Source organism: Roseivirga pacifica (assembly GCF_900111145.1).
Taxonomy (GTDB): domain Bacteria; phylum Bacteroidota; class Bacteroidia; order Cytophagales; family Cyclobacteriaceae; genus Roseivirga; species Roseivirga pacifica.
Map to the genome: position 1 here is coordinate 1,095,757 of NZ_FOIR01000002.1, position 115,343 is coordinate 1,211,099.

A 115,343-nucleotide genomic window follows, 5' to 3' on the forward strand; every position below is an offset into this window, starting at 1 on the left:
AGTATTGGCCTAAAAGCCATGAACATTAATGCTCGCATTGGTGGCGAATTCGGCAGGTTCAATTTCGACTTAAGCCAAAACGGAGACCAGTTTTATTTTAAAGATACCATAGAGGTAACAGGTAAAATTGGCCTTGAGCTATATGGGTTTGATAGGTTAAATGGTGCGAACAATAGAAACGGCATCCCAATTCAATCGGTTAAAATGAATGGAGAAATAATCTTTTCGCAAAGCATTGATACCATCCGCTTTTCTGAACAGAAAAACATTAAAATCCATACGAATTACCAAGCACAAAAAGAAACGTACAGACGCTACAACAAGCTATATATTGATGATGGCAACACATTAGATTTCTATCGAGAGGTAAAAAACAATGGATTTATTCAACTAAAAGCAGACGAAACTGCTGATATAGAAATTACACTAACGGATTCTTATGCCAATACCTCAAAAGTAAACTTTACCCTCAAAGGCGTAGCGCCAATAAGTGAGCTGAAGCGTGAACCACAAACAAAGCGACCATATTTTGTACAAGACAACACCCTGGTACTCTACCAACCTGGCAACAACGAATTCGCCAAGGTAACCTTGTACGCTGCAGAAGGGTCGAAAGTAGTAGACCCAGCGTACAAAACGCCATCAGAAAATGTATACTTAGTAGACCTGAAGTCTATACTTCCGCTAAAGGCCGACATGACAAATGGCGACACACTTACCTTCAACTTTGCAGATAGAGTTCCTGCCACCAGTAAACACTCGTTTTTGGCCGACAGCTACTCGCTACGATTCTCTAAATCAACATTGTTCGACACTGTTTATATTCAGGCAGAGCATGTGGTGGAAGAGGACATGGAGTACCTTTCTGTAAATGAAGATGTATACCCACTCAAAGGCAGCATTTATGCAGAATGGCAACCCAAAAGGCAATACGAAGACATAGAGAAGTACCACATTTATCAAATCAATAACCCGAAATATCCGGGTTTTCTAGGCGGAGAGTATAAAGACGGTAAATTTGCCTTCAGCTTTTCTACTTTCGGCAAGTTTACCTTAATGAAAGATGATATCGCTCCGGAAATTCGGTTGACATCTAGAAAGCAAGATGTACTCTACTTTAGAATAAGTGACGAGCTCTCGGGAATTAAGAGTTTTGAAGCCCACATTAGCGGAGAATGGCTTTTGATGCATTACGAACCGAAGCGCAGACTTTTGTGGTCGGAACGATTAGATAAAACTAAACCGTTAGAAGGAGAGTTTGAATTGAAAGTGTCGGATAATGCCGGCAACGAATCAATTTTCGAATTAAAACTAGGAGAATTATGAGCCTCAATGTAGGAGACAAAGCCCCAGCTTTTGAAGGGGTAGACCAAGATGGAAACCCAATTAAACTTTCTGATTTTGCAGGAAAGAAATTAGTACTCTACTTCTACCCTAAAGACAATACGCCTGGCTGTACTACCCAAGCGTGCAACCTAAGAGACAATTACGATGCACTGCTTAAAGCAGGATATGCAGTGGTTGGCATTAGCTCTGACACAGAAAAGAAACACCAGAACTTTATTGCCAAGTACGAACTACCATTTCCGCTTATTGCCGATGTTGACAAAAGCATTCACGAGCAATTTGGTACATGGGTAGAAAAACAAATGTATGGCAGAAAGTACATGGGCACAGCACGCACAACCTTTATTATAGACGAAAACGGAGTGATCGAAGAGATTATCAGCAAGGTAAAAACCAAAGAACACACCGCTCAAATTTTAGATTAACTATTAACCACATCAGCAAGTGAATCAAGCTAATATTCCAGAATTAGAACGCATTGCATCGCAAGTAAGACGCGACATCGTTCGAATGGTACACGCTGTTAATTCAGGGCACCCAGGTGGGTCGCTAGGTTGTACCGACTTTTTTGTCGCACTTTATTTCCACATTATGGACCGCAAAGAAGGTTTTGATATGGATGGACTTAATGAAGACATCTTCTTTCTTTCAAACGGTCATATTTCACCGGTTTGGTACAGCATTTTAGCTAGAGCCGGCTACTTTGAAGTGAGCGAGCTTTCTACTTTCAGAAAACTAGATTCTAGGCTTCAGGGTCACCCAGCTACTGAAGAAGGTCTACCAGGTATTAGAATAGCTTCAGGTTCATTAGGCCAGGGTCTTTCGGTTGCCTGTGGTGCTGCACAAGCCAAAAAGCTCAATGGCGAAAACAACCTAGTTTTTGCACTAATGGGCGATGGCGAGCTTGAAGAAGGTCAGGTTTGGGAAGCGGCAATGTATGCGGCTCACCATAAAATTGATAACCTAATCGCTACAGTTGACTATAACGGTCAGCAGATTGACGGCCCTACTGATGAGGTAATGTCACTAGGCGATTTGAAAGCCAAGTGGGAAGCCTTTGGTTGGCATGTAATTGAAAGCAATGGTAACGACATGGATAGCATTGTTAAAAGCCTTGAGCATGCTAAGTCTTTAACAGGAAAAGCCAAGCCAATATTGAACTTAATGTCTACCGAAATGGGCTATGGAGTCGATTTTATGGTAGGTACGCACAAGTGGCACGGTGTTGCTCCGAACGATGAGCAATTGGCCGATGCATTGGCGCAACTTCCAGAAACTTTAGGCGACTATTAATCAGAACAACCATGACAAAATTTAGCTATACAGAAAAGCAAGATACACGCTCAGGTTTTGGTGCTGGGCTGGCAGAATTAGGTAGAACTAACCCAGATGTAGTTGCCCTTTGTGCAGACTTGGTTGGCTCGCTTAAAATGCAGGAATTCATCAAAGAAAACCCAGAAAGATTCTTTCAGGTAGGTATTGCAGAAGCTAACATGATGGGCCTTGCTGCTGGTTTAACAATTGGCGGAAAAATCCCTTTTACGGGTACTTTTGCAAACTTTTCTACTGGTCGTGTTTACGATCAAATCAGACAAAGCATTGCATACTCTGAGAAAAACGTAAAAATCTGTGCTTCTCACGCAGGGCTTACATTAGGCGAAGATGGTGCTACTCACCAAATTCTTGAAGATGTAGGAATGATGAAAATGTTGCCAAACATGACGGTTATTAATCCATGCGACTATAACCAAACAAAGGCAGCAACTATTGCCATTGCTGAGCATCATGGGCCGGTTTACTTAAGATTTGGCCGTCCGAAAGTGCCTATCTTCACTCCTGCCGACCAGAAATTTGAAATTGGCAAAGCCTTGAAATTGATTGAAGGTACAGATGTAACCATCTTTGCGACTGGCCACTTGGTATGGGAAGCCATTGAAGCAGAAGCCGTATTGGCAGAAGCAGGTATTTCCGCAGAAGTAATTAACATTCACACCATTAAGCCGCTAGACGTTGAAGCAGTTTTAGAATCAGCTGCCAAAACAGGCTGCGTAGTAACTGCTGAAGAGCATCAGATGAATGGAGGTTTAGGTGATAGCATAGCGCAAACACTCGCCTTAAACAACCCTACTCCACTAGAAATGGTAGCGGTAAACGATTCGTTCGGTGAAAGTGGTACACCTGAAGAGTTGATGACCAAATATGGTATTGATGCCAAAAATATAGTGGAAGCTGCCAAGAGAGTTATCGCTCGAAAGTAGCAACCACATACTCCAATATAGTAGAAGCCCGGCCAGTCCGGGCTTTTATTTTTTACAGCTTATCGAAGAAATCCTACCAGTTATCTAATAACTCAAATGGAATGGTCTTTTGGTTGCACATTTAGGCAAAACCAGTTTAGATGAGAGACCAAAACAACTTAAGCGCCAGAATTCTAATCGTAGACGATAACCCATTGTGTATTAAAATCCTCTCAAGGTTATGTTCGAAATGGGGCTTTGAAACAGTAACGGCTAATAACAGTCAACAAGCATTAGATGCACTTTCAACCACATCAATCGACCTTGTAGTTTCTGATATTTACATTCCAGGCATGGATGGGCTCCTGCTTTCCAAAAAAATCAAAGAGGTGAACCCAAGTACACCGCTAATTCTTACCAGTGGTTTTGAAGCCCAAGAAATTGAATCGAAAAATGTGGCAAAAAGGCCTTTTATTCAAAAACCATACACTCCAAGCGAAATGCATGAGTTGATTGTCAATCAGCTGCACGGTAAAGTGCGCAAAAGCGCTTAATGTATCTTAATGAGGGCTATACGTTGGTCGCGGTATTGAAACACCTGCTCTAAATCGTAAAGCGTATTTACGGGCAGGTCTTCAACTGCACAAAGGAAGTACCCCTTTTCAAACTCAGGCTTTGAGTAGAGAATACTCATATGCGCTCTTTCAAAATAGAAAACCACGGTTAAGGAAAGCCTCAAACCCTGATAGCGATAAACAGGAGATTCGCCAGCAATTGCTGCAAGCTCCAAACCTATCGACTTATCAACCGCTGCATTACTATGCTGCATTCTGTCTTGGGGGCCAATGGTAGAGAAAGCCAACCTCCCTACGGTTAGCACTCCAAAAATCACAAGCAAAGGCCTCACTCCTTTGTTTAGCAGTGCAAACCACAATACGCAAATCAACAACATACCTACTGCAACTAACACAGGTAAACCTGCTATACTTTTAAGATCGTCTACAAACAACGTACTCGGAAACGCCAAGGTTAAAATGGCTAAAAGCACTATTGCAACCACCTTTTGATACTTCAGCAGGCCTTTTCTACTCACCTTGCTAGCGGCATAAATCATTATTAAACAAATGAGTGGAAATAGCGGATAGACGTACCTAGACTTAGCTTCGATTGAAAACCAGTACAGTAAAAAATTCACTAAAACTATCCAGAAAGCATAATGCACAAACCTATTCGACCGTAGCCAAACTCCCCTAGACACCATAAAAAAGGCAGGGATAAAAAAGGCAGCCGGTATTACATTTTTCAGAGTATCGAGAGGAAATGAAACTAGGTGATTCAGAAACTTTGAAACACCGCCAGAAGTCGCCTTATCCGTAGATTCCTCAAGCAAAGTCTGCCACCAACCTTCAACCGGTGCATGTAAACTATACGCATAAAAGTAACCGCCAACCAGCAGTACCAAAACACTCATTCCAGCCAAATGCTGCACACTAAACAACACCTTGAATCTCCGCTTTATCACAAAGTATGTCAGCAAACTGAGAGCTGTATATGGCAAGGCCGACAGCCCCTTTGTTAAAAAACAAACAGCTGTAATTACATAAACCCAAACAAAAAGCTTAAAGTAAGCTTTCTTTTCACCGAAGGCATAAATCGCATAAAAGCTAAGAGTGGTCAGCAGCATATAAAAAAGATCAATCTCTCCTAATGCACTGAAATAAAAGAGAATGTCTACCGATAGTAGAAAGGACAAAGAAGCAAATAGCGCCACCGTACTGTCTACAAATCGCTTAAAAAAACGGTAAGAAATGAAAGCCAGTAAAATATGACTAAACACAGAGACAAATCGAGTGGCAATTTCTGTGTAACCTCCAAATAACTTGTAGCTCAAAATGAGCATCCAATTATAAAATGGTGGCTTACGATAGTACAGATCTCCCGTTTGAGTAGGCACCCAAAAATTGTCCTGAATAACCATTTCTAGGGCAATAAGCGCCCTTCTTGGCTCTTCCAAAAACAGTGGATAAATACCTAATTGATAGAAAAAAGCGAATACAACCAAAGCAACAGTTCCCCATAGGAATACTGTTTCTTTTTGGCTGAGTCTATCGGCAAGGTTCATGTACCAAATCTAACGTTTAGCGCTCAGCAATTATGCATTTGTTACGTATTTTCGTGCATGCAAGCAGAAGAGATATTCCTAAAACACCTCGCTCAAACATCCCCTTACCCGCTAAAGCTAGAAGTAAGCCATGCAGAAGGCCCATATATTTATGCGCCTGACGGAAAAAGGTACACGGACATGATCTCAGGCATTGCCGTTTCGAACATTGGCCATAGGCACCCGAAAGTGGTCGAGGCTATTAAAAGCCAAGTAGATAAGTACCTGCACGTAATGGCCTATGGTGAGTTTATTCAGGCCCCTCAAAACGAATTAGGTCTTGAGCTTGCCAAAGTGCTGCCAGAACAACTTAACTGCGCCTACTTTGTAAACAGTGGAACTGAAGCCAATGAAGGCGCCATTAAGCTTGCCAAAAGGTTAACAGGAAGAACAGAACTCGTGGCTTGCAAAAGGTCTTACCACGGAGGCACCCAAGGCTCACTTAGCATTTCGGGTAATGAGATGAAGAAGTTCGCTTTCAGGCCACTCATTCCGGGCGTTAGGTTTATGGAGTTTAACAATCATGATGACCTATCGATGATTAATAACCAAACTGCGGCAGTGATAGTCGAAGTAATTCAAGGTGATGCAGGAGTAAGAATTGGCGAACAAACTTGGATTGAAGCATTAAGAAAACGCTGCGATGAAACCGGAGCCCAACTAATATTCGATGAGATACAGACCGGTTTTGGTAGAACCGGAAAGCTCTTTGCCTTTGAACATTATGGTGTTGTGCCAGACATTCTGACTATTGCGAAAGGCTTTGGTGGCGGCATGCCAATTGGCGGTTTCATAAGCCACTACGAAAAGATGAATCACCTAACGCACAACCCAGTGCTTGGTCATATTACCACATTTGGCGGCCACCCAGTAGTGTGTGCAGCTGCATTGGCTAACCTAAGGGCCATTCAAGAAGAAAACATGATTGCCAAGGTTGAAGCAAAAGGCCAACTATTAGAAGAAACAATTGCCCACGATGCAATCATTGAGATAAGAAGAAAGGGTTTAATGTTTGCCGTAGAGTTTCATTCAGCCGAATTAGTGCACGAAATTGTTACCAAGTGTATTAGCCGAGGCGTAATTACTTATTGGTTCCTTTCTTGTCCGGAAAGCTTCAGAATAGCACCGCCAATTAACACCCCCAACGATGTACTCTTAGAGGCTGGAAATACAATAAGATCGGTAATTGACGAAGTTTGTGGCTAAGCCCTACTTTGGACCAATGCTAGAGTTATAATCGCTTTGCTGAAGAATTTTCACTTTCTCATTCCCCATTACCACATAGTCCACCCTAAACTGACTAGCGTCAGCAATACTGCCTTTACAAATTAGTAATTGAGCCTCGCAACCAATGGTAATGCACTTTTCAACCTCATTGGTTCTAATGGCAATATTAATTGGCTCACCATCGGCACGAGCAAGCACAATACCTGAATGCGTTTGCTCCATTTTCTTAAAAGGATAGATATGATAATCACTGCTAAACCTATCTACCTGAAACTTGCGCAAATCTAGTTTATCGAGTGCATCGTCTGCTAAAAGCGTAACGTAGCCATCTTTTACACCCAAGGCAGCATTTTCAACAAACTCACCATTACCCAAATGCACTGTAGCACCGAGCAAGAGTCTACCTTCAGTTGGTTCTTCATAAACAACAGGCGGCTGTAAGCATGCTGTTGCCGAAAAAAGCACTAGGGTTAATAAAATCAGTCTTTGTGTGGTTTTCATACCTATCAATGTTTAGGAAATAGTTTTCCAGTCTAAGTCAGAGCGTTAGAAATGATAGGTGTTGGGTTGGTGAAAGTGGAGAATTGCTGTAATCCTCCACTTACAAATTTAAGAAATCTGCTCTATTATCAAATTGTGATTGGTATAAATACAGATGTCAGCAGCAATATTTAAGCTTTCTTCAACAATTTCTTTACTGTTTAGGTCTTTACCGTGCTTAACCAAGGCCTGAGCTGCCGCCTGCGCATACATACTACCAGAACCAATGGCCGCAATGCCATTATCTGGCTCTAGCACATCACCAGTTCCTGATAGGATAAGAATATCATCTTTATCGGCCACAATCAGCATAGATTCTAGTTTGCGCAGGTACCTGTCCATTCGCCAATCCTTGGCCAACTCAATGGCAGCACGTTTCATGTTACCTCCATAAGCGCCCAGCTTTTCGTCAAAGCGCTCTAGCAAAGTAAATGCATCGGCAGTAGAGCCAGCAAAACCGGTTACAATTTTACCGTCTTGCAGTTTTCTTATCTTTTTTACGTTGCTTTTAGCCACAGTATTACCCATTGTGGCCTGTCCGTCAGCTCCTATCGAAATTGAGCCGTTATGTTTCACCGCTAGCACGGTGGTTGATCTAATTTTTGTCATAGGCTTAAAAAACAAAGTCCCATATTTCTACGGGACTTTGTAAGTTTCGTTAACTGTTTATTAAACAAGAATCCTGATCGGATCTTCTAAGTACTGTTTGAACGTTTGCAAGAAAGCAGAACCAATTGCACCGTCAACCACGCGGTGGTCGCAAGACATTGTCACCTTCATAATGTTACCAATTACCATTTGGCCATCCTTAACAATTGGTGTTTGTTTAATACCACCAACAGCCAGAATACAAGAATCTGGTGGGTTTACAATTGCTGTAAACTCTTCAATTCCGAACATTCCTAAGTTAGAAATAGTGAAGGTATTGCCTTCCCAATCCTTAGGCTGCAATTCTTTGTTCTTCGCCTTTGCTCCAAGGTCTTTCACTTCAGCTGAAATGTGAGAAAGCGTCTTGTTATCGGCAAAACGAACAACAGGTACTAGCAATCCTTCGTCAACAGCTACCGCAACACCAATGTGAATGTGGTTGTTGTAGCGAATCTTATCGCCCAACCAAGAAGAATTCACTTTAGGGTGCTTACGAAGGGCAGCAGCTACTGCTTTAATTACCATATCGTTGAAAGAGATTTTAACAGGAGAAACCTCATTCATGCTCTTGCGTGCCTCAATAGCCTTATCCATGTTAATTTCCATGGTTAGGTAGAAGTGCGGAGCAGTGAATTTACTCTCTGCCAAACGCTTGGCAATGGTTTTACGCATTTGAGAAACCTTCACTTCTTCGAAGCTTTCTTCGGCCACAATTTGAGGCAGCTCTACTGCCGGAGCAGCAGCCGTTGAACCTGAAGCAGCAGCAGGCTGAGCCGCTGGTTGTGCCGCAGGCGTAAAGTTTTCAATATCTCTTTTTACAATTCTACCAGCATCGCCAGAACCGCTTACTTGTCCAAGGTCAATTCCTTTTTCTTCAGCAAGTCTTTTGGCAAGCGGTGAAGCCTTTATTCTTCCGTTGTTTGTTGTGTTCGAAGCGGTGGCGGCTGGTGCAGCGGTTTCCTTTGCAGGAGCGCTTTCTTTAGCTTCCTCTTTTGCAGGAGCATCAGCTTTTGGTGCGCTTCCTCCTTGTTGGTCGGCTTTAATCAATGCCTCGTAATCAGCACCTTCTTCACCTACAACAGCTAAAATACCGTCTACTTTAATAGACTCCCCTTCTTTGGCACCAATGTAAAGCACCGTACCATCGTGGTATGATTCGTACTCCATTGTAGCTTTATCGGTTTCAACCTCGGCTACAAGTTCGCCAGACTCTACCTTATCGCCCACCTTCTTATGCCAAGCAGCAATTACACCTTCTTCCATGGTGTCGCTCATTTTAGGCATGCGTACGATCTCAGCATTGATTCCGCTTGTATCAATTGCCTCTTCAGAAGTTTCTTCTGCCGCAGCTTCAGTAGCTTCTTCTTGCTCAGTAGAGCCATTAGCACTTCCTCCTTCGAGCAAGTCTTTATAATCTTCTCCTTTTTCTCCGACAATGGCTAAAATTCCGTCTACTTTAACGGCATCTCCTTCTTCCGCGCCTAGATATAAAACTGTTCCGTCATTATAAGATTCATAATCCATAGTGGCTTTGTCAGTTTCAATCTCAGCCATCAATTCGCCAGATTCTACTTGATCTCCCACTTTTTTATGCCAAACAGCGATTACACCTTCTTCCATGGTGTCGCTCATTTTGGGCATTTTTATGATTTCAGCCATATTTCTTCGTAAAATTTGAGCACCAAAAATAGTTCGATTCAATCTATAATCAAACTAATGTTACGTCATTCTCGGTTCCATTTATTTGGGTTTTTCCGCAAACGATTGAAACATAATTATACTTTGAAATTTCTTCAATTTGGTGCAACTAGCATTTTTATCGATCTTCAACTAACCAACAATTCGACATAAATGCTGACTAATTTCTCTATAGCCACTGACCCTCAAAAGATTGCCAAACAGTTTAGCGTAGAACTGCCTGAGAATTATCAGCCTACTTATAATGCCAACCCAACTCAAAAACTACCGATAATTACCAGCGCCAACCCAGAAAAAGTAGAATTAGTACACTGGGGAAGTACAGAGGCATTTAGCAAAAGTAAGAGTGTAAGCGGTAAGCTACTCTTCGCTCCCGCGGAAGAGATTCAGACGAAATCCAGCTTAAAGAAGAACTTTTCGAATAGGCGTTGCGTCATTTTGGCCGATAGTTTTTATGCTTGGAAGGAAATAGCTAAAAAAGAAAAAGTGCCCTACCGTTTTTATATTGGAGAGAATAACCTATTCGCCATTGCCGGTCTTTGGGATAGTTTTGAAGATGAGGACGGAGCTGTTGTAAACACATTTATGATGATTACGACTGCTGCTAATAACACCGTAAGCGAAGTTTCTGAAAGAATGCCGGCCATTCTGAATGAAGATTTGTTGATTGAATGGCTGAATGAAGACACGAAAGACGACAGCCTTTTAGAGTTTATTAAGCCTTACCAACCGAATGACCTAGACAAATACACCATCAACCCTAAATTGGCTGACCCGAACTTTAACGATTCGAAACTTTGGGAGCGAGTTCCGCCTGCCAATCAGTTTGGCAACCTAACGCTTTTCAATTAAGGCTTAGCGTTCAATTTAACCTGAATATTCTCTAACCTAATTTCTGAGACCAACTTGAGTTTACCAGTTTGGTAGGCGTAGTCTAGCTCTTGGGCAGGAAAGTCCGTATCTATGGTGTAATTCAGATAATCTTGGAAGCGAATTCCTTGCACCTCTTGAATGTCAACAGCTTCACGGAAACGAACTCCTCCGCCATTGATGTTAAAGCTATAAGCTAAGTAGTCTATTGTGAAGTTTTCTTTGTGAATCCAATACACATAAGCGTTTTCGAACTCTTCGCCCCCGCCATTGTTGCCATAGGTAATTTCTACTTTGTAATAAGGCTCCCCTTTAATACTCACCGACTTCATCAGTTGCCTGTTCACCACAGGATCATCCAAATTGAAGGGTAAAAGGGCAAAATAAATTACTGAGTTAGTCGCCCTGCGGTAAGTTTTGAGGTTCTCAACGGTAAGGTCAACTTCTTTTTCTCCCACCATTCTTTTAAAGTGGTCATTATCTAGTACATCAGTTACCCAGCCATCTTTGGTTTTAAAACTGCGTTCGTACACATATTGTCCTTCGCTTATTTTTGCACGAAAGTGTCGGCTTCTAAAATCGAACTCCACCTCCATGTTGTCGTACTTCTCCCCTCCATGCCTTTCAATGGCCTTGTCAATTACTTGGTCTGCGCTAAGTCGCTCCTTGTTGGGGCCGCAACTTAACGTAGCAGTAGCCAATGCTATCACCGATAGCCAGTGCATATACATTCCTCGATTCATTCTACTCGATTTCCTCACCTTCAATGTTACGGAAGAGCCTTCATGGGGTTTCCTTATTTATTTGAAGTAATAAGTTTCTATTCGGTTGAAAAACAGGGGTTCAATTTGCACAAAATTAAAAAGCGGTTTCGCCCATTCACATCATTTTGACGCCTTCAGTTGAAATACATTGCTCAGCATTTTGTTAAGATGGTGCTACGCTTTAGATAATTTCTTTAAATTTCAACTTTTAAAACGATTGCATGAAGAACTCAAAAATCATAGGAATAGGCCATTATGTGCCGGAGAAAGTGGTGACCAACCACGACTTGGAGAAGATAATGGACACTAGTGATGAATGGATAGTCGAACGCACGGGAATTAACGAAAGAAGGTGGTTTAATCCAGAAAAAGACACCGTATCGAACATGGCCAAACGAGCCACAGATATGGCTGTGCAACGTGCCGGAATTGAAGTTTCGGAAATCGACTTCATTGTTTTTGCCACAATTACACCCGATTACTTTTTCCCAGGCTCTGGTGTTTTATTACAGCGAGAACTAGGCTTACAGGGCATTGGGGCGCTCGACATAAGAAATGCATGCTCTGGATTCATCTATGGACTATCTGTAGCCGACCAGTTTATAAAATCAGGCATGTACAAAACTATATTGGTGGTAGGTGCCGAAATACAATCTTCTGCCCTAGACAAATCTACCGAAGGCCGATCTAGCTCAGTAATATTTGCAGATGGTGCCGGAGCAGCAATTTTAAGGGCTACGGACGAGCAAAAGGGCATACTTTCTACCCACCTACATGCAGATGGCGATTTTGCCGAAGAGCTATACGTGAAAGATCCGGGCTCTAGCCGAAAAGTGAGACTATCCAAAGAGCTGCTCGATGGCAAGTCTTTCAACCTTACTATGAACGGAAATACAGTGTTTAAGCACGCTGTAGTTCGTTTTAGCGAAGTAATAAAAGAAGCACTTGAACACAACCAAATGGGTGTTTCAGATATCGATTTGCTTATACCGCATCAGGCAAATCTTAGAATTAGCAACTTTGTACAGGGGCAGTTTAAGCTACCCGATGATAAAGTTTTCAACAACATTATGTACTACGGTAATACCACCGCGGCATCCATTCCAATTGCCATGAGCGAGGCTTATGAAAAAGGCCTAATTAAGGAAGATATGGTGCTTTGTTTGGCTGCTTTCGGTAGTGGTTTTACTTGGGCATCGGCACTTATAAAATGGTAAACTATGCTAAATGATGAACTCCATGATTTTCTCTCTAACAAAGCTAACTTCGATAGAAAAAACCAGTTGGATGAGAAAATCGCGGAGTTGCTTCAAAGTTTTCGAGACAACCTTATAGCACTACTCGATAGAAAGGGAATCGCACTACCTGTTTCCACACACAAGGCTGCAGCCAAAGCCACCAAAGGGAACCTTCACTACGGTTACCCTTTTCAGGTATTAGACTTTCCTGCTCAATTTGAAAAACAGCATATCTATACCTTCCGCACAGTAGTTTGGTATGGGCATCATTTCTCGTTCAACCTTATTCTTTCCGGAACATATTTAAAGAACCACTGCCCCAATTGGCAGGTTTTGCTAGACAAGGAATTCCTATTTTCATGTGGCGAAAATATTTGGAAAGAACCGCTTAAAGACACGGAATACATAGAAATAACACACAACAATCACGCACTTCTAACCGAAAAGACCAGCATGTGTAAAGAAATTAGAGTATCTAAACGATTTAATTTGAATCAACTCCCCCACTTTCATCGTTTAGGAATGGAATGCTTTGAAGCGATAGTTTGTTCAAACACAGACTTGGCTTAATATTTGATTAAACAGGCATAGCCAAGCAAAGCTGCCAATCACTATATGGACAATAGAAAATACCTGCTCTTACTTATAACTTTCCTATTCACCTTCGGCCTTAGTGCTCAAGAAGATTTTGAACTCATCTTTCCGTCCGAAGACCCATCGCTTACTTACGAGGGAACATATGCCAACGGACAAAGAACCGGGCTTTGGGTAGCGTACTCAAAGGATAGCCTGTATTTTCATCGAGGTAAATATATTGACGGACAACGTGAAGGCACTTGGTACATTTTCTTAAATAGAAAAGAGAAGTCTCGCCTGAGCTACAGCCAAGGTTTTTTAGCCGGACCATACATTCTCTTTCATGATAACGGAACGGTAGCTGTAAAAACCAGCTTTATTGACAACCGACTAAACGGTACTTGGGAATCTTTCCGAAAAGATGAATCACGCTTAGAAGCTGGAGAATTTGAAAACGGGCTAAAAAAAGGGCATTGGATTGCCTTTCATACAAATGGTAAACAAAGCATTTCTTCTTATTACAAAAATGGAAAGTTAGAAGGCGAGTACATTCAGTTTGATGAATACGGAGAGCGAATGCTTAAAACCAATTATAAAAACGGACTAATTGACGGTGAGTGGATAAAGTACGATTTTGATGGCATTGTACCGCTTGAAATTGGCCAAATGGTGAAGGGGAATCGAGATGGAAAATGGGAGTACTATTTTATGCTCGATCGACCAGCAGCTGTAGAATATTACGACAACGGCAAACGCATTGGCGACTGGATTGCCTACCATGTAAACGGCAGAAAGGCCTCTGAAATTTCTTACAAGGACGATAAGCCGATCGGCACATCGTACAATTATTATGAAGACGGTAAGATAGAATCTATTAGCCATTATAGACTCGGTCTGGTTGATAGCATTTATGTGCAGTATCACCCAAATGGTGCAAACGCTGTAAAAGGGGTTTACAACCTTGGTGTTAAATCTGGCATTTGGAAGTTCTTTCACGAAAACGGAATGACTTCAGAATTTGGTGTTTACCAAAACGACTCAAAGTCTGGAGTTTGGAAATACTTTGATGAAAATGGCGCCTTGATTGGCGAAGGTGAGTTCGTGGCAGACCAAGAACAAGGTCAGTGGTTTTACTATTACCCAAATGGTCAGCTTGAGTCTATCGGCAATTATAAAAACGGCCAAAAAAATGGACTCTGGGGATACTTTCATTCAAATGGGGACACCATGAAAGAAGAGACCTGGGAGGAAGGAAAACTACTTAAAATCTCTGCCTATACCGATGAAGACGGCAATGAATTAAACACAGGCTCTTTGATTAACGGAAACGGCACTATTACCAACTACCGAGCCGATGGTTCAATTTTTTCACAAGGCCCATACAAAGACGGACTACCAAATGGCACTTGGACATTCTTTGATGAGAAAAGCCGAAAACTTACATCGGGTCAACTGATTGATGGTGTAAAAGAAGGCATCTGGCAAATCTTCACCCGTTCTGGCCGAATCAAAGAAACCGAACTTTATGAGAATGGTGAACTGAAAATGGATTAAACATTCTCAACCAACTGGCAGTTAAATCGAAAAAAAGCAGATGTTCGGATTCCTTAAAAAGTCAGAAAAAGAAAAATTAAAGGCCAAGTACGAAAAGCTTATAAAAGATGCTTACAAACTCTCGCATGTTGATAGAAAAGCGAGCGATCTAAAAATGGCCGAAGCACAGGAGGTTTTAGACCAAATGGAGGCACTTAATTAATGTCCTTCCTCATTCAGGTACTTCAAAAGTCCCATTACACTTTCTACAACCAATCCATGCTCATTCCATGGCAAAAAGTGATTTTGCCCTTCTAGCATTACAAGTTCGTGAGGGGCATTTACCAATACACTATCTGCAAAAGCACCATTCCCCGGATGAACCAACTTATCGGCACTGCCTTGTACAATGATAGAGGGAGCCGTAACGCCCTCCCAAAGTGGTAGCATTTCCTCTAACTCTTCATCAAGAAAAATAAGCTCCTCGTTAGAGATTCTAAAGATCTTTGGAGCAATTGCCCCAATAACAGGCCAACGCATCGGTACTCGAAACCAATCTTCATCAGGTTCAAGCGCAGGATCTAAGGCAGGTGCTAGAAACACCAAACCATCAATCAACTCTGGGTAATCCATAGCCATGCGCGCTATTATTGGTCCGCCTAGCGAGTGGCCAACCAAAATCCTAGGTTCAGGCAGCGCTTCAATCATAGGCTTCATTAAAGCGGCCTGCTCTTGCAACGACCGAATAGGCTTGGCATAACTCGACTTACCAAACCCAGGTCTATCGGGGGATGCAATATTAAAGTTGGCCATCAACGTTGAATCAGAAAAGTAATTAATGAATGCATCCCAAGCACCGGGCGTACCATGCACAAAAACAACCGATGCCTCTCTCCCATTGTCAGCGTACATATAGTGCATTTCATAATCGTTCACACTATAAAAAACAGACTTTGGGGCAATGTTATGCGACTCGAAGTATTCGGAAACTTCCTTGTCCGTCATTGAAAAGGAAATGCAACTACTCGCTATTTGCGATGCAACTACAATGAATAAAATGGCTCCGAAGCAACCAAGCTTAAGGCTTTTCCGAACCTTTTGTTTTTTGACCATAAATGAAGCTAAACAAAAAAACCACTCCGGCAAAAGAGTGGTTTTCTGTTTAGTCTTGGGAAAGACTTATCTTAAAAACAACATTTCTCTGTATTTCAACAATGGCCAGTCCTCATCATCGATGATTACCTCAAGCTTATCTACTGCCGCTCTGATATCATCAAAGTACGCAGCCTTCAAGTTGTCGCAGTAAGCGATAGCACGCTCTCTCGTGCCTTCAATATCGTTTACCTTACCACGCTCATCGTTCATGTCCTGCACCTTAGTTTGAATAGTATTAATCAAACCGTTCACTCTTTCAAGAATAGCAGTAACATGAGAAGTATCTAGACCAAACTCTTTCAAACCTTTCGCATTGGTTATCAATTTGTTCTGATATTTCAATGCAGCAGGAATAACCTGAGTTCTAGCAATCTCACTAATCAATCTTGCCTCAATCTGAAGCTTCATGATGTAGTTCTCGTGTTGAATTTCGTTACGTGCCTCTAGCTCAATTGCAGACATTACACCAAATTCTTCGAAGATTGCTTTCGACTGATCACTTACATAAGCATCTAGTGCTCTTGCAGTATCTTTAACATTCGGCAAGCCTCTCTTCTCGGCTTCTTTTGCCCAATCGCTAGAGTAACCATCACCTTCAAAACGAACCGCCTTAGATTCTTTAATGTATTCTCTCAATACATTAACAATGGCAATTTTCTTATCCTCGCCTTTGTCAATTCTTTCGTTTACAACTCCGTAGAATTCCTTCAATTGCTTAGCCATAATCAGGTTCAATACCGTCATTGGCTCGGCTACGTTTTGGTCAGAACCAACTGCTCTGAACTCAAACTTATTACCAGTAAATGCAAACGGAGAAGTACGGTTTCTATCTGTATTATCAAGAATGATGTGAGGAATCTTATCGATACCCAACTTCATATACATGTTATCACCCTTGTCTACTTTAATGTTTCCGTTGTTTTCCAACTCATCCAAAACAGCAGTTAGGTCTGAACCTAAGAAAACAGACATGATTGCCGGAGGAGCCTCGTTCGCACCAAGTCTGTGGTCGTTACCAGCAGAAGCAATACTTGCTCTCAACAAACCAGCATTCGAGTGAATCGCCTTAATAGTGTTCACCAAGAAAGTTAAGAACTGAAGGTTCTCTCTTGCACTTGTGCTTGGCTGGAACACGTTTACTCCTGTAGAAGTAATTAGCGACCAGTTGTTGTGTTTACCACTACCGTTTAGTCCAGCAAATGGTTTTTCGTGGAAAAGCACGGCTAAATCATGACGCTCGGCCACGCGAGCCATTACGTCCATCATTAGCGAGTTGTGGTCTGTAGCCACGTTAATATCTTCAAAGATAGGTGCAACCTCAAACTGAGAAGGTGCCACCTCATTGTGACGGGTAGAAACCGGAATACCCAATTTCAAACACTCAATCTCAAAGTCTTTCATGTAGTTATAAACCCTACTTGGAATAGCACCAAAGTAGTGATCGTCTAACTGCTGACCTCTAGCAGGGTGGTGACCAAATACGGTTCTACCAGCCATCACCAAGTCAGGACGCGCATTATAAAGCGCTCTATCTACCACAAAGTACTCTTGCTCACAACCTAATGAAGCACTTACTCTGTTTACATTTCTATCGAAAAGTTGACAAACTTTAGTAGCCGCTTTGTCCACAGCCTCTACAGCCTTAAGCAAAGGAGCTTTGTAATCTAGCGCCTCACCAGTGTACGAAACGAATACTGTAGGAATACACAAAGTTCTACCCCAAATAAAGATAGGAGAACTTGGATCCCATGCCGTATAACCACGCGCCTCAAAAGTAGAGCGAATACCACCATTTGGGAAAGAAGAAGCATCAGGTTCCTGCTGAATTAGTGCACTAGCCTTAAATACTTCAATTCCTTTATGGGCATCGAAGAACGAATCGTGTTTCTCTGCAGTAGCTCCAGTTAATGGCTGAAACCAGTGCGTATAGTGGGTGGTACCTTTAGAAAGTGCCCAGGTTTTAACCGCAGATGCTACTTCGCTAGCAGCTTCCAAATCGATTTTCTTACCCTTCTTTATTGCACTCTCTACTTTTTTGAAAGTTTCGGGAGCCAAGGTGGCTCTCATTTTATCCATGTTGAAAACATGTTCAGCATAGAAATCAGAGATTTTATCGGCCGGAGCAAATACACGATCAGTCGTGCGTTGCTGTACGATATTTAATGCTCTTTGACGTTGGTTCGACATAATTATGCGTTTTAGAAATAAATAACGGGTCGAAATTAACACAAATACGTAAAGACACCTAAAACCAGTAGTTATTTTTGTTGAATTCGATTGAAATCACGTAAACACCCAAATTCATAGCTTTTTCGAACACCCAAGACATTGTTTTTTCAACAAACGGTAAAAAACAGCATATACTTAGCTTTCATTCCTAATTAACTATCTTTGCAGCCGAATAGTAAAACATGAAAAAAGTCGCTTTTTATACTTTAGGGTGTAAACTGAATTTCTCAGAAACCTCAACGATATCTCGCCAGTTTGAGCAGAAGGGCTATCGTAAGGTGGAATTTTCCGACACACCCGACATTTTCTTGATCAACACATGCAGCGTTACCGAAAATGCTGACAAGAAGTGCAAGAAGATTGTAAAAGAAGCGCAAAAGATCAATCCTGACGGATATGTGGCAATTATTGGGTGCTACGCCCAGCTTAAACCCAAAGAAATTTCGGAAATACCCGGGGTTGACGTGGTTTTGGGTGCTGCTGAGAAATTCCGCCTATTAGAGTTGATCGATGATTTTAAGAAAACGCCTCAGGCCAAAGTACTCGCTTCCGAAATTAAAGAAGCAAAGGCTTTTAACAACGCCTACTCTATTAATGATAGAACACGTACTTTCTTAAAGGTTCAAGATGGCTGCAATTATCACTGCGCATTCTGCACTATTCCCCTTGCACGTGGTAAAAGCCGCAGCGACACCATAGAGAACATTCTAAAGTCTGCACACGAAATTGCTGCAACCGATGTAAAAGAGGTAGTACTTACTGGAGTAAACATTGGCGACTTCGGTATTCAGGATGGCAAAAGAAAAGAGCGCTTTGCTGATTTGGTAAAAGCTTTGGACGAAGTAGAAGGCATTGACCGCATTCGAATTTCTTCGATAGAACCAAACCTACTGACCAACGAAATCATAGACTTTGTGTCTACCTCGAAGCGATTTGTTCCTCATTTCCATATTCCGTTGCAGTCGGGTAACAATAAAACCTTACGCGCCATGCGCAGAAGGTATTTAAGGGAGTTGTATGAAGACCGAGTGGCCAAAATCAATCAGTTAATGCCTAACTGCTGTATTGGTGTTGACGTAATTGTAGGTTTCCCTGGCGAAACAGAAGAGGACTTTCTGGACACCTACAACTTTCTGAACGAACTGGATATTTCTTACCTACACGTATTCACTTACTCCGAGCGGGCCAACACCAAGGCTCCTGAAATGGATGGTGTTGTACCCATGAAAGAGCGCCAGCGAAGATCAAAAATGCTGCGTATTCTTTCAGAGAAAAAGAAAAGAGCTTTTTACGAAGGCCAACTCAACACCCAGCACACTGTGCTTTTCGAAGAAGATGTGGAAGATGGCAAAATGCATGGATTTACTGAAAACTACGTGCGTGTAGCCGCTAATTACGATCCGCTGCTAATCAATGAATTGAAGGAAGTTCAACTTGTATCGTTGAACGAAAACGGAACCGTTGAAGTAGAAGAACCTGAAATGGTTTATGAGAGTCATTAAAAACTAAAAGTCATTCTGAGCGCCCCGAGTATTCGGGGCCGAAAGAACCTGTCCGTTAAGCGCACTGCAATCAACAAACAGATTCTTTTGGTCGAGTATTTCTCAAAAGAGAAATTCTCTTCCTCAGAATGACCGGATTAGTCAGCTTTTAAAACTCCCTATACTCAGCATCTAAGAACTCATTCGCTTCATCTTCTTTAAAGCGGGCATTTTCGCTATCCCAATGCAATGTTTTATTAGGGAATCTACCAGCAATCACACCAAGTAAAATAGTTTCTGTTAGCCTAGAGGCATAAGAAAAAGGCGCGCTCGTCTCAGCCTTGCCCATGCAAGCATCTACAAACTGATGATAATGCTTCTTGCCTTCTTTCTCGTAATCTCGTACCGGTTCACCTAAGTGTTTGAACTTCTCTAGCTCCAGCTCCTGATATTCGCCTTTTACAATATGCCTTGGCAATTGCATAAAGTGGGGCAATAGCAACTTACCTTTCGTTCCAATAAACATAGCCCCCTGATCTGGTAATTTATCGCCATTTGGCAATTCTAGGTCTTTGTGATCTTCTGGAGCACCTACCCCATCATACCAAACCCACTTAAACTTCTTAGTAGTGTACTTGGTACCAGGAAATTGATAAGTAACGATGTTATGCTCTGGAAAACCGAAACCATTTGGTTCACGGCACTCATTTTTAATCTTTTTAGGCACATCTAAAGCTAAAGCATTATAAGGCGTATCGAAAATATGCACACCCATGTCGCCAAGTGTTCCGCAGCCATAATCAACCAACTTACGCCAGTTCCCCGGATGGTATACACCTTCTTTGTATGGCCGGTTAGCTGAAGTACCCAACCATAAGTTCCAATCCAAAGTATTTGGTACAGGATCGCTACCCTCAGGAATTGGTCCATCGTAACCCCAGTTTTTAGGCGACCACGCACGCACACGCTTCACTTTTCCGATTATACCCGACTGAATAAGCGCGGTACCCAAAACATAGTCGTAAAACGAATGCACCTGAATGCCCATTTGCGTAACAAGCCCCTTGTCGGCTGCTAACTTATTCATTGCACGGGCTTCGGTAACATGGTGGGTAAGCGGTTTTTGGCAATACACCGGTTTATCCATTTCCATGGCCATCATGCTGGCAGGCGCATGTGTATGGTCTGGGGTAGAAACGATTACCGCATCAATTTCGCTACTCATTTCATTGAGCATTTTGCGATAATCTTTATAGGTCTTAGCATTGGCATGCATACCATGTGCTGTTGCCAAATTTGTAGCGTCAACATCGCAGAGCGCTACCACCTCCACATTTGGGTGCGAGGCAATGGCTTTAAGGTCTTCCATTCCCATTCCACCAACACCAATATGTGCTGTTCTTAACCTGGCCCTATCGGCCAACTTCCAAATGGATGAAGGCAAAGCCGAAGCTGAAGCCAACAATGCAGCACTTTTTAAAAATTCTCTCTTATTCATATGCTAAAAATTGGGCGCTTATAGTTTTCTGATTTTGATATTTTTGAACCACAACGGACTGTCGTGATCTTGGAGGCCGATGTAACCTTTTTTGAATGAACCATAAAGCGGAGCATCTTTCCACTTTCCAGCCGCTTTTCTTTCATACCAGTCATCAGACCAAGGCACAAAAGTGAAGAGCTTTTTGCCATTCAACCAATGTTCTGCACGCTCCGGAGTAAACACAATGCGCGAGGTATTCCACTCTCCTGCCGGCTTTACAATCTTTTGCGCTGGATCTGGTACATGCATGGCATAATCCGCCCCTGTTTTCTGCCAATCTTCAAGCTTAGCATTGTTTATTTCTTCCCATTTCAGATCGTCAAGCAATTGATATTCTGGTGCAATTTCAGGTAAGCCTACCTCCTGATTTTCTTTAATGTGGTACATAATTCCACTGTTACCACCTTCTGGTATTTTCCACTCCAAATACAGCTCGAAGTTATCGAACTCTTCAGCAGCATAAATGATATCCTTCCCTCCTTGCCAATCAGCCTCCAATCGTTTTTCAGTATCAAAGGTCAAAGCACCATCAACAATGGTCCATTGTGGCGGAAGAGCATCACCATTGTAAGCCCGCCAGCCATCGGTACTGGTACCGTCAAACAGATAAATCCACTCTGGTTCAGCCTTGGTAGCGGTTTCATTAGTCGATTTTGAATTATTACTGCAAGAAAAAGCGAATACCGCCAATGCAGTTAGTAGCAATAGTTTTTTCATTGTAGGTTATGTTATTCGGGTTGAATAATTATTTGTTGAGTTCTTTTATTTCGATGTTTTTCCAGCGCACCTTAATGCCGCCTCCATCATGAATTTGGAGCGCAACAGCACCTTTTCCCTGGCCAATTTTCTCGTCTTTTAAATGCACCATTTCAGTTCCATTCAGCCAAGAGGTTACCTCATCACCAACTACCCTAATTTTCATGGTATTCCACTCGCCCATCTTTAGCGCCTTGTCTTTTTCTGGATCCGGCTGAATAAGCCAGCCTCTGCCGTAGCTCTCATAAATACCACCAGTATTGCTGCCCGGAGGCGCCACCTCTACCTGCCAGCCACTTACTTTTGTACCATCAACGGTAGAGCGGATAAAAACTCCGCTGTTACCATTGGCTTCTTGCTTAAAATCGAGGGTTAGCTCAAAATCATCGTAATACTTTTCGGTTGAAAGGTAGCCATACTGTGCATCAGGGCCACTTTCACAAATCAGTTCTCCATCTTCTACATACCAAAGTTCAGTACCGTGGTTAACCCAACCATCGAGGTTTTTACCGTTAAAGAGCGAAGTAGTATCGGACGTAGCGGAACAAGCATTTAACATCACCGCACAAGCCATAAGAGACATGGCTTTTTGGAAAAATTTTCGTGTCATTTTTAAGGGTTTTAGAGATCAAAAAATCAATGTGCTTTAAGATACACAAAACAATTTTATCTACCCGAATGATTACATAAGCGCAAAGCTTTCCATCGCTATAAAAAAAGCAAAGAGAAGAATCACTTTTGAACTTCTCAAAGAAGTTCGTTTTCCTTACCTTAGATAATTGGTTTTGAGCAAACCTTCACCCATTCGAACTAAGTATCTATGTATCTGATTTTTGACACGGAAACCACCGGTTTACCGCAAAATTATAATGCCCCTCTTACTGATTTCGAAAACTGGCCGCGCTTGGTTCAGCTGGCATGGCAGCTGCACGATGCCAAGGGTAACCTGATCAAAAACGAAAACCTGATCGTTAAGCCCGATGGCTTCACTATTCCCTACAACTCCGTACAAATTCACGGAATTTCTACCGAAAGAGCACTAGAAGAAGGCCTTGAACTGAAAGAGGTTTTAGCTCGATTTAAAGAAGACATTGCCAAAGCTGATTACGGTATTGGTCACAACATTGAGTTCGATTACAACATTGTTGGTTCAGAGTATTTAAGGGCAGAACTCACCAACGAACTAGAGCCATTAGAGCCGCTCGATACCAAATTAGTATCAACCGATTATTGCGCCATTCCTGGTGGCCGTGGCGGGCAATTCAAATGGCCAACCCTAACCGAGCTACACACCAAACTCTTTGGTGTTGGCTTTGACGATGCTCACGATGCCGCTTACGATGTTGACGCCACCGCAAAATGTTTCTTCGGGCTACTGAAGGAAAGCGTAATACCGCCTGCCGAAGGGCTTACCATAGCCGATATTACCTATGAAGCTCCAGAGCTTGATGAGGCTAACTTCGCAAAAACAGAAACCGAAACAGCCAGCTCGGGCATTGATCAAATAGATAAAGAAGGGCTAAAGGAGCTTTCCGAAGTCCCTTTCTCTCACCTACACGTGCACTCGCAGTTCTCTATTTTACAAGCAGTATCGGATGTGCATTCGCTGGTAAACGCGGCCAAAGAAATGGAAATGCCTGCCATTGCCTTAACAGACCATGGCAACATGATGGGCGCCTTCCACTTTGTAAGTGCGGCACTTGGCGCTGGCATCAAACCTATTGTGGGTTGCGAATTCAATATTTGTGCAGATAGAACAAACAAAAAAGTTCAAGACAACGGTTTTCAAACCGTAATTCTGGCCAAAAACAGAAAGGGTTACCATAACCTTGTTAAACTGTCTTCCATCGCTTTTACCGATGGTTTTTACTACGTACCAAGGATTGACAAAAACGACCTGGAGCAATACAAAGAAGACCTTATTGTTACTACCGGTGGTTTATGGGGCGAAGTGCCTTATAAAATATTGAACGTGGGTGAAACCCAAGCGGAAGAGGCTTTTGTATGGTGGAAAGAGCAGTTTGGAGATGACTTTTATGTAGAAATTAACCGACATGGAATTCCTGAAGAAGACCACGTAAATCAAATCCTACTACAGTGGGCCGAAAAATACAACGTTAAGCCAATTGCGGCCAACAACACCTATTATACCAAAAAAGACCAAGCCACAGCCCACGATGTTTTGCTTTGTGTGAAGGATGCAGAATCCATCAACAAGCCGAAGAAGTACATTGGCAAACGCGGTCGTGAATTCCGCTATGGATTCCCTAATGAGGAATTCTACCTAAAATCGGCACAAGAGATGAAAAAGCTCTTCTCCGATATTCCAGAGGCCATTGCCAACACAAACGAGATTGTAGAGAAGGTAGAAGAGTACGAACTGGCGCGTGATGTACTACTACCTAAATATGAAATACCAGAAGAGTTTGTTCACCCAGAAGATGCCGTTGATGGCGGGAAACGCGGTGAGAATGCTTTCTTAAGACATTTGACTTATGAGGGGGCAAAGAAACGTTACGGAGAAATCACACCTGAAATAAGCGAACGCCTCGACTTTGAGCTGGCAACTATTGAAAAAACGGGGTACCCTGGTTACTTCCTTATTGTTCAAGACTTTACCAACAAGGCTACAGAAATGGGCGTTTCGGTGGGGCCAGGCCGTGGTTCCGCGGCAGGTTCGGCTGTTGCCTATTGCATTAACATTACCAATGTAGACCCCATAAAGTACGACCTACTTTTTGAGCGTTTTCTAAACCCCGACCGTGTATCACTACCCGATATTGATATTGACTTTGATGATGAAGGTCGACAAAAGGTTATTGACTATGTAATTGATAAATACGGCAAAAACCAAGTAGCGCAAATCATCACTTACGGTACCATGGCCGCTAAGTCGTCCATTCGCGACACGGCAAGAGTGCTAGAGTTACCGCTAGCCGATGCCGACCGAGTTGCCAAACTCGTACCGGACATTAAGCTTTCTAAACTCTTCTCTTTGAGCGAAAGAGAGTTGAAGGAAAAGCTTCGGTCTGAACAAATTATTCTTGCCAATGAGCTTAAAAAAGTAGCCGAAGGAAATAACCTAGAGGCAAGAACAGTGAACCAAGCCAGGGTAATTGAAGGCTCTGTTCGAAACACAGGTATTCATGCCTGTGGGGTAATTATTACACCAGACGACATTACCAATTTTGCCCCGGTAGCCACGGCCAAAGACTCGGACATGTACTGTACGCAGTTCGATAACTCGGTGGTAGAAAGTGCCGGTTTGCTTAAGATGGACTTTTTGGGTTTAAAAACCCTAACCCTAATAAAGGATGCCGTCCGGAATGTGAAAGAACGACACGATGTAGACCTCGTTCCTGATGATTTCCCCCTAGACGACCAGAAGACCTACGAGCTTTTCCAGCGTGGTGAAACGGTTGGTATCTTCCAGTACGAATCTGCCGGTATGCAGAAGTACATGAAGGAGCTTAAGCCTACAGAGTTTGCCGACCTTATTGCCATGAACGCCCTGTACCGACCGGGGCCGCTAGAATACATTCCTTCGTTTATCCGAAGAAAGCACGGAGACGAGCCAATTTCTTACGATTTGGCCGACATGGAAGAATACCTAGCCGAAACTTATGGTATTACCGTTTACCAAGAGCAGGTAATGCTTTTGTCGCAAAAGCTGGCCGACTTTACCAAAGGTGAGGCCGATGTTTTGCGTAAGGCAATGGGTAAAAAGCAACGCGCTGTACTAGATAAAATGAAACCAAAGTTTGTCGACCAGGCCAAGGCAAAAGGCCATGCACAAGACAAACTGGACAAAATCTGGCGAGACTGGGAAGCTTTTGCATCCTACGCCTTTAACAAGTCGCACTCTACTTGCTACGCTTATGTGGCCTTTCAAACGGCCTACTTAAAAGCCCACTACCCTGCCGAATACATGGCTTCGGTACTAAGTAACAACATGAACGACATTAAGCAGGTAACCTTCTTTATGGAAGAGTGCCAGCGAATGGGCGTTCCGGTACTGGGGCCAGATGTAAACGAATCGAATTACAAGTTTACCGTAAACCAAAAGGGCGAAATCCGCTTTGGACTTGGCGCCATTAAAGGTGTGGGTGAAGGCGCTATTGAATCTATTGTAAATGAGCGTAAAGAGAACGGCCCTTACCCTAACATTTTTGAATTTGCCGAACGCGTAAACCTCAGAGCGGTTAATAAAAAGAACTTCGAATCACTAGCGCAAGCTGGTGGCTTCGATTGCTTTGACGAATACCACCGAAGACAATATCTTTTTGCACCAGAAGGGGAGCAAACACTTATTGAAAAAGTAATACGCTATGCCAATGCCAAGCAAGCCGAAAAAGATGCCGCACAGGTATCGCTTTTTGGTGGCGATAGTAACGTTGCTACCCCCCTGCCGAAAGTGCCAGACATTGAGCCTTTCAGTCAAATGGAAAAGCTTAAACTGGAGAAAGAAATTGTCGGTTTTTATATATCTGGTCACCCACTCGACCAATTCAGCATAGAAATTGAAAACTTCTGCAAACCAATTACCGACATTGCTAAATTCCCTAACCAAGAAATAGCCATTGGCGGCATTGTAAACGGTGTTAGAAATGGCCAAACCAAAAACGGAAAGCCTTTTGCAATACTAAGTATTGAAGACTACAATGGCGCAACAGAGCTCTTCTTATTAGGAGAAAAATGCATGAACTTCGCCCCTTATTTGCGCCCTGGAGAGTTCCTTTACATTAGAGGAAGGGTTGAAATAAACTGGCGTAAGAAAAAAGAGATTAAAGAAAACCCTAACATCACCCCTAGCCCTGAAGATTGGGAAATGCAGGTGGCGGCTATTTCGCTGCTTAGTGAATTGAGAGAAAAACTTGGCAAGGGTATTTTCTTGAAAATAAATGCTAAAATGGTAGATCAGGAAATGATCGAACGAATTACCGAGCTTACCACTTTACACCAAGGCAACACCAATTTAAAAATTGAATTATACGACCGGGCCGAAAATCTGAGCGTAGAATTAATGTCGCGCAAGGTTAAAGTAGAACCAAACAATGAATTAATAAAAGCATTGCAAGAAGTAACCGATCATGCGCAACTGATTACAGCTTGATTTTACTAAAGGAAAACGCATTCGGAACTTTTTCTTTAGTTTTGCTGTCAATTCGATGTAACAACTTAAAAAAGAAATAAAAACAATAGATATAAAATGGCAAACGCAGTAGAATTAAACGGAGACAACTTCGAGGAAGTAGTATTGAAATCCGACAAACCAGTATTAGTAGATTTTTGGGCAGAGTGGTGTGGACCATGTAGAATGGTTGGACCTGTAGTAGAAGAGATTGCTGGCGAGTACGCTGACAAAGCAGTAGTTGGAAAGATTGATGTAGACGCAAATCAAGACCTGTCTATCAAATACGGAATCCGTTCAATCCCTGCATTGCTTTACTTCAAAAATGGCGAAGTGGTAGACCAAGTAATTGGCGCTGTTCCTAAGCCTACTTTGGTATCTAAGCTTGAGAGCCAAATTGGTGCAGAAGCTTAATACTTATTGAAACAATAACATTAAATTGAGGCCTCTCCTAATACTTAGGGAGAGGCTTTTTTATTCCCAAACCCCAAAAACAATGGCCATTACCCACGGATACTGCCTCGCTGTTTACGAAGGTAGACTCTCAGACATTCATAAGCACTACCACGATAACGAGTATGGATTTCCGGCTAAAGATGACAATGAACTGTTTGGCAGAATGTTGCTAGAGATAAACCAAGCCGGACTTTCTTGGGACATTGTTTTGAAAAAGCGAGCAAGTATTAAAGAAGCTTATGCCGATTTTGAGATAGATAAAGTGGCCAATTTTTCGGAAGATGATGTAACCCGTTTACTACAGAACCCCGGCATAATCCGTATGCGGTTGAAAATACTGGCAGCTATTCACAACGCCAAGGTGATTCAAAACCTGCAAAACAGCCATGGTTCCTACGCCAATTGGCTTGCCGAAAAGAAAGGCCTGAGCATTGAAGAATGGATAAAACTCTTTAAAAAGACCTTTAAATTTATGGGTAAAGAAACTACCAAAGAGTTTTTAATGAGCACCGCCTACATTGCCGGAGCCCACGATCCTGAGTGTCCAATTTCCAACAAGGCCAAGATTTCGCAATGAGTGTCCCACAAAAACTACTCATAGGCGCCATTGGTTTTGCAGCTATTCTTTCACTATCTGCTGCACTTGCCAATAAGGCAAGCTACACCTGGTTCTTTTTGAGCATTGCCACATTAGCCGGACTGAGCGCATTCTTTAAATTCAGCAAGAAGCAAAAAATACAAAACACGCCCTTCAAACCTAAATGGAGAGCTATTTTAAAAGAGGAAGTACCTTTTTATACGGAGCTCAGTATTGCCGACAAGGCCATTTTTGAAGAACGTGTGAAGACATTTTTTAGCGATGTTGACATAACCGGAGTTGGTTTTGAAATTGACGACACCTGCCGCTTACTAGTTGCTGCAAGTGCCATAGTGCCTTTTTGGGAGCTGCCATTTTGGAATTATGGAGATCTACACGAAGTATTGGTTTACCCCGATGCCTTTGACCATGATTATCAAATTGACAAAGATCATCACATTTTAGGCATGGTTGGAAGCGGCAGAAATATGGATCACGTAATGATTCTATCTAAAAAAGCACTTTATATGGGCTTCGAAAACCTCACCAACAAAAGCCATGTAGGCTTCCATGAATTTGCGCATTTACTCGATAAGTCTGACGGGAGTATCGATGGTGTACCGCGCAGCTTTCTACCCGATGAATTGGTAAATCCATGGACAAAACTTGTGCACCGAGAAATGAAGAAAATTCGTAATCAGGAATCTGATATCAATCCCTATGGAGCCACAAACGAATCGGAGTTTTTTGCGGTGGTGTCTGAGTACTTTCAGAAAAGACCCGACCTTATGAAACGAAAACATCCTGATTTGTACAAGATGCTGCTGTTGATTTACAACAAATAATTATTTAATTTATCCTAAAAAATAAACACAACCATTATAGAAACCCTTTTCACCTTTCTTCTCATAGCTGGAATCCCATTGCTTGTAACAATTATCGCACTAATCGACATTCTTAAAAGCGAATTTCATCCAGAACAAAACAAGATTATCTGGGTAATTGTAGTACTGGTTGCCCCATTAATTGGGAGTATTCTTTACTTCTTTATTGGGAGAGACCAAAAAAGAAAAAGTCAAGCCACTAATTAGCGGTTTAAACGTCCCAGTCCTTTTTGTGAGAGCTAACTTTGCTGTTAGGAACTAAAAATGCTGCAAGAATAGCTGCGATGAATAGAGCGAAAACTACAATAATGAACATAATGCTTTTATTTGCTGCGAAGATGCGAATAAACGCTAAATGAGAAAAGTCTTTTAGGCTAAAATTACCACTAATCTCTCGTTGTAATTGGTTTAAATATGCCGCTCAAATCTTTAAAGTTAATCGCCTTGGACAGTGTTGCCACAAAGAACGGCCTAGGGTTATTCAGCGTGTTGTTCACTTCGGCTTGAAGCGTAATTCCTGTGGTAGCTTCGGTTATCCAAGCCCTGCCCGTAAAGAAAATATCCTGCTGCTGATCAAAATTGGTTGACCTACTGTTGGCAGCAGTGTATAGGTTCGAATAGCCAACAGAACCATGCACTCGAACACTCAAGTTCTTATTTTCGAGTACCATAAATAAACCCACAAATCCCGCATTAAACATGTACTCATTATACGCTTGAGCCGAAGAACGTAATGGCCTAACCGGTTGCGCATTGGCAGGAATTATGCCATTAACCAACAAGGTATCGCGTACAGGATCCCCAAAGCTTATATGCTCCACTGTTCTTCTCCAAACAAACTCTAAAGACGGGGCATAGTAAAGTGCAAAGTCATTTGCCCTTTTCTCCGACTTATGGAACAATTTAAGGTCGAAAAGCGGGCTGATGTAAGCACCAATATTATCGCTGGTTCGCTCTACAAGCATTTCATTATTAATGGTAATTCTATTGTAAGTAGAATCTGTTAAGGCCTGGAAGTCATAGCGCTCAGCAATGCGAGAGGAATCCGTTATAGTCATGGCTCTATTACCATAAATACTCAGGTAAAAGCCCGTTTTATTGTCTGGCGTTTTAGGCCTTTTTAAAATGTTGGCCGCAAAGAAAAGGTTCTTTGATTCAATTTTTCCTTCAGCCAAATCGAAGTTTGTACCAACGTAAGCCAGGTGGTTAAAACCTTCGAGCTTTTCTGATTTAGCAAAAGGTTTAACCGTTATATGTAATGACGAGATTGTCCCCTTATTCTTTTCTGAAAGGTCCTCGCCCTTGGCGTTCTTAGTAATTAACTTTAAAACCAAGGATCGATCTCTGTCTACCAAAGTATCGGGTTTTACAGTCAAAAAAGCTTTTAACACTCCTCCATTTGCTGCTTTTAGCTGGTCGGACTTGAAAGTACTGGGCGTAACAGTAAATGAACTAGATGGAAAATCTGACTTGGCAAGATCCTGAACCACATTAAGACTACAGGAGTCTAACCCTACAATGGTTTGTACATTAATATCTATTTCAATGATAGCTTTAGACTTGCCTCGCGACACCTTAAGTGAATCGCTAGCAAAACTGATGACATGATTATCCTGAGCGTAAAGAGAAAAACCCAGAACAAAACAAAGGCTGGAAATTAAAAGAGGCTTTCTCATGGCAATGAACTTTTACATAAAGTTCCTGCATTAAGAAAGCCTCATCAATACCGAAAAAACAGTATTTACATTGTGTATGCACCTTTCCAAAGATTTATAACTTTTGGAAAGCTAGTCAGCCTAAAACAAAGCCTCGGCAATTCTACGTACCACTTTAGACTTACTCATTGTATAATAATGCAGTACAGGCGCACCTCTTTCCATCAATTCTTTTGATTGTTGAATCGCCCATTCAATCCCCACTTCACGGGCACCTTCATTATCCTTACATTTTTCAAGTGCATCAACCAAGTCATCTGGTAAGTCTACATGGAAAATGCTTGGTAAAATACTCATGTGCTTCAAAGTTGTAATTGGCTTTAAGCCTGGAATGATAGGCACATTGATATCGTTCTTCCGGCACTTCTCTACAAACTCAAAGTACTTATCATTATCAAAGAACATCTGGGTTACGATGTACTCTGCCCCCATTTCTACCTTTTTCTTCAGGTATTTAATATCCGTTTTTAAGCTTGGTGCTTCAAAATGCTTTTCCGGATAACCCGCTACACCAATACAGAAATTCGTTTTGTTACGTGTAATTTCTTCGTGAATATACTTACCCTGATTTAGCTCTAAAACCTGCCCCAATAACTCGCTGGCATAAGAATGTCCCTCTGGATCGGGCACAAACCTACCCTCCGATTTAATCGCATCCCCTCTCAATACCAGCACATTATCAACCCCTAAAAAGTCAAGGTCAATCAGCGCATTTTCCGTTTCTTCCTTGTTAAAGCCACCACAAATAATGTGCGGCACGGCATCTACATGGTACTTGTTCATGATGGCCGCACAAATCCCTACCGTACCAGGGCGCTTACGGGTTGTTACCTTTTCCAACAAACCATTTTCGCGCTTCTTGTACATATACTCCTCTCGATGGTAGGTAACATCAATAAATGGAGGTTTGAATTCCATTAAAGGGTCTATCGCATCAAAAATATTTTGTACACTCTCACCCTTTACTGGCGGAAGTATTTCGAAGCTGAAAAGGGTTTTACCCGCTGCGTTTTCTATATGGTCTGTGACTTTCATTGTCTTAGTTATCGGTTATCGGTAAATGGTTATCGGGAGTGCTACACATCATAAGTAAGGTTGGGCGAGAGCCATTTTTCGGCTTCTTGCAAACTCATACCTTTTCTTTGGGCATAGTCTTGCACTTGGTCTTTCTCTATTTTGCCCAAACCAAAGTATTTAGCTTCTTCGTGCATAAAATAGAACCCGGAAACAGAAGCAGCCGGATACATGGCATATGACTCTGTTAGGCTAATGCCAGTATTCTTTTCAACTTCTAGCAAATCGAAAAGCAAGCGCTTCTCCGTATGCTCTGGGCATGCCGGATACCCCGGAGCTGGGCGAATGCCCTGATACTTCTCTCTTATAAGGTTTTCATTATCTAAAATCTCGGTTGCTGCGTAACCCCAAAGCTCCTTTCGCACTTTCTCGTGCATCAACTCAGCAAGGGCCTCGGCCATTCTATCGGCTATCGCCTTGATCATAATAGCATTGTAGTCATCGTGGTCTTTCTCGTATTTTTCGATCAAAGGTTCAATGCCAATGCCCGCAGTTACCGCAAAAGCACCTATGTAATCTACCTTGCCAGACTCTACCGGAGCCACATAATCGGCCAAAGAAAGGTTGGGTAAGCCACTGCCCTTTTTACCCTGCTGGCGAAGCATATGGAATGTTGTTTTTGTCCCTGACTTCTCTTTATCAGTATACACCTTAATATCATCGCCTACTGCATTTGCAGGGTAAAGACCTACCACCGCACTTGCATGAAGCAAATCATTATCAATCACCTCTTTAATCATGGCCAGAGCATCGTTATAAAGCTTGGTTGCTTCTTCCCCTATCAGCTCGTGCTCCAATATTTTAGGGAACTTCCCTTTCAACATCCAAGTACTGAAGAATGGTGTCCAGTCGATGTACTGCACAATTTCTTCGAGGCTATAATCTTTGAATACTTTGTTACCGATAAATGCAGGTTCATGCATTGTTTTAGCCTGCCAATCAATTTGCAGTTTGTTGGCTTTGGCGGCATCATAGCTAATGTAATTTTTAACCTGCTTACGGTTAGCGTGGTCATCTCTAAGCTGTGAATATTCAGCCTTTACTCGGTCATAAATTTTTGGATAGCTCTCCTTACCAATCAATTCGCCAGCTACCGGAACGGACTTAGAGGCATCCAAAACGTGTACCACAGAACCAGAATAAACCGGGTCAATTTTTACTGCGGTATGAATACGACTGGTAGTTGCGCCACCAATCATAAGCGGAATGGATAGTTCCCTTCGCTCCATCTCCTTGGCCACATGCACCATTTCGTCTAGCGATGGGGTAATAAGTCCGCTCAAACCAATGGCATCCACCTCGTGCTCCAATGCTGCATCCAATATCTTTTCTGCCGGCACCATAACACCAAGGTCAATAATTTCAAAGTTGTTGCACGCCAGTACTACCCCAACTATGTTTTTACCGATATCATGAACATCACCCTTTACGGTGGCTAGGAGGATCTTTGGCGCACTATCTTGCCCCCTCTCGGTCTCCCCCAAAGTGGGAGATGTTTCTTCTTCTATATCCCAAAGTTCATTTGCAATAACAATTTTTGTTCGCTTGAGCTGAGAAACCACTTCGCGATTGGTAAATCGGATTACTTTAAACCCTTGAGATTCCAACCATTCTGTCCTAAACTCATCATTGTCCTTCACTTCAGGCAATTGATGTACCGCACCATCAACCTCAACAATCAATTTATGGCTAAGGCACACAAAATCTGCAATGTACTTGCCTATAATGTGCTGCCTTCTAAACTTGAATCCATCTAACTGTCCATCGCGCAGGTTAGCCCAAAGTATTCGCTCAGCCCCTGTTTGATTTTTGCGTAATTCTCGCGCAAACTCTTTTAGTTTAGTATAAGCAGTCGCATCTGCCGTTTGAAACTGTGGTGTATCTCCTTCCCCTGCGGGGAAGGTAGGGATGGGGCGTTCTCCGTGCCGATTTGTTCTTTTCTCTTCCTCCAAAAACGGCAGCAAGTATGCTACAGCTTTTTTCATTACACGAGCACTTTTCACCACTTGTGGCAAAAACATCTTTCCGCTTCCGAAAAGGTCTCCCACCACATTCATACCATCCATCAATGGTCCTTCGATTACGTGTAATGGCCTATCGTAATTGGACCGGGCTTCTTCGGTATCTTCATCAATAAACTCTACAATGCCTTTAACCAAGGCATGCTCCAATCGTTTTTCCACCGATTCTTTACGCCAAGCATCGTCCTTCTCCTTTTTCTTTCCTTCAGATTTATATGACTCCGCAAAGTCCAGCAAACGCTCGGTTGCGTCACTTCTTCTGTTCAGTAGTACATCCTCTACTCGTTCCAGCAATTCCTTAGGTATGTCATCGTAAACCTCCAACATGGTTGGGTTTACAATCCCCATATCCATTCCGTTTTGAATGGCGTGATACAGAAAGGCTGAATGCATGGCTTCACGCACCGGGTTATTACCTCGAAATGAGAATGATACGTTACTAACCCCACCACTTACGTGGGCGCCTGGCAAATTCTCGCGTATCCACTTTGTGGCTCTAAAAAAGTCAACTGCATTATCATTGTGCTCATCAATACCAGTGGCAACGGGGAAAATATTTGGGTCGAAAATGATGTCATTTTTCGGGAACCCCACTTTATCGACAAGCACTCGGTAAGAACGCTCACAAATTTCTATTCTACGCTCGTAAGAGTCCGCCTGACCACCTTCATCAAAGGCCATAACAATTACCGCAGCCCCGTAACGCTTAACCTTTTTAGCGTGCTCAATAAAGAGTTCTTCTCCTTCCTTCAGAGAAATAGAGTTCACCACGCCTTTACCTTGAATGCACTTCAACCCGGCCTCAATGATCTCCCATTTCGAGGAGTCAATCATAATTGGTATCCTAGCAATGTCTGGCTCAGCCGCAATTAGGTTGAGGAACTTCACCATAGCGGCCTTTCCATCTAGCATTCCCTCATCCATGTTCACATCAAGGATTTGGGCACCACCTTCTACCTGGTTACGTGCTACCTCTAGGGCCTCCTCGTACTTCTCCTCCATTATAAGCCTTGCAAATCGCTTAGAGCCAGTCACGTTAGTTCTTTCACCAACGTTTACAAAATTGGACTCTGGGGTTACGATTAGCGGCTCAAGGCCTGAAAGCTGTAAAGATACTTTTGTCATATTTAGTCAATGGACAATGGCCATTTATCAATTATTAGTTGATCAACCCCATTGATCCCTTTAGGTATTCTAATGATTCTATTCTGCTATCGACAATGGACTATTGACCAACCTTGGCTTCACCTTAGCAGCTTCTTCGGCTATTAGTTTAATATGTTCTGGAGTTGTACCACAACAGCCACCAACAATGTTTAAAAAGCCCTCTTTAAGAAACTCTCTTACCTGCGTAGCCATTTCCTCTGGCGTTTGGTCGTACTCCCCAAACTCGTTTGGCAGTCCTGCATTTGGGTGAGCACTTGTATGGAATGGCGCTTTGTCTGAAAGCACCTCCAAATAAGGGCGAAGCTGTGCTGCTCCTAATGCGCAATTCAAGCCAATAGACAGAATAGGAATATGGGAAATAGAGATCAAAAATGCTTCTGTAGTTTGGCCTGAGAGCGTTCTTCCGCTGGCATCTGTAATAGTACCTGAAACCATAATCGGTATATCTACCCCTTCCTCTTCCATCAATTCAGAAACTGCAAACAGAGCAGCCTTGGCATTAAGCGTATCAGTAATCGTTTCTACCAAAAACATATCTACTCCTCCATCAAGCAGCCCCTTAGCCTGCTCTTTGAAAGCCTGCTTTAATTGATCGAAATCGATGTTTCTGTAGCCCGGGTCGTTCACATCGGGCGACATGGACGCCAGCCTGTTGGTTGGGCCCATCGATCCGGTTACAAATCGAGGCTTATCTGGTGTTTGAGCCGTGATTTCGTCAGCAACTTCTCTGGCAATTTTTGCCGAGTAAAAATTGATATCGTACACAGCATCTTCCATTCCGTAGTCGGCCTGGGCAATGGTGGTAGCACTAAAGGTGTTGGTTTCAACAATATCGGCACCAGCCAAAAAGTATTGCCTATGAATGTCTTTGATTATATCAGGACGGGTAATTGAAAGCAGGTCGTTGTTTCCCTTTAATGGGAGGTTGTGATCCTTATAATGTTCACCTCGAAAGTCTTCTTCTTCGAGCGTATGTCGCTGGATCATAGTACCCATAGCACCATCGAGTACCAGCACGCGTTCCTTAAGTAATTGTCTAATATCTGTCGCCATATCTAAATGTTATGGCTCAGCAAGAAAGTTGGGGAGATGGATTCAGCCTCATCTTTTCCCCGAGAGATCGGGGCTAGGAGTTAGCACCAGGTATTACCCAGGTTGCTAAGGCATCAAAGGGCCTAGTCCCTCCGCCTTTCTTGATAAGCATTACAAAGAAAATAAGAATTTATGAATGTACCGCAGAAGTGACACTATTTAAGTATCACAAAACCTATTTTAATGGTGGCATCTACCGCAGGAGAACTCCTTCTTTCATCTTCGGCATATTGTCCATCACCGTACTCAACCAAAATATCCTGTGGCTTACGATTATCGGGAGAAAATTTTGAAACCTGAGCACCAACGCCCGCACTAAACTCCAGAAAGACTACCTCAGATAAGTAAAACAGCGTACCGTAGCTAACACGCACACCTAAATCTTGGCGACTCACCCCATAAGTAACTTCCGAGAAATAACTACAATTAACCCCACAGCCAATTTCAAAAGTCCTTCGTCTATCGAAATTCAGAGAATTAAAAAAAGGCTCAACTCCAAAGTAATTTACTATCCTCTCACCCTTTTTTATGGGTAATTGAAACATAACGGACGACTTCACTCCTCCCTTATTGAAAAAATACGTGTAATCATTGGTTAGGTAGTTGCCATCGTAGACCAAGCCGAGGCGATATTCAATTGCCATGCTTTTTAAAACACTATGCTCTAATGATATACTGTATGTAGGAAAGTGCCCCATTAGCCCCGTAGGAAGTACTTTTGCAGAGAATTTAGGAAATGTAGCCTCCTTCACATCCTCCTCATAGTATTGTGCCTTTAAAGAAATACTAACCCCTAATACGAGTGCTAGAAAAACTATTTTCCTCATGGGTTAATTTTGAATGGTTGAACGCACGAACATCGTTCCTTCGGTTGAAAACCCAACATTTAATACTCCTTCCATAGTTCTGACAACCATATTATCCCCTCTCAATATTAGATCAATTGGCGTATGCCCATCGATTTCTAAAAAGTCCACCTGCTTCAAATTTCGCGAGTCAGACCTATCATACATTGTTATTCCACCATATTCACACACAAACAGAAACTGTTCATTCAATGTTAAACCATATGGCGAAACAGTTGAATAACTCTTTATCAATTTAGGGTTCTGTAAATCACTAAAGTCAATAACATCCAACAATTCAGCTCCGTTAAAGCGACATCCAGCAGACCTCAAGGTTGAATATGCCACTCCGTTGCTGGCCACCACAGGATCGCAAGATGTAAGATGTTGATAGCTACTAACTAAGCCCAGTGCTCCAAAATCATTGAACTTCAAAAAATATACTGCCGAGTTACTCCCTACTAACACAATATCTCCATTAGCATGAATCGTTTCCATCCCAGTATCAATCGCCACTCTATTTCTGAGTTCAAACTCGCCTCCACCTTTAATATCATACTGAATAATACTTTCGCTGTCGAGTACAAGCAACTGATTGTTAACAATTACAAACCGTGTTAAAGACCCTCCTTGTCCGGATCCACTTAGTTCGGGAGAAAAATCGCTTGAGTCGTTAGAGCAACCGAGCAATAGACAAATGAATAATACCGCAACCAACTTCCTCATCACCTAAAGCATTTAGGACTTTCAATGGTTGTAAACTCCCAGCCTACAACCGTTCCTTTTTCATCATCTGGACACTCAAAATAAAAGCCAACCTCTGGTGGCACTTGTGCCGTAAAAATGCTAGACACGAGCACATGGTTATCGCGCGAGATAACATTAATATTATCTTGATCGGAGATGTCAATCGCAACTAAAGACGAATATTGATTGGTATACAATACCCCATCTTTTATCGACACTTGATGACATCCCTTAATCCTCAAAAAGCCTAGTTTTTCTGGATTGTTGGGGTCACTATTATCAATTAAGTGAATACCTTCCAAATTCTCCACCACCATCAAAAGGTCTCCAATAATATAAATTTGGCCAGGCTTACCTATCTGTTGTGGTGTTTGTAAAAGTATCTCGAGCGATACATCATTAGCGTATATTGGCTTATAACCCTCTTTTGGCCCATCTTCAAAAGTAGGGGTCCAATCATCAGTAGGCCAACAGGCCGAACTTATGATTAGCAGTGTGAGTATTGTAAATAATGAACGCTTCATACAGAAAATAACAGCTTTTAAATCAAGACTAAAAATATTTACGATTAATAAATAGTGAACATCTGCAACATGATTGCACTTATATAGACGCTTGGTATTGAGAAAACCCTATATTCAATAAAAAAATATTTGTGAAGCTAGCTGCAATTGACATCGGCTCAAATGCCATCCGTTTTCAGATAACCAACATTACTCAATACCAAGGCGAAACTTACTTTAAGCGCTTAGAATATGTGCGTTTCCCGCTTCGCCTAGGGCAAGACGTTTTTAAACAAAAAGCCATTGGGCAAGTACTGGAAGATAAGTTTTTAAAACTAATGCACTCCTTCAAGCTGCTTATTGAGCTGTACGAAGTAGACGATTATTATGCCTGTGCTACTTCTGCTATGCGAGAGGCGAAAAACGGGCGAGCAATTGCCGAAAAAGTAAAACAACTTTTCGACCTAAAAATCAACATTATTAGTGGCGAAGAAGAAGCCGAGCTGATCAATCGGGTAGTGATGAAGCAACTTAAATCAGGCACCTTTCTGCACATTGATGTGGGTGGTGGTAGTACTGAGTTTAACTTGATTAAGAAAGGGGAAAGAAAGCTTTCCAAGTCATTCAAAATTGGTTCTGTTAGAAGTATAAGCAAGAAAAGTCTGAAAAGAGAATTCGACACCATGGCCAATTGGCTTATCACCAACATCGCCAACAACTACCAAAATGTAACAGCCGTGGGCACAGGCGGCAACATCAATAAACTGTACGAGCTATCTAACACCAAGTCGAAAACCAGAACCCTTTCGCTAGAAAAACTGGAAGAAGTACAGGCGCTGTTAAAAGGTCTAACTACCGAAGAAATGATTTACCGGCTTCACTTAAACCCTGACAGGGCCGATGTAATACTACCCGCTTCAAAAATCTACAAACTAGCAATGCAGTCGGTATATGCCAATAAAATCATAGTACCAGATGTTGGCTTGAAAGACGGCATAATGCATATGCTCTACGAGCGTAATCTGGGCGAAAATCAAAGAATGTTTAAATAAAAAAAGAGGCACTTGGCCTCTTTTCAATGTATCTATAGTGGTAGAAATTAGATATCTACCTTTGCGTATTTCGCGTTTTTCTCAATAAACTCTCTACGCGGGGCTACTTCATCACCCATCAACATCGAGAACAAATGGTCAGCTTCAGCAGCAGACTCCACTGTTACCTGCTTCATGCTTCGCGACTCAGGGTTCATAGTAGTTTCCCAAAGCTGCTCAGGGTTCATCTCTCCCAAACCTTTGTATCGCTGAATGTTCACAGAGTCTTCCTTACCATCCTTGGTCATATCTTGTACAGCTGCATAGCGCTGATCATCAGACCAAACATAGCGCTGATCTTTCCCTTTCTTCAATAAATAAAGCGGTGGCTGTGCAATGTATACATAACCAGAGTCGATCAACGGCCTCATATAACGGAAAAAGAACGTAAGAATAAGCGTACGAATGTGGCTACCATCCACATCGGCATCCGTCATAATCACAATTTTGTGATAACGAAGTTTCTCCATGTTCAAGCCCTTCTCGTCATCTTCGGTACCGAAGGTAACGCCCAAGGCTGTAATCATATTCTTGATCTCATCGTTATCGTAAATCTTGTGCTCTTGCGCTTTCTCTACGTTCAAAATTTTACCTCTCAAAGGCAAAATTGCCTGGAAGTTACGATCACGGCCTTGCTTTGCAGAACCACCCGCAGAGTCACCCTCCACAAGGTACAGTTCGCAAATTGCAGGATCCTTTGAAGAACAGTCGGCCAATTTACCTGGCAAGCCTGTACCTGAAAGTACGTTTTTACGCTGCACCATTTCGCGAGCCTTACGTGCTGCATGGCGTGCCTGGGCAGCTAAAACCACCTTCTGAACAATTTGCTTGGCGTTCTTCGGGTTCTCCTCCAAATAGGTATTCAATACATCACCTACAGCCGACTCTACAGCCCCTGTAACTTCCGAGTTACCTAATTTGGTTTTTGTTTGTCCTTCAAACTGAGGTTCGGCAACTTTTACAGAAATAACGGCTGTTAAACCTTCGCGGAAGTCATCTCCACTAATTTCTACTTTCACCTTATCAAGCAAACCAGAACGATCTGCATATGCTTTCAGTGTTCTTGTTAATGCCCTTCTAAAACCCGATACGTGCGTACCGCCTTCGATGGTATTAATGTTGTTTACATAGCTTACTACGTGTTCAGAGAACGAAGTATTATAGCTCATGGCCACCTGAACCGGCACACCATTTTTCTCACCTTCTATGTAAATTGATTTATCGATTAGCGTCTCGCGAGACTCATCTAAGTACTCCACGAATTCAATCAAGCCGCCTTCAGAATGGAAAGTCTCACCAAGATTATTTCCGTTCTCGTCCTGGTCGCGCTTATCTTCAAGCGTAATGGTGATTCCCGCATTTAGGAATGCCAACTCTCTCAAACGAGAGGCTACTGTATCGTATTTATATTCACTTACTGTGAAAATCTCTGTATCTGGCAAAAAGTGAACGCGTGTCCCTGTTCTTTCAGAATCGCCAATTTCTCTTACAGAATACTTTGGCGCACCTCTAGAAAATTCTTGTTCAAAAACTTTTCCTTCCCTTTCTACAGTTACATGTAGCATAGAAGATAAAGCATTCACACAGGATACCCCAACACCGTGCAATCCACCAGAAACTTTGTAAGTATCCTTATCGAATTTACCACCGGCATGAAGTACCGTCATTACTACTTCTAGCGCAGAACGACCTTCCTTTTCGTGAATCCCTGTTGGAATCCCCCTACCGTTATCCTGAACAGTGATTGAGTTATCTTCTTCGATTGTAACAGCAATGGTATCGCAATGACCTGCCAGAGCTTCATCGATCGAGTTATCGACAACCTCCCAGATCATGTGGTGAAGTCCTTTGATGCCCACATCCCCGATATACATCGCAGGACGTTTTCTAACTGCCTCTAGGCCTTCTAGTACCGTAATATTCCCCGCTGAATAATCTTTATTCTTCTTCTCTTTTTCTTCACTCATAGGTCAAAAAAACTACTAAATGTGCGGCTAGTGATTGACTAAGATATCTGTCGATTAGAGGTGTTCACACCAGCCCAAACAAAGCACGAATATAAGTAAATTTGATCAGTAATTGCCTACTGAAAGCATAACTAATGTGCAGGCTTCCTGACATTCAATTCCGGCCTTTTCAGCCATTTGCTTAAACTCCTGATTTTCAGTACCTGGGTTAAAAACTATGCGTTTCGGATTAAGCGACAGAAAGTACTGATAGTGTGCTTTTTGGCGTGTTGGATTGATGTACAAAGTGATGGTATCTACTTCCTCGATTTTGGGCTCATCATTTATATCCAATATTTCTCTACCCAATACCTCACCCTCTTGAATGCCGAGCGGCACAAATTCAAAAGCACGTTCAGCCAACATTGCTGCTGCTTTTTGTGCATACCTACCAGGTTTTGGCGCACTCCCTACAATTACCGTTTTACCTTTCACTTATTTTAACTGATTAATATAGAATACCTTACTATTTTTGCACGTTCAATACGCTTACGCAAGTATTGGCGTTTGACTAGCAAAACAAGGCAAAAATGAAGGTTTTCCAATTTATCGTTTCACTTCTTCTTATCAGCAACTTGGCCATAGCCAACGATTTAGAGACCATAGACTTTATAGAAGTTAGCAGCGAAAAAGAGTGGAAAAAAGCCTTCGAAAAAGCAAAAGCCGACAACAAGGTCGTTTTTGTTGATGTTTATACCGACTGGTGCGGCTACTGCCACAAGCTCGACAATGAGGTTTACACCAACGAGCAAGTGATCAGCTATTTCAACGAGAATTTCATTAATATCAAATTTGATGCGGAAACTCAATGGGGCTACCAAAAGGCACAAGCCTATGCGGTTGACGGCTACCCTACCCTACTTTTTCTGACAACCAACGAAGATGTTTACGAAGAAATTGGCGGTTTTGTACCGAGCCCTACCTTATTAGCCTATGCCGAAGAAGTTCAGTCTAGCTGGGTAAAACTGCCAATTTTGGCGGCCCAATATGAGCGCGGCACCACCTCAAAAGGCGAAACATTAGAATACATTGACGCGCTAGAAAGAAGGGATGTGGAAAAAGCCAACGAAGTTGCCGCCACATACCTAAAAGGATTGAACGATGCGGATTATTTGGAAATAGAAACCCTTTGGTTAGCCAGCAGGTTCGAGAATTATTTGGAAGCAGAGACTTATATGTACATCACTGCTCATAAAGATTTGATGGTAGAAACTCACGGCCAAAGCGAATACGAAGACTACATTAAAGCTGTTTACAACGACAATCTTTTGTTAGCCATTAAATACGGTGATGAAACATTGCTGAATCGCATTGTGATTGAGCTTATCCCTGAGTTTGTACCGGAAACAGAACAAGCTGAGGCGGCTTACATTACCAAAACACTTTACTACGGCCAGCGAGAGGATTTTGACAATTATGTAATTGAGAGCAATGCCTATTTGAACAATCATGTACTACCCGAAGACAAAAAGAACTTCATGTTTTCTCAAGCGGTAGAAATTCTCAACAATTACGAATCGAAAAGGCTCTACGAACACGCTGTTGACTTATTGAAACAGTGCCGCAGAATGGATAAAGACAACTTTGAAGTTGCCTCGCTACTTGTATACACCTACGCACTGTTAGGTGATAAAAAGCAAGCGAACGAAAGCCTTCTTTTAGCCGAAGATTTAGCTGACTCTGATGAAAAATCGGCTATAGTTGCGGACTTAAAACAAGTTGTTAGCAGTATTTAGCCTAAGCCTTTTTATAGAGTGAAATCAATGCATCGGCACATTTCTCTCCGTCCATAGCAGCCGATAGAATACCCCCGGCATAACCAGCTCCTTCTCCGCATGGAAAAAGTCGCTTAATCTGTACATGCTCGCAAGTTTCCCTATCGCGAGGGATACGCACCGGTGAAGATGTTCGGCTTTCCACCCCAACTATCTGCGCTTCGTTGGTATAGTAGCCATTCATTTTTTTGCCGAAAGCTTTAAAGGCCTTTCTCAATCTTTCATGCACAAAATCTGGCAGTACTTCATTCATAGAAACGGAAGCCAGGCCGGGCTGATACGAAGTATCATTCAGTGAGCCAGACACCTTGTTTTGCACAAAATCCACCATTCGCTGGGCTGGAGCCACCTGCGTACCTCCCGCTACATTACAGGCGCGCTTCTCGACTTCCTGTTGGAAGGCGAGCCCGGCCAAAGGACCAAACTTTTCATAAGTCTTCAAGTCTTCTAATTCAATGGCTGTTACAATTCCAGAATTGGCAAACTTAGAATCTCTTCTCGATGGACTCATTCCATTCACAACCACCTCACCTGGAGCTGTTGCGGCCGGCACTATAAAACCGCCCGGACACATACAAAAACTAAAGACCCCACGCTGCTTGTTATCAAAATATGTTTGGTGAACCAAGGCATATGAAGAAGCCGGTAGCCATGGACCTCTATCTGTTTCGCAATGGTATTGAATTTTATCAATCAAGGCTTGCGGATGCTCAATTCTTACCCCTAAAGCAAATGGTTTTGCTTCTATAAACACTTGCTTTTGGTGCAGTAAATGAAATATATCGCGGGCTGAATGACCCGTAGCCAATATCACTCCTAAGCCGGTGAGTTTAGTCCCACCACCCAATACCACTCCTTTCATTTCATCTCCATCCAAAACAAAGTCAGTAACCTTGGTATCGAAATGAATTTCACCACCAGCGCCTAAAATCGACTCGCGGATTTCCTGAACCACCTTGGGTAGTTTATTGGTGCCTATGTGCGGGTGCGAATCGACCAAAATCTGATCTGTGGCTCCGTGTGCCACGAGTATTTCTAGCGATTTTTGAATATCCCCACGCTTCTTCGATCGCGTATAAAGCTTCCCATCAGAATAAGTACCTGCACCTCCTTCGCCAAAACAATAGTTACTTTCAGGGTTCACCGTTTGCTCTTTGTTAATAGCAGCCAAATCCCTTCTTCTATTACGCACATCACTTCCGCGCTCAATCACTATGGGCTTAAACCCCAACTCTACACAGCGCAAGGCAGCAAACATACCGGCTGGACCAAAGCCCACAATAATTACGGGTTCAGCATTTTTTACATTCGGATAATCACGCTGATATGAAATTACGGGGGGCAGCTCTTCTTGCACAGAAACCAGCGCCTGTATATTTACTTTAACGTTTTTGGAACGTGCATCAATTGATCGCTTTAAAGCACGAACCTGAGCTGTGCTATCCGAAACTTTAGCACGCTTAAGTACAGCAGCTTCAAATTGTGCTTCATCAAAGGCCTCTTCGGGGCGAAGAACCAAATTCAGTGTTTTCTTCATGGTGTAGAGTATTTATCTCTAAATCTGCCGCAAGTTACAAAGAAGCATTAACTCCTTTATCTACAACTGCAATTTTCAAAGCTTACAACTAATCCACACCCCACTGTGTCAAAGGGTTAAGAACAACTAAAAACCACTAAAAAACTCACTCAATGAAAAAAGCATTCTACATCTCCGTAATGTCACTCTTTGTACTTCTGGGCTGTGAAGATGGCTCACCGGAAATTTGCGGAACTAATCTGGAATCAGAAGAAAATAGCTGGCTAAGGACGGAGATTCAAAACATAGAAAACTCTGGGCTAAAAGACGCCTTCTATATCGTAAGAGCCACTTACCAAAACCAAACTGTATTTGTGTTTGATAATTGCTGCCACCAATGCGGAACAGTAATTCCCGTTTACACATGTGACGGTACATCACTTGGACATCTTGGTGCAGAGGTAGATCCTGACAAACTTAAAAACAAGGAAGTCTTCTGGAAGACTGAAAACAATCAGTGCACCGACCTAGACTAAAACAACTCAGCTTGAAAACCCTGAGTTGAAGTAAAAGTAATTGGCTTTCTGTTTTTAGCAGAAAGTCCCAAACGTGATTGCTTAGCCGGCTTTTTAAAACTTCGGCCCTCTCCCTTTGCCAATGCCAACTGAATCAACGCATGCTCCTGCTCAATTAGCTGGCGAAAGTTGGCGACTTCAGCAGCGTCTGAACCTATGGTTTCGAGCTTAGCATTAATCGATACAACTGCTTCCAAAGCATCACCCAATCCCTTTTGGTTTTCGGTACCCGAGTAGTGGGCTATACTTGACGGAATACCGATTGCCAATAGGTTAATTTCCTTAACCAAACCTGCCATATCGGTTCGGGCATATGCATCACTCAACTGGTGTGCTGCAGTCACTAGCTGCATGCCTTGCTTTAGTACTTTGAGATTATTAAACCCTTTCATTTTTACACCTTTTTAAATAGACCAAAAACTGTCGGTTAGCCTCGCCTACCCTTGCTGAAAGCACGCAACAAGGGCAGATCAACCCTTTGATTAGCGAGGCACTTCCGGCCAATGGCCGGTTCACCTAAACATGATGGCACCACCCATCATTTTTACTCATACAAGCCCAACATCTCCTTTTGCGACTTAGCAAAAGGCAGGGCCGTTAAATGCTCCCAAGTAGTAAAAGGAGCCTTCCTTTTAAGCACGTGCAAACGGCTTATTCTAAAATTATTAGTATATGGTACGTGTTCGTAATCACGAATAGCCTCTAAGAATTGAAGCGGGGTTAACCGCTGCCCGATGGTAAGCATTGGCTCGTACTTTTTATTGAGAAAAGCCAAAGAGACCAACTCCTTAAACAAGCGCAAACGCAGCGAATCATAAACTCCAATTAACGACTGCTTATTCAGCACTTCCAAATACACATTCCGACTTGTGCCATCGAATGAAAAACCATTCAAAAACACCTCAAAACTGTTTATATGAGTCAAAACATCTTGCGTGGCTTCTAACAATCGCTCCTCTCTTTCTTCTGATTGAAAGAAAGACATCAAGCGAATGTGCGCACAAGAATTCTGCCCCGAATAAGCTCCATACCTTCTAAAGAAGTCCTTCTTAAACATCTTTACTTCATCACCAATTTCAGCATAAGGCAAGGCAATAATCATGTACTCGCTTAAAGCACTATATGAAAACATCGGTCGCATTTTGTTCATGTTCATGAATCAAATATACTAATTATCTTAGTTTACAAAACTATTTTTATTAGTAATAAAAACTAAATGGCCTCAACAGTCAAAAACGATTGCCAATTGCTAATTTTTTTAGCACCTTGAAGCCTTACTTTTTTTGAGATGGAGAAAAACAAAACCGTTGAAGAATACCTGGCAAAGCAGGAACTCTGGAAAGACTCACTACAACTTTTAAGGGAATTGATTACCGCAGAGCCCTTTACTGAGACTGTAAAATGGGGCATTCCGGTTTACACTATTAATGGCAAAAACGTAGTGGGTATTGGTGCATTCAAATCATACGTTGGTTTATGGTTTTACCAAGGCGTGTTTTTGAAGGACCCGCACAACAAACTACTCAATGCACAGGAAGGCAAAACCCAAGCCATGAGGCAGTGGCGCTTTGAAAGTCTGGAAGAAATTCAAAAAGATGCCCCAATCGTTAATGCGTATTTAAAAGAAGCCATCGCCAATCAGAAAAAAGGCAAGGAAGTAAAGCCCAGCAAAAAGCCATTGATAATTCCATCTGCGCTGCAAGCTGAACTTGATAAAGACAGTGACTTAAAAGCATCTTTCGAAGCTTTAAGCCTAACCAATAAGCGCGACTTTGCCGAGCACATTAGTACTGCAAAGCAAGAAGCCACCGTGCAGCGCAGGCTCGAAAAGATCCTTCCAATGATTTCTGAGGGCATTGGACTGAATGACAAGTATAAGAAGTGAGGCTGAGTTGGAAAGTTAAGAGGTGATGAAGTAAAGGGGTTAATAGGTTATGAAGTAAAGGGGTTAATAGGTTATGAAGTTAGCGCCCACAAAATTCCTAAAAAGTCAAAAACAGAAGTAAAACCAAAACATTGATCAACATACGAAGAATTGAATATAGACTTAATGAAAACCCTGAACAGACTTTTACTAGACTGAAATGGGCAGTAGAACAAGTTGACACTTTATTAACATCATTATTGACTAATTCAACCTTAGACACCAACCGCCCTTGGGTAGGAGTTCTTTGCAAAGAGAGACTTAGCTTCAGTTTAATAGAACCTAAAAGCATGATTAGCCCAAATCCACTTCAACTAGTGGTAAAAGGCGAGGTATCAAATGAAAACAAAAACACAATTATAAGGCTTAGGATTCAGCTTGGGCCATACCCTACTATATTCTTAGGGTTAACTTTCATTCTCATCATCGCGCTTTTTACTTCAACCCTGGTGAATTTAGGTACAAAAGAAATGTTGGGCGCTACTTTTACAGTACTTATCCTTTTCACCTTAATTGCAGTACTAACAAACAGAGCTCTTCTTAAAACAGAAACAAAACTAGATCAGTTATTTGATGAATGATTCAAAGACATATATACCGATACAATTACCCCCTCCACCATCAGTATCCACACCGATGGCAAAAACAAAAAAGCCTTCCCGATTAACGAGAAGGCTTTCCTTTATCTTAAAACTGAGTGCTATTAAAGCAATCCGTTAGTTTTTCTTACTGCGTCAGCGCTGTTAGTTAGCTCTTCTTTTTCAGCATCGTTCAAACCGATTTCAACGATTTCTTCTACACCATTAGCACCAATCAATGCTGGCACACCAATGCAAATATCGCTTAGCCCGTACTCGCCTTCTAGCAAGCAAGAGCAAGGGAACATTTTCTTAGCGTCTAAAGCGATAGCCTGAACCATTGCAGAAACCGCTGCACCTGGTGCATACCAAGCAGAAGTACCCAACAATTTAGTCAATGTAGCACCACCAACTTTGGTTGCTTGCTTCACTTCTTCCATACGCTCGGCAGAAATAAATTCGTTTACAGGCACGCTGTTTCTAGTAGCCAAACGCGTCAAAGGAATCATACCAGTGTCGCTATGGCCACCGATTACCATTCCGTCAATGTCAGAAATTGGCGCATCAACTGCCTCAGCCAATCTGTATTTGAAACGAGCAGAGTCAAGTGCACCACCCATACCAATGATTCTGTTCTTTGGCAAACCTGTAGCCTTGTGCGTTAGGTATGTCATGGTATCCATTGGGTTAGAAACCACAATAATGATCACATTTGGCGATTCTTTGATCAAGCTTTCAGCCACAGACTTAACGATTCCAGCATTAGTGCTGATCAATTCTTCGCGAGTCATTCCCGGCTTACGTGGAATACCAGAAGTAATTACAGCTACATCGCTACCTGCAGTTTTGCTATAATCGTTGGTTGCTCCGGTAATTTTCGTATCGAAACCATTCAATGATGCAGTTTGCATCAAGTCCATTGCCTTACCTTCAGCAAAGCCTTCTTTGATGTCAACCAATACTACTTCAGAAGCGAAATCTTTGATCGCGATGTACTCAGCACAACTGGCACCTACCGCTCCGGCACCTACTACAGTTACTTTCATTTATATATGGGTTTTGTGTTACAAACGTGAACAAAGGTAACAACCGAAACGGCTAAATGAAACCCCGTTTTAAATGTTTCTTTAAAAGGTAATTATGAAAGGTTGTAGCGATTACACCCCAAGGTATTCCTACCCTTGAGCAACCGATATTTTTTTAAAGTAAGCCACCTGCTGCGTTTTAGCACTTCGTTTAAACTTGTCGGAAATCCTATGCCCTACAACCCAGGCAATTTCTCCATCGGAAAGCATTACAAGCACCTTTTCCTTATCGAAAACAGCAACTTTTTGGTCAATTAAAAAGTCGCTCACAAGTTTTTGCCCTTTCATACCAAGCGGAATAAACTTATCGCCTTCCTCCCATTTCCTTACTTCTAGCGGGAATGTCAGCCTGCTAAAGTCAAGCTGGCAATTTGCGGCACTTTTATCGAGCGGAAGTGCTTCTGCGTTTTCTATCGTAAACCGATAGAGCTCTCCTAATTCAACTTGTCTATCAGATTTGTTTATCGAGATTGACTCAAATTCGGAATCAGATTTTTCTCTAATCCGGAGTTCCGTTCGGTCAATCAGTAGCTCGTGCGTTGGGCTTTTAAAAACCCGACCAGAAAGCCCCGTTAAATTCTCCAGTAAGTCTTCGCATTGCTCATAAGCAAATCCGAATGGTGCTACTAAATCGGCTAATTCGGTTGTGGAAAGTTCTTTTTGAACTAATGTCGCTGTGGAAATCGCTGTCTCGTTCTCCCCTTCGAGTAGCAAGTCTTGCCTCAGCGCATTTATATGCTGCTCGTAAATTCTGGCTACTGCCGCTGTACGCTCCATTAATTGATCAGCAGTATTTAAAAAATTAGGGTTTAGCTCCTCGAACCTTGGTACCAATTCATGCCTTACAAAATTGCGTTTGTATTTAGTGCTGACATTTGAGGCATCTTCTCTCCACTCAATTTCATTCGCCTCCGCATAAGCTAAAACTTCCTCCTTTGTGAATGCGAGCAATGGCCTTACAATCCAATCATTCTTTTTTGGAATGCCGGTAAAACTTTTAACCCCACCACCACGTGACATGCCCAGCAGCAATGTTTCCACATGATCGTTTAAATGATGGGCCGTAAGCAGCTTAGTAAAACCGTGCCCCTCTTTCAATTCCTCAAACCATTTGTAACGCAGCTCGCGCGCAGCCATTTGTGTAGATATTTTATTGGTCTGTGCGAATGCGTCTGTTTCAAACCTGGTGGTAAAAACAGCTATATCACTCTCGAAACCAAAAGCCTTTACAAAAGCCTCATCTCCATCGGCAGCCTTTCCCCTTAATTGAAAATTGCAATGCGCCATTGCAAAGGGAATTTCAGCCTTCAGCAGTAAATTGCACAATACCATAGAGTCTACTCCTCCACTAGTTGCCACCAAAAGCTTGTCATGGGCATTAAACAGGGCATGTTTTTTGATAAACTGCAAAAAGCGCTCTAGCATGGGTCAAAAATACTACAATTCCCTAATTTTGGCGCTGCAAAGAATGAAGCGTACATTTTTCACCATATTCTTACTCTCACTGGCACTGGCCATTCAGGGACAAACTGCCGTTACAATAAAAGAAGCAGACAAACTCGCTCAACAATTAGTGAACGGAAAACCTATTCAAAAGCTCATAGGGAGTGTTTGGCTTATCCAAGGCAACACAAATATTTATTGCGACTCGGCCTATGTTGATAAGGTAACCAACTCTGCCAAGGCTTTTGGCCACGTAAAGATTATCGATACAGTAGATTCCCTTGACATAAAAGGCGACTATTTGGAGTATGATGGAAATACTAGGCTGGCCAAATTCAGAGATAATGTTGTGCTTAAAGATTCTGCAGGAACACTTTACACAGACATTCTGGACTATGACAGGGTTTTACAAGTGGGCACCTATCGCGAAGGCGGAAAACTGGTAGACACGGAAAACACACTTACCAGCAACTTGGGCAAATACTTCTCTCAAACTAAAAAGGCAGAATTCTTTGATTCAGTGAGGCTTGAAAACCCAGATTTCTTCTTAAAAACTGACACGCTTTATTATTCAAGTCTTACCACCCGAAGCCGTACTTACGGCCCAACTGAAGGCTATTCTACCGAAGGCGACACCCTTACCACACAGAAAGGATTACTCTACATTTCTGAAAAGAGTTATTCCGAGGTGTATGAAGGAAAGATGGTGAGCATAGATTATGACATTGAAGGAGATACTCTAATTATTGATGATGTTAAAAAGTACTACACGGCTCATCAAAATGTGGTAATGACGTCAAAACCTGATTCTATGACCATTTTTGGTGAAAAAGGCTACTACGACAAAATCAAGGAAGATGCGCTGGTACACACCGATGCTTATTTGCGCAAAATGGTACAAGGCGACTCCTTATTTATCAGTGCCGATTCGATTTACTCCAAACAGAAAGAAGACACACTAGGCAAATACCTGCTCGCCTATCACGATGTAAAACTCTTCAAATCGGACCTACAAGGCATTGCAGATTCTGTGAGCTACAACTTTACCGACTCCACTATATATATGTATCAAGACCCGGTAATTTGGAGTCAAGATTCTCAAATCAGTGCTGATTCAATTAACATTCTTGTTAAGAACAATAAAATAGACCGCATGGATTTGGCCGTCAGTTCTTTTGTTATTCAGCAAGACAGCCTAAAAAACTTCAACCAAATTAAAGGGAGAGATATGCAAGTTCATTTTAAGGATGGCATGATTCAGCGCACCGATGTTTTTGGCAACGGGGAAAGTATCTATTATATAGTTGATGAACTTGGCGCAACTTCTATGAACAAAACCAAGTGCTCTAACTTGGCCATTTACTTTGAAAATAGCTTTGTGAGCGAATTACGCACCTACAGAGAGGTAGACGGCCGAGTAATTCCTTCGTTCGAAATCCTAAACCCTGAAAGAACCCTAAGAGGGTTTAGTTGGCGCATGTCGGAAAAACCCAAGCTCGAAGACGTAGCCCGCCACTTGCGCTACGACAAGTAGCCTATTTAAAGTCCTTAGGTCATGCAAGTTTCGACTTCCATTTTTTAACAGGTTAAATACTGTTAATCGCTCCACATTCTTGTTTTAACTGCTTTTCTTCGTAAGTCAATAAAATTCACCTTATTGGAATTGTTAAACAATACTGGTAACTTTGCACGCTTATGAAAAAAACCGCCTTATTTTTCCTTTTAATTGCGCTTATCGGGCTGAATTTCAGCTGCACTACTAGGATCTCTAAGCTTGAAAGAACGAATGATTTCGAAGAGCTATATGAGGCGGCAATTGCTTACTATGAGCAAGGCCGATACGACAAGGCTAAGTTGTACTTTGAACGTATTCAGCCATACTATCGTGGCGCCCTCGAAGGCGAAAAAATCCGCTACTATTGGGCTTATTGCGAATATTACAACGGTTTCTATCAGTTAGCAGCTTTCCAGTTTAAAGAGTTCTACAGAACGTATGGCCGTAGCCCGTTTGCAGAAGAAGCTCAGTTTATGGAAGCCTATTCACTGTTCCAAGATTCACCCGATTCTGAACTGGATCAGTCAAGTTCGGAAGAGGCAGTAGTGGCTATGCAGAACTTCTTAAACCGCTATCCTGCATCTCACTACTACGAGCGTGCCAACACCATGATTGACGAACTTCAGGTTCGATTTGAGAAGAAAGCGTACGAAACGGCCAAACTTTATCACAGGTTAAGTGATGGTCTTTCTTACAGAAACTATTTGGATGCGGCACTGGTTACCTTTGAGACTTTTAAAGAAGACTACCCAGATTCTGATTACAACGAAGAACTATTATATTTATCAATAGAAACCAGTTACAAGCTGGCCGAAAACAGTATCACTTCTAAGAAAAAGGAGCGATTTGATAAGACTTTGGAGCTTTACAGAGAGTTTTCTTTGAAGTTTCCGGAGAGTGAATACATGGCAAAAGCGACCGACTTTCAAGAGCGGTCAATTGAAGAGTTAAACAGATTAAAAAACATAGATTAATTATGGCAGCAAGTCCATCAATCATTACCAGAGATACAGACAAACTAGCTGAGCCTACTGGCAACATTTACGAAGCAGTTTCAATCATCTCTAAAAGAGCAAAGCAAATTGCCAGCAACATGAAAGAAGAGTTGAATGGTAAATTGGCAGAATTCGCTACTACTGTTGACAACTTGGAAGAGATCTTTGAAAACAGAGAGCAAATTGAAATCTCTAGATTCTACGAAAGAATGCCAAAACCAACTGCTATGGCTGTTGAGGAATTCTTGAACGGAGAAATCTATTTCAGATACAAAGAAGCGGAAGAAGCAAAAGAAGCTTAATCAGTCTTCAATGTTGAAGGGTAAAAAAATTATCGTTGGAGTAACGGGAAGTATAGCAGCTTACAAGGCTGCTATTTTCGTTAGGTTACTTGTAAAAGAAGGTGCCGAGGTAAAAGTAGTTATGACTAACTCGGCCAAAGATTTTATTACCCCACTCACACTCTCTACCCTTTCAAAAAATCCGGTTTACTCAAGCTTTACCAGCGGTTCGCAAGGCGAGTGGAACAACCATGTTGAACTCGGACTTTGGGCCGATGCCATGATTATTGCCCCTGCAAGTGCCAATACTATTGGCAAAATAGCAAATGGCCTTTGCGATAATTTGCTCTTAGCTACCTATCTATCGGCACGTTGCCCCGTTTTTGTAGCACCAGCAATGGACCTAGACATGTACCAGCATCCATCTGTGCTTGATAACCTGAAGAAGCTAAAAAACTTCGGTAATCAGGTGATTGACGCTACACACGGAGAGCTTGCCAGCGGACTAGTTGGCACTGGCCGAATGGCTGAACCGGAAGACTTGGTGAGCCAACTCAACCAGTTCTTCGGCTCAAAAAAAAAGCTTAGCGGCAAAAAAGTACTGATAACAGCCGGGCCAACCTACGAGGCCATAGATCCTGTTCGTTTTATTGGAAATTACTCTACCGGTAAAATGGGCTATGCTTTAGCCGAAAAAGCAGCCAATCAAGGCGCTGAAGTTACTTTAGTTTCTGGCCCTACCCACCTAACGATTGAGCACCCAAACATTAAACTGGTACGTGTAAAGTCAGGGAAAGAAATGTTTGCAGCTGCCGAAGCCGTTTATACCGCAACTGACATTGCCATTTTTTCTGCTGCCGTGGCCGACTACGCCCCAAGCAAGATTGCTGATCAGAAAATTAAAAAAGCAGGCGACTCGATGGAGGTTAGGCTGGAAAAGACCATTGACATTGCAAAAACACTAGGCGCTAAAAAGCAGCCCAACCAGCTAAACATCGGTTTCGCCCTAGAAACTGAAAACGAAGTGAGCCATGCCCAAGGCAAAATCAAATCGAAGAACTTCGACCTGATCGTATTAAACTCGCTCAATAATGCGGGCGCAGGCTTTGGTCACGATACCAACAAAATTTCTATTATTGACAAAGCCAATAATATTCAAGACTTTGAGTTAAAATCTAAACAAGAAGTTGCCGAAGACATTATCAATGCGATTATTGCAAAGCTTGAAGCATAAACTCATCCTTTTATTGTTCCTTTTTTTTCCGATGGTTGCATCGGCACAGGAACTGTTGTTTGATGTGAGCATTAATGCCGAGGTTGTACAAACTACTGAGCGAGGTATTTTTCAAGAGATGGAAAATGCTTTCGAAAGCTTTTTGAACGATACTGAATGGACCCAAGACCAATTTCGAAACAACGAAAGAATCAAAGGTAACCTGTTCCTCACCATTCAGGATCAGCCGAGCATAGGCCGCTTTACGGCAAATGCACAAATTCAGGTAGTTCGCCCGGTTTATGGCTCCTCATACGAAACCCTGGTTTTAAACTTTGCCGATAGAGATTGGGACTTCACCTTCACCACTTCTCAACCCCTACGGTTTAACGAAGCCGTTTTCACCGACAACACCACTGCCCTACTGGCTTTTTACGCTTACATTGCGCTAGGTTTAGATTACGATTCCTTTAGTCAGTTTGGTGGGAATCCGCATTACGAAAAAGCGCAGAACATAGTAAATACAGCTCAGAATGCAGGAGGTACTGGCTGGGGCCAGTTCCAAAGCAGGCGAAACCGCTATTGGCTGATTGAAAACCTATTCATAAACAAACAATACGAACCCATTCGTCAAGGTATTTACGACTACCACATTAAAGCCCTCGACACTTTTAATGACACACCTGATGAAAGCCGAGAAATTATAGTTGAGGTACTGAAAAAAATGCAGGAGGTAAATCGGGTGCTCCCCAATTCAATCTTTGTCATTTCCTTTCTTGACGCCAAACACACGGAAATCACACACATATTTTCTGAAGGCGACATGGCCATTCGCAGGCAAGCATATAACGAGCTGCTAAAACTCGACCCAACCCGTAGGTCCAACTATCAAAAAATCGTGCAGAATTAGTATTGCTTTGGCAAAGCCGAATTGATACTTTTGTCTCATGCTGCAGAGCCTTTCGATTGAAAACTACACCTTAATCAAGCAGTTAAGGATTTCTCCTAACAAACAGCTGAACATTATTACTGGCGAGACAGGAGCCGGTAAATCCATTATGCTCGGTGCTTTGGGTTTACTCTTGGGCAATCGTGCCGAAAGCCGTGTGGTTTTTGATGAGTCAAAAAAATGCATAATAGAAGGTGTTTTCAATATTTCCGCCTACAAGCTTTCTGAGCTTTTCGAAGAATACGATATAGACTATGAAGTGGAGTGCATCATTCGAAGAGAAGTTAACGCCAAAGGAAAGTCGCGGGCATTTGTAAACGACACCCCTACCACCTTAGAGTTTCTAAAAGTTCTTGGCCTAAGGTTGATGGATATTCACTCACAACACGAAACACTACGCCTCAGCACCCAAACTTACCAACTTGAGGTAATTGATATTTTAGCGGGCAATGCTGTGCAAAAATCGGCCTATCAAACAGATTTCAAAGCCTATCTGGAAAAACGTAAAATCCACAAAGACCTAATTGAAGAAGGTGGACAAATAAGTAAAGAAGCAGATTATAACCAGTTTCTGTTCGATGAATTGGACAAGGCACAGTTGCAGACTGATGAACAAGAGGCATTAGAAGCGGAACTTGCTAAACTAGAGCATGCCGAAGAAATAAAGACCAAGTTGAATGAAGCGCTGGCGCTAACCGACCAATCAGAGTTCAACATCATTAGCATGCTCCATGAGCTTAAGAATGCCTTGGCGCAAATTGGTAGCTTCGGGGAAGAATACAACGCCCTAAAAGAACGCGTTGAAAGCGTTCAGATTGAGCTTAAAGATATTGTAGGTGAACTAGAGACCGAAGACGGCAAAGTTGATGTAGACCCACAGCGTACGTTAGAATGTCAGGAGAGACTTAATTTGATCTACAAACTACAGCAAAAGCACCAAGTAAACAGCAACAAAGAGCTAATCGAAATTTACGAAGCACTTGGCGACAAAGTCCTTCGCATGAGCAACTTGGACGAGGCGATTGAAGAAGCAAAAAAGGCTGAAGATGCTGCTTATGCCAAAGCACAAAAATCAGCTGCTGCCTTAACGAAAAGTCGTCAGTCCGTTTTCGAGCAACTCACCAAACAGGTTTCTAAACTGCTCGCCTCACTTGGCATGCCAAATGCATCGCTAACGGTAGATTACAAATCGGCAGAACTAAGCACCTCCGGTGCAGACAATATTGAACTACTGTTCTCTGCCAACAAAGGCATAGCCCCAAGCAACTTGGCCAAAGCAGCTTCTGGCGGTGAATTCTCAAGACTTATGTTCGCTATTAAATACATTTTGGCAGACAAAACCGCCTTGCCTACCATTGTGTTTGATGAAATAGACACTGGTATTTCTGGCGAAATTGCGTTGAAAATGGCCGAAATGATGCAGGAAATGGCCACAAATCACCAAGTAATTACCATTACACATTTGCCTCAAATTGCAGCTAAGTGCCAGGCTCACTACTACGTTTACAAAGACGAGTCGGAGGCCACAACCAGCAGCCAAATCAAGCTGCTTAACCAAGAAGAACGCCTTACCGAAATAGCCCAAATGATTGGTGGTAAGCAGGCCTCTTCTACCGCTTACGATTCCGCTCGAGAGTTGATGCAAGGATAAAAACCACAAACTTCCTATTACAGAGAAATTTTCATATGAAAAATTATGTAGTTATTTAACTACACTTATATTTGTAGTCAAATAACTACATAATGAATTTAAGAAGAGATGTTTTTCAGGCCATTGCCGACCCCACAAGAAGAGGCATACTTATGCTGGTAGCATCACAATCGCTCACAGCAGGTGCCATTGCTGCCAATTTTGATACAGCTAGACCAACCGTTTCTAAGCATTTGCAAATTCTTACTGAATGTGAATTGCTTAAACAAGAGCAAAACGGTAGGCAGGTTTACTATCACCTCAACCCAGAAAAACTTAAAACCATAGCAGAATTCATTGAGCCCTTCCGCAAAATGTGGGACGACAGGTTTAATAAGCTTGAAGCAATAATGAAAAACTATAAACCCGAAGAATAGAATGGAATTGAAAACACAAATTCATGCGGAAGATGGAAAACAAGAGTTATTCATTACCCGAGAGTTCGATTTACCTCTTAACCTGCTATTCAGAGCCTACATAGAGCCAGAAATTGTAGCACAATGGATGGGTACAAAAGTGATAAAGCTTGAAAATAAACAACATGGTAGTTGGCAATTCGAAACAACAGACCCAATGGGCAATAAACATGGTTTCCATGGAACAATTCATGAGTTCAGTATTAACCAGCGGATCACAAGAACCTTCGAAATGACCAACGCCAATTTTGGGCCTCAGTTGGAATTTTTAGAGTTTGAACAACTCACCCTCCAAACCAGTAAACTCACGATGCATTTAGTATACCGGTCGGTTGAAATACGTGACCAGCTACTACAACTACCATTTAAGCAAGGAATTAACATGGCACATAACCGCCTGCAAGAAATAGTCAAAAATCTATAACCATGAAAAAGAGCCATAAAATCATTTACTGGATAGCAACCGTTTGGTTATCACTCGGCATGCTTTCAACCGGAATAATTCAAATCATTAAGTTAGAAGAAGAAACAGAAATGATGGGCCGCTTGGGCTACCCTCTCTACTTTTTGACCATCATAGGAGTATGGAAAATACTTGGTGTGGCGGCTATACTTTTACCAAAACTCCCTCTATTTAAGGAATGGGCCTATGCTGGCTTTTTCTTTGTGATGTCCGGAGCCATAATCTCTCACCTTGCAATAGGCGATCCTGCTTCAGGTTTGTTCGGTCCCATACTTCTAGTTATACTAACTATTGTATCTTGGTATTTCAGACCAGTGAGCAGAAAACCCAATTTCTCAAACAATCAGTAAGCTATGGAAACCAATATCGACTTCTTCTTCGAAAAACCAGGCCAATGGCAAGAGGCTTATCGAGCTTTGAGAAATATTGCGCAAGAAACCGGTTTGCAGGAAGAGCTTAAATGGGGTAAACCTTGCTACACACACAAAGGAGCTAATGTCTTCCTTATCCATGGTTTCAAGACATACTGCGCTATCCTTTTTCATAAAGGCGCACTGTTAAAAGACCCCGACAATATATTAGTGCAGCAAACCAAAAATGTGCAAGCCGCCAGACAGCTTCGTTTTACCAGTGCCGAACAAATCGTAGCAATCCGCGACACCATCAAATCCTATATTTTCGAAGCTATTGAAGTGGAAAAAGCAGGACTGAAGGTGCCAATGAAGAAAACTACGGAGTTTGAAATGCCGGAAGAACTTCAAGAAGCTTTTGATCATGACGCTGACTTTAAAAGTGCTTTTGAAGCCCTTACCCCTGGGCGACAGCGTGGTTATTTACTTCACTTCTCTCAGCCCAAACAATCTAAAACACGTATTTCGAGAATTGAAAAATGTGCACCTTTAATATTTGAAGGAAAAGGCTGGAACGAAAGATAACATGACAACAGACGTTAACACATACTTAGCAGAAGGCTGCGGCCGATGCGCTCTTGGCGGCACACCAGACTGTAAAGTCCACAGTTGGACAAACGAACTGAAACTACTGCGCCAAGTGGTGCTAGATTGTGGATTAACGGAAGAATCGAAATGGGGTGTACCCTGCTACACCTACCATGGCGATAATGTAGCTGTTATAAGTGCCTTTAAAAACTACGCTTGCCTCAGTTTTTTCAAAGGAGCACTTTTGCAAGACAGCCATAAAATTTTAGACAAGCCCGGGGAAAACACACAATCTGCAAGAATCATCAAAATCACTTCCACCAAACAAGCCCAAGCATTAGCTCCTATCTTAAAAGCCTACATTTTTGAAGCCGTTGAAGTAGAAAAAGCAGGACTAAAAGTAAGTTTTGAGAAAGCTCCAGAACCCATTCCGGAAGAACTCGCATCTAAGTTTAAAGAAGAACCAAATCTAAAAGCTGCATTTGAGGCACTAACTCCCGGCAGGCAAAGAGGCTACATACTCCACTTTTCTCAGCCAAAACAAGCCAAAACCCGGGTTTCTAGAATAGAAAAGTGCATCCCAAAAATTATGGAAGGCAAGGGCTTTCATGATAGGTAGTTACTACCACACAAATAATAATTCAATCTTCTCTTTGCATATTCTTATATCTAGTTTTATTTCGCTTATAACCGAAAAAAGGGCCTTGATACCGCGAAGAGAGTTTTAACCGAATTACTATGCGGCCCTTGAAACTGATTCTCGACCATTTATATCCTTGGTTGAGGGCAACCATGTTTTTAATTGTTTTAAAGAGTATAACCTCATTCCAATTTTTTGCTTTATATGAACAGGCATATTGTAATTATAATTATGCTCCTCGCTACACACTGGCAACTTAAAAGTCAAGGGTACAGCATAAAGGAGTTTGATTTGAGTGGCGACATCAACAGTTGGTACACAGCCCACTTCGATTCTATTAATACCAAACCCCTAATCGGTGCTTGGCCATCGGTATCTCCCCCAGGTGCAAATACCAATAATTTCTTCTTTGAGAATGCTCAGAACTGGACAGTTGCTTCCATGAAGTACGACAACCACGTTTATCACAACCTGAACATCAGGTACGATATAGAAAAGCACACGGCCTACCTTCAGCACCCCCTCTTTTGGCAACCCTTAATAGTAAATCAAGAAATGGTGGACTGGTTTAAAACTCCAGCAGGGACTTTCAAACCAAAAAAAGACGAAAAGGGATACTACTTGGTATTGTTTGAGGGCAAGAATCTATCCTACACCAAAGAAAGCTCTAAGCGAGTAATTGCAAAGGAAGGAGCCTTAGAGTACAAGCGAACAAATGATTTGTTCCTATTAACAGAAGGCAAAAAGATTCGTGTGGAAAGAGCAAAAGGTTTCTTAAAGCAGTTCGAGGCACACAAAAAAGACATCAAACAATTTATGCGCACACGGGAGATTAGAAACATAAAAAGAGATAGCAAGGAAGCCTACCTCACCCGCATTGCCGAATACTGTGATAATCTAGCCACCCTATGAGAAAATTTATTGCATTAGCATTAATGTTGTTGACCTTAACGGCTTTTGGTCAGCAAACCACCGATGTATATTCTGGTAGCTTTCAAAACACAGCTATTGAGCAGGTGATTAATGATATTGAAGGAAAACTATCGTATACTTTTTACTATAAAAAAGAATGGATCGACTCATTAACGTTTTCTGGAAACTTCTCAAATACTCCTATTAGCGAAGTACTCACAACAATTTTTGATGGAACAACCATTAGGTTTTACCATGACAGTAAAAAGGTATTCTTAACAAATGGAATAGCAATCATTACAACCCCTGAAATTGTGAGTGATTTACTCGCTCAGCACAGTCCACAGCAGGCAGAGCAACCAGCCGAAGAAACCAAAGAGTTATTATTCACCAAAGAATATGCTGGTGAGAACCAAAACAATAACGATTTGGAAAACTTTGTGTTTGAGGTTGGTAGCCGTGCTCAGTTTGAAGGTGGCGCAAGCTCTACCATGGTTGGTTATATTAAAGATAACAGCACAGGAGAACCAATTGAAGGTGCCTTGGTGTACAGTGGCAACAAAGCTGCAGTTACAGGCCCTGATGGTTTCTACTCACTTAACCTCACCAATGGTCGCCACGAGATTCAGGTACAGTTTACAGGTATGAAACGTACAAAGAGAAAGATTATCCTATTCTCTAATGGCCGTTTCGACATTGATATGGAGGTTGATGTAATTGCATTGAATGAGGTAATTGTAGAAGCAACCAGAAGAGCGAACATTGAACAAGTAAACACCGGTATTGAACGCCTAAATGTTGAAGACAGTAAAACTGTTCCCGCTGTGTTGGGTGAAAAGGATATTCTTAAAGTTGCCACCACTTTTGCCGGAATTCAAACCGTGGGAGAAGGCGCAGCTGGATTTAACGTTCGTGGTGGTAAGTCAGACCAAAACCTTTTCTTGTTTGAAGGTGCCACTGTTTATAACGCTTCTCACTTCTTGGGCTTTTTCTCAGTATTCAACTCCGATGCGTTGGAAGGCATGAATGTAATGAAGAGTGGAATTCCAGCCTCATATGGCGGTAGACTATCCTCTGTTTTTGACATTAGCGCCAAAACACCAAATAAAGAAGAGGTTACGGTTGAAGGAGGTATATCATCTGTTACCTCTCGCCTAACTGCCGAAATTCCAATTATTAAGGAGAAAGCTTCGCTCTTGGCCAGTGGTAGACTTACCTACTCCAACTGGATTCTTGAAACCATTGACCATTCTGACTTCAAAAACAACAAAGTAAACTTCAGCGACTTTATTGTTAAATATGATCATCAGATAAACCAAGAGAACAGGGTTTCTCTTTCTGGCTATTTGAGTGAAGACAAGTTTAGACTTAACTCTGATACACTTTTCTCATTTTCTGACTTTTCTTACGCGAACAAAATGGCCACAGCCAAATGGTCGCGTAGGTTCAACGCCACTTTCGATGCCTCTCTAAGTGCATCGTACAGTGAATATGATTACGAATTTGAGTCTACTCAGCTAGAGAAAAATGCATTTGGTCAAGATTACGGCATTCGCGAGTTTGGTGCTAAACTAGACTTCAACAAGGACCTTCAATCTCCACATCAGCTAAACTTTGGTCTGGAGGCTAAAAGGTACGATATTAACCCAGGAACTAAGTTCCCTATTGGTTCGGAATCGGTAGCCGGCTCTATCTCATTAAGCCCAGAACAAGGGATAGAAGGAGCGCTCTACGTATCTGACAACCACGAGATAAACGATAAACTAAGCCTTAACTATGGTTTAAGATATAGCTTCTTCACCTATTTGGGGCCGGGCATTACCAACCTATATTTAGACGATGCCCCTAAAAACCCAGATACTAAAACTGGTGAAATCATTCACGACAAAGGCGACTTTATAGAGACCTATCATGGGCCTGAGCTAAGGTTTGCAGCCAGATACTTGCTAGATGATAACAGTTCGGTAAAACTGAGTTACGACAGAAGTAGACAGTATTTGCACGCACTTTCAAACAGCGCGTCCCTATCTCCTACTGACCTGTGGAGACTATCGAACGAGTATATTGAACCACAAGTGGGTGATCAAATCTCAGTAGGATACTATAGAGATTTCCTCAATGGTGAGTATGAAACATCTGTAGAGGTATATGGTAAAAAGTTGAGCAATCTGGTTGATTTCAAAACCGGAGCCGATTTCCTGCTGAATGATAGAATTGAAACAATTGCATTGCAAGGGCCTGGTAAATCATACGGAGTAGAATTCTCTCTTAAAAAAGATGGAAGGCTAAACGGATGGTTTAACTATTCTTACGCAAGAACCTTTATCAAACTTGACGGTTCGTTCGATGAAGAAACCATTAACAATGGCTCATACTTTCCTACCAACTACGACAAGCCGCATACCATTAACCTTGTGAGTAATTACGAGATTACAACAAGATTCTCCGTGTCGTACAATTTCGTTTATAACACAGGTAGGCCGATAACATTCCCTACGGGACTCTATGAACTAAACGGCATAGAAATCTTGAACTATTCTGACAGAAACGAATACAGGATACCAGATTATGTTAGAATGGATATTGGACTTACCCTTAAATGGGGGCACAGGCTTACAAAAGGATCACACTCCTTCTGGTCTGTATCGGTTTACAATGTACTTGGCAGGAAAAACGCATTCTCTCTTTACTTCGATTTAGACGATGGAGAAGTTCAGGGTTACAAGCTGTCTGTTTTCGGGTCAGCCATTCCAACCATCTCTTACAACTTTAAATTCTAATGGAGATGAAGATTAAAAACACAACTAGCAATATATTCTTAGCAATAGCACTACTATTAGTAACTTCTATTGGTGCAATGGCGCAAACGCCAAATGTAAAAGAACGCGTTTTTATAGATGTTAACGCACATGATCTACTTGTTGGTGAAACCTTGCAGTATTCAACATACTGCATAAGCCACACAACCAATCAGGTTTCTTCATTAAGCAAATACCTTTATGTGGAATTGATTGGCGAAAATGGAGTACTATTTCAACGTAAACACGAGCTTGTAAATGGCCGTGCCAACGGTGAGTTCTTTGTGCCTTCGAATATTGAAACAGGACAATACTACCTTGTTGCCTATACGCGATGGATGCGTAATTTCGATGATACCTCGAAAGCTCCACTAGTGTTCATTAACCCATACAAAGGGCATTTCAATGAAAACCTACAGGGTGTTCCTATTCAAGTAGAATTTACTACCGCATCTGGAGAACTCATTGCTAACGAAAGCAACCAGGTTACTTACAGAATTAGCCAAAACAACAAACCAGTTGTACGTGGCGGAAGAGTAATTGGAGGTGAAACCCGTATAGCTGACATTCAAGCTGATGCCAATGGTATGGGTACTGTTACATTTACCCCACAAGCAGGTACAACATACCAACTACTTTTAGAGAACTTAGATGGTGGATTCGACTTTTACGACCTGCCACAACCTACTGATGCAGGAGTTGGTTTAAATATTAACCATACAGAAAGTCAAATAGAGCTAGAGCCAATAGGCAATGTTCAGGCGGGCAAACTTGTGATTGAACATCAAGGAAATTTGGTCTTCGAGCGCACAGTTCAGGACGGCTTTACCATGAAAGTTAATCGTTCAAGCCTACCTAAAGCAGCGCTCAAAGTGGCCTTTTTGGACGGATCTGGCTCAAAAAAGTTCGAAACCTGGTTGATCAACACAAAGCTTGAAGAACAACCTTATGGAGAAGCACTCACTGCTCGTTCAGCAGTAATGCTTGATCAAACATTAGAAACTGGCAGCTACAGTATTTCTATTCGTAAGTCTTTCCAAAGCCAGCTGCCACAGCAGCATGCGGCATTTTCCAAAATCGACTTTAAAGCCCCTTCTGCTGAGATTTATACCAAGCTACAGCAAGCAATAAGCTTCCATAAAGTTGATGAAACAGATTTACCAGAAACGATTGACTTTCTACCAGAGTATCGCTATCAGTTATTGCAGGGCAAGGTAATTGCCAATAGTGACTCTGCACAAGTAGCCGACCAAAACATAGTGCTAAGCTTAACAGGTGAGAGCACGCTTAATATGGCCACTGCAAAAACAAACGATAATGGGCAGTTTGTTTTGGAATACAAAACCGTTAACAGAGGCAGAACTACACCTGCTCACTTAGTAATTCCAGACTTTGACAATAGCTATACATTTGAAGTTGAGGATAACTTTATCCAATCGCATAACCTTAGCTTTTCTACCGTTAGGATTGATACTGCAGACTTGGACGATATTAAGCAACGCAGCATAATCAGTCAGTTAGACAATGCTTACTTTACTCCGTCTATCGATTCGGTTGCAATTGAAAACACCCTAACTCCTACCATTTCGAACTTCAACACCCACTATGAGTTTGATGATTACACGAGGTTCCGTACAATGAAAGAGCATTTTGTGGAATACATTCAGGTAGCTGGTGTACGTGAACGAAGAGGAGAAAGAAGATTTGTACTTTATGAGTTGGATGAAAGAGTAGACTTAGGGCCAAACCCACTTGTATTGCTAGACGGTGTTCCCGTAGCCACAGATAAAATATTGGACTTTAGCCCGTACCGAATCAAGAGCCTTTCAGCAATGAATAGACGCTTCTATTTGGGCTCATTATCTGCAGAAGGCATCCTTAGTTTTCAAACCCTTCAAGGGGACTTAGGTGGGTTTGAAATTGACTCGAATCACCTAGCATTAAACCTGCACACACCGGAGGTAAAAATGGAGCAAACCGACTTTGTAGCCCCTGAGACTACTCGTATGCCAGACTCAAGAATTCAACTACTTTGGAAACCAATTTTTGAGGTAACTAGTGGCGGTCCCCAACAAATTGAGTTTAGCACCTCAGACGTTGAAGGTGACTATGAGATGATTATTGAAGGGTTCACAAAAGAAGGCACTCCAGTTTCTATTATTAGAAAGTTTACGGTGAGAGGCAATGAAAAGGGATAAACTCAGTATTATAAAAAGCCTTTGGTTACTGGCTGTAATCATTGTAGCAACTGGCTGTGTTGAAGAATTTGAAACCGATTCAATCAAGTTTGAGAAGTTATTAGTGGTTGATGCTAATATTTCTGACCAAGCCAAAACACATCAGGTAAGGTTGTTTTACACCAACCCTATTGATCAGGATACAGACAACATTTCTAACGCCCTAACAGGTGCCACTGTATGGGTTGAAGACAACATTGGAAATAGAACAGACTTTATTGAACAAAGCCCTGGTTATTATCGCTCGCCCGAGAGTTTTGCAGGTCAAAGAGGCAATCGATATGCGTTGTTTATAACCACAGCAGAAGGTAAAAACTATCAATCGGCTTACGAGGAAATGGTTCAATCGCCTGAAATAACAGATATATATAACCAGTTCAATATTGAACTTGGCGATAGAAACGCAACATCCGTTCCTGGTGTCCAGTTTTTTATAAATGTTGAAAATGCCGATCAGGGCAGTCAATTCTACCGCTACGAATGGAATGATGTACACCAAATAGTTGTACCATACCCGAAAAAATACGAGGCAATTCCTAGCCGAGAGGGTTATGACGTTGCTCCATTCACTTTAGATGTGGAAGAATGCTACAGAGAAGAAAGGTTTGACGAACTCATTTTAGCCACCTCTACAAATAATGCCAATGGCCAATTGGTAGAGGTTCCGATTAAGTTTTCTCAGGCATACGATTTTAATGTAACCACTAGGTATTCAATTGAAATAACCCAACGTTCAATTAGCCCAGAAGCCTATAGTTATTACCGAAAGATAGAGTTGTTCAATGAGTCAAATGGTTCATTGTTCGATAAACAGCAAGGCATTATAGTTGGCAATGTTATTTCGTTAGATGACCCTGACGAAAGAGTGCTTGGCTATTTTGAGGTATCAGGATCCAGTAGTAAGCGCATATACCTAGATTACACAGCGCTAGACCCAGAAATTCTAGCTTACCTTGACCGAACCTGCGAAGAATACGGTGCAATTCAATACAGCGGATCAATCGAAGATTTTTATGCTGCGAATGACCTACCTGAAAGTTTAAGGGGATCCGAGGCTTCCAAGCGAAGCTTATACGAACTATTTGATTTAGGCCTAACTGGCGAATTTAAGTTTGCCCACAGGTTCTGTACAGACTGTCGCAGAAGAGGAAGTTTAGGCAAACCCGAGTACTGGCAATAACCACGTTTACCTTATTTAATGCAATAGTGAGAACAATCAGACAAAATAAATACTTCGGAATTATCTTATTTGTAGTAGCGCTAATTGTTACTGCTAGCTGTGTGGAAGAGTTTGAAACTGACTCCATTAAGTATGAAAAGTTAATGGTTGTAGACGCTAACATTTCAGACCAAGTCAAAGCACATTCCGTTCGCTTATTTTATACTGTCCCGATCGATTCGGAAGTTAGTCAGGGAGAAACCGCTATAACAGGAGCCTCCGTTTGGGTTGAAGACGACCAAGCAAACCGTATTGACTTTACTGAAACATCGCCTGGCACATACTATTCCCCAAGCGATTTTGCTGGCACCCCAGGTAGAAGTTACGCTTTGTTTATTACCACAAATGATGGAAAAAACTATCAGTCTTCATTTCAAGAACTTGTCTCCTCTCCTGAAATAACCAATATATATAATCGCTATCATGTTGAGTTAGGAGACGGTGAAGCAACATCTAATCCGGGTGTTCAATTCTTTATTGATGTAGAAAACGCAAATCAAGGCAGTCAATTTTACCGCTATGAATGGGTAGACACACATCAAATAATTGTACCCTACCCTAAAGAAGTTGAGGCCGTACATAATGGGCAAAGGTATACTGTTGTTCCCTTTGATGGAGACGTAGAGGAGTGTTACAGAGAGACAAGGTTCAATGAGTTGGTGCTGGCCACCTCTACCAACAACGATAATGGTCAGTTGACTGAAGTACCAATAAAATTCTCCTCCGCACAAGACTTTGATGTAACCACAAAGTACGCCATTCAAGTTACGCAAAGATCGATAAGTCCAGAAGCCTATAGTTACTACAGAAAGATAGAGCTCTTTAATGAGTCCAACGGCTCCTTATTTGATAAACAGCAAGGAATAATTGTAGGCAACATCACTTCGCTAAACGATCCGGAAGAGGAAGTTCTTGGTTTCTTTGAAGTTTCTGGTGCATCAAGCAAAAGGGTTTATTTAGATTTGACAGACCTCGATCCGGCCGTGTCAGAATATATTTTTAGAGTATGTCAAGAATATGGGGCATTGAGCTTCGATGGTTCAATCGAAGACTTCTATGCTGCATTAGACGTTCAAGAGGAACTCCGAGGCACTGAAGTTTCCAGAAGAAGTCAATTTTTAATCTACAGGGTTGGTTATACTGGTGAGTACATGTTTTCTCATAGACTTTGTATCGATTGTACAAGAAGAGGTAGTCTCGGAAAACCCGACTATTGGGAACTAGACTAATTGTTAAATGCACAGATTACAATATACAACTCGGCTTTATAGTATCTTAATTTTAAACCTAGTACTAATATTTTCTATCACCAGCTGTGTTGAAGAATTTGAAACCGACTCTATTGAATATGAAAGATTGTTGGTAGTTGATGCCAACATTTCAGATCAAGCAAAGCCTCATCAAGTAAGGTTATTCTACACCTCCCCTATTGATAATGAAATCCAAAACACACAAGATGTACTGTCCGGAGCCGCAGTTTGGGTAGAAGATAATCTTGGCGCTAGAACGGACTTTTTCGAACAAGACCCTGGCTATTATTATAGCCCTGAAGATTTCGCAGGAGAAGCGGGTAAAAGTTATTCGTTATTTATCACAACCGCTGAAGGTAAAAACTATAAGTCTACAACCGAGGAGCTTTACGCAGCACCCCAAATCTCTAGAGTCTATAATAAATTCACTATTGAACTTGGTGATAGAACGGCCAATACAATCCCTGGTGTTCAATTCTTTATTGATGTTGATGATACTAGTATTGGCAGTAAGTTCTATCGGTATGAATGGAGTGATGTACATCAGGTGATCGTGCCCTACCCAAAACAATACGAGGCAATCCCGTCTCAAAATGGTTACGACATCGTCCCTTTCACTCTTGACGTAGAAGAATGTTATCGGGAGGACAACTTTAAGGAACTAATTTTGGCCACTTCAAGCAGTAGTTCAAATAACCAACTTATTGAAGTACCAATTAAATTCTCAGATGTAAACGACTTTAATGTAACAACCAGGTATTCTATTGAAATAACACAGCGATCCATCAGTCCAGAAGCTTACAGTTACTACCGTAAAATTGAGCTATTCAATGAGTCTAATGGCTCTTTATTCGATAAACAACAAGGCTTAATTGTTGGCAACATTACATCGTTGGACGATCCCGAAGAAAATGTTTTAGGCTACTTCGAAGTATCGGGAGCAAGCAGTGAGAGGATTTACATGGACTATACGGACCTAGACCCTGAGGCCCTTGAGTACCTAGAAAGAACTTGCACCAAATATGGAGGCTGGCAATTCAGAGGCTCGGTTGAAGAGTTTTATCAAGCCCTAGACTTACCTGAGTCTATAAGAGGACCTGAAATAGCAAGAAGAGGAAACTTCGAGCTTGTTGACCTAGGCGCAAGAAACGAACTCTTCTTTGCTCACAGGCTTTGTGCCGACTGCCGCAGACGAGGTAGCTTAAATAAGCCCAGCTACTGGGAGTAATTGCGATCAAAAGATCATTCTGCCAATCTGACAGTTTTTCTATCGAAAAACCTTATATTTGCCGCTCGAATTTAGGATTAATAGGCAGATGGATCAGATTATTCAAGACATAGATATTGTTGACAGAAATAGTCAGGAGGCGATGGAAACGGTAAAAACCTCTAAAGAGGAAAACACCGGAAAAACCAAAAAGCTCTACATAGAGAGCTATGGCTGCCAAATGAACTTTGCTGACAGCGAAATTGTAACTTCTATAATGAAGGAAAACGGTTACGACACCACTTCGGAGTTCGAAAATGCCGATGTTGTTTTCCTAAACACCTGCTCAATTCGCGAAAAGGCTGAACAAACTGTTCGCAATAGGCTAAACCAATTTAACGCAATTAAAAAGCGTAAGCCCGAAATGACAATCGGGGTATTGGGCTGTATGGCTGAGCGCTTAAAAGAAAAGCTGCTTGAAGAAGAAAAGATTGTTGACGTGGTGGTTGGCCCCGATGCTTACCGCGACTTGCCTCAGCTAGTAGATTCTGCAGAAGAGGGATTGAAGGCCGTAAACACCTTCCTTTCTCGCGAAGAAACCTATGCAGACATCTCTCCTGTTCGATTAAACTCCAATGGTGTTACCGCCTTTATTTCAATTATGCGAGGCTGCGATAACATGTGCTCCTTCTGCGTAGTGCCTTTTACCAGAGGTAGGGAAAGAAGTCGCGACCCACACTCAATTGTTAGAGAGGCTCAAGACCTTTTCGACCAAGGTTATAAAGAAGTAACACTGCTTGGCCAAAATGTAGACAGCTACAAGTGGTCGCCAGAAGAAAACAACAAAGCTTGGTTGGAGAAAAAGGAAAAGAAAGGTCAAGAAGTGGAGATCATCAATTTTGCCAACCTTATCGAAATGGTGGCCAAAATTTCTCCAGACCTACGCGTTCGCTTCTCTACTTCGCACCCAAAAGACATTACCGATGAAGTACTTCATACTATGAAGAAGTACGAAAACATCTGTAAATACATTCACTTGCCTGCGCAAAGTGGCAACTCACGCGTACTAGACCTGATGAACAGAACCTATACCCGCGAGTGGTACATTAACCGTGTTGATGCTATCCGCGATATCTTAGGCGAAGAGTGTGGTATTTCATCTGATATGATTGCTGGTTTCTGTACAGAAACCGAAGAGGAGCACCAAGAGACACTTACCCTAATGGATTACGTGCAGTACGACTTCTCTTACATGTTCTTCTATTCTGAGCGTCCGGGTACGTTAGCTGCTAAAAAGTTTGAAGACGACATTCCGCTTGAGGTTAAGAAAAGAAGGCTTCAGGAAATCATTAATAAACAACAGGGAATTTCGCTAGAGCGAAACAAACTAGACGTTGGTCAAGTACAAAGAGTATTGATTGAAGGCGTTTCCAAACGTTCTGACGAGCACTTGCAAGGACGAAACTCAGCCAACAAAGTGGTGATTTTCCCGCGCGAACAATACCAAAAAGGCGACTACGTAAACGTAAAAATTGAAGATTGTACCGCAGCAACCCTTTTCGGAACAGCAGTACAATAACCCTGAACAATTTTGAAGAACAGCGAACTCTTAAGTATAAAACAACGCTTCGGCATCATTGGCAATAGCCCCAAGCTAAACCATGCCATTGAAGTAGCGGCTCAGGTAGCCCCTACTGATATGACAGTGCTGATTACCGGAGAAAGCGGCAGTGGTAAAGAATCTTTTTCTAAGATCATTCACCAACTGAGTGCTAGAAAACACGGAAAATTCATTGCCATAAACTGCGGTGCTATTCCAGAAGGCACCATTGACTCTGAGCTTTTTGGTCACGAAAAAGGCTCGTTTACCGGTGCCTACGAGGCTCGAAAAGGTTATTTTGAAGTAACCAATGGCGGCACCATTTTTCTAGATGAAATTGGCGAAATGCCCGTACAGACCCAAGCGCGTTTGCTTAGGGTTTTGGAAAATGGAGAGTTCATAAAAGTTGGTTCTTCCAAAGTACAGAAAACTGATGTGCGCGTAGTTGCCGCCACTAATGTCAACCTTATTCAGGCAGTAGAAAAAGGCAAGTTCAGAGAAGACCTGTACTACAGGCTAAGTACCGTACCTATTTTTGTTCCTCCTTTGAGGGATCGTGGCAACGATGTAGACCTTTTGTTTAGAAAGTTTGCTACAGACTTTGCCGAAAAGTATCGTGTAGAATCGATTAAGTTGGACGATGCGGCCAAGGCAGTGCTCCTTAGGTTTAGGTTTCCTGGCAATATTCGTCAGCTCAAAAACTTGGTGGAGCAAATGTCGGCTTTAGAAATGGAGCGACACATTACTGACGAGACACTACTCAAATATTTGCCTTCGGCCAACAATAGCTTGCCAGCCATTTATAGAGGTGGGCAAAGCGAAAGCTCTTCTGAAAACTTCAACGAGAGAGACATTCTTTACAAAGTGCTCTTCGATATGAAGAAAGACGTTACCGACCTTAAAAAGCTGGTACACGGCCTGATAGACAATGGTTCGCTCGACCAAAGCGTTATGAAGGAGAACCCGAATCTCTTCAAATCGCTCGATGCACCTACTAGCCTGCACGAAGACATTCAGCCGCCTGCACGAAGCTCCTCGGAACCCATATACCTTCAACCCGATGAGAACAATGAAGACGACTACCCTTACGAAAGCGTGCATGACATTACGCACGAAGAGGACGAGTCGCTTTCTATTGAAGAGAAAGAGAAGGAGTTAATTATAAAGGCCCTGAGAAAAAATAACAACAAGCGAAAGTATGCGGCACAAGATTTGGGGATATCTGAGCGTACTCTTTACAGAAAAATCAAGCAATATGAAATTGAGTAAAGCGCTTTTGTTCGTTTTAATTCCACTAAGCCTTAGCGGTTGTGGTTACTCCTTTAACGGCTACTCGTTTGACGGTGCATCTATCGATTACAACCTCACCAAAACACTTTCTGTAGTCAATTATATTAACGATTCGGGCGGTGGCCCTCCAAACATGGGGCAAACATTTACTGAAGGCTTAAAGGACTACTTCCAAAGAAGAACAAAACTGGAGTTAGTACAGAACAAAGGTGATCTTCAGTTCGATGGCGTAATAACAAACTACACCGTTCGTCCTCAAGCCATTAGCTCGTCTGGAAACAACAATCAGGCCGATGGAACAGGCTTAATGAGACTTACAATTGGGGTTCAAGTAAACTTTACAAATACTAAGAAAGAGGAAGACAATTTTCAGCGTGTTTTCTCTTGGTACGAAGACTATGACCCCGAAGTAGAAACACTGAACAGTGTAGAGGGCGAATTAGTTGAAGCTATTTTCGAACAAATTTACTTCGATATTTTTCAGGCCTCAGTTGCCCAATGGTAATTTTCATTTTATTTTCGATTCCCAACACAAGAACCTAAGTGGAGCGCGAGCGATTTAACACCTTACTTCAAGACCCTGCCAAAATCACTAATAATGATATTAAGGCACTAAACGAGTACCGTAAAAAGTACCCGTACTTTCAAGGCTTGTACGTAATTGTAGCCAAGGCACTGCAGCAAAGAGAGCACCCTAAAACGGAAGCTTTCATAAAAAAAGCAGCAATATACTCGGCCGACCGCAGTTATCTAAAAGGAATAATTGAAGGCGAATACACCTTCCCTTCAAAACCAGATAAGGTAACAACGCAACAGGTGAAATCGGAAGAAAAAGAAGAGGTTAAGCAGGAAGAAAAAGTAATTCCCAAAGCGGAGAAAAAACCCGACACCCAAACAACCATCTCTGAGCAACAGCCTGAAAAACAAGCAGTAGCACCAAAAGGCAGGAAACCTGAAGCGAAAGTAGAAGCTCCCAAACCCGCACCAAAAGCTGAAGCCCAAAAGCCAGAAGAATACGATGAGTTAAAGGCAACCAAACTGCGTATTGAAGCCCTGCTAAGAGGCGAATTGCCTGAAGAAGAAAAACCTACCGAAACTCCTCAAGCGCCATTGGAGGATAGTCCTGCTAAAGCCAAAACAAAGAGAGCTAAAGCCAGTCAGGTAGATATCATTCAAAAATTCATTGATACCGACCCTAGGTTCGATGCTAAATCAAAAGGCAACCCTTACGAAGAAACTGAACCTCAGGAGGACTTATCGCAAAAGAATCTGAAGAATTCAGAAGAGTTTTTTACCGAAACAATGGCCGAACTAATGTTGAAGCAGAAGAAATACAAAAAAGCGATCAACATTTATGAAAAACTGGGTTTGAAGTTTCCTGAAAAAAGCGCTTACTTTGCACGTCAAATTGAAAAAGTAAAGTCAGAATACAATGTTTAAGTTATTTATCATCCTTGCCATTATAGTTGCAGTGCTGTTGATTTTGATCGTATTGATGCAAAACTCTAAAGGCGGAGGATTGTCTAGCCAGTTTGGTGGCGGTGGTGCTCAGCAAGTAATTGGTGTTAAGAAAACCACAGATATTTTAGAAAAAGCCACTTGGGTATTCATTGTTGCACTGATTGTATTCAGCTTGGCTTCCAGTTTAATGATTAATAAAGGCGCTAGCAATGTAATGGGCAACCCTAACATTGATGCCGCACAGCAAGGTGCTCCATCGGCTGCTCCTAGCAACGCATTGCCAATCGACACTACTGGTGCTGGTTTGCAAGCTGCTCCTGATACAACTGGTCAATAAGCGAAAAAGAAATTCATTATATACAAAGCCCTGACTGCAAAGTCGGGGCTTTTTGTTTTGGCCTCAGCCAAACCGGCACTACTTCATGCTGCTAATAGTTTGCATTACCAGTTTTTTGGTCATAGGCAGCATGGTTTCTTCCATTGGGTATGGCTGTTTGCTATACACCACAAATGTGGCTGGATTTGGCAGCACCTTGTAGGTTCTTATCAGCTGCATTTTAATATGCTCCACTGTTTCTCCCAATCCGCGCTTAATCCTATCGATCCACTGAAAGTAAATGCCACGATACTGTTCATTGTGCATAATGAACTTTCTAACCTGATATTGAAAAACTTCGGTAAGCGATAAACTGCCATTCTCCATCAGTACGTATCCTTCATCTTTGTACAAAGGAATTATCCCCACCGGATCGATCACCAACTCAGATGACACCTCGTCATGCACTTCCCTGCCCTTGCCTATTGTGCGCTCCATTGTAGGTATGGCATATTCAACCACCTCCTCTATTTCAGGTGGTAAGTTATCGTACTGATAAAGTTCATCGTAAATCAGCTCAATCTTGTTAAGGTCTATGCGTGATATCTTTTTTGGAAATTCTTCGCGCAGCGTTTTACGCTCGTGCTTAAGGGTTTTCAAATCCGACAGCCTTTCTAACAAATCGCTCATAAACGGATAGAGCCTTGTTTCATCAAAATGCTGTTCAACATGTTTTAAGTAGGCTAGTAAAACGTATTTTTTGTACTCAAAATCTAACAAGCCTTCGGTAACCCAATCTTTCTTTAAATTCTTCATACCACTATTTTTTTAGATGAAAGAAGCCGAAACCCAATCCATATTTAGTTTCGCTTCGCGATTAACATAGAATTTACTGAAAACGGGGCTTACTTCAAAGTCATTTTGCCAGCACACATGACACAGAATGGCATTTTTAACACGAATTGGCAGAAAACTGACAAGCCGATTTCCTCAGAACCTGACAAAAGTTCACGATTATACTTTGGCATATTAATCGCTAAAGTGCCATTGAAATTTTTGATAAAATTTAACCACAATAAAAATGTCTAACGTAAACATTACTCCACTTGCAGACAGAGTTCTAGTTGAACCTGCCGCTGCAGAAGAAAAAACTGCATCAGGGTTGATCATTCCTGATACTGCAAAAGAAAAACCACAAAGAGGTATTGTAGTAGCTGCCGGAAATGGCAAGAAAGATGAGCCATTAACTGTAAAAGAAGGAGATACTATCCTATACGGAAAGTACGCAGGTACAGAGCTTTCTGTGGAAGGTAAAGACTACCTTATCATGAGAGAGGCTGACATTTTTGCAATCATCAAATCTTAATCTGAAAATCTTAAACGAATAAAGAAATGGCTAAAGAATTATTCTTTAACAACGATGCCAGAGATCAACTGAAAAAAGGTGTTGACACTTTGGCGGATGCGGTAAAAGTAACCTTAGGACCAAAAGGTAGAAACGTAATTATCGACAAGAAATTCGGTGCACCAACCGTAACTAAAGATGGTGTTTCTGTAGCAAAAGAAATTGAGCTAGCAGAGCCAATCGAAAACATGGGTGCGCAACTAGTAAAAGAAGTTGCTTCTAAAACTGCAGATAGCGCTGGTGACGGTACTACTACTGCAACTGTTTTGGCACAAGCGATCTTCGGTGCTGGTATTAAAAACGTAGCTGCAGGTGCTAACCCAATGGACTTAAAAAGAGGTATCGACAAAGCAGTTGCTGCTGTTGTTGCTGACCTTAAGTCGCAGTCAAAAGCCATCAAAGATTCTAAAGAAATTGAGCAAGTAGGTACTATTTCTGCCAACAACGACAACGAAATCGGTAAAATGATTGCTGATGCGATGGACAAAGTTGGTAAAGACGGTGTAATTACTGTTGAAGAAGCTAGAGGTACTGAAACTGAGGTAAAAACTGTTGAAGGTATGCAATTCGACAGAGGTTACCTTTCTCCATACTTTGTGACTAACACAGAGAAAATGGAAGCTGAGTTGGAGAACCCTTACATTTTGCTTTACGACAAAAAGATCTCTTCAATGAAAGAATTGCTTCCTGTACTTGAGCCAGTAGCTCAGTCTGGTAAGCCGCTTTTGATCATTGCTGAAGATGTAGATGGTGAAGCTTTAGCTACTTTGGTAGTTAACAAAATCAGAGGTTCGCTGAAAATCGCTGCTGTTAAAGCTCCTGGCTTTGGCGACAGAAGAAAAGCTATGTTGGAAGACATCGCTATCCTTACTGGTGGAACTGTAATTTCTGAAGAAAGAGGTTACAAACTAGAAAACGCTACTATTGAGTACCTAGGTACTGCAGAGAAAGTAAACATCGATAAAGACAACACTACCATCGTAAACGGTGCTGGTGAAACTGAGCACATCGATGCGCGCGTTAAGCAAATCCAACAGCAAATCGAGAACACTACTTCAGACTATGACAAAGAAAAGCTTCAAGAGCGTTTAGCTAAGCTTTCTGGTGGTGTAGCAATCCTTTACATTGGTGCTGCTACTGAGGTAGAAATGAAAGAAAAGAAAGACAGAGTTGATGATGCATTGCACGCAACCAGAGCTGCTGTACAAGAAGGTGTAGTTGCTGGTGGTGGTGTAGCTTTGATCAGAGCTGCTGCTTCTTTAGAAGCTGTAGAAACTGAAAATGACGACCAAGCAACTGGTGTAAACATCATTAGATTGGCAGTTGAGTCTCCGTTGAGAACTATTGTAGCTAACGCTGGTGGTGAAGGTTCGGTAGTAGTAAACGAAGTGAAAAACGGAAAAGCTGACTACGGTTACAACGCTAGAGAAGACAAGTACGAAAACTTGATCGCTGCTGGTGTTATCGACCCAACAAAAGTTACTCGTTTGGCACTTGAGAACGCTGCTTCTATTGCTTCTCTTCTATTGACTACCGAGTGTGTAGTTGCTGAAGAAGCTGAAGAAGGTGGTGCTCCAATGCCTCCAATGGGTGGCGGTGGAATGCCAGGTATGATGTAATCAATTAGTCAATAGACCATAGTCAACTGTCGACAGACATTGATTGATAAACATATATGAAAGCCCGTCCAATTGGATGGGCTTTTTTCGTTAATCGACCTAATAGGTTTGGCTCAATTGCTTCTATAAAAAGCTCCTGTAAATGAATGATCTCAAACCCTTTTACAATTTGCTAGGACTAAAGTTTATTTAAAATTCATTCTATTTATACATAAACTAAATCCGAGAATTTTTACATTGATTGCAACATGAATAAATGGCACACAACACTTATAATTACATTACTGGCTATTACGGTTAGCTCTTGCTCAACACTAATCACAAAGCCGTATACTACTGTTTCAGTGAAAACTTCGGACACAGTAAATTATATATACAAGGGAGACACTATTTTTAATAAGTTAAACGAACCATTACCGCTAACATTTGAGAATGGAAAGTCACCTGCTGAGTTTACCATCTTCAATAACGACACAACTAGAAACATCTCTATAAGGGCTCAAAAACCTGCCATTTATTATTTCAATGTGCTCTCTCCATTCTTTGTTGGCTTTGCTATAGATGGTCTGACAAAAAAGCACTGGAAATACCCGAATAGAATTTATGTAGACCTAAATAAACATGGCTACCTATCCTACTTCCCCGTAGACTCGGCACTTTTAGCCAAGAAAAACAGATTCTCTATTACCCCACTTGCAGCCATAGGAGGCCAACACCCAGGCATTGAACTTTCTCTTCAGCGCTTAATAGGTACTCATTATGCGGTTCAGTTAACATACGAGCAGTTGTTGGCCTCAGACACATACCTAACGAGAGACGCAAAAGGCTTTGCAGCAAGCGTAGAATACAAATGGTATATAAGAAATGCTCGTAAAAAAAGACTTTATGCAAGTTTGGTATTCGAGCATTTGAATAAGACACATTATGAATTCCTTAGCTACGGCAATGATTCATTTCAAGATTCATTCGATTACGACCCTAACTATTACAAGTATTACACTGGCATAAAGAAGAAGTTCTATTCACTCACACCCCGCATTGGCACTGAGTATTATTTATCCAATAGACTTGTTTTGGATGCCTACTTTGGAGTAGGAATACGGCACCGAAATGTGAAGCACTTAAATGCACCACCAAACTCAAGGTTTTCCCCTACTAATTGGGAATGGATAGATATAGAATATGACTCCAACAAACCGACCAACTCCTTTTCGGCCAATCTCGACCTCAATGTTAAAATAGGTTGGACTTTTTAATTGCCGGTAGACTCTAAGCACTTGCTAGCTTCGTGCACAATTTAGTTACTTCGCATATCAGCCAATGGCAAACATTTTTCTGGCTGCATTCTACACGATTGGCAGACACTTTTTCATCGTTTTGTCTTAGTTTTATATAAACACCTAAATATGACCGAAACAACTAGCGAAGAAAGAGTAAACCAACTTCAGCGGTTTCTTGTATACAGCTCCATATTCACCATATTAGTTGCCACCACAGTTTTGTTTGGTTGGATAATCGGTTACGAACCAATTTTAAGCCTAATTCCCGGTGCTGCTACCATGAAGGCCAACACGGCTAGCGGTTTTATCTTGTTAGGAATAACTGGCTTGTTCTTTAACGGAACTAGTAATATTTCCAAAATAGCCGTTAAAGTAGCTGCTAGTCTAGTTGCGCTTATCGCTCTCTCAACTTTGTCAGAATACTTATTCGGTATTTCCTTAAACCTAGATACCCTAATAGTTGAAGACTCCTACTCTACCATTACCCGTAATAGAATGTCGCCAGCCACTGCCCTTTGTTTTGGCTTAGGCTCTATTGGTACGCTCATTTATTATAAAAACAATGCGAGAATAAGGCTTGCTCAGTACATGTGGTTGTTAGTTACTCTGGCCGCATTTATTTCCATTGTAACCTATATTCTGAATATTCCTGCAACACAAAAAACCGAGCTATTTAGCTCAATGGCTATTCATACCTCAATCCTGTTTTTGGTTATGTCACTAGCCCTTTTCTTTCAAACCTCTTCTTTGGGTTTGGCCGCTTTGATTATGGGGCCACTGCCTGGCAGCAAAATAACCAGACAGTTACTCCCATTCACCATACTTTTACCCGTTTTCTTGAGTTACCTTTTCTTCTACTTATCGGTAAACTCCACCATCAATATTCCATCAAGCTTTTGGGTAATTATCAATACCATATCGCTCATTTTGCTCAGTATAGTATACATATGCATTATGGCCGTAGGCTTGAATAAGTCTGCTAAAACACAGCAAAAACTACAAAACACGCTCAGGTCATCTAACCGAACATTGAGGGCTTTTAAAAAAGCTATTGACAAAACTTCATTGGTAACCGAACTAGATGCCAACGGTGAGATACTTACCGTAAATAATAACTTCAGTAAACTCACTGGCTTTAAAAAGCAGGAAATTAAAGGCAAGAAATACAACTCCTTACTTTTAAATGACCGTATTACCGGGGCAATTTTAAAAAGCTTAAAAAGCTATGGTTTATGGGAGGGAGAGATTCAACGAAAAGGAAAAAAAGGCAAGCACTGGGTTTATAGCACCATTATAGAGCACGAAGAGTCTAACGGCAATTCTAAGTACTTAATGGTAGAGCAGGATATATCCGAACGCAAGGAAACCGAAAAACTAAAAGACGTCCAGTTTATCACCAAGCTGCAGCAAAAAAACCAAGAGCTAGAACAGTTCCTCTATATAGCTTCTCACGATTTACAGGAACCTTTAAGATCTATTCGAAGCATGCTTCAAATACTTAAAATGGAACTAGGTGATAAGCTAACAGAAGACACCACCGAGTTTATGGACCTGATGGAAGGCTCTGCCGATAGAATGTCCGACTTAGTGAAAGGCCTGATGGACTATGCACGGCTTGGGAATAAAAAAGAGCTTGCGAATATTGATCTAAACCAGTTGATGATTGAGGTAAAAGCCGACCTCAAAAGCCTTACCGACAATAATCAGGCAACTGTTAACGTGGCGAACCTCCCAACATTAGACGTTCACCCTGTAGAAACTAGACTACTGTTTCAAAACCTTTTGAGCAATGCCATTAAGTTTAAAAAGCCAGACACAGCCCCTATTATTGACATCAGCGCTACAGAACAAGAAGGCTTCTGGCAATTTAAAGTGCAAGACAATGGTATTGGTATAAAAAAAGAACATCAGAAAAAAATCTTCATTATCTTCCAAAGGCTAAACAAAAGAGATGAATACGAAGGTACTGGTATCGGTTTAGCCCATTGCATGAAGATTGTGTCACTTCATGGGGGTGAATTGTGGGTTGAATCGGAACCTGGCGAAGGCTCTACCTTTTACTTTACACTACCAAAAAAACAATTTAACGTAACGAAATGAGCAATATAGAATTAAAAGTCCTGCTGATTGACGATGATAGGGCCACAAACCTCTATAATAAATACACCTTAGATAAAATGGGCTGTTGCAAGCAAATTAACATTGCGGAAAATGGTCAAGAGGCTATTGACTACCTCACGTCTGCAGATGCTGATGGTAACCACCCACAACCCGACCTTATCTTCCTAGATGTAAACATGCCAGTAATGGACGGGTGGGAATTCTTAGAAGTATATGAAACGCTACCCGATGAGCAAAAGGGAGAAAACATTGTGATTATGCTTACCACATCTGTAAACCAAGACGATTTCCAGAAAGCAGAATCAGACCCTCATATTTCTCAGTTCAGGTCTAAGCCACTTACACCAAATATGCTCCGTGAAATAATAGATGAGTACCTAGCCTCTAGATAGGCTAACCCTAGTTCAGGTTAAAGTTTTTAATAAAGCCTAGCTGGACACCAAAGTTTTTACCAGAATCAAAATTAGCATCTTGGTAGTTAAACCTGGCACTTAACTGGGTAGACTTACTAAACTTGCAGAGTACACGTAGGTCTAACGCATTTACGGAAAGTTTAGGTTTTATTCTCTCCTTAAACACACCTCCATTTGTGAATTTAGTATACCGCATTTGATAATCGAATATTCCAGCGCTTCCTCCCAGTCCTACGTGTAGGCCATCAATCATATTCTTCACACGGCTCTTTCCCCTAGATTCTTCATTAAGAATTAAAAACATTGGACTGCCGATTAAGTCATTATTATAGCTCCAACCACTTTGATAAACACCATTATTCATAAAGTTATCGGGCTCGATAAAGTTTGTTCCGTCTTTTCTGGTTTTATGAGCATCTTGATGGGTAGTATTCACATGCTCAATCACAAGCCTATCTACCCAATTTGCTTTATTTAACTTTACACTTACTCCAACCAAACCATCTCGCCAGTTTAATGGTGTTAAACCGGAACTATCTTCCCACAAGAACTGCCAGTAATTAGCCACAGTAAAAAGCCCAAAATTGTATTCGGCTCGTAAATCGTAACTGCCTAAGTGATTTCCTAAAGCATTGTTTTGATCGGTCTGGAGAGCGTCTCCCCCTCCACTGCCACCGAGAAAAATTCGTGCATAGTTCTTGAAACCATTTGGCTGAGCTGTTTCAGAATCGAGGTTTCTACCGCCCCACTGTGCATTATGATTAAGCCCTGCAATAAGTGATAGCCGCTTATTAAGTAATTCACCTTTTAGGTAAAAGTATTTTTGATGTAGCAATGCCCTAGATTGGTACCGATCTTTTTCGAACCATCCATGGGCCAAGTAGGCTTGGAATGAAAGTGCATTACCAAAAATCGGAGAACGCTGCCAGCCATTTGTTGCTAAAACTATTTTGGGTAGCGGCCTAGCGTTGTTACCATAAGACAAATTACCAACTGTCAAGGTTGTGTCGTTAACCCCAAAAAATTCTTCATCCATTCCAACACGCAACTTTAAAAAACCCGTAGCTATTCCCGCATTTGCTTGTATTATGCTACCATAAATACCCTCAGGTGCAAAAGTTGAAACTGCTTCTGTTTCCCAAAAAACATCCAACAATCCCCATGCATTATGGCTACCACTGTATAGTACATCTGCATAAGTCGCATTAGCATTCAAATCAGTAAATCGCTGAGAGTTATTGTGCTTCATCCAAAAAGGAAGAGCACCATCCTTGGCGCCAAAAGCGCCAAACTCAAGCATTACCTGTTGTTGCGTTTGCTTTAAAGAATCTAACTCCTCTTGAGCAAAAACTGATGAGGTTAAAAGAACTAGTAATACGTGTAGTGTTGTAATCTTTTTGACCATATTTTTCTGACACACCAACCATAATAATGGTTGGAACCTTTTATTATTTTTTCTGACCTAATAAACTTCAAATATAATTTAACCTACCCAATTTTTAACTTTAACAATTCAACTAACGGATTAATTGAGTTAAAAAACAAATACTCATCTGTAAGCACCACTTTACACCAAATATTAAAACGTAGGTCTTTAATTCTTCAAAACACTTTTTGGTTATATTCCCTAACCTTATAATTTGCTCACTATGGAAAATTTCAGCTCTCCTTTACAAGCTTTCAATCACTGGGTAAGTCAATCTCCCAACAAGGTCTTTCTAAAGCAGCCTATTAATCGCAAACATTTAGAATTCACTTTTAAGGAAAGTTATGACGAAGCGGCCAAACTAGCCTCGGCATTGCACAAGCTTGGTGTAGCACCCGGTGACCATGTCGCGTTACTGTCCAAAAACTGTGCCCATTGGTTAATTGCTGATCTGGCAATTATGATGGCGGGTTGCGTTTCCATTCCTATTTACCCAACCCTTGGAGCCGATTCGATTCAGTCTATTTTGGAGCATAGCGAATCCAAAGCGGTAATTATCGGTAAGCTTGATGATTATAGTAAACAACAGAGCGGTATACCTGACATTCTAAAAATAGGGGTTGAATTATACGGCATCAATGAGCAACATTCTTGGGAGCAGTTAGTAGCAGAAAGTAGTCCGTTAAGCAATATCCACCATCAAGAGGAGGATGAAATAATGACCATAATGTACACCTCAGGCACTACTGGTGCACCTAAAGGTGTAATGCACACAGTGAGTGCTTTTAATGAAATCAGTCTAACTGCCATAGAAAAAATAGCGCTTCCGCCACAGCCAAGGCTTTTCTCATACTTACCGTTAACCCATATTGCTGAACGGGCGGGCATAGAAATGTCGGCTATTTATCGAGGTGGTGAAGTGAGCTTCCCTGAGTCACTCGATACTTTCGGGGAAGATTTAGCCACCTGCCAACCACACTTATTCTTTGGTGTACCAAGGATTTGGCAGAAATTCCAAGAGAAGATTTTGGAAAAAATGCCACAAGAAAAACTCACAAAACTGATCAACCTACCAGTACTTGGCAGTATCATTAAAAAGAAGATCAGAAAGAAGTTGGGGCTATCCCAATCGGCTGCGAACTTTTCTGGTGCAGCACCCATTGCCGTGAGTCTAAAGCAATGGTATAGAAAGCTAGGTATTGAAATTAACCAAGCCTATGGCATGACGGAAGACTGTATCTTATCGCACTTCAATCTGCCCGGTGCCAATAAATTTGGAACAGTAGGGAAACCTATGCCCGGTGTTATTTCTAAACTTTCCGAAGAGGGCGAAATCTTGATAAAAAGTAATTGCTTGATGCACGGCTACTATAAAGAGCCAGAAAAATCGACCGCCATGTTTACCGAAGATGGATTCTTAAAAACTGGTGATATTGGTGAATTCGATCATGATGGCTACCTCACCATAACCGGAAGGGTAAAAGATCAGTTTAAAACCGATAAAGGCAAATACATATCGCCAGCACCAATAGAGCTGGAACTACTGAAGAACACAGATATTGAGCAAGTATGCATTGTAGGCACAGGTATTCCTCAGCCAATTGCGTTAATCGTGCTTTCTGAGCAAGGCAAAAATAAAAGCCAAGTGCAAATTGACGAGTCAATTTGGACAACGATCAACCAAGTAAATCCAGCGCTTGAAAGCTTTGAAAAAGTAGCCAAAGCCGTAATAATGAAAGAGGACTGGACGATTGACAACGGCTTAATGACCCCTACTCTAAAGGTGAAAAGAAATCAAGTAGAAAAAATTCATATGCCGATGTATGCAGACTGGTTTAACCAATCGGAGAATGTGGTCCATGAATAAACCATTTTGCTCAAACCATGAGAAGCGACTTTCAGTCGTTTCATGAATTACTAATTGCGAAAAGGCACAAACTTGAACATGTACACGGTATTAATCTGCAACCATTACAATCAGAAAGCTCAACCTCTAATAGCTACTTAATAGCCCTGAAGGACCAGTTGTTTACTACAGAAAGGATTCTGAATGAAATTATATAGATGATGGTAAGTATAATTTGCAGATCAGCATTCACCTCCAATATCCCCATAAGCCAATAAAGAATACCTCCACTTAAACATACCGTGGCATAAATCTCCTTTCGAAAGATCAGTGGTATTTCATTTACCAAAGTATCGCGTAGTACTCCACCAAAAACGGCCGATATAGTACCCATCATAATAGCTACTACCGGTGACAAGCCGAATGATAACGTTTTTTCTAACCCTAGAATAGTAAACAGCCCTATCCCAATCGAATCGAACAAAAACATGGTTTTACGCAATTTTTCGAAAAGGCGCTTAAAGAAGATGGCCGCTACAATACCCGCCAAAATAGCAACCAAATAATTGAGATCCGCCATCCAACCAACAGGTTGGCTCCCAATCAAAACATCGCGCAGGGTACCACCGCCAACTGCGGTAATAAATGCAATAACCGAAGCGCCAAAAAAGTCGAGTTCCTTTTTCGAAGCTATTAGCCACCCACTCACCGCAAACACAAATGTTCCCGTAAGGTCTACTGCATAAATCAACTGTGTACTATCTATTTCCTGCACTGCTTCAATTTTGGCGCGATATTAATGTAAGAAAATCAATTACTCTGAAATGTTCGAAAATATTCTTGAACAAAACGCTCTTTTTTCTAACCTCCCCCGATCCAAACAGATATCCCACTTCGTTAGTAATCATGCAATCGAAGCAAAAGGAAATTCACCCAAACATCCCTTTCACCAGGTCAACCGAAAGTCTAAAGCTTTCGGTTTTCTTTTTTTGCATACACCCAATGCAAATTGCAACACACCATTTACCTGTTTAAATAAACTAAGTGGGCTTTTTAGTGAATAGTTCTAGCTTTGTGTACTACTCAATGCTTTAGAACAAATGTTTATTAATACCGCATCGCATTATATTCCAGAGGAAATTATTCCCAACAGCTATTTTTTAGATAAAAACGGAATGGACGATGAGTCCATTATACGTAAGTCTGGCATTAAAAACAGACGCAGAGCCGCTGCCAACGAAAACACCAATACCTTGGCGGTTTCGGCAGTAGAAGCAGGAATTACCAACCTTCCGTACGACATTACGGAAGTCGATTTGATTGTAGGTGCTACTTACACACCATACGACACAGTAGGCACTTTGGCGCATGTAGTACAGCAGAAGTATGAGATAGACAAGGCCATTGTTTTCTCAATCAGTTCGGCTTGTAGTTCATTTTTAAATGCTGTAGAAATTGTGGAAGGCTACTTTGCCTTGGGCAAAGCCACTAAGGCCATTATTGTAAATGCAGAACACAACTGGGCTTACAACAATGAGGACGACCCGATAGCAGCACACCTTTGGGGCGATGGCGCTTCGGCTATATTCATTTCGAAAGAACGGATAAGCGAAAACGATCATGAGATACTAGACATTTCCACAGAAGGGCATGCACATATTGGCCGAGGACCAGGCGGGGTTTGCCTAAAACCAACGGATGGAGGCATTATAATGCCCGATGGCCGCGATGTATTCTACAACGCCATTACGTATATGTCGGAAAAGACAGACAGCGTTTTAAAGCGAAATAATTTTGGAGTTGAAAACCTAGACTACCTCATTCCTCACCAAGCCAATATTCGTATTATCAATAAGGTGGCAGAAACCCTCTCCTTCCCTATTGAAAAGGTAGTGATTAACATGGTTGAGCTAGGTAATACCGGAGCCGCCAGTTCGGCAATTGGCTACTCGCAAATATTCCACAGCATGAAAAAAGATGAACTAGCTGTAATTACCGTTTTTGGTGGAGGATATTCCAGTGGGGCTATGCTCGTTAAAGCATAAACCCATATTATATGACATAAAAAAAGCCCCTCTCGGGGCTTTTTGCATTTATATCCATTTGTTATTTACTTCTCTATTTTCAGCGACTCTTCGTCTTTATTGATTAAAACAGGTTTTCCAAGGCCGGTATTTCCTAACCTAGGCAATTGCGTTTTACCATCGCCTACTACCACGTAAATCAGATCATCAGGGTTCATAAACTCATTAATCAACTTTTGAATCTCAGCCTTGTCCATTGCTTTCAACTCAGCCTCATCTTTCTGTATGTAATCCAAGTCCAGATTGTATGTAGAGATATTCTGAAGAATACCGAGCAAACTTCCGTAAGTTTCGTAAGACTGCGTATTACTTCTAAGAATAGAATTCTTGGTTACCTCAACATCTTCATCAGAGAAATCTTCGCTATAGTTGTCGAGCAGTTCCTTGAAAAGGTCAACAGACTCTTTGGTTACATTACTTCTTACGCTTGAAGATGCTTGGAAAACAGCCCCATCCATAGTTCTGCTGTAACCTGAGTAAGCACCATATGTATAGCCCTTTTCAAGCCTTAGTTCTTTAAAGAGAATTGAACCAGAACCTGACCCCAAACGATAGTTAGAAACAGATGCGGCAGCATAATCATCGTTACCATTTTCCATGGCCACTCTACCAATATTAATTACCGATTGCTTGGCATCTGGGTAATCCACAAAGAAGATTCTGGAATCATCCACATTGGTTTTTACTTCATATTCCGGGAAGCTTACATCCTTCGGAATCCAAACCTCGAGGGTTGAAAGCGAATTCATCACATCTTCCTTTTCAATGGCTCCAACAAAATGGAATGAAGCAATTGAAGGAGAGAAATTCTTGCTATAATAGGTCTTCAGGTCGTCTAGCGTAATTGAGGCTACTGAAGCTGCTGTTCCTGATGTTGGGTTCGAGAATATGTGCTCCTTGCCATAAAGCACCTCGTTAAATACGCGCGAAGCAATAGCATTCGGATTAGCATTGGACTGCTGAATGGCATTTAATGCAGAACTTTTAATTCGATCGAATTCCTTTTCATCCCATCTTGGTTCAAGTAAAATTTCCTTCACAATGCTCAGCACTTCATCATAATTTTTGGCCAAAGAGTTACCCGATATTGTAATGTATTCTCTGGAAGTACGAACGCTTACGCTTGCCCCCAACTGTCCAAGCGCTTCTTCCAACTCCTCGGGAGTTTTATTGGCCGTACCTTCCATCAGCATATTATCGAGTAATGATGCTGTACCTACTTTAGCAGGGTCATCCAAATACATTCCTCCTTTTATTCTAAGGCTAAATTGCGCCATAGGCAGTTCATCCTGATAAATATGGAATACCTTCATTCCATTCGAAAGCTCATCGGTAGCAATGCTTGGTGGTGCAAAACTTAATTCTCCGTCCAATTCAGGAATTACACTCCTATCAATTTTTGAAGGTGTTTTCTCAAATTCAACATCTCTTTCATACTTATCCAGGTTACCTTCAGCACCCTGAACAATTGGTTCTTCAACCACTTCGGCCATTACAGAGCCTTCCAAAACCAAGTCTTGCTGACCAACGGGTACAAAGCTGGTTGCCAAATAATGCTGTCCTTTAATATACTTGTTGTAAACCCTCATTACGTCCTCACGGGTCACGGCAAGTGTCTTTTCAAGGTTGGTAGAAATATAGCCTGGGTTACTGGTAAAGGTGTTGTAGCTAGCCAATTGATAGGCCTTGCTGAACACGCTCGAAACAGAGTTATAAACACCTGTTTCCGCACCAATTTTAATCCGCTCCATATCGGCATCGGTAAAACCTTCCTTTTCGAACTTCTCAAAACCCTCAAAAATTGCAGCCCTCAAATCGTTAAGGTTTACACCATCAAAAGCCCTGGCTCCAACATTAAAAGTACCCGCGATCTCACTCGACCTGTTATATGCATAAACATTTGGTGCTAACTTCTTTTCTTCAACTATCACCTTGTACAATGGCGACTTCTTTCCGTCAGTTAGCAATTGTCCTAACATGTTCAGTGCCCACATGTCATTATTGTACTCTTCCACCGTAGGCCAAATCATTTGAACATCTGGTAGGTTGGCAAACTTATCCTCGTGGTAGAAAAGCTTTGTTTCATCCAATACAGCTGGCATCGGCTCAATAGTTTCTACCGCTGGACCTGACCCTATTTCAGCAAAGTACTTGTTCACGAGCTCCTTTGCCTTGGTTATATCAATATCTCCGGCAATCGCCAAAGTGGCATTACCTGCCCCATAATACTTGGCATAGAACTCCTTTACATCGGCAATAGTAGCGTTCTGTAAATCCTCCAAACTTCCAATTACGTCCCAGCTATATGGGTGGCCTTCAGGGTAAAGGTTTTTAAGCTGAACATAATCTTTGTGGCCGTAAGGACGGTTATCTACCCCTTGTCTTTTTTCGTTCTTTACAACCTGCTTTTCATTCTCCAAGCCCCATTCGGAAATGGTATTGATGAAAAAACCCATTCTGTCCGACTCCATCCAAAGTATCTTTTCCAGCGCATCGCTTGGCACCGTTTCAAAATACACTGTTTGGTCGGTGGATGTTCCTCCATTAAAAGTACCTCCCAGTTCATTTACATACTTAATAAAGTTACCTGCTCCTACATTTTCAGAGTTTTGAAACAGCATATGCTCAAAAAAGTGTGCAAAGCCTGTTCTTCCCGGCTTTTCTCTATTCGACCCGACATGATAAAGTACCGCAACCGCTACTTTTGGGTCCGACTTATCTTGGTGGAGCACAACCTCCAGGCCATTGTCTAAAACATATTTTTCGTAATCGAGGGAAAACTCATCCGAGGGCGTCTCAGAAGAGGTTTGGCAGGCCGAAATCATCAGGAATGACAACATCAAGCCAAAGCCCAGCTTGAATTTCAAGGATTTTTTCATGTTAGTTTTATTGGTTTGCAACTAAAGCTAACAAAAAAGCCGCCTGTAAGTATCAGGCGGCCATGTATTTATATAAATGGATTTTCTATTCTAGTGAACATTCTGCATCCATCGATTTAATAATGGTGAAAGTAAAAATACGATTACGGCACCACCAAGCGCGTACTGTGCAATCATTTCGAACCCGCCAATGTAAGTGTCTAAAGACGCAAAACCACGAATTTCAGCGCTATCACTTTCTATAGCCAACTGCTTTCCTATAAAACCTACCACCTGAAATGCAAATGCCGAAGACAAGAACCAAACCCCCATCATAAATGCTACAATTCTTTTAGGTGAAAGGTCGGTGATTTTAGACAACCCAACTGGTGACATAAACAACTCACCAACCGAAATCAAAAAGTACATTACCAGTAAGTAAGCAAATGGAACCATTCCATTTTCATCGGCCGAAGCACCACTCAATGAAAGTACATAGAAGCTAATTCCGGCCAAGGCCAACCCTAAACCAAATTTATATGGTGTCCTTGGGTTCTTTTTCTTTTTGGCCAGAAAAGTCCATAGCAAAGAAATTGGAATGGAAAGAATAATAATGAACATTGAATTCAACGCATTAGTCTGTGCAGCATCAATAATGCTCAAATTCACGTTTCTGTCAGCAAAAAGAGTAATTACACTACCCGACAATTCATGGAAACCCCAAAAAACCGTCATAAAGAGTGTAATGAATAAAGCCACTGCCAATTTTTTACGTTCTGAAGGGTTAGCCTGGTATAATATGTAGCCGAGGTACAGCAGAATTACTACCCCAATTGTTTTAAAGAAAACATTCACAAAGTTTTGATCTCCAAAGAGGGTATCTCCACCACCAATAGCTTGGTAAGAAGATAACATAACTGCAATAATTGGTGCTGCTAAAAATGCAAGGATAGGAACCATTGTCTTTTTCTTTACCCCTAGCATAGGTTTGTTCAAGGCTTCTTCTGAAGGGGCTAACCCTTTGTCCATAAACACTCCTTTCTTTATTCCACTCCAGAAGAAAAGAAGCCCTGTTAGCATCCCTATTCCCGCCAAACCAAAACCGTAATGCCAACCATATTCTCTACCTAGCCATCCGCAAAGTAATGGAGCTACAAACCCCCCGATGTTAATTCCCATATAGAAAATGGTAAACCCAGAATCTTTTCTCGCATCACCATCTTTATACAAAGACCCTACAAAAGTGGAGATGTTAGGTTTGAAAAACCCATTGCCCACCACAATTAAGGCGAGTGCCAAAAAGAATGCCATATTATTTTCAACGGCCAAAACAAAATGACCAAGGGCCATTAAAACGCCACCTAACATAATGGACTTTCTAAAACCTAAAAGTTGATCAGAAATACGGCCACCAACAACCGTTGACGCATAAACCAAAGAACCGTAAGAAGAATAAACAGCAGCTGCGGCCAAATCTCGAGTAGCTAGTGCTTCGAAAATCTCATTAACCATATACAGGGTTAAGAGTGCACGCATTCCATAAAAACTAAACCTCTCCCATAACTCTGCAAAGAATAAATAGAATAGGCCTTTAGGGTGGCCAAGTAATTCGGGTTCTGGCCTTGAGTTCGCGTCAGTCATAAAATTATCTTTGTTTAAAACGCTGAAAGTAACACGCCAAAACCCTTTTTACAAATACATTCTGACGTATGCATTCGATTTCATATACTACCGCAGGTGTAAACCTCACATTAAAGCTTGATATAAGTCAGTATTTCAGTCAGTTTTATTTCCGAATTTTGATTGGTAATACGTAATTGCAATCGTTTTCACAGAACCTGAAAATTAACCACAAAAAATGGTAGAAACTGGTAAAAAATCGAACAAAGCCGGCTTAGAAGCAGCCGGGATTAAAAAAGTAAAAGAGGCTCACTGGAACCTAACTCCTACTGAGCTAATTGAAGAAGCAATCAAAAATGGCGAAGGCAACTTAACCGACACCGGAGCCTTGATGTGCGACACCGGAAAATTCACCGGCCGCTCGCCTAAAGATCGCTTTATTGTTAGAGATGAAATGACTGAAGACAAGGTTTGGTGGGGCGACATCAACATTGGCGTAACTCCAGAATCTTTCGACAGAATTTATACTAAAATGATCGGCTACCTTGAAGAGCGCAAAGTTTATGTGCGCGATGCTTATGCCGGTGCCGATAAAACCCATCGCCTTAAGTTACGTGTTATCAACACTTACGCTTGGCACAACCTCTTCTGCTACAACATGTTCATCCGTCCGGAAGAGTACAAACTGCCTGACTTTGAGCCAAACTTTACAATTATTTGTTGCCCAGAGTTTGAAGCAGACCCAGAAACAGACGGTGTTCGTCAATCGAACTTTGCGATTGTAAACTTCACCAAGCGTATGATCCTAATTGGTGGCACGCAGTATTCTGGTGAAATGAAAAAAGGTATTTTCTCTGTATTGAACTTCTTGTTGCCAACTGTAGATGGCGTGCTTCCTATGCACTGCTCTGCCAACATGGGTATTAAAGAAAGAGACACTGCCATTTTCTTTGGTCTTTCAGGAACAGGAAAAACTACGCTTTCTGCCGATCCTAACCGTTTGTTGATCGGTGATGACGAGCACGGCTGGACAGCCAAAAACGTATTCAACTTTGAAGGTGGTTGCTATGCTAAGGCTATTGACCTTACAGAAGAAAACGAGCCTGATATCTTCAGAGCAATTAAGTACGGTGCAATTGTAGAAAATACACGCTTTGTTCCTGGTACCAGAACGGTAGACTACACAAACACTACGGTAACTGAAAACACACGTGTTTCTTACCCAATCGACCACATTAACAACATTGCAGAACCATCAATTGGTGGTATTCCTAAAAACATCTTCTTCCTAACTTGCGATGCATACGGTGTTATGCCTCCAATTTTGAGGTTGAGCAAAGGTCAGGCGATGTACCACTTTATTTCTGGCTATACCTCTAAGGTAGCTGGTACCGAAGCTGGTGTAACAGAGCCTACTCCTGTATTCTCAGCATGTTTTGGTGCACCATTTATGCCATTGCACCCAACTAAATATGCCGAAATGCTAGGTGAGAAAATGGATCAGCACGGTGTTAACGTATGGTTGATCAACACTGGTTGGACTGGAGGTCCTTACGGAGTTGGTTCTAGAATTAAACTACGCTATACAAGAGCTATGATCTCTGCTGCACTTTCTGGTGTGTTGGACAACGTAGGTTACAGAAAGCACTCAATATTCGGTGCCGAAATTCCTATGACCTGCCCAGATGTGCCAAGCGAAATTTTGAGCGCTAGAGAAACTTGGAAAGACGACAACGGTTTCTACGAAAAAGCGAACAAATTGGCGCGTATGTTCCAAGAGAATTTTAAGAAGTTTGAGTCTTACGCCAACGAAGAAATCTTGGCTGGTGGCCCAAAACCGAGAGAAGACTACGCATAGTTTTCAACTAGCAGATAAAACACAAATAAAAAGCCCTATCCGTCTGATAGGGCTTTTTCATTAGGAATTGCCAACCTAATTCGACACTGTTTGTCTTAAATACTTTGTTGATTATTCTATCGCGCGAATGTAGTCTCTTCAGAAGCCTGCATCATGTCGAGTTTATTCTGCACAGTTTGCAGCTCGCGCTTCAATTTCATTTGCTTTTCTGTAGCCTGAAAACGCTGGTGGCGGTACTCTTCCATTATTTTAGAATAAGCAGCCTTAACACGCTTAACAACAGCACATACATGCTTAATTCGGAAGTACAGAATAGTTGCTATTATGGCAAAAAAGCCCACAAACGACCATACCACAATATTATAAGCCGACTTTTCAATGTTTAGACCAAGCACGCCTATTTGTCCATTTCTGGCTTCACTCTCATTTAAGCTAGCAGCAATTGTGGCGTAGTCACTTTTCAATGTTTCCAGATCCGACTTAAGGGTGTTCACCTCAGACTCTAATGAGGCAATGCTTTTGTTGTACTCGAAAAGGCTATCGAGCATAGCCGACTTAAACTGAACCAACTTAGAGGTTCTTATCACTTTATAATCCTGATAAGACTCCGATTCATCGAGCAATTTTGAAAAATTTTCGTTTAGGCTTTCTTGGGCACTAAGCGTTTGGCCTGCAAAAAGTAGGCAGCAAGCCACAAGGGCAATGAGTAGTTGAGGTCGTTTCATAGTCAAGTATTTCAGGCTAATTGTACGACCAAATTAATGAAAGCTTTAATTAGTTGATACATAATGGGATACAAAGCATTTTTTTGCACCCATCTGCCAAAAATGAGGTTAGAAAGTGAACCATACTTTCTCTAAATAGCGTTTTAGTCACTTTTTAAGGGTAAAAACCTTACTGCATTTTGACAGGTAAACTATGCAGTTTATCCAAACATACGTGCATTCGTAGGAGTTAAATAAACCCACTATGATATTGCTATCAATATCGCTAACTTAATTACCCTAATCTTGAACAAACCATCCGTGAACTATGGCAAACTATACATTAACAATTAACGGCAAGCAAAAAACCGTTGAGGCAGACCCAGACACCCCAATGCTCTGGGTACTTCGCGATGCGCTTGACCTTAAAGGAACAAAATACGGTTGCGGAATTGGCCAGTGCGGTGCCTGCACCATTCACATGAATGACAATGCAGTTCGCTCATGCCAAATTCCGGTATCAGCCATTGGCGAAAGCGCCATTACTACCATTGAAGGGCTTTCTGAAAAAGGTGACCATCCGGTACAAGTAGCTTGGAAAAAGCACGATGTACCGCAATGTGGTTACTGCCAGGCAGGGCAAATTATGAATGCTGCTGCTTTGCTTAAAAGGAATCCAAATCCGAGCACAGACGAAATTGCCGATGCTACCCATGGCAACATTTGCCGCTGTGGTACTTACAACAAAATTAAAGCAGCTGTAGCCGATGCTGCCGCTCAATAACCCTAAACGCAAGAACAATGACATTGATTAAAACAAAAGTCGATAGAAGATCATTCTTGAAAACCTCTGCCCTAGCCGGTGGCGGTTTAATGATTGGTTTTGCCTGGGGTTGTAGCCCGGCAGAAACCGTACGACCACCTGCTTCTGAGTGGTTCGACATTAATGCTTTTTTAACAATTGCCGACAATGGTGAAATTACCATTATGTCGCCAAACCCCGAAATTGGCCAGAATGTAAAGACTTCCATGCCAATGATAGTGGCCGAAGAATTAGACGCCAGCTGGGAGGATGTAATTGTAAAACAGGCTCCGTTAGACACCAAAAACTACCAACGCCAAGTGGCTGGTGGTAGCCAATCTATTCGCCAAGGCTGGCAAAGCCTAAGAATGGCTGGAGCAACAGCCCGCCACCTTATGGTGCTTACTGCCGCTAAAGAATGGGGCGTGGATGCTGCAAGCCTAAAAACAGAGAATGGCTATGTAGTTAACGGGAGTGAAAAGCGCTCTTATGGCGAGCTAGCGAGCAAAGCGGCTGGTATTGAAGTACCTGCCGAAGTGCCGCTTAAAGATCCTAAAGACTTTAAGATTATAGGAAAGAGTAAAAAGAACGTAGACCTTGACGAGATAGTAACCGGAAAACCACTTTTCGGGATTGACTACCAGAAAGAAGGAATGGTTTACGCAGCTGTTTTGCGTCCCCAAGCATTCGGCACAAGACTAAAAACGCTGGATGATACTGAAGCACGTAAAGTAAATGGTGTAATAGATGTCGTGAGGTTTACCGACCACACATCTGATGCTGACAAAGCCCGAGGCGAGAAAGTGGCGGTAATTGCCACCAATACTTGGGCCGCCATTAAAGGCCAGCGTGCCCTAAAAGTTACTTGGGAAGACAGCCAGCATAGAGAAAGTACTCCAGAGCACATTGCTAAACTAGATGCCGCCCTAAAAAAGGCAGATGGTAAATCGGAAAGGCGAAACGATGGCAACATAAATAAAGCCTTTGCTGAGGCAGATGGTGTTTTTGAAAAGTCGTACGAAGCTCCATTCTTACCGCACAACACATTGGAGCCAATGAACTTTTTTGCCGATGTGACGGATGAAAAAGTAGAACTGATGGGACCAATTCAGACTCCACAGTGGTCGTTAGGCACTATTGCGCAGCTATTGGGCAGAGACGAATCGGAAATATCCATTGGCATGACGCGTATGGGCGGTGGTTTTGGCAGAAGACTGTATGGTGACTTTGTGGTGGAAGCCGCTGCAATCTCCAACAAAATCAGGAAACCAGTAAAACTACAGTATACCAGAGAAGACGATATGACAGCTGGTATTTACAGACCATCTTCTAAATACCGATTCAAAGCGGCTTATAAAAATGGTAAGGTTACAGGCTACCATTTAACCGGAGCAGGAATAAGAATGGGCGGTACAACACGCGAACATTGGTTCCCTGCAGGTGGCATTGAAAACTACAGAGTGGATTCGCACAACATTGATAGTAACATTACTACCGGTGCTTGGCGTGCGCCTGTCACCAACTTTTTAGCTGTGGCAGAGCAAAGCTTTTTCGATGAACTGGCTGAAGAAATGGGCATTGATGCCATTCAGTTAAGGCTAGACATCTTAGAGCAAGCCAAGAGCAATCCTTTTGGAGAGCCGTTAGACTATGAACCGGAAAAAATGATTGGTGTAATAAAACTAGCTGCTGATAAAGGCAACTGGGGCAAAGCGCCAAACGGTGTTAGCAAAGGCTTTAGCAGCTATTACTCGCACAATACTTATGTGGCCGAAGTTGTAGACGTAGTTACAGAAAACGGACAACCTAGGGTTAGCAACATTACCGTGGCCGTTGACTGTGGAATAGTTGTAAACCCAGATGCAGCCATTAACCAAGTACAAGGCGGTGCTGTTGACGGTATTGGCCACGCCATGTATGGTGACTTTGGTTTCGAAAACGGAACTCCTCAGGCCAATAACTTTGATAAGTTTAGGCTTATTAGGTCGAAAGAAGCGCCATCGGTTGATGTGCATTTTGTAGAAAGCTTAAATAGCCCAACTGGACTGGGCGAACCTTCCCTACCACCGGCTGGCGGTGCTTTGGCCAACGCCATCGCTGCAGCTACCGGACGAAGGATTTATAAAATACCTTTCGCTAAGCAAGACTTAGCCATGGGATAATATTAAGGGGTGATTTTTTCACCCCTTTTTCTTTATATTCACAAGCTAACTTTCTTCCTAAAAAGGTACTGGCTTGACAAACAATTACACACGCAACATACTATTAATCTTTCTCTTGTGCTCAGCACTCTTTCTACTGCAAAGTTGCGAAGTAGGATATGGTATTGCCAACATTTCGGACCCGGCTGCCCCCATGCACAAGCCAAACTACACCGACACCACCACTCAAACCACTAAAGCAGAGTTTATAAGCGCCAAACTGTCTCTTGGTGAGGGTTATAGAGAAACTGATAATATGGAAAGTGGCAGCATTTGGCTATACCAGTCTATCGTAAAAAAGAAGTACGATCTCTCCACAGGAGCCTTAGCTTATTTTGGCAATTATCAACCAAACGGCATGATCGCCCCTTTCGATCAAAAGGTTGGCTTTTATGGCCTAGGCCTATCTCACGAAGGCAACTTAAGAATAGGTACTAGAAGAAAGTGGTGGCACATTGGCTATAAAACCTCGCTTTTTTATGAAGATGGAGCTTATGACGAGTTCAAGCGTAGTGCAGATCAAACAATTCCCGGATTTCTTCACATGCACCCCTCTAAACTTAATTTCTATTTAGGTTATAAAGTATCGCTGCATCCTACGGAAAACCTCGGTTTTTACTACAGCCTTGGAGCCATTACCGCATCAGAAACCAATCCTACGCTTGGCCTAGGTACTTTTTTAAAGCATGAAAATTGGGTGTTTGATGTAAATGTTACCGTTACAGACTTTGCTGTGGCCAACTTTGGCTTTCACTACCAGCTAAAATAAAGAGGCCGTCTCAAAAGCTTAACGTCATCCTGAGGAAGGAAATCTCTCGATAGAGAAATGGCCGACCGAAAGGATCTGCTTGTTTAAGACAGCCTCTATCTATAGGGGTAAATTATTGGTTACTTAAGACTCTTGCTTTAACGCTACTTCTTTAGCTGGCTTTCTATACTTGTAAAAACCATAAACAGCTACCACTCCCCAAAACAGGTTGGCCATAGCCGCAGCATAGGAGTAATCATACACCGTATTAATTACCAGAAAAATACTTCCGAGAATATTATAAGTGTGATACTTAATGGTTTTGAGTGTCCAAACACCTCTGTTCAACTGTAAGTATGATACAATAAAAAGCACAGTGCCTACCCAGCCAACTAACTGCACTACAAAAGAAGTAAGCGTTATTCCGAACATATTTATTTGTCTAAAACCAACCAAACATTGGTTGAATTGTGTTTTCCTTCAAGCAAGAACTTATAAGTTCCGCCCTTTTCTAGCTGAATGGACTTAGTGAAAGTACCCTCAGTCAATTTAGCCTTGCCAAGCTTTTTGTAATCGTCTTTTCCACCTGTTTTAAAGTTGTTAGTAGCAGCCATGTAAACGGTCACGTTTCCTCCTGCCGACCCTTGAGACCAACTTAAGGTAAGTTTGCCATTTTCGTAGTTTGCTACAGCATCGAACAACGATACATCTCCTAGCCATGAGACACCGTCCACCTCTTGTGCTATGTCTTTTGGCATTTCTACATTTAGGTGCTTAAGAACAGTAGGCATAATATCTACCACTGGTGGTGTACTTTCAAACCTGGCATTCAAATTTTGAGCATTTGTAGCCGCCCAAGTAGTTCGTTCACGCTCCGACTGACCACCGTGTCCTTTGCCATTGCTCTCGGTTCTACCATGATCTGTAGTGACAGTAAGTAGCCACTCTTCGCCAAACTGTTCTTGGCGATACTTTATGGCTTCCCAAATTCTGCCAATTTGCGCATCGGCCTTTTCCACAGCATCAATCATTTGCGGGCTATCGCCAAAGGCATGCCCCATATCGTCAGTATATTCCAAATACACCCACGAAACATCCGGAGCATCAGCCTTAATTGTTTCGGCTGCCTTGTCCGTTACAAACTCGTCAATGTTATAGATGAATATTCTGCTATTGCCATGCGGAAATTGTACAGTATCTAGCTCATAGCCATCGTACGCAATGTCCATTATTTTTCCACCGGCCTCAGCCTTTCCATCACCAATAAGTTTGGTTCTATTATCTAACCAAGTAGAAAATATAGCCGTCTTTTTCTCAGGTGCTTGTGCCTTCACTACATGAAAAACATTCCAATAATTGTAGTTAGGATTTTTCACCCCATTGCCCCAAACATTATGCTTGTTGCCCCATACACCGGTGATCATATTCATATAACCAGGTGCAGAAATGGTTGGCGTTTGGCTGTACATATCTTTACCACCACCTTGGTAGGCTCTGGTATAGCCACCAACAGCTGCAATCTCGTCAATTGCCGGAGTAGCCACCTGCTCTAATACATCGGCAGGTACGCCATCAATCAAAATCATTACTGCCTTACGTTGCGCATGCACGGACATAGCGAACACCAACAACACAGCAGACATTAAAACTTTCAAATGCTTCATAATAAAAAATTGGGGAAGACAGGTTGGACGCCTTCCCCTGTTAAGTGAATCAATTTAACCTAATCCCAACCGAATATCTGAGTAAGATTCGGATTTAAACGAACCTGGTTTGCCGGTACCGGACGGTAGTAGAATTTAGGATCATCAAATGTTCCTCTTTCTACAGTAGCCACAACGTAGCCACTTGTCCCTTCCGAAAGGAAAACACCTACATTCTCGCCTACCGAACCTGCTCTGTAGTACACCAGTTGCACACCCAAAGAGTTCTCTTCTTTATCTTCAGGAATAGACTGATCGGCTGGCAACAACACAATATCCTCAATTCCATCGCCTGTTAAGTCGTGCTTACCCAAGCCTCTGAAATAAAGCCCTTTCGGTTCTGCCTCAATCAGTTTACCTGCTTCCCAACGCATCAAATCATCGTGACGGTAGCCTTCAAGCGCCAACTCTACCCTGCGCTCTCTTCTTATTTCTGCCAAAAGTGGGCTAATGCCAGCGTATTTAGCACTTTGGTAAGCATCGGTACCCACTCCCATAGTCATGTGCGGCATACCCGCCCTATCTCGCAGCTGGTTGATTGTTCTATCAAGGTCAGCTTGAGTAATGTTACCCAGTTCGGCTTTTGCTTCTGCATTAATCAAAAGTACTTCTGCAAAACGTAGCACTGGAATATCAAGGCTATTGATATAAGACTGATCCGTAAGGTTAACAAAACCCTTTATTTGGTGATAACCAGTAAAGTTTTTCGCCAATTGCTGCACGTAAATTCCACCACCTTGAGAGTAAGTTCTGGTGTTATTGTTTTCCCAACCCGGGAACGCAAATGTCTGGTACATACGCGGATCTCTATCTTCAAACTCAGTTACAAAATCGAAAGATTCGTAACCAGCCTGATCTGTATAAGAAGTACCATCTGCCTTTAAATAAGCCTGAACCAAGTCTTTAGCCGGGCTCACTTCGTAGTTTCCAAAAAGTGTTTCACCCCAACCGCTATTTCTTACTTGGTCTTCGCTGTACACTGCAAAAATCACTTCCGAATTACCATTTAGGTTGGCGTTTGTAAACAAACTGCCATAATCGCTAGCTACGTTGCCTGTGTTGTAAATAGCAAACGGTCCGTTGTTAATGATATCGTTAGTGATTTGCTCAGCCATTTGCAAAAACTCATTGGCCGTACCCTGCAAACCCAACTCAGTGTGATACTTTCTGAAAGTACCTTCGTGCAAGGCCGCACGTGCCATATACACTTTCACTACCCAATTGTTAATCGCACCATCAGGCTGATCAACAAATACATGGTCAATAGCAAATTGGTAATCTTCAAATACCTTTTCTACCACAAACTCGCGCGGGTCGCGGGCTTTCATTAAAGCCTCAGTATCATCTGTATTAATTACAAAATCATAGTAAGGCACATCAGAGTAACGCTTTACCATGCCGTAGTAAAAGTTCGCTCTAAAGAATCTCGCAAGTCCTTCAAAGTGATCCATTTTCTCTTGATCTAAATCAGCCTTTTCAAAGTTTTCCAAGAAAAGGTTTACAGACCTAAGGGTACCCCAGCCCCAGCCACCTGTAACGGTGGTGGAAGATGGCGTACTAACCATCATTGTTTTAAGCTCTGTATTACCAGTTGTACCCGCATTATCCGTTGCTCTATCGTTGTAGTAAATTCCCGTACCAGGAAAGTTGTACAAGCTGTTGATGTAGATATTTAGGTCCTCCTCTGTATTGAAGAAGTTTTCTGTACCAATTGAAGTTTCTGGAACCACCTCCAGAAAGTCATCTTCACAGCTGAAAACCGCAAAAATGGCTGCCAATAAAATGTATTTAAGATTTTTCATCGTTTTCAGTTTTTATAACCTGAGTGATTAAAGCGAAAAGTTTAAACCAATGATGTAGCGTCTTTGGAAAGGATAAGTATACCCTTTACCCACACTGCCCGACTTGCTAACCGCAGGGTTGTACTCAATGGCATCGTTAACTGCCTCTGGATCGTAGAAATCCTTCAAAGCTGACCATTCCATTAGATTTTCGCCACTTACATAGACCCTTACACTGCTAAAGCCGATTTTTTCGGTCAACAGCTGAGGTAGCGTATAGCCAACAGTAAGGTTTTTAAAGCGCAAATAAGCAGCGCTCAATAGGTAGTCAGTTTGTGGAATAGCCAAACCTTGCGCCTCGTCAATTCGCTCACCAAGGTTTCTATCGGCCAACCACGACTGCAAGTGTGGGTATTTAGCGTCTAGGTTCTGATCTGCCAAACCTGCCGCTATGTAAGAATCTGAGTGACGGTCTCTGTCAGCACCTGTCTCTCCTGTTGCTCTATAGTAATCGAACAAGTGAGGGTAACCACCTGCATATGGTTGTTGGTAATAACCCCAGTACAAGTAGTCAAGTGGGTAGTAATCACGCTTACCAATTCCTTGGAACATAGCGCTAACATCGAACCCATTCCAGTTTGCAGAAACTGTGAAACCATAGTTGTAACGAGGTGCTTGATTACCAATTCGTTTCAAATCTTGGGTATCGTCCAAAGTGTAGCCTTTAGTAATTTTGCCATCACCGTTTTGGTCCACATATTTAGGCCATCCTTCTACAATAGAAAGTGCACCCCAAGGAATGATCGCGCTTTGATCTAATGCATCGATTTCTGCCTGCGAGGTGAAGAATCCATCGCTTTCAAGTCCCCAGATCTCTCCTAGCTCCATTCCTTCGTAGAACTGTGTAATTGAACCATTCGGGTTATCGAACCTCGTGATTTTGGTTTTGCTATCGCCCAACACAAAACTTGCTTGGAAGAACAATGGCTTTGAAGCCAATTTGAAATCGTTTTTGTAGCCCAATGAAAGCTCCCAACCGTTTGTTCTTAAGTCTGCAGCATTTTCTTTTGGCTCAGTAGCACCCAATACATCTGGCAACTCTTTACCAACCGTTAGCATGTTTTTGGTATCTCTCTGGTAGATATCGAAAGTGGCCGTCAATACATTGTTGAACATACCTAGGTCGATACCAAAGTTGGTGGTTACCACTTCTTCCCAAGTAAAGTTAGAAGACACCAATTGTGGAGAACTGATCTCTAGTGGAAGACTACCATCTATAAGGTAGTTGCCTTGGTAAGCATCCATTGTAGCAATGTACTCGTAAGGCCCAATGGCTTGGTTACCTAGCGAACCCACGGAAGCTCTTAGTTTAAACTGGTTGAACGTATTCGTAAGTGGCTGGAAGAAATTCTCCTCTTCCATTCTCCATGCTACAGAAGCTGATGGGAAGAATCCATAGCGCTTGTCTGACGGGAACTTTGAAGAGCCATCGTAACGACCGTTGAACTCGACTATGTAGCGGTCTCTATAAATGTAGTTCAATCGGTAGAAGTAACCTCTTACAGCCCATTCCGAAACGCTTTCTCCAACATACTGATCACCAGTAGCCAAAGCCAAAGTAGGCAAAGAAGCAGAGATTAAGTTATCGCGCTGTGCTGTAAACCTGTTCCAGTAGCTATGCTCTTGGTTAAAACCAGCAATGGCTGTTAAGCTGTGGTCGTTAAAGTCTTGATTATACCTTAAGTAGGTATTCAGCACATAATAGTTAGACTCTGTGCTAGATCTGTAAGCAGTGTTAGAACCTTCTTCTCGAATATCGCCAGGGCCGTAACCAATTTGATATTTGGTTTGATACCAGTTTTGATTCTCGCGTCCTTTTCTAAAGGTAAAGTCGGTATTCCAAGTCAGTTTGTCTTTAAACAATTCAACACCAGCATTGAACTGAGACTGCATACTGGTATAATCCGTTTCGCTTTCGCCACCATCTTCAAGTTGGGCAGCCACTCTACCTGCAGCCGAGTTAGCCCAAGAACCATCAGGGTTCATGTGGTAGCTTGTTGGGTCAAGGTTGTAAATTGTTCTAATGTTGAAGTTAGAAGGCAACTTTCTGTTGGTACCAATTAGGTAAGTATTGTTACCCAAAGTCAACCAAGGTAGTGGTTTGAAGTTCAGTTTACTTCTTACAGTATATCTTCTAAAATAATCTTCAGCAATTTTCAATGATCCCTCATCGTCACTATAAGAACCAGAAAGCATGAAATCTACATCGTCAGTACCACCACTTACTGAAAGCTGATGGTTTTTAGAAACCGTGTTATCTCTTAAAAAGTAGCGCGACCAGTCTTTATCGCCCATATAAGCCCACTGCGACTCATCGTTAGGATTAAGACGAACAGATGGTAGAGAAGGATCGTTTGAGCGGTCTCTTGCCCAAGCGTACTCATCATCGCTGTAGTTTACGTTGTCCCAAGGCGTGTTGTCGGTAGAAGTTTCCAACATTCTCATGTAAATGTATGGGTCGGTAACCTTGTCTGGCAATACAGTTGGTTTGTTGAAAGAAGTGTAACCGGTGTAGTTAATCTTAATACCGCTAGCACCAGACTTAGTCGTCAGAATGATTACACCAAAGGCAGCTCTTGCACCGTAAATAGCAGCAGCAGAGGCATCTTTAATTACAGAAATGTTCTCAACATCCTGAGGGTTAACTCTGTTCAATTCGGCAGTGCTTGAAGGCACACCATCGATAAGGATCAATGGATCGCCACCATTAATTGATGTAATACCACGAATGTTAATAGTTGGCGTGCTACCCGGAGCACCAGAAGTACTCGCAATGTTTAGGTTAGGCACCATACCTTGAAGCCCCTCAGTAACGCTACTTACAGGTCTTCTAGACAATGCCTCAGCATCAACTTGGTCTACCGCACCAGAAAGGTTCACCTTCTTTTCAGTACCGTAACCAACTACTACAACCTCTCCTAAATCAGAGAAGTCTTCAACCAATGCAATGTTAATGGTAGTTCTGTTTCCTACCTGTGTTTCTTGAGCAACAAAGCCAATTGAAGAGAATACAACCACAGCCTCAGCACTGCTAACACTTAGATTGTACTTTCCGTCAATGTCGGTAATCACTCCATTTTGTGTTCCTTTTTCTAATACAGTAATCCCAAAGAGCGGCTGCCCTTTGTCATCTGTTACTGTTCCGGTAATGGCAACTGTTTGTGAGTAGGCCGTTTGGCTAAGGAGCATCATTAGCATGCACCCGAAACTCAAAAGCCAGCTTCGGATGTCATGGATCCGAAGTAAGCGTGCTTGTGTTCGCATAGTTTTTATTATAAGGTCAGTTTTTGATTAGTTGCTCAAAGGTAGAAGCCTAATATTACCTCATGATTAATGTGGATTTAATTTTAATTGAACAGTCAATCAATTTATATTTCACATCTTTGACCCGAACCTTAAACAGAGAGATATGGGCAGAAAAAGCCTAAAAGACGTACGCAGACAAGAAATTGTGCAGGCATTTTATACCATTGCCGATGCGCAGGGGCTACACAACACCTCAATAGCAATGATTGCCGAAGAGATGGATGTTAATCCAAGTTTAATACTCCACTACTTTAAAAGTAAAGACGAATTGCTTTTGTCTCTTATCGATTACATTCTAGACAAATACTTGAACATATACAGGGTTAACACAGATTTAACATTGATTGAGCAGCTAGAAGAAATGCTCGATAATTTATTTTCTACTAAGTGGGATACGCTCGTAAGCGACCATGTTTACTATAGCTGTTATACCATGATTTTTCGCGACCCAGTGGTGCGTAAAAAGTACAAACAGTTACATGATTCATTACGTGTGTCGCTCAAAGAACAATTAGCCCAAGCCAAAGCCGCGGGTATTATTTCGGTAGAAGACCCCGAAATGACAGCCAAGATTATTTATACTGTACTGGAAGGCGCTTACTATTATATATGTATGGAGCCAAGTAAGCAGAAGCGCCAAGAAATTATGAAACAGTACAAGCAACATGCTCTGCAAGTACTCGGAATGACTTACGCTGGGGCTTAATTTTTTTGAACTAATCCTATCCCTAGATCACTGTATTAGTCCCTGGTTAGCTAACTTTAGCGTGAAACAATCATAAGCTACTTAGTGAGTATACCTGAGTTAATAGTTTTATCCATATTCATAATTTGGGTTGCCTTCAGCCTTATCAGGCTTATTTTACCTAAAATCAGGTATGGCTCGCTTGCAAAATGGCTCAATAGTTTTGCTTACCTATTCCCGATAAATCAATGGGCACTTTTCTCCAGACCAGTTCCGCTGTTAACAATTAAGTTTAGAGAAAAAATGGAAGAAGACTGGTCTGACTGGCAAGTCATTGAAGTGCCATCTCAAGCCTCACCACTAGGCTTACTTTGGAACCCAAAATTCCATGAGTACAATGGGTTTTGGCAAACAGCTGCAGCTACCGCAACCAACCAAACCTCTGGATTAGCAGCAAAATCAGAAATTACCTCTAAGCTTGTAGCTAATTACTTATTACAAGAACAATTGGTTAATGCAGAGACATTTCAACTCTCAATTAACATTGACGATAAAGATGATTCTTATATATCCTTGTTTGAAACCACTGAATAACTAATGAGTAATATAGAAGCAGAAAGCACATTAGAACTTATTGCTCAAATTGCATCAATAGGAATAATTATAAACTCATTCGAGCTAATAAACAGAAGGCATCTCTTCCAAAACAACAATCTATTTTCGTGGGTACTTATTAATAAATTGCGTCCGTCTTTAGCAAGAAAGCGCTCAGTTAATCGGCTAATAAACTTCTGTATTAGCTATCCTAATATCCTATGGCTTATTGGCATAAGGCTCTTAAGTGCCTTCGTAATTCTTTTTTTTCAAACTGAGTACTGGTTAGTAAGTATCGCAATATGGTTTTTGTACTTATCTGGCATTCTAATTTTCAACATTAGAGTGGTTGTAAGAACTGGGTATACGGTTTTTCTACAAGTCATTCTTGTTTCGATTAGTATGCAAAGACTTTTCCCCAATAGCTCCACCTTAGAAGTTGCATGCATTTGGGTTATTGCCATACAGTGCTGTTTAGTTTATTTTGAAAATGGGCTAACAAAACTAAAGGAAGTGAAGTGGAAGCAGGGAGCTGCCATATACAACATCATTAGAAACCCTTTATACAAATCCCCAATCTCAAGGCTCTCCATCCTTGAAAAAAGTACTTTTCTAAAAACCGTTTCATGGTCGGTTCTAATATTTGAAACAGCTTTTCCAATAAGTCTATTAGGTGGAAACGCAAGCCTAATTATTTTCTTGGGGTTTGGTTTAGTCTTCCACTTTACAAATAGCTGGATACTTGGCTTAGGATCGTTCTTTTGGACTTTTGTAGCCGCTTACCCAGCCATAATATTCTGTAACCAGTGGCTTATTAATCAGTTCTGACTTTTAATAAAACCTAATTAACTCGTTCAGAATTCATTTCTACCAACAGGCACACTGCTATCATTCTGCTCAAAAAAGTACTAAGATCAGGGTCGTACTTATTTAGATTCAGCGAAAGCGAATCTAGTGCGGATAGAACTTTGTCAAATTCGAATATTTCTTCCAATTGAGGATGTTCTTTCCAGTTAGCAATGCGCCTTTTTATTTCACCTAAGTCTTGCATGATTAAATGGTTACTGTCAACTAGCTGTCTCCCCTTTTTATTGTTCAGCCGCAAAGAATCGGGAAGTAGACCTTTCGTCATTTCTCTTGTCAAAGCTCTATTTTGACCCTTATAAGACCAATACTTAGATGGTATAGTCAGTGAATATTCAATCAATTGCCTATCTGCTGTCGGGTCTAGTTCTTTAACCCCATAGATTTGTTCATACGTCTTACTATGAACTGCCAACTTTTGGATAAAAGCGGTCATTTTCTTTCTCAGAGGTAGGTCAGCCTTAAAAACACTATTAGCAACTAAAAATGACCTTTTGTTCAAACCATTCCTGTTTAAAAATGAATCTTTGACCATCCAGTTGTAGCTATGCCCACCTAGTCTGCTAATATGGGTATCTACAAAAACCCTCAGTTTAGAAGGAACAACGGCACAAAACATTTGATAGGTTAAGTATCTAATAGCACCATACCCCTTCAAGTTTTTTGTTTTCAACTCATATCCAACAAATTCCTTCCATCTACCTTTCCTAACTAGTTCTAGTCCATACAACCTACCATTGTAAGATATACTCAGGTTACCCATTTGACCAGAAAACAGTACATTGCTTCCGCGAGATTTACACCTCTTTAAAAACTCTTGAGACCATAGCCAATTATAAAAATTGTTGACTTCTAAAGAACCAGAATATTTCAAATGCTTTTCTAAATAAGGAAAGATGCTTACACCCTTTAAGTCAACCAAAGAACAGTCAATGTTCTCGTACATTTCTTTGACTTTAAAGGCATAGGGGCCTTCATTTATAAAAACACCAGGAAGAACAGGATACGTATTACCATCCATAGGAACATAAGTATAGGTTTGTAATCGTTCCTTACTCTTAGCTAATTCCTTGGCTGCCAAGCAACTCACTGTAGAGGAATCTAACCCTCCGCTCAGCATAGTTGATGGATGCTTTGCACTATTCAGGCGTTCCCTTACCGATGTGGACATCAACTCTAATAGTTTTGTCGCTGCCTCATTGTATGACAACGCTTCATTCTCTTTTACTTTATCCACAGAATAATAAGAGGAGGCCCTAAGGCCTGACGAAGAAAACTTTAAGTCATGCCCTGCTGGCAATGAGCGAACGGCCTTGAAGGCAGTCTCACTAACACCAGAGTCAGTGAATGCCAAATAATTGGCGATGTAATTATAGTTAATGGGGGAATTGACTATGGAGGCTACTATAGGAGGTAATTGGGCAATTATCAGAGTTGAGTTAGTTACTGAATAGAAAAGTGGACTAATTCCTAAGTGATCTCTCGAACACCAAATCTCTTCTTTTAGACTATCGTAAATTACTAAAGCAAAATCACCTTGCAAATGAGATGTACAATCTTCACCAAAAAGTAGATACGCCTTAAACGCCAATGAATTGTGGCTGTCTTCTTCAGATATACTAACATTATGTTTCTGTAGCTTATCTACAAGTAGGCCTACCCTATTTAACCGGGCATCTATTGTTCCATAATACCTATCATCCTCACTTACAAATAGCCCATTTTTAATGGTATCCTCTTTAACACCACTTCTAGCCAAAAAAAAATGAGCTCCACTCAAGTAATGGAACTCATTTTTAGAGTCTGCTTGAGCTCTGGTAAAGAGCCGGTAAACTTGGTTTGGAATCAATTCATTTTCCAAATCAAAAAAACCAAAAATCAAACTCATTAATAACTAGCTAAGCTTCTAAAAACTATGAAGTAAAACTACCATCGAATACAGAAGGGCCAAATGTTCCTTTTGTAATTGAGGAAATCCTAACTGTGTTTTTAATGGCTGGCTTTTTCCACTGTTTTTTTGCTTTACCTAGATTCAAAATTTCTCTGTCTTTCATGAAGTTTATTTTAGAGTGGTAGAAGTACAATAATAGCAAAGATTGGCACAGTTGACTACACAATTCTAGCCCAGTGATTATGAAATAATTTAATTTCCGCCCAAACAAATATGCAATACTGGAATAGTACATCTACTATTTAATAAAGGTTATTTAATCACCCATCCCACAATTACTATTTGGTATACTTTGGCTAATTTCGGTCACTCAAACCTAAACACTTAAAACCATTGGAAACCACTTTTAGTAAAGAAAACCTAGTCAGTAGAAACCCTCAAATACTCTTTAGTGTAATTGATAATGAAGTAGTCTTAATGGATATTGAAAGTGATCGATACGTTCAATTAGACTCAATAGCTAGTGACATATGGATAACCCTATCAGAAGAAATGACATTTGGAGACCTATGTACAGAATTGCTAAGCAAATATGATGTAAATGAAGAGACTTGTCATCAAAACCTTTCCGAGTTTTTGAAAGAGCTGGGTGCCGCTGGTTATATCACCCAGAAATAAACTCAGAAAATAACTGTTCTATTCACTTCACTTTTTTAAATGCATAACTATACTTATTGCATTTATGGTTATACCATAAGTACTAATTTCAAGCTCCCGTCTTTAACTCAGTATCGTAAAACAGACAATATTGACTTAAATATTGTTTTCAATCAGCAACGACTACAAGAATGTTTAGATGATGAAAATTCCCGCCATTTTACTTTTCACAATAACACCTTAGATCTCTGGACAAATAATGATAGTCTATTAATGTCTTATTCTATTGGGATTAAAGCTTTAATCAATTCAGACAACGAAATATTTGTTGATACAAAAAACAACCTCCCCCCTAAAGTAACCCAACACGTTCTACTTCAAGGCATTCTAGGTTTATGGTTACTAAGAAGGGGTGAATTTGCTATTCACGGATGCACTATAAAAAAAGGTGATAGTGCTGTAATTTTTGCTGGGGTTTCTGGTGTCGGAAAATCTACTATTGCTGCTGCGTGTTACGATTTAGGCTATCAAATTCTATCCGATGATGTTTCACTGATTGAATTAACACCAAATTCTATCCCTAGCGTAATACCATCATTCCCAATAATTAAAGTTACTCCTGAAACACTTAATAAAGTAATTAAAAATAAAACCTCAAACCTTAGCCCAATACCGGTAATAGATAAGTATGAAGCACAGCTCGGTGATCAATTTCACCCTAATAAATTAAAGCTAGAAGCTGTTTACTGCTTATCTATTTCTGACGAAGTAAACAAATTACATACTGAAGCATTGTCAGGCGGAGAGAAAATTTTTTCCCTATTAAGTAACACATACCGAAACTTTATGATTGACGCCACAAACACGGGAGCCAAGCACTTTGACTTTTGTGCAAAGCTAGCCTCAATAACGAATATTTATTCAATTACAAGGCCTACTAAAGGGTTTTATTACAGGGAAGTAATTGAACATACACTCGGAAGCTTCATTCCGCTCGACTAAACAGTTTATTATAAGTAAAGAAGAGAGGTCGGCTTAAATAATAGAAAAAGAGAAACAAATAGCCTGTAAAAACATCCTTTAGTCTACCCTTAACAAGCGTTATAACACGGATATAGCGTAACCTACTACCGCTTTTAAAAGGTCCATTTACACTATCCATCGACATCTGAAGTAATTTCAGCAAGTTCTTATCACCCTTATAACTCTCTAACTCATTAGGTATTGGAGTTTTGAAAAATGCGTTGCAGAGATATACAGAAAGAAGCACAGCTCTTTTCATGTTAACCTTGTTACTCGCTTGCAGTATATATTCCCAGTCTATATCCCCCTCGTACTTTAAAAGGAATCCCCTCACATCAAGAAGCCATTTAAACCTTCCCCAAAGATGTATGGAACCATGAACCGATAGGTAAATAAACAATTCTTCTTTAGGTAGGGTATAAACCTGTTCTCCAGCGATTGAAAAAGCTCTTAAGCTAGTAAGCTGATCATTTGTAGTGTTAGGGAAGATACTTTCAGAAGCAAAAAACTTCCAGTGCATCTCAACCTCATGTTGCTTATCATGATTAATATATCCGGCATGGTAATTAAAGGCACTAAAAAGTCTCCAAACCACTTTCGGCATTTTCGAGTAACTTAAACCTGCAGGCACATAACCTATTTCTAAAAGAGCCTTTTCTACATTAATTAAATCTTCCTTTTTAATCAAAAAATCTAAATCAATAGAAGACTTAAGCCCAAAAACCCCATAGAGTTCATAAGAGAGCATCGGACCTTTAAATATTAAATTATGAACTTCATTAGCTCTCAACAGCTTTGAAACCTCAACCAACGTATGAGTCATCTGTAGCTGCCTGTAAACTGCTCCCTCTACAAGTCTTAAAACTATTCTATAGTCATCATCAGACACCCTAAGTCGAAACTCAGGCATTACAATGGACATATGATTTAATACCTGATGACGGGTTAAAAACTCAATGAATTTATCCCGATCAAAAGAAGCATTCAATAATGACTCCTTCTCCTCATCTTTACAACCAAGTAACTCAATAAAAAGCTTCAACTCTTCACTACAAGACTCAAAAAAATTGATTCTATTCATAAATCATACTTCCATAAAAATCCAAAGAGTCATTACTTTTGTGAAGCAATGATAAAGCGGCAAAAATCGACATTTTTTTCAATAGGCATCAAAGACATAATACCTTTTATGGCCGTGTTTTGGGCCTTAGGAATAAGCCGAATAATAATTTTAATAGTACCCTTTCGAGTAATAAGCTCCTGGATAGGAACCCTAAATAAGGAAACACCAATTGTCAACAGTAAAAACAAAACTGACTCACTTATTCGAATCAGAAAAATGATTTTACGTGTAAGTTTCAAAACACCTTGGGAAAGTAACTGCCTAACTCAGGCACTTTGTGCACATTGGATTTTGAGATTAAAATCAATTGAACACACAACCTACATCGGGGTAAAACTAAGTAAAAGCAATACTTTAGAATCCCATGCTTGGCTAAGGTCTGGAAACACTATAATCACAGGCCATAACGGCTTCGAAAAATATACTGTGGTTAGTACTCATGCACTTTTTATAAATTAGACTAACTAGCACTTTCTGAAAAACACTACAAGTATTGGGTATGGATCACGCAGGCGCTTAAACTAAGCCCAAATACTCGCAGCTAGTTCGCATTCCTAAGCAGACTAGCATGTCATTCGTGAGTGGTTTTTGGCAATTGGTTACATTTTCCGGCATTGACACATCAGTTTCTCTTTCTTTAGAGCTCATTCTTATCTTAAATTTTACTGATGAAAAAATTCAAATTTTTAATCATTGCTTTCATAGCAACAATCACATTATCCCTATCTAGTTGTGAGGACTTAGCAGCCTGTGGTTCTGCCACGGCAGTATTCTACAATAACATGGGTTATTCTATAACATTAATTGTTGACGGAGGTGTAGTAGGATCTATTAGCAACGGCAGCTCTAAATCAATGACCTTATCGGAAGGTAAGCACACCTACTCTATTGGAGGATCCCAAGAAACTAAATCATTCTCATTGAACGACTGTGGAACGCTAAACATTGAGATATCTAAGCGCTAGGTTAATGCTTTAATTTAGTTCGCACTTATAAAGTGTGGGCTACTTTAGTGTCTTAGTTTTCTCGATTTACTTTAAAGGTTTTTTTCTAGCCGATCTTATGTTAATCAGTTCTATTTGGCATTTTCTAGGTTTTAGCCGATAGATAAGGATGGTATGTTTATTAAGTGGCCCACGAAAGACATTGGTTTGTCTTCCGGTTCTTTCAAACATTTCAGGGTATTGCTTTAGTAGTTCGAAGAACTCATTTGATTACCTTGCAAAGGTACTTATCTCTCTTTCGGTAAAGTGATTTTCCAGGTATTCGATAATTTCTTCGAACCCCTATACAGCGCGCTCAGTCCAGACAATCTCTAGCGCCATTTATTATATTTAGCCATTACTTGCTTATAGGGAACAACCTCCCCTCTATCCGCTTGCGCCAGCCCTTCTTCAATCTCTGCTTTTTCTTCAGAACTGAATTCATCCCACCAATCTGCTTCTTTGGACTTCTTAAAGGCAATGAGTTCCGAAATAGTGGAAGAATCTTTTAAGCTCGCTAGCCACTCAATCAATCTTAATTTCTCAGCTTGTATGTCCATAATTCAAATTTAAGGAATTGTGGCAAACAATGTACCTCTACTAGTTTGCATGCAGCAACCGCTCCTTTTTAGGCTAATAAATAGGTCAATACTCACGGCAGGTGAGCACTAGTGGGTTTGGCTTTAATAATATCATTATTTGGTCTCAGCGTGACGCTCAGACCAGTGGGGTATCATATTCGAGAACACTAATCAAGACTTACGCTAGATTCATTATTCGTTTTTATCTCTTTTTTGTCTTATAATCGCAAACACAAGGATTTATCATTCTTATTATCCCATTTATGACCATCGCAGAGCTTATAAGACTTTACAGACAACAGCGGAACTTGTCGCAGACAGAACTGGCTTCTAAGTCTGGGGTTAACCTCAAAAGCCTTTCCCGTTACGAACTTGGTACCAGTATTCCCCCTGCCAATACATTGAAAGACTTGGCCGATGCCATGGGCGTTTCTGCTGATGCGCTACTGGGAGAAGAGGCCGTGATCAAGGACAAGGAGCTTTTTAAAAAGTTCGAGATCATCCAGCAGATGGACGAGGAGACCAAAAAGATCATTACCAACTTCCTTGACCTTACAATCAGGGACTTTAAAGCAAAACAGGCTTATTCATAAAAAACCAACTCCATTGCTGAAGTTGGCTTTATACTATCCTTGTTTGGTCTCAGCGTGACGCTCAGACCAGTGGGGGAACACAATGAATGATGAACAACCCCATTATTTTGGCATCTCATTCCAGCCGTTTATTGGAATAGAATTAATATTATCTAATATTCTGTGATCTGGAAGTAGTTTGCCCAACCTTCCTTTAAAAATTTTAGGAAACGCTACATAAAAAGAGTCACCAAGCTCAGGTTTTTCCTTGAAACTAGACAGTGATATACTACCTTGAAAATCTGTATTCCCTACAGAATATTCAAAGATTGCCTGCCTCCCAGACCTCGAGGGTTTATAATATTCTGTCACCCATCCTATTGTGTAATTTAATGGTAAACGGTAAATCAATTTATTACCAACATAAAACACTACAAACAAACAGATGACTCCTAAAAGAAACCTTTTACCCTTTTTATTCTCTTTCAAGTTATTCAACGCACTATTTGTTGTCATTTTGATTTTGATATTGAATTATTGCCATATTAGTTATGATACCAATCAAGGTTTGTGGTATAAATTTACTTTTTGAAGTCCCTAATCCAGGAGCAATATTACTTAATCCAGTTCCTGTCATACCAAGTCCGAATTGAATTGCCCTGTTATTTCTTGTATCCGTAGTATTGTACAAACCTTGCACACTTAATCCTGTTTCTAGGTTAAGGTCTATAACAGAACTTCCAAGGGAATTGAAAAAATAGTTTACACCAAATCCAGAGAAGGTTGCGCTCGCAAAGTCTAGTGTCTGAACGTTGAACTGACCTTGCATGATATCAGGTATGGCTTGAAATGCCAAATCTCCAGTAAATCTCCCACCAAAACCATTCAAAGATAATTTCGATAGTTCCATCAAGCCAGCTTCTGCCATAATATCTACAACCATTGGCAAGGCAGCGGTTGCAAGCAATGTTCCTCCAACACCTATTGCCACCAGTTTACTTAAAGCTTGTTGAGTCCGTTTACCTTGGGCAATTGCATCTCGGTAACCATCCGCAGAGAAACTCAACGTTCTTGAATGTCCAAGCACATTATGAACACCAGCCAAGCCATTAACCCTATAGTTAGAATACAAACCTCTTTCTATTGGATTACCTCCTTTCCATTTATTCAGGTAGTAATTCCAATACCCTCCAACATAAGAAGGCGTTGAAGTAGTGCTTTCTCTCTCTCCTTCGACAACAAATGTACCTGCTGATCCGCCATCGTAAACAGGATCACAGTCGCCTTCAGGGCAATCCTTCTTTTTGTCATTCTTACCATTTTCTCCAATTAAGCCAGTTGGATCATTAAACATAATTGGGTTATTATAACCATAGTTATAAGGAGTGATACTTGATAAGACATCAGCCATAGGGTCAATCTGCATAAACCTTCCCAATTGAGCATCAAAACCTTTAAATGGTGTTTCATACCAATTCAGACTAAAATCACCATTAAATTCAGTACCTGCATTATACTTAAACCTATTCGGCAAACTCATCGGTACTGAGCTAGACAGGGCAGATATGTTCATCCCAAAAGGATAGTAATGATCTTGCACCAAAACTACCCAAACAAAGCCCCTGCAATAGTTGCCGTCATCATGGTAGCGAGGGTTGCGGCTATTAGTGCCTTCATACCTAGCTTTGATAGGTCGCCTTGGCGCTTTTTGGCCATTCCACCAATACCGCCAATTTGTATGGCTATTGAAGAGAAGTTAGCAAACCCACAAAGCGCATAGGTTGAAATAATAATGGCCTTTTCGCTTAACACACCAGCGTTTTTCATGTCGGCTAGGCTTAAGTAAGCCACAAATTCGTTCAGTACTGTTTTCTGCCCAATTAAGCTACCTACTTGTAAGGTTTCATTCCATTCTACACCCATTGCGAAGGCAAAAAGACGGAACACTTGTCCCAAGATGTACTCTAGACTAAAGCCTTGGAAAACACCACCAGTGCTTTCCACCACAAAGGCGTTTAAGCCAAACCACTCTCCAATGCCGTCAACGAGCACCCAGTTAAGGGCGTAGATTACCGCAATAAAGGCGAGCAACATACCACCAATGTTAGCCGCAAGCTTTACACCATCGCTGGCACCACCGGCAAGCGCATCGATTACGTTTACGCCTATTTGATCTTTGGAAACTTTTAACTCAGTATTAACCTCTTCTTTTTCAGGAAGGAATATTTTCGACATTACAATGGCGGCCGGAGCATTCATGATTGAAGCACTCAACAAATAAGTAGCAAACTTAGCCTGTTGGTCAGGGTCGCCCCCACCTAAAAACGCCACGTAAGCTCCTAGTACAGAGCCTGCAATGGTTGCCATACCGCCAGTCATTAAACATAGCAGTTCCGACTTGGTCATTTTATTAATAAAGGGCTTGACTAATAAAGGCGCTTCTGTTTGGCCCAAGAAAACATTACCTGCAGCCGACATGGACTCTGCACCAGAAAGGCGCATGGTTTTCGCCATGATCCACGCGAATACGTACACTATCTTTTGAAGAATACCCAAGTAATAAAGCCCAGCCGTAACTGCCGAAAAGAATATTACCGTAGGCAAAGCTTGAAATACAAAAAGAAAACCAAGGCTATGTTTGGTACCTTCTACGGCATCGCTGTTCTTGGCCAGGTCGCCATAAAGAAATTCTGCACCGTTAATAGAGAAACCAAGAAAAGACACAAAGCCACGGCTCATGGCCTCAAACGCATGCTGCACTAAGGGTACATAACCAATCAATAGCGCAATTACTATTTGCATGGCCACACCAACTCCTACCAATCTCCAACTAACCCTTTTTCTATTTTTTGAGAGCAAAAATGCAATCCCAATGAGCACTGCCAGGCCTATGATTCCTC

Annotated in this window: 102 protein-coding genes, 1 pseudogene and 1 riboswitch (2 of these 104 only partly in view); of the genes and pseudogenes, 62 read left to right on the top strand and 41 right to left on the bottom strand. The window is 41.5% G+C overall.

Features of this window, described 5'->3' with window-relative positions; all coding sequences use genetic code 11:
* From BMW98_RS13480 to BMW98_RS13500, 5 genes are all read left to right on the top strand, one after another.
* On the top strand, nt 1–1,326 hold the 3' portion of the coding sequence (locus BMW98_RS13480; protein ID WP_090259100.1) for a M23 family metallopeptidase. The gene continues 582 nt to the left of window position 1, outside the view; only the last 1,326 of its 1,908 coding nucleotides appear in the window; the start codon falls outside the window, past its left edge; its stop codon occupies nt 1,324–1,326.
* Nucleotides 1,323–1,772 carry a thioredoxin-dependent thiol peroxidase gene (gene bcp / locus BMW98_RS13485; RefSeq protein ID WP_090259101.1) on the top strand — a complete coding sequence of 150 codons (450 nt, stop codon included), beginning with the start codon at nt 1,323–1,325 and terminating at the stop codon, nt 1,770–1,772. The genes BMW98_RS13480 and bcp overlap by 4 nt, the downstream gene beginning before the upstream one ends.
* 19 nt (nt 1,773–1,791) lie before the next feature.
* Nucleotides 1,792–2,640: a transketolase gene (locus tag BMW98_RS13490; RefSeq protein WP_090259102.1), complete on the top strand. Its 849-nt coding sequence runs from the start codon at nt 1,792–1,794 to the stop codon at nt 2,638–2,640.
* 11 nt (nt 2,641–2,651) lie between these two features.
* Nucleotides 2,652–3,605 (top strand): transketolase family protein, encoded by a 954-nt coding sequence (locus tag BMW98_RS13495; RefSeq protein ID WP_090259103.1) that lies wholly within the window; start codon nt 2,652–2,654, stop codon nt 3,603–3,605.
* Nucleotides 3,606–3,745: 140 nt separating this feature from the next.
* On the top strand, nt 3,746–4,138 hold the full coding sequence (locus BMW98_RS13500) for a response regulator (protein ID WP_090259104.1): 393 nt from the start codon (nt 3,746–3,748) through the stop codon (nt 4,136–4,138).
* Here BMW98_RS13500 and BMW98_RS13505 read toward each other — a convergent pair.
* Complete coding sequence (locus tag BMW98_RS13505; protein ID WP_090259105.1) at nt 4,135–5,706, bottom strand: ArnT family glycosyltransferase; 1,572 nt, start codon at nt 5,704–5,706, stop codon at nt 4,135–4,137. The genes BMW98_RS13500 and BMW98_RS13505 overlap by 4 nt on opposite strands.
* Before the next feature lie 57 nt (nt 5,707–5,763).
* On the opposite strand from BMW98_RS13505, the gene BMW98_RS13510 reads away from it, so the two are divergent.
* Entirely contained in the window at nt 5,764–6,951 is a 1,188-nt protein-coding gene (locus BMW98_RS13510) for an aspartate aminotransferase family protein (RefSeq protein WP_090259106.1), read from the top strand.
* Between the two features lie 3 nt (nt 6,952–6,954).
* Here BMW98_RS13510 and BMW98_RS13515 read toward each other — a convergent pair whose 3' ends face one another.
* From BMW98_RS13515 to BMW98_RS13525, 3 genes are all read right to left on the bottom strand, one after another.
* On the bottom strand, nt 6,955–7,473 hold the full coding sequence (locus BMW98_RS13515; protein WP_090259107.1) for a hypothetical protein: 519 nt from the start codon (nt 7,471–7,473) through the stop codon (nt 6,955–6,957).
* A gap of 108 nt (nt 7,474–7,581) precedes the next feature.
* Nucleotides 7,582–8,121 carry an ATP-dependent protease subunit HslV gene (gene hslV / locus BMW98_RS13520; protein ID WP_090259108.1) on the bottom strand — a complete coding sequence of 180 codons (540 nt, stop codon included), beginning with the start codon at nt 8,119–8,121 and terminating at the stop codon, nt 7,582–7,584.
* A 60-nt stretch (nt 8,122–8,181) separates the two neighbouring features.
* The gene (locus BMW98_RS13525; RefSeq protein ID WP_090259109.1) at nt 8,182–9,819 is read right to left on the bottom strand and encodes a pyruvate dehydrogenase complex dihydrolipoamide acetyltransferase; all 1,638 of its coding nucleotides are present in this window, start codon (nt 9,817–9,819) and stop codon (nt 8,182–8,184) included.
* A 192-nt stretch (nt 9,820–10,011) separates the two neighbouring features.
* Here BMW98_RS13525 and BMW98_RS13530 point away from each other — a divergent pair, with 192 nt between their 5' ends.
* Nucleotides 10,012–10,710, top strand: coding sequence for an SOS response-associated peptidase (locus BMW98_RS13530; RefSeq protein ID WP_090259110.1), 699 nt, complete (start codon nt 10,012–10,014; stop codon nt 10,708–10,710).
* Here BMW98_RS13530 and BMW98_RS13535 read toward each other — a convergent pair.
* Nucleotides 10,707–11,471 carry a DUF6503 family protein gene (locus BMW98_RS13535; protein WP_139177562.1) on the bottom strand — a complete coding sequence of 255 codons (765 nt, stop codon included), beginning with the start codon at nt 11,469–11,471 and terminating at the stop codon, nt 10,707–10,709. The genes BMW98_RS13530 and BMW98_RS13535 overlap by 4 nt on opposite strands.
* Before the next feature lie 242 nt (nt 11,472–11,713).
* Between BMW98_RS13535 and BMW98_RS13540 the strand changes: the two genes are divergently transcribed.
* Genes BMW98_RS13540 through BMW98_RS20335 form a run of 4 tightly spaced genes read left to right on the top strand, consistent with a single transcriptional unit; the run spans nt 11,714 to nt 15,062 of the window.
* Complete coding sequence (locus BMW98_RS13540) at nt 11,714–12,709, top strand: 3-oxoacyl-ACP synthase III family protein (protein ID WP_090259112.1); 996 nt, start codon at nt 11,714–11,716, stop codon at nt 12,707–12,709.
* Nucleotides 12,710–12,712: 3 nt separating this feature from the next.
* Entirely contained in the window at nt 12,713–13,300 is a 588-nt protein-coding gene (locus BMW98_RS13545; protein WP_090259113.1) for a hypothetical protein, read from the top strand.
* A 45-nt stretch (nt 13,301–13,345) separates the two neighbouring features.
* Nucleotides 13,346–14,860 (top strand): toxin-antitoxin system YwqK family antitoxin, encoded by a 1,515-nt coding sequence (locus BMW98_RS13550; protein ID WP_090259114.1) that lies wholly within the window; start codon nt 13,346–13,348, stop codon nt 14,858–14,860.
* Nucleotides 14,861–14,900: 40 nt separating this feature from the next.
* Nucleotides 14,901–15,062 (top strand): Lacal_2735 family protein, encoded by a 162-nt coding sequence (locus tag BMW98_RS20335; RefSeq protein ID WP_121505255.1) that lies wholly within the window; start codon nt 14,901–14,903, stop codon nt 15,060–15,062.
* Here BMW98_RS20335 and BMW98_RS13555 read toward each other — a convergent pair.
* Together BMW98_RS13555 and BMW98_RS13560 are read right to left on the bottom strand one after the other, a co-directional pair.
* Nucleotides 15,059–15,952: an alpha/beta fold hydrolase gene (locus tag BMW98_RS13555; RefSeq protein ID WP_090259115.1), complete on the bottom strand. Its 894-nt coding sequence runs from the start codon at nt 15,950–15,952 to the stop codon at nt 15,059–15,061. The two genes, BMW98_RS20335 and BMW98_RS13555, sit on opposite strands and share 4 nt — an antisense overlap.
* Before the next feature lie 66 nt (nt 15,953–16,018).
* Complete coding sequence (locus BMW98_RS13560) at nt 16,019–18,181, bottom strand: glutamine synthetase III family protein (RefSeq protein WP_090259116.1); 2,163 nt, start codon at nt 18,179–18,181, stop codon at nt 16,019–16,021.
* A gap of 224 nt (nt 18,182–18,405) precedes the next feature.
* Between BMW98_RS13560 and mtaB the strand changes: the two genes are divergently transcribed.
* Nucleotides 18,406–19,725: a tRNA (N(6)-L-threonylcarbamoyladenosine(37)-C(2))-methylthiotransferase MtaB gene (mtaB, locus tag BMW98_RS13565; protein ID WP_090259117.1), complete on the top strand. Its 1,320-nt coding sequence runs from the start codon at nt 18,406–18,408 to the stop codon at nt 19,723–19,725.
* Nucleotides 19,726–19,873: 148 nt separating this feature from the next.
* On the opposite strand, the gene BMW98_RS13570 is transcribed toward mtaB, so the two are convergent.
* Genes BMW98_RS13570 through BMW98_RS13580 form a run of 3 tightly spaced genes read right to left on the bottom strand, consistent with a single transcriptional unit; the run spans nt 19,874 to nt 22,574 of the window.
* Nucleotides 19,874–21,202 (bottom strand): Gfo/Idh/MocA family protein, encoded by a 1,329-nt coding sequence (locus BMW98_RS13570; protein WP_090259118.1) that lies wholly within the window; start codon nt 21,200–21,202, stop codon nt 19,874–19,876.
* Nucleotides 21,203–21,220: 18 nt separating this feature from the next.
* Nucleotides 21,221–21,961, bottom strand: a complete 741-nt coding sequence (locus BMW98_RS13575; RefSeq protein ID WP_090259119.1) for a 3-keto-disaccharide hydrolase — start codon at nt 21,959–21,961, stop codon at nt 21,221–21,223.
* A gap of 28 nt (nt 21,962–21,989) precedes the next feature.
* Complete coding sequence (locus tag BMW98_RS13580) at nt 21,990–22,574, bottom strand: 3-keto-disaccharide hydrolase (RefSeq protein WP_245733611.1); 585 nt, start codon at nt 22,572–22,574, stop codon at nt 21,990–21,992.
* 246 nt (nt 22,575–22,820) lie between these two features.
* On the opposite strand from BMW98_RS13580, the gene dnaE reads away from it, so the two are divergent.
* From dnaE to BMW98_RS20715, 5 genes and pseudogenes are all read left to right on the top strand, one after another.
* Nucleotides 22,821–27,113, top strand: coding sequence for a DNA polymerase III subunit alpha (gene dnaE / locus BMW98_RS13585; RefSeq protein WP_090259120.1), 4,293 nt, complete (start codon nt 22,821–22,823; stop codon nt 27,111–27,113).
* Between the two features lie 84 nt (nt 27,114–27,197).
* A pseudogene (gene trxA / locus BMW98_RS13590) lies at nt 27,198–27,545 on the top strand (thioredoxin); the annotation flags it as partial.
* Between the two features lie 82 nt (nt 27,546–27,627).
* Nucleotides 27,628–28,164, top strand: a complete 537-nt coding sequence (locus BMW98_RS13595) for a DNA-3-methyladenine glycosylase I (RefSeq protein WP_090259122.1) — start codon at nt 27,628–27,630, stop codon at nt 28,162–28,164.
* Complete coding sequence (locus BMW98_RS13600) at nt 28,161–29,009, top strand: M90 family metallopeptidase (protein ID WP_090259123.1); 849 nt, start codon at nt 28,161–28,163, stop codon at nt 29,007–29,009. Before BMW98_RS13595 ends, BMW98_RS13600 begins: the two co-directional genes overlap by 4 nt.
* Nucleotides 29,010–29,087: 78 nt before the next feature.
* Entirely contained in the window at nt 29,088–29,255 is a 168-nt protein-coding gene (locus tag BMW98_RS20715; RefSeq protein WP_222843647.1) for a PLD nuclease N-terminal domain-containing protein, read from the top strand.
* 179 nt (nt 29,256–29,434) lie between these two features.
* On the opposite strand, the gene BMW98_RS13610 is transcribed toward BMW98_RS20715, so the two are convergent.
* The 7 genes from BMW98_RS13610 to BMW98_RS13640 all read right to left on the bottom strand — a co-directional run bounded on the left by BMW98_RS13610 (nt 29,435) and on the right by BMW98_RS13640 (nt 38,233).
* On the bottom strand, nt 29,435–30,724 hold the full coding sequence (locus BMW98_RS13610) for a hypothetical protein (RefSeq protein WP_090259125.1): 1,290 nt from the start codon (nt 30,722–30,724) through the stop codon (nt 29,435–29,437).
* Nucleotides 30,725–30,844: 120 nt separating this feature from the next.
* Nucleotides 30,845–31,798 carry a methylenetetrahydrofolate reductase [NAD(P)H] gene (gene metF, locus BMW98_RS13615; RefSeq protein WP_090259126.1) on the bottom strand — a complete coding sequence of 318 codons (954 nt, stop codon included), beginning with the start codon at nt 31,796–31,798 and terminating at the stop codon, nt 30,845–30,847.
* Between the two features lie 41 nt (nt 31,799–31,839).
* A complete protein-coding gene (locus BMW98_RS13620) occupies nt 31,840–34,983 on the bottom strand; it encodes a vitamin B12 dependent-methionine synthase activation domain-containing protein (protein WP_090259127.1) in 3,144 nt (1,047 codons plus the stop codon).
* Between the two features lie 78 nt (nt 34,984–35,061).
* Nucleotides 35,062–36,078, bottom strand: coding sequence for a homocysteine S-methyltransferase family protein (locus tag BMW98_RS13625; protein WP_090259128.1), 1,017 nt, complete (start codon nt 36,076–36,078; stop codon nt 35,062–35,064).
* 45 nt (nt 36,079–36,123) lie between these two features.
* A riboswitch (SAM riboswitch) is annotated at nt 36,124–36,228 on the bottom strand.
* Between the two features lie 44 nt (nt 36,229–36,272).
* Nucleotides 36,273–36,944, bottom strand: a complete 672-nt coding sequence (locus tag BMW98_RS13630; protein ID WP_090259129.1) for a hypothetical protein — start codon at nt 36,942–36,944, stop codon at nt 36,273–36,275.
* Between the two features lie 3 nt (nt 36,945–36,947).
* Nucleotides 36,948–37,688 (bottom strand): LVIVD repeat-containing protein, encoded by a 741-nt coding sequence (locus BMW98_RS13635; protein WP_090259130.1) that lies wholly within the window; start codon nt 37,686–37,688, stop codon nt 36,948–36,950.
* Nucleotides 37,688–38,233, bottom strand: a complete 546-nt coding sequence (locus tag BMW98_RS13640) for an LVIVD repeat-containing protein (protein ID WP_090259131.1) — start codon at nt 38,231–38,233, stop codon at nt 37,688–37,690. The genes BMW98_RS13635 and BMW98_RS13640 overlap by 1 nt, the downstream gene beginning before the upstream one ends.
* Nucleotides 38,234–38,364: 131 nt before the next feature.
* Here BMW98_RS13640 and BMW98_RS13645 point away from each other — a divergent pair, with 131 nt between their 5' ends.
* Nucleotides 38,365–39,264 (top strand): Ppx/GppA phosphatase family protein, encoded by a 900-nt coding sequence (locus BMW98_RS13645; RefSeq protein WP_090259132.1) that lies wholly within the window; start codon nt 38,365–38,367, stop codon nt 39,262–39,264.
* 47 nt (nt 39,265–39,311) lie between these two features.
* Here BMW98_RS13645 and gyrB read toward each other — a convergent pair whose 3' ends face one another.
* Nucleotides 39,312–41,270 (bottom strand): DNA topoisomerase (ATP-hydrolyzing) subunit B, encoded by a 1,959-nt coding sequence (gene gyrB / locus BMW98_RS13650; protein ID WP_090259133.1) that lies wholly within the window; start codon nt 41,268–41,270, stop codon nt 39,312–39,314.
* 105 nt (nt 41,271–41,375) lie between these two features.
* Nucleotides 41,376–41,744 carry a CoA-binding protein gene (locus BMW98_RS13655; protein WP_090259134.1) on the bottom strand — a complete coding sequence of 123 codons (369 nt, stop codon included), beginning with the start codon at nt 41,742–41,744 and terminating at the stop codon, nt 41,376–41,378.
* A 95-nt stretch (nt 41,745–41,839) separates the two neighbouring features.
* On the opposite strand from BMW98_RS13655, the gene BMW98_RS13660 reads away from it, so the two are divergent.
* Nucleotides 41,840–43,045 carry a thioredoxin family protein gene (locus BMW98_RS13660; RefSeq protein WP_090259135.1) on the top strand — a complete coding sequence of 402 codons (1,206 nt, stop codon included), beginning with the start codon at nt 41,840–41,842 and terminating at the stop codon, nt 43,043–43,045.
* Nucleotide 43,046: 1 nt separating this feature from the next.
* On the opposite strand, the gene BMW98_RS13665 is transcribed toward BMW98_RS13660, so the two are convergent.
* Nucleotides 43,047–44,621 carry an NAD(P)/FAD-dependent oxidoreductase gene (locus BMW98_RS13665; protein ID WP_090259136.1) on the bottom strand — a complete coding sequence of 525 codons (1,575 nt, stop codon included), beginning with the start codon at nt 44,619–44,621 and terminating at the stop codon, nt 43,047–43,049.
* A 152-nt stretch (nt 44,622–44,773) separates the two neighbouring features.
* Between BMW98_RS13665 and BMW98_RS13670 the strand changes: the two genes are divergently transcribed.
* Nucleotides 44,774–45,136, top strand: a complete 363-nt coding sequence (locus tag BMW98_RS13670; protein WP_090259137.1) for a hypothetical protein — start codon at nt 44,774–44,776, stop codon at nt 45,134–45,136.
* Here the strand turns inward: BMW98_RS13670 and BMW98_RS13675 are convergent.
* A complete protein-coding gene (locus BMW98_RS13675) occupies nt 45,133–45,567 on the bottom strand; it encodes a hypothetical protein (protein ID WP_090259138.1) in 435 nt (144 codons plus the stop codon). The genes BMW98_RS13670 and BMW98_RS13675 overlap by 4 nt on opposite strands.
* Before the next feature lie 152 nt (nt 45,568–45,719).
* Nucleotides 45,720–46,307, bottom strand: a complete 588-nt coding sequence (locus BMW98_RS13680; protein ID WP_162844722.1) for a 2'-5' RNA ligase family protein — start codon at nt 46,305–46,307, stop codon at nt 45,720–45,722.
* 156 nt (nt 46,308–46,463) lie between these two features.
* On the opposite strand from BMW98_RS13680, the gene BMW98_RS13685 reads away from it, so the two are divergent.
* Both BMW98_RS13685 and BMW98_RS13690 read left to right on the top strand, forming a co-directional pair.
* A complete protein-coding gene (locus tag BMW98_RS13685; protein ID WP_090259140.1) occupies nt 46,464–47,060 on the top strand; it encodes a YdeI/OmpD-associated family protein in 597 nt (198 codons plus the stop codon).
* A 131-nt stretch (nt 47,061–47,191) separates the two neighbouring features.
* Nucleotides 47,192–47,680, top strand: a complete 489-nt coding sequence (locus BMW98_RS13690) for a hypothetical protein (protein ID WP_139177566.1) — start codon at nt 47,192–47,194, stop codon at nt 47,678–47,680.
* Between the two features lie 122 nt (nt 47,681–47,802).
* On the opposite strand, the gene mdh is transcribed toward BMW98_RS13690, so the two are convergent.
* Nucleotides 47,803–48,723, bottom strand: a complete 921-nt coding sequence (gene mdh / locus BMW98_RS13695; RefSeq protein WP_090259142.1) for a malate dehydrogenase — start codon at nt 48,721–48,723, stop codon at nt 47,803–47,805.
* Between the two features lie 129 nt (nt 48,724–48,852).
* Nucleotides 48,853–50,187: a tRNA lysidine(34) synthetase TilS gene (gene tilS / locus BMW98_RS13700; RefSeq protein WP_090259143.1), complete on the bottom strand. Its 1,335-nt coding sequence runs from the start codon at nt 50,185–50,187 to the stop codon at nt 48,853–48,855.
* Between the two features lie 43 nt (nt 50,188–50,230).
* Between tilS and BMW98_RS13705 the strand changes: the two genes are divergently transcribed.
* The 22 genes from BMW98_RS13705 (at nt 50,231) to secG (ending at nt 73,656) form a co-directional block, all read left to right on the top strand.
* Complete coding sequence (locus BMW98_RS13705; RefSeq protein ID WP_170836517.1) at nt 50,231–51,739, top strand: OstA-like protein; 1,509 nt, start codon at nt 50,231–50,233, stop codon at nt 51,737–51,739.
* A 161-nt stretch (nt 51,740–51,900) separates the two neighbouring features.
* Complete coding sequence (locus tag BMW98_RS13710) at nt 51,901–52,734, top strand: outer membrane protein assembly factor BamD (RefSeq protein ID WP_090259145.1); 834 nt, start codon at nt 51,901–51,903, stop codon at nt 52,732–52,734.
* A gap of 2 nt (nt 52,735–52,736) precedes the next feature.
* Nucleotides 52,737–53,057 carry a DNA-directed RNA polymerase subunit omega gene (locus BMW98_RS13715; protein ID WP_090259146.1) on the top strand — a complete coding sequence of 107 codons (321 nt, stop codon included), beginning with the start codon at nt 52,737–52,739 and terminating at the stop codon, nt 53,055–53,057.
* Between the two features lie 10 nt (nt 53,058–53,067).
* Complete coding sequence (gene coaBC, locus BMW98_RS13720; protein ID WP_090259147.1) at nt 53,068–54,270, top strand: bifunctional phosphopantothenoylcysteine decarboxylase/phosphopantothenate--cysteine ligase CoaBC; 1,203 nt, start codon at nt 53,068–53,070, stop codon at nt 54,268–54,270.
* Nucleotides 54,260–55,159: a type IX secretion system protein PorD gene (porD, locus tag BMW98_RS13725; protein WP_245733593.1), complete on the top strand. Its 900-nt coding sequence runs from the start codon at nt 54,260–54,262 to the stop codon at nt 55,157–55,159. Before coaBC ends, porD begins: the two co-directional genes overlap by 11 nt.
* A 37-nt stretch (nt 55,160–55,196) precedes the next feature.
* Complete coding sequence (gene recN, locus BMW98_RS13730) at nt 55,197–56,849, top strand: DNA repair protein RecN (protein ID WP_090259149.1); 1,653 nt, start codon at nt 55,197–55,199, stop codon at nt 56,847–56,849.
* Between the two features lie 92 nt (nt 56,850–56,941).
* On the top strand, nt 56,942–57,265 hold the full coding sequence (locus tag BMW98_RS13735; protein ID WP_090259150.1) for an ArsR/SmtB family transcription factor: 324 nt from the start codon (nt 56,942–56,944) through the stop codon (nt 57,263–57,265).
* 1 nt (nt 57,266) lies between these two features.
* Nucleotides 57,267–57,728 carry an SRPBCC domain-containing protein gene (locus tag BMW98_RS13740; protein WP_090259151.1) on the top strand — a complete coding sequence of 154 codons (462 nt, stop codon included), beginning with the start codon at nt 57,267–57,269 and terminating at the stop codon, nt 57,726–57,728.
* A 2-nt stretch (nt 57,729–57,730) separates the two neighbouring features.
* The gene (locus tag BMW98_RS13745; protein WP_090259152.1) at nt 57,731–58,117 is read left to right on the top strand and encodes a DoxX family protein; all 387 of its coding nucleotides are present in this window, start codon (nt 57,731–57,733) and stop codon (nt 58,115–58,117) included.
* A gap of 3 nt (nt 58,118–58,120) precedes the next feature.
* Complete coding sequence (locus BMW98_RS13750; protein WP_090259153.1) at nt 58,121–58,702, top strand: YdeI/OmpD-associated family protein; 582 nt, start codon at nt 58,121–58,123, stop codon at nt 58,700–58,702.
* A 1-nt stretch (nt 58,703) separates the two neighbouring features.
* Nucleotides 58,704–59,324 (top strand): YdeI/OmpD-associated family protein, encoded by a 621-nt coding sequence (locus BMW98_RS13755; RefSeq protein WP_090259154.1) that lies wholly within the window; start codon nt 58,704–58,706, stop codon nt 59,322–59,324.
* A 252-nt stretch (nt 59,325–59,576) separates the two neighbouring features.
* Complete coding sequence (locus tag BMW98_RS13760) at nt 59,577–60,257, top strand: hypothetical protein (RefSeq protein WP_139177568.1); 681 nt, start codon at nt 59,577–59,579, stop codon at nt 60,255–60,257.
* A complete protein-coding gene (locus BMW98_RS13765) occupies nt 60,254–63,037 on the top strand; it encodes a carboxypeptidase-like regulatory domain-containing protein (protein ID WP_090259156.1) in 2,784 nt (927 codons plus the stop codon). Before BMW98_RS13760 ends, BMW98_RS13765 begins: the two co-directional genes overlap by 4 nt.
* A gap of 5 nt (nt 63,038–63,042) precedes the next feature.
* Nucleotides 63,043–65,253, top strand: coding sequence for a hypothetical protein (locus tag BMW98_RS13770; protein WP_139177570.1), 2,211 nt, complete (start codon nt 63,043–63,045; stop codon nt 65,251–65,253).
* Nucleotides 65,240–66,472 (top strand): DUF4249 domain-containing protein, encoded by a 1,233-nt coding sequence (locus tag BMW98_RS13775; protein WP_090259158.1) that lies wholly within the window; start codon nt 65,240–65,242, stop codon nt 66,470–66,472. The genes BMW98_RS13770 and BMW98_RS13775 overlap by 14 nt, the downstream gene beginning before the upstream one ends.
* 26 nt (nt 66,473–66,498) lie before the next feature.
* Nucleotides 66,499–67,740, top strand: coding sequence for a DUF4249 domain-containing protein (locus tag BMW98_RS13780; protein WP_162844721.1), 1,242 nt, complete (start codon nt 66,499–66,501; stop codon nt 67,738–67,740).
* 7 nt (nt 67,741–67,747) lie between these two features.
* Nucleotides 67,748–68,989 carry a DUF4249 domain-containing protein gene (locus BMW98_RS13785; protein ID WP_090259160.1) on the top strand — a complete coding sequence of 414 codons (1,242 nt, stop codon included), beginning with the start codon at nt 67,748–67,750 and terminating at the stop codon, nt 68,987–68,989.
* An 88-nt stretch (nt 68,990–69,077) separates the two neighbouring features.
* Entirely contained in the window at nt 69,078–70,547 is a 1,470-nt protein-coding gene (miaB, locus tag BMW98_RS13790) for a tRNA (N6-isopentenyl adenosine(37)-C2)-methylthiotransferase MiaB (RefSeq protein ID WP_090259161.1), read from the top strand.
* Between the two features lie 9 nt (nt 70,548–70,556).
* On the top strand, nt 70,557–71,837 hold the full coding sequence (locus tag BMW98_RS13795; protein ID WP_090259162.1) for a sigma-54 interaction domain-containing protein: 1,281 nt from the start codon (nt 70,557–70,559) through the stop codon (nt 71,835–71,837).
* Complete coding sequence (gene lptE / locus BMW98_RS13800) at nt 71,824–72,363, top strand: LPS assembly lipoprotein LptE (RefSeq protein WP_090259163.1); 540 nt, start codon at nt 71,824–71,826, stop codon at nt 72,361–72,363. The genes BMW98_RS13795 and lptE overlap by 14 nt, the downstream gene beginning before the upstream one ends.
* A gap of 38 nt (nt 72,364–72,401) precedes the next feature.
* A complete protein-coding gene (locus BMW98_RS13805; protein WP_090259164.1) occupies nt 72,402–73,298 on the top strand; it encodes a hypothetical protein in 897 nt (298 codons plus the stop codon).
* Nucleotides 73,291–73,656, top strand: a complete 366-nt coding sequence (gene secG, locus BMW98_RS13810; protein ID WP_090259165.1) for a preprotein translocase subunit SecG — start codon at nt 73,291–73,293, stop codon at nt 73,654–73,656. Before BMW98_RS13805 ends, secG begins: the two co-directional genes overlap by 8 nt.
* Before the next feature lie 78 nt (nt 73,657–73,734).
* Here secG and BMW98_RS13815 read toward each other — a convergent pair whose 3' ends face one another.
* Nucleotides 73,735–74,451, bottom strand: coding sequence for a hypothetical protein (locus tag BMW98_RS13815; RefSeq protein WP_090259166.1), 717 nt, complete (start codon nt 74,449–74,451; stop codon nt 73,735–73,737).
* A gap of 265 nt (nt 74,452–74,716) precedes the next feature.
* Here BMW98_RS13815 and BMW98_RS13820 point away from each other — a divergent pair, with 265 nt between their 5' ends.
* From BMW98_RS13820 to BMW98_RS13840, 5 genes are all read left to right on the top strand, one after another.
* Nucleotides 74,717–75,001, top strand: a complete 285-nt coding sequence (locus tag BMW98_RS13820) for a co-chaperone GroES (protein ID WP_090259167.1) — start codon at nt 74,717–74,719, stop codon at nt 74,999–75,001.
* A gap of 26 nt (nt 75,002–75,027) precedes the next feature.
* On the top strand, nt 75,028–76,659 hold the full coding sequence (groL, locus tag BMW98_RS13825) for a chaperonin GroEL (RefSeq protein ID WP_090259168.1): 1,632 nt from the start codon (nt 75,028–75,030) through the stop codon (nt 76,657–76,659).
* 344 nt (nt 76,660–77,003) lie between these two features.
* Complete coding sequence (locus BMW98_RS13830; protein WP_139177573.1) at nt 77,004–77,915, top strand: hypothetical protein; 912 nt, start codon at nt 77,004–77,006, stop codon at nt 77,913–77,915.
* Nucleotides 77,916–78,065: 150 nt separating this feature from the next.
* Entirely contained in the window at nt 78,066–80,039 is a 1,974-nt protein-coding gene (locus tag BMW98_RS13835; protein ID WP_090259170.1) for an ATP-binding protein, read from the top strand.
* Nucleotides 80,036–80,452: a response regulator gene (locus BMW98_RS13840; RefSeq protein WP_090259171.1), complete on the top strand. Its 417-nt coding sequence runs from the start codon at nt 80,036–80,038 to the stop codon at nt 80,450–80,452. The genes BMW98_RS13835 and BMW98_RS13840 overlap by 4 nt, the downstream gene beginning before the upstream one ends.
* A 7-nt stretch (nt 80,453–80,459) precedes the next feature.
* Here the strand turns inward: BMW98_RS13840 and BMW98_RS13845 are convergent, their stop codons facing one another.
* Nucleotides 80,460–81,878 (bottom strand): capsule assembly Wzi family protein, encoded by a 1,419-nt coding sequence (locus BMW98_RS13845; protein WP_090259172.1) that lies wholly within the window; start codon nt 81,876–81,878, stop codon nt 80,460–80,462.
* 244 nt (nt 81,879–82,122) lie between these two features.
* Here BMW98_RS13845 and BMW98_RS13850 point away from each other — a divergent pair, with 244 nt between their 5' ends.
* Nucleotides 82,123–83,766, top strand: a complete 1,644-nt coding sequence (locus BMW98_RS13850; protein ID WP_090259173.1) for an AMP-binding protein — start codon at nt 82,123–82,125, stop codon at nt 83,764–83,766.
* A 133-nt stretch (nt 83,767–83,899) separates the two neighbouring features.
* On the opposite strand, the gene BMW98_RS13855 is transcribed toward BMW98_RS13850, so the two are convergent.
* Nucleotides 83,900–84,520 (bottom strand): trimeric intracellular cation channel family protein, encoded by a 621-nt coding sequence (locus BMW98_RS13855; RefSeq protein WP_245733594.1) that lies wholly within the window; start codon nt 84,518–84,520, stop codon nt 83,900–83,902.
* A gap of 325 nt (nt 84,521–84,845) precedes the next feature.
* Between BMW98_RS13855 and BMW98_RS13860 the strand changes: the two genes are divergently transcribed.
* A complete protein-coding gene (locus BMW98_RS13860) occupies nt 84,846–85,790 on the top strand; it encodes a 3-oxoacyl-ACP synthase III family protein (protein WP_090259174.1) in 945 nt (314 codons plus the stop codon).
* 65 nt (nt 85,791–85,855) lie between these two features.
* Here the strand turns inward: BMW98_RS13860 and BMW98_RS13865 are convergent, their stop codons facing one another.
* On the bottom strand, nt 85,856–88,708 hold the full coding sequence (locus BMW98_RS13865; RefSeq protein ID WP_090259175.1) for a M16 family metallopeptidase: 2,853 nt from the start codon (nt 88,706–88,708) through the stop codon (nt 85,856–85,858).
* Between the two features lie 90 nt (nt 88,709–88,798).
* Complete coding sequence (locus BMW98_RS13870) at nt 88,799–90,328, bottom strand: peptide MFS transporter (protein ID WP_090259176.1); 1,530 nt, start codon at nt 90,326–90,328, stop codon at nt 88,799–88,801.
* 217 nt (nt 90,329–90,545) lie between these two features.
* On the opposite strand from BMW98_RS13870, the gene pckA reads away from it, so the two are divergent.
* Nucleotides 90,546–92,165, top strand: a complete 1,620-nt coding sequence (gene pckA, locus BMW98_RS13875; protein ID WP_090259177.1) for a phosphoenolpyruvate carboxykinase (ATP) — start codon at nt 90,546–90,548, stop codon at nt 92,163–92,165.
* 116 nt (nt 92,166–92,281) lie between these two features.
* Here pckA and BMW98_RS13880 read toward each other — a convergent pair whose 3' ends face one another.
* Nucleotides 92,282–92,890, bottom strand: a complete 609-nt coding sequence (locus BMW98_RS13880) for a hypothetical protein (protein ID WP_090259178.1) — start codon at nt 92,888–92,890, stop codon at nt 92,282–92,284.
* Nucleotides 92,891–93,197: 307 nt separating this feature from the next.
* Between BMW98_RS13880 and BMW98_RS13885 the strand changes: the two genes are divergently transcribed.
* The 3 genes from BMW98_RS13885 (at nt 93,198) to BMW98_RS13895 (ending at nt 96,641) form a co-directional block, all read left to right on the top strand.
* On the top strand, nt 93,198–93,653 hold the full coding sequence (locus BMW98_RS13885; protein WP_090259179.1) for a (2Fe-2S)-binding protein: 456 nt from the start codon (nt 93,198–93,200) through the stop codon (nt 93,651–93,653).
* Between the two features lie 17 nt (nt 93,654–93,670).
* Nucleotides 93,671–95,833 (top strand): xanthine dehydrogenase family protein molybdopterin-binding subunit, encoded by a 2,163-nt coding sequence (locus BMW98_RS13890; RefSeq protein ID WP_090259180.1) that lies wholly within the window; start codon nt 93,671–93,673, stop codon nt 95,831–95,833.
* A gap of 73 nt (nt 95,834–95,906) precedes the next feature.
* On the top strand, nt 95,907–96,641 hold the full coding sequence (locus tag BMW98_RS13895) for a hypothetical protein (RefSeq protein WP_139177575.1): 735 nt from the start codon (nt 95,907–95,909) through the stop codon (nt 96,639–96,641).
* Between the two features lie 123 nt (nt 96,642–96,764).
* On the opposite strand, the gene BMW98_RS13900 is transcribed toward BMW98_RS13895, so the two are convergent.
* From BMW98_RS13900 to BMW98_RS13915, 4 genes are read right to left on the bottom strand one after another with little or no spacing between them, the layout of a single operon-like run.
* Entirely contained in the window at nt 96,765–97,052 is a 288-nt protein-coding gene (locus BMW98_RS13900; protein ID WP_090259182.1) for a CBU_0592 family membrane protein, read from the bottom strand.
* 2 nt (nt 97,053–97,054) lie between these two features.
* On the bottom strand, nt 97,055–98,284 hold the full coding sequence (locus BMW98_RS13905) for an alkaline phosphatase family protein (RefSeq protein WP_090259183.1): 1,230 nt from the start codon (nt 98,282–98,284) through the stop codon (nt 97,055–97,057).
* Nucleotides 98,285–98,343: 59 nt separating this feature from the next.
* A complete protein-coding gene (locus tag BMW98_RS13910; protein WP_090259184.1) occupies nt 98,344–100,125 on the bottom strand; it encodes a RagB/SusD family nutrient uptake outer membrane protein in 1,782 nt (593 codons plus the stop codon).
* Nucleotides 100,126–100,152: 27 nt separating this feature from the next.
* On the bottom strand, nt 100,153–103,428 hold the full coding sequence (locus BMW98_RS13915) for a SusC/RagA family TonB-linked outer membrane protein (RefSeq protein WP_245733595.1): 3,276 nt from the start codon (nt 103,426–103,428) through the stop codon (nt 100,153–100,155).
* 145 nt (nt 103,429–103,573) lie between these two features.
* Here BMW98_RS13915 and BMW98_RS13920 point away from each other — a divergent pair, with 145 nt between their 5' ends.
* Together BMW98_RS13920 and BMW98_RS20340 are read left to right on the top strand one after the other, a co-directional pair.
* Nucleotides 103,574–104,176 carry a TetR family transcriptional regulator gene (locus BMW98_RS13920; protein ID WP_090259186.1) on the top strand — a complete coding sequence of 201 codons (603 nt, stop codon included), beginning with the start codon at nt 103,574–103,576 and terminating at the stop codon, nt 104,174–104,176.
* Nucleotides 104,177–104,458: 282 nt separating this feature from the next.
* Nucleotides 104,459–104,749, top strand: a complete 291-nt coding sequence (locus tag BMW98_RS20340; protein ID WP_139177577.1) for a hypothetical protein — start codon at nt 104,459–104,461, stop codon at nt 104,747–104,749.
* 841 nt (nt 104,750–105,590) lie between these two features.
* On the opposite strand, the gene BMW98_RS13935 is transcribed toward BMW98_RS20340, so the two are convergent.
* Both BMW98_RS13935 and BMW98_RS20495 read right to left on the bottom strand, forming a co-directional pair.
* The gene (locus BMW98_RS13935; RefSeq protein WP_090259189.1) at nt 105,591–107,501 is read right to left on the bottom strand and encodes an asparagine synthase-related protein; all 1,911 of its coding nucleotides are present in this window, start codon (nt 107,499–107,501) and stop codon (nt 105,591–105,593) included.
* Between the two features lie 25 nt (nt 107,502–107,526).
* Nucleotides 107,527–107,667, bottom strand: coding sequence for a hypothetical protein (locus BMW98_RS20495; protein ID WP_162844720.1), 141 nt, complete (start codon nt 107,665–107,667; stop codon nt 107,527–107,529).
* 230 nt (nt 107,668–107,897) lie between these two features.
* On the opposite strand from BMW98_RS20495, the gene BMW98_RS13940 reads away from it, so the two are divergent.
* Complete coding sequence (locus BMW98_RS13940) at nt 107,898–108,182, top strand: PqqD family protein (RefSeq protein WP_090259190.1); 285 nt, start codon at nt 107,898–107,900, stop codon at nt 108,180–108,182.
* Nucleotides 108,183–108,221: 39 nt separating this feature from the next.
* Nucleotides 108,222–109,163: a phosphoenolpyruvate carboxykinase (ATP) gene (locus BMW98_RS13945; protein ID WP_090259191.1), complete on the top strand. Its 942-nt coding sequence runs from the start codon at nt 108,222–108,224 to the stop codon at nt 109,161–109,163.
* Here BMW98_RS13945 and BMW98_RS13950 read toward each other — a convergent pair.
* Nucleotides 109,147–110,265 (bottom strand): nucleotidyltransferase domain-containing protein, encoded by a 1,119-nt coding sequence (locus tag BMW98_RS13950; protein WP_090259192.1) that lies wholly within the window; start codon nt 110,263–110,265, stop codon nt 109,147–109,149. The genes BMW98_RS13945 and BMW98_RS13950 overlap by 17 nt on opposite strands.
* 108 nt (nt 110,266–110,373) lie before the next feature.
* Here BMW98_RS13950 and BMW98_RS20720 point away from each other — a divergent pair, with 108 nt between their 5' ends.
* Both BMW98_RS20720 and BMW98_RS13960 read left to right on the top strand, forming a co-directional pair.
* On the top strand, nt 110,374–110,766 hold the full coding sequence (locus BMW98_RS20720) for a lasso peptide biosynthesis B2 protein (RefSeq protein WP_420820076.1): 393 nt from the start codon (nt 110,374–110,376) through the stop codon (nt 110,764–110,766).
* Nucleotides 110,767–110,975: 209 nt separating this feature from the next.
* A complete protein-coding gene (locus BMW98_RS13960) occupies nt 110,976–111,272 on the top strand; it encodes a hypothetical protein (protein WP_090259194.1) in 297 nt (98 codons plus the stop codon).
* A gap of 350 nt (nt 111,273–111,622) precedes the next feature.
* Here BMW98_RS13960 and BMW98_RS13965 read toward each other — a convergent pair whose 3' ends face one another.
* Nucleotides 111,623–111,850, bottom strand: a complete 228-nt coding sequence (locus BMW98_RS13965) for a hypothetical protein (RefSeq protein ID WP_090259195.1) — start codon at nt 111,848–111,850, stop codon at nt 111,623–111,625.
* 284 nt (nt 111,851–112,134) lie between these two features.
* Here BMW98_RS13965 and BMW98_RS13970 point away from each other — a divergent pair, with 284 nt between their 5' ends.
* Nucleotides 112,135–112,464 (top strand): helix-turn-helix domain-containing protein, encoded by a 330-nt coding sequence (locus tag BMW98_RS13970; protein ID WP_090259196.1) that lies wholly within the window; start codon nt 112,135–112,137, stop codon nt 112,462–112,464.
* Nucleotides 112,465–112,566: 102 nt separating this feature from the next.
* On the opposite strand, the gene BMW98_RS13975 is transcribed toward BMW98_RS13970, so the two are convergent.
* The 3 genes in view from BMW98_RS13975 to BMW98_RS13985 are tightly spaced (at most 5 nt apart) and all read right to left on the bottom strand, a layout consistent with a single transcriptional unit that may run on beyond the window.
* Complete coding sequence (locus BMW98_RS13975) at nt 112,567–112,959, bottom strand: hypothetical protein (protein WP_090259197.1); 393 nt, start codon at nt 112,957–112,959, stop codon at nt 112,567–112,569.
* Nucleotides 112,946–114,043, bottom strand: a complete 1,098-nt coding sequence (locus tag BMW98_RS13980; RefSeq protein ID WP_262501603.1) for an RHS repeat-associated core domain-containing protein — start codon at nt 114,041–114,043, stop codon at nt 112,946–112,948. Before BMW98_RS13980 ends, BMW98_RS13975 begins: the two co-directional genes overlap by 14 nt.
* 5 nt (nt 114,044–114,048) lie before the next feature.
* On the bottom strand, nt 114,049–115,343 hold the 3' portion of the coding sequence (locus tag BMW98_RS13985) for a NupC/NupG family nucleoside CNT transporter (RefSeq protein WP_090259199.1). The gene runs 13 nt beyond the window's last position; 1,295 of the gene's 1,308 nt are visible here — the last part of the coding sequence; the start codon falls outside the window, past its right edge; the stop codon is at nt 114,049–114,051.

What these genes read in the sequence shown, in the direction of transcription:
- bcp (WP_090259101.1), top strand. Translation starts at nt 1,323, where the DNA reads ATGAGCCTCAATGTAGGAGACAAAGCCCCAGCTTTTGAAGGGGTAGAC.
- BMW98_RS13495 (WP_090259103.1), top strand. Translation starts at nt 2,652, where the DNA reads ATGACAAAATTTAGCTATACAGAAAAGCAAGATACACGCTCAGGTTTT.
- BMW98_RS13500 (WP_090259104.1), top strand. Translation starts at nt 3,746, where the DNA reads ATGAGAGACCAAAACAACTTAAGCGCCAGAATTCTAATCGTAGACGAT.
- BMW98_RS13505 (WP_090259105.1), bottom strand. Translation starts at nt 5,706, where the DNA reads ATGAACCTTGCCGATAGACTCAGCCAAAAAGAAACAGTATTCCTATGG.
- BMW98_RS13510 (WP_090259106.1), top strand. Translation starts at nt 5,764, where the DNA reads ATGCAAGCAGAAGAGATATTCCTAAAACACCTCGCTCAAACATCCCCT.
- BMW98_RS13515 (WP_090259107.1), bottom strand. Translation starts at nt 7,473, where the DNA reads ATGAAAACCACACAAAGACTGATTTTATTAACCCTAGTGCTTTTTTCG.
- hslV (WP_090259108.1), bottom strand. Translation starts at nt 8,121, where the DNA reads ATGACAAAAATTAGATCAACCACCGTGCTAGCGGTGAAACATAACGGC.
- BMW98_RS13525 (WP_090259109.1), bottom strand. Translation starts at nt 9,819, where the DNA reads ATGGCTGAAATCATAAAAATGCCCAAAATGAGCGACACCATGGAAGAA.
- BMW98_RS13530 (WP_090259110.1), top strand. Translation starts at nt 10,012, where the DNA reads ATGCTGACTAATTTCTCTATAGCCACTGACCCTCAAAAGATTGCCAAA.
- BMW98_RS13535 (WP_139177562.1), bottom strand. Translation starts at nt 11,471, where the DNA reads ATGAATCGAGGAATGTATATGCACTGGCTATCGGTGATAGCATTGGCT.
- BMW98_RS13540 (WP_090259112.1), top strand. Translation starts at nt 11,714, where the DNA reads ATGAAGAACTCAAAAATCATAGGAATAGGCCATTATGTGCCGGAGAAA.
- BMW98_RS13545 (WP_090259113.1), top strand. Translation starts at nt 12,713, where the DNA reads ATGCTAAATGATGAACTCCATGATTTTCTCTCTAACAAAGCTAACTTC.
- BMW98_RS13550 (WP_090259114.1), top strand. Translation starts at nt 13,346, where the DNA reads ATGGACAATAGAAAATACCTGCTCTTACTTATAACTTTCCTATTCACC.
- BMW98_RS20335 (WP_121505255.1), top strand. Translation starts at nt 14,901, where the DNA reads ATGTTCGGATTCCTTAAAAAGTCAGAAAAAGAAAAATTAAAGGCCAAG.
- BMW98_RS13555 (WP_090259115.1), bottom strand. Translation starts at nt 15,952, where the DNA reads ATGGTCAAAAAACAAAAGGTTCGGAAAAGCCTTAAGCTTGGTTGCTTC.
- BMW98_RS13560 (WP_090259116.1), bottom strand. Translation starts at nt 18,181, where the DNA reads ATGTCGAACCAACGTCAAAGAGCATTAAATATCGTACAGCAACGCACG.
- mtaB (WP_090259117.1), top strand. Translation starts at nt 18,406, where the DNA reads ATGAAAAAAGTCGCTTTTTATACTTTAGGGTGTAAACTGAATTTCTCA.
- BMW98_RS13570 (WP_090259118.1), bottom strand. Translation starts at nt 21,202, where the DNA reads ATGAATAAGAGAGAATTTTTAAAAAGTGCTGCATTGTTGGCTTCAGCT.
- BMW98_RS13575 (WP_090259119.1), bottom strand. Translation starts at nt 21,961, where the DNA reads ATGAAAAAACTATTGCTACTAACTGCATTGGCGGTATTCGCTTTTTCT.
- BMW98_RS13580 (WP_245733611.1), bottom strand. Translation starts at nt 22,574, where the DNA reads ATGGCTTGTGCGGTGATGTTAAATGCTTGTTCCGCTACGTCCGATACT.
- dnaE (WP_090259120.1), top strand. Translation starts at nt 22,821, where the DNA reads ATGTATCTGATTTTTGACACGGAAACCACCGGTTTACCGCAAAATTAT.
- BMW98_RS13595 (WP_090259122.1), top strand. Translation starts at nt 27,628, where the DNA reads ATGGCCATTACCCACGGATACTGCCTCGCTGTTTACGAAGGTAGACTC.
- BMW98_RS13600 (WP_090259123.1), top strand. Translation starts at nt 28,161, where the DNA reads ATGAGTGTCCCACAAAAACTACTCATAGGCGCCATTGGTTTTGCAGCT.
- BMW98_RS13610 (WP_090259125.1), bottom strand. Translation starts at nt 30,724, where the DNA reads ATGAGAAAGCCTCTTTTAATTTCCAGCCTTTGTTTTGTTCTGGGTTTT.
- metF (WP_090259126.1), bottom strand. Translation starts at nt 31,798, where the DNA reads ATGAAAGTCACAGACCATATAGAAAACGCAGCGGGTAAAACCCTTTTC.
- BMW98_RS13620 (WP_090259127.1), bottom strand. Translation starts at nt 34,983, where the DNA reads ATGACAAAAGTATCTTTACAGCTTTCAGGCCTTGAGCCGCTAATCGTA.
- BMW98_RS13625 (WP_090259128.1), bottom strand. Translation starts at nt 36,078, where the DNA reads ATGGCGACAGATATTAGACAATTACTTAAGGAACGCGTGCTGGTACTC.
- BMW98_RS13630 (WP_090259129.1), bottom strand. Translation starts at nt 36,944, where the DNA reads ATGAGGAAAATAGTTTTTCTAGCACTCGTATTAGGGGTTAGTATTTCT.
- BMW98_RS13635 (WP_090259130.1), bottom strand. Translation starts at nt 37,688, where the DNA reads ATGAGGAAGTTGGTTGCGGTATTATTCATTTGTCTATTGCTCGGTTGC.
- BMW98_RS13640 (WP_090259131.1), bottom strand. Translation starts at nt 38,233, where the DNA reads ATGAAGCGTTCATTATTTACAATACTCACACTGCTAATCATAAGTTCG.
- gyrB (WP_090259133.1), bottom strand. Translation starts at nt 41,270, where the DNA reads ATGAGTGAAGAAAAAGAGAAGAAGAATAAAGATTATTCAGCGGGGAAT.
- BMW98_RS13660 (WP_090259135.1), top strand. Translation starts at nt 41,840, where the DNA reads ATGAAGGTTTTCCAATTTATCGTTTCACTTCTTCTTATCAGCAACTTG.
- BMW98_RS13665 (WP_090259136.1), bottom strand. Translation starts at nt 44,621, where the DNA reads ATGAAGAAAACACTGAATTTGGTTCTTCGCCCCGAAGAGGCCTTTGAT.
- BMW98_RS13670 (WP_090259137.1), top strand. Translation starts at nt 44,774, where the DNA reads ATGAAAAAAGCATTCTACATCTCCGTAATGTCACTCTTTGTACTTCTG.
- BMW98_RS13675 (WP_090259138.1), bottom strand. Translation starts at nt 45,567, where the DNA reads ATGAAAGGGTTTAATAATCTCAAAGTACTAAAGCAAGGCATGCAGCTA.
- BMW98_RS13680 (WP_162844722.1), bottom strand. Translation starts at nt 46,307, where the DNA reads ATGTTTTCATATAGTGCTTTAAGCGAGTACATGATTATTGCCTTGCCT.
- BMW98_RS13685 (WP_090259140.1), top strand. Translation starts at nt 46,464, where the DNA reads ATGGAGAAAAACAAAACCGTTGAAGAATACCTGGCAAAGCAGGAACTC.
- mdh (WP_090259142.1), bottom strand. Translation starts at nt 48,723, where the DNA reads ATGAAAGTAACTGTAGTAGGTGCCGGAGCGGTAGGTGCCAGTTGTGCT.
- tilS (WP_090259143.1), bottom strand. Translation starts at nt 50,187, where the DNA reads ATGCTAGAGCGCTTTTTGCAGTTTATCAAAAAACATGCCCTGTTTAAT.
- BMW98_RS13705 (WP_170836517.1), top strand. Translation starts at nt 50,231, where the DNA reads ATGAAGCGTACATTTTTCACCATATTCTTACTCTCACTGGCACTGGCC.
- BMW98_RS13710 (WP_090259145.1), top strand. Translation starts at nt 51,901, where the DNA reads ATGAAAAAAACCGCCTTATTTTTCCTTTTAATTGCGCTTATCGGGCTG.
- BMW98_RS13715 (WP_090259146.1), top strand. Translation starts at nt 52,737, where the DNA reads ATGGCAGCAAGTCCATCAATCATTACCAGAGATACAGACAAACTAGCT.
- coaBC (WP_090259147.1), top strand. Translation starts at nt 53,068, where the DNA reads ATGTTGAAGGGTAAAAAAATTATCGTTGGAGTAACGGGAAGTATAGCA.
- recN (WP_090259149.1), top strand. Translation starts at nt 55,197, where the DNA reads ATGCTGCAGAGCCTTTCGATTGAAAACTACACCTTAATCAAGCAGTTA.
- BMW98_RS13735 (WP_090259150.1), top strand. Translation starts at nt 56,942, where the DNA reads ATGAATTTAAGAAGAGATGTTTTTCAGGCCATTGCCGACCCCACAAGA.
- BMW98_RS13740 (WP_090259151.1), top strand. Translation starts at nt 57,267, where the DNA reads ATGGAATTGAAAACACAAATTCATGCGGAAGATGGAAAACAAGAGTTA.
- BMW98_RS13745 (WP_090259152.1), top strand. Translation starts at nt 57,731, where the DNA reads ATGAAAAAGAGCCATAAAATCATTTACTGGATAGCAACCGTTTGGTTA.
- BMW98_RS13750 (WP_090259153.1), top strand. Translation starts at nt 58,121, where the DNA reads ATGGAAACCAATATCGACTTCTTCTTCGAAAAACCAGGCCAATGGCAA.
- BMW98_RS13755 (WP_090259154.1), top strand. Translation starts at nt 58,704, where the DNA reads ATGACAACAGACGTTAACACATACTTAGCAGAAGGCTGCGGCCGATGC.
- BMW98_RS13760 (WP_139177568.1), top strand. Translation starts at nt 59,577, where the DNA reads ATGCTCCTCGCTACACACTGGCAACTTAAAAGTCAAGGGTACAGCATA.
- BMW98_RS13765 (WP_090259156.1), top strand. Translation starts at nt 60,254, where the DNA reads ATGAGAAAATTTATTGCATTAGCATTAATGTTGTTGACCTTAACGGCT.
- BMW98_RS13770 (WP_139177570.1), top strand. Translation starts at nt 63,043, where the DNA reads ATGAAGATTAAAAACACAACTAGCAATATATTCTTAGCAATAGCACTA.
- BMW98_RS13775 (WP_090259158.1), top strand. Translation starts at nt 65,240, where the DNA reads ATGAAAAGGGATAAACTCAGTATTATAAAAAGCCTTTGGTTACTGGCT.
- BMW98_RS13785 (WP_090259160.1), top strand. Translation starts at nt 67,748, where the DNA reads ATGCACAGATTACAATATACAACTCGGCTTTATAGTATCTTAATTTTA.
- miaB (WP_090259161.1), top strand. Translation starts at nt 69,078, where the DNA reads ATGGATCAGATTATTCAAGACATAGATATTGTTGACAGAAATAGTCAG.
- lptE (WP_090259163.1), top strand. Translation starts at nt 71,824, where the DNA reads ATGAAATTGAGTAAAGCGCTTTTGTTCGTTTTAATTCCACTAAGCCTT.
- secG (WP_090259165.1), top strand. Translation starts at nt 73,291, where the DNA reads ATGTTTAAGTTATTTATCATCCTTGCCATTATAGTTGCAGTGCTGTTG.
- BMW98_RS13815 (WP_090259166.1), bottom strand. Translation starts at nt 74,451, where the DNA reads ATGAAGAATTTAAAGAAAGATTGGGTTACCGAAGGCTTGTTAGATTTT.
- BMW98_RS13820 (WP_090259167.1), top strand. Translation starts at nt 74,717, where the DNA reads ATGTCTAACGTAAACATTACTCCACTTGCAGACAGAGTTCTAGTTGAA.
- groL (WP_090259168.1), top strand. Translation starts at nt 75,028, where the DNA reads ATGGCTAAAGAATTATTCTTTAACAACGATGCCAGAGATCAACTGAAA.
- BMW98_RS13835 (WP_090259170.1), top strand. Translation starts at nt 78,066, where the DNA reads ATGACCGAAACAACTAGCGAAGAAAGAGTAAACCAACTTCAGCGGTTT.
- BMW98_RS13840 (WP_090259171.1), top strand. Translation starts at nt 80,036, where the DNA reads ATGAGCAATATAGAATTAAAAGTCCTGCTGATTGACGATGATAGGGCC.
- BMW98_RS13845 (WP_090259172.1), bottom strand. Translation starts at nt 81,878, where the DNA reads ATGGTCAAAAAGATTACAACACTACACGTATTACTAGTTCTTTTAACC.
- BMW98_RS13850 (WP_090259173.1), top strand. Translation starts at nt 82,123, where the DNA reads ATGGAAAATTTCAGCTCTCCTTTACAAGCTTTCAATCACTGGGTAAGT.
- BMW98_RS13860 (WP_090259174.1), top strand. Translation starts at nt 84,846, where the DNA reads ATGTTTATTAATACCGCATCGCATTATATTCCAGAGGAAATTATTCCC.
- BMW98_RS13865 (WP_090259175.1), bottom strand. Translation starts at nt 88,708, where the DNA reads ATGAAAAAATCCTTGAAATTCAAGCTGGGCTTTGGCTTGATGTTGTCA.
- BMW98_RS13870 (WP_090259176.1), bottom strand. Translation starts at nt 90,328, where the DNA reads ATGACTGACGCGAACTCAAGGCCAGAACCCGAATTACTTGGCCACCCT.
- pckA (WP_090259177.1), top strand. Translation starts at nt 90,546, where the DNA reads ATGGTAGAAACTGGTAAAAAATCGAACAAAGCCGGCTTAGAAGCAGCC.
- BMW98_RS13880 (WP_090259178.1), bottom strand. Translation starts at nt 92,890, where the DNA reads ATGAAACGACCTCAACTACTCATTGCCCTTGTGGCTTGCTGCCTACTT.
- BMW98_RS13885 (WP_090259179.1), top strand. Translation starts at nt 93,198, where the DNA reads ATGGCAAACTATACATTAACAATTAACGGCAAGCAAAAAACCGTTGAG.
- BMW98_RS13890 (WP_090259180.1), top strand. Translation starts at nt 93,671, where the DNA reads ATGACATTGATTAAAACAAAAGTCGATAGAAGATCATTCTTGAAAACC.
- BMW98_RS13900 (WP_090259182.1), bottom strand. Translation starts at nt 97,052, where the DNA reads ATGTTCGGAATAACGCTTACTTCTTTTGTAGTGCAGTTAGTTGGCTGG.
- BMW98_RS13905 (WP_090259183.1), bottom strand. Translation starts at nt 98,284, where the DNA reads ATGAAGCATTTGAAAGTTTTAATGTCTGCTGTGTTGTTGGTGTTCGCT.
- BMW98_RS13910 (WP_090259184.1), bottom strand. Translation starts at nt 100,125, where the DNA reads ATGAAAAATCTTAAATACATTTTATTGGCAGCCATTTTTGCGGTTTTC.
- BMW98_RS13915 (WP_245733595.1), bottom strand. Translation starts at nt 103,428, where the DNA reads ATGCGAACACAAGCACGCTTACTTCGGATCCATGACATCCGAAGCTGG.
- BMW98_RS13920 (WP_090259186.1), top strand. Translation starts at nt 103,574, where the DNA reads ATGGGCAGAAAAAGCCTAAAAGACGTACGCAGACAAGAAATTGTGCAG.
- BMW98_RS20340 (WP_139177577.1), top strand. Translation starts at nt 104,459, where the DNA reads ATGGAAGAAGACTGGTCTGACTGGCAAGTCATTGAAGTGCCATCTCAA.
- BMW98_RS13935 (WP_090259189.1), bottom strand. Translation starts at nt 107,501, where the DNA reads ATGAGTTTGATTTTTGGTTTTTTTGATTTGGAAAATGAATTGATTCCA.
- BMW98_RS20495 (WP_162844720.1), bottom strand. Translation starts at nt 107,667, where the DNA reads ATGAAAGACAGAGAAATTTTGAATCTAGGTAAAGCAAAAAAACAGTGG.
- BMW98_RS13945 (WP_090259191.1), top strand. Translation starts at nt 108,222, where the DNA reads ATGCATAACTATACTTATTGCATTTATGGTTATACCATAAGTACTAAT.
- BMW98_RS13950 (WP_090259192.1), bottom strand. Translation starts at nt 110,265, where the DNA reads ATGAATAGAATCAATTTTTTTGAGTCTTGTAGTGAAGAGTTGAAGCTT.
- BMW98_RS20720 (WP_420820076.1), top strand. Translation starts at nt 110,374, where the DNA reads ATGGCCGTGTTTTGGGCCTTAGGAATAAGCCGAATAATAATTTTAATA.
- BMW98_RS13960 (WP_090259194.1), top strand. Translation starts at nt 110,976, where the DNA reads ATGAAAAAATTCAAATTTTTAATCATTGCTTTCATAGCAACAATCACA.
- BMW98_RS13965 (WP_090259195.1), bottom strand. Translation starts at nt 111,850, where the DNA reads ATGGACATACAAGCTGAGAAATTAAGATTGATTGAGTGGCTAGCGAGC.
- BMW98_RS13970 (WP_090259196.1), top strand. Translation starts at nt 112,135, where the DNA reads ATGACCATCGCAGAGCTTATAAGACTTTACAGACAACAGCGGAACTTG.
- BMW98_RS13975 (WP_090259197.1), bottom strand. Translation starts at nt 112,959, where the DNA reads ATGACAACAAATAGTGCGTTGAATAACTTGAAAGAGAATAAAAAGGGT.